Origin of the sequence: Desulfobotulus mexicanus (genome assembly GCF_006175995.1) — a bacterium.
Classification (GTDB): Bacteria; Desulfobacterota; Desulfobacteria; order Desulfobacterales; family ASO4-4; genus Desulfobotulus; species Desulfobotulus mexicanus.
Window position 1 is genome coordinate 115,343 of sequence record NZ_VDMB01000004.1, and the last position, 107,598, is coordinate 222,940.

92 protein-coding genes and 1 pseudogene (1 of these 93 running past the window's edge) are annotated in these 107,598 nt (G+C 48.8%); 50 read left to right on the plus strand and 43 right to left on the minus strand.

Annotation, left to right across the window (positions count from 1 at the left end; translation table 11 throughout):
- The 6 genes in view from rsmB to mqnB are tightly spaced (at most 8 nt apart) and all read left to right on the plus strand, a layout consistent with a single transcriptional unit that may run on beyond the window.
- On the plus strand, window positions 1-1,238 hold the 3' portion of the coding sequence (rsmB, locus tag FIM25_RS04900; RefSeq protein WP_139446901.1) for a 16S rRNA (cytosine(967)-C(5))-methyltransferase RsmB. Its footprint begins 145 nt before the window's first position; only the last 1,238 of its 1,383 coding nucleotides appear in the window; the start codon falls outside the window, past its left edge; the stop codon is at window positions 1,236-1,238.
- Window positions 1,239-1,246: 8 nt separating this feature from the next.
- Complete coding sequence (locus FIM25_RS04905) at window positions 1,247-2,353, plus strand: PASTA domain-containing protein (RefSeq protein ID WP_139446903.1); 1,107 nt, start codon at window positions 1,247-1,249, stop codon at window positions 2,351-2,353.
- Window positions 2,350-3,027, plus strand: coding sequence for a ribulose-phosphate 3-epimerase (rpe, locus tag FIM25_RS04910; RefSeq protein WP_139446906.1), 678 nt, complete (start codon window positions 2,350-2,352; stop codon window positions 3,025-3,027). The genes FIM25_RS04905 and rpe overlap by 4 nt, the downstream gene beginning before the upstream one ends.
- Window positions 3,027-3,482, plus strand: coding sequence for a type II 3-dehydroquinate dehydratase (gene aroQ, locus FIM25_RS04915; RefSeq protein ID WP_139446908.1), 456 nt, complete (start codon window positions 3,027-3,029; stop codon window positions 3,480-3,482). The genes rpe and aroQ overlap by 1 nt, the downstream gene beginning before the upstream one ends.
- The gene (locus FIM25_RS04920; protein ID WP_139446910.1) at window positions 3,479-4,114 is read left to right on the plus strand and encodes a TetR/AcrR family transcriptional regulator; all 636 of its coding nucleotides are present in this window, start codon (window positions 3,479-3,481) and stop codon (window positions 4,112-4,114) included. The genes aroQ and FIM25_RS04920 overlap by 4 nt, the downstream gene beginning before the upstream one ends.
- On the plus strand, window positions 4,111-4,857 hold the full coding sequence (mqnB, locus tag FIM25_RS04925) for a futalosine hydrolase (RefSeq protein ID WP_139446912.1): 747 nt from the start codon (window positions 4,111-4,113) through the stop codon (window positions 4,855-4,857). The genes FIM25_RS04920 and mqnB overlap by 4 nt, the downstream gene beginning before the upstream one ends.
- Here the strand turns inward: mqnB and FIM25_RS04930 are convergent.
- The 3 genes from FIM25_RS04930 to FIM25_RS04940 form a co-directional block, all read right to left on the minus strand.
- A complete protein-coding gene (locus FIM25_RS04930) occupies window positions 4,778-6,367 on the minus strand; it encodes an NAD(P)/FAD-dependent oxidoreductase (protein WP_139446914.1) in 1,590 nt (529 codons plus the stop codon). The two genes, mqnB and FIM25_RS04930, sit on opposite strands and share 80 nt — an antisense overlap.
- Window positions 6,261-7,241: a protein phosphatase 2C domain-containing protein gene (locus FIM25_RS04935; RefSeq protein ID WP_218961269.1), complete on the minus strand. Its 981-nt coding sequence runs from the start codon at window positions 7,239-7,241 to the stop codon at window positions 6,261-6,263. The genes FIM25_RS04930 and FIM25_RS04935 overlap by 107 nt, the downstream gene beginning before the upstream one ends.
- Window positions 7,242-7,430: 189 nt before the next feature.
- Window positions 7,431-7,823, minus strand: coding sequence for a DUF2914 domain-containing protein (locus FIM25_RS04940; RefSeq protein ID WP_139446916.1), 393 nt, complete (start codon window positions 7,821-7,823; stop codon window positions 7,431-7,433).
- A 527-nt stretch (window positions 7,824-8,350) separates the two neighbouring features.
- Between FIM25_RS04940 and FIM25_RS04945 the strand changes: the two genes are divergently transcribed.
- From FIM25_RS04945 to FIM25_RS04965, 5 genes are all read left to right on the plus strand, one after another.
- Entirely contained in the window at window positions 8,351-8,926 is a 576-nt protein-coding gene (locus FIM25_RS04945; RefSeq protein WP_179953168.1) for a porin family protein, read from the plus strand.
- A 218-nt stretch (window positions 8,927-9,144) separates the two neighbouring features.
- Entirely contained in the window at window positions 9,145-9,570 is a 426-nt protein-coding gene (locus tag FIM25_RS04950; protein WP_139446920.1) for a MarR family winged helix-turn-helix transcriptional regulator, read from the plus strand.
- 101 nt (window positions 9,571-9,671) lie between these two features.
- Entirely contained in the window at window positions 9,672-10,325 is a 654-nt protein-coding gene (locus tag FIM25_RS04955; protein ID WP_139446922.1) for a YkgJ family cysteine cluster protein, read from the plus strand.
- Window positions 10,325-12,097 (plus strand): single-stranded-DNA-specific exonuclease RecJ, encoded by a 1,773-nt coding sequence (recJ, locus tag FIM25_RS04960; protein ID WP_139446924.1) that lies wholly within the window; start codon window positions 10,325-10,327, stop codon window positions 12,095-12,097. Before FIM25_RS04955 ends, recJ begins: the two co-directional genes overlap by 1 nt.
- A gap of 129 nt (window positions 12,098-12,226) precedes the next feature.
- Window positions 12,227-12,658, plus strand: coding sequence for a hypothetical protein (locus tag FIM25_RS04965; protein WP_139446926.1), 432 nt, complete (start codon window positions 12,227-12,229; stop codon window positions 12,656-12,658).
- Between the two features lie 87 nt (window positions 12,659-12,745).
- Here FIM25_RS04965 and FIM25_RS04970 read toward each other — a convergent pair whose 3' ends face one another.
- Window positions 12,746-14,104 carry a KamA family radical SAM protein gene (locus tag FIM25_RS04970; protein WP_139446928.1) on the minus strand — a complete coding sequence of 453 codons (1,359 nt, stop codon included), beginning with the start codon at window positions 14,102-14,104 and terminating at the stop codon, window positions 12,746-12,748.
- 501 nt (window positions 14,105-14,605) lie between these two features.
- On the opposite strand from FIM25_RS04970, the gene FIM25_RS04975 reads away from it, so the two are divergent.
- The 4 genes from FIM25_RS04975 (at window position 14,606) to FIM25_RS04990 (ending at window position 20,292) form a co-directional block, all read left to right on the plus strand.
- Window positions 14,606-16,732, plus strand: coding sequence for a Tex family protein (locus FIM25_RS04975; protein ID WP_139446930.1), 2,127 nt, complete (start codon window positions 14,606-14,608; stop codon window positions 16,730-16,732).
- 86 nt (window positions 16,733-16,818) lie between these two features.
- Window positions 16,819-18,144, plus strand: a complete 1,326-nt coding sequence (locus FIM25_RS04980; RefSeq protein WP_139446932.1) for an FAD-dependent oxidoreductase — start codon at window positions 16,819-16,821, stop codon at window positions 18,142-18,144.
- A 288-nt stretch (window positions 18,145-18,432) separates the two neighbouring features.
- Window positions 18,433-18,819, plus strand: a complete 387-nt coding sequence (locus tag FIM25_RS04985; RefSeq protein WP_139446934.1) for a hypothetical protein — start codon at window positions 18,433-18,435, stop codon at window positions 18,817-18,819.
- 579 nt (window positions 18,820-19,398) lie between these two features.
- A complete protein-coding gene (locus FIM25_RS04990) occupies window positions 19,399-20,292 on the plus strand; it encodes a sulfite exporter TauE/SafE family protein (RefSeq protein ID WP_281279302.1) in 894 nt (297 codons plus the stop codon).
- Here the strand turns inward: FIM25_RS04990 and FIM25_RS04995 are convergent.
- Window positions 20,280-21,689 (minus strand): GTPase/DUF3482 domain-containing protein, encoded by a 1,410-nt coding sequence (locus FIM25_RS04995; protein ID WP_139446936.1) that lies wholly within the window; start codon window positions 21,687-21,689, stop codon window positions 20,280-20,282. The genes FIM25_RS04990 and FIM25_RS04995 overlap by 13 nt on opposite strands.
- Complete coding sequence (locus FIM25_RS05000; RefSeq protein ID WP_139446939.1) at window positions 21,679-23,181, minus strand: DUF2868 domain-containing protein; 1,503 nt, start codon at window positions 23,179-23,181, stop codon at window positions 21,679-21,681. Before FIM25_RS05000 ends, FIM25_RS04995 begins: the two co-directional genes overlap by 11 nt.
- A 162-nt stretch (window positions 23,182-23,343) precedes the next feature.
- Between FIM25_RS05000 and FIM25_RS17015 the strand changes: the two genes are divergently transcribed.
- From FIM25_RS17015 to cysK, 4 genes are all read left to right on the plus strand, one after another.
- Window positions 23,344-24,207: an HD domain-containing protein gene (locus FIM25_RS17015; RefSeq protein ID WP_179953169.1), complete on the plus strand. Its 864-nt coding sequence runs from the start codon at window positions 23,344-23,346 to the stop codon at window positions 24,205-24,207.
- Window positions 24,208-24,227: 20 nt separating this feature from the next.
- Window positions 24,228-25,415: an RtcB family protein gene (locus FIM25_RS05010; RefSeq protein ID WP_139446941.1), complete on the plus strand. Its 1,188-nt coding sequence runs from the start codon at window positions 24,228-24,230 to the stop codon at window positions 25,413-25,415.
- A 102-nt stretch (window positions 25,416-25,517) separates the two neighbouring features.
- The gene (locus tag FIM25_RS05015) at window positions 25,518-26,420 is read left to right on the plus strand and encodes a TIGR01777 family oxidoreductase (RefSeq protein WP_139446943.1); all 903 of its coding nucleotides are present in this window, start codon (window positions 25,518-25,520) and stop codon (window positions 26,418-26,420) included.
- Between the two features lie 13 nt (window positions 26,421-26,433).
- Window positions 26,434-27,366, plus strand: a complete 933-nt coding sequence (cysK, locus tag FIM25_RS05020) for a cysteine synthase A (protein ID WP_139446945.1) — start codon at window positions 26,434-26,436, stop codon at window positions 27,364-27,366.
- Window positions 27,367-27,386: 20 nt separating this feature from the next.
- Here the strand turns inward: cysK and FIM25_RS05025 are convergent, their stop codons facing one another.
- Together FIM25_RS05025 and FIM25_RS05030 are read right to left on the minus strand one after the other, a co-directional pair.
- Window positions 27,387-29,453: a 6-phosphofructokinase gene (locus FIM25_RS05025; RefSeq protein ID WP_139447076.1), complete on the minus strand. Its 2,067-nt coding sequence runs from the start codon at window positions 29,451-29,453 to the stop codon at window positions 27,387-27,389.
- 56 nt (window positions 29,454-29,509) lie between these two features.
- Window positions 29,510-31,105 (minus strand): GGDEF domain-containing protein, encoded by a 1,596-nt coding sequence (locus tag FIM25_RS05030; RefSeq protein ID WP_139446947.1) that lies wholly within the window; start codon window positions 31,103-31,105, stop codon window positions 29,510-29,512.
- Window positions 31,106-31,338: 233 nt separating this feature from the next.
- Here FIM25_RS05030 and FIM25_RS05035 point away from each other — a divergent pair, with 233 nt between their 5' ends.
- From FIM25_RS05035 to FIM25_RS05085, 11 genes are all read left to right on the plus strand, one after another.
- On the plus strand, window positions 31,339-32,070 hold the full coding sequence (locus FIM25_RS05035; protein ID WP_139446949.1) for an amino acid ABC transporter ATP-binding protein: 732 nt from the start codon (window positions 31,339-31,341) through the stop codon (window positions 32,068-32,070).
- Window positions 32,071-32,085: 15 nt separating this feature from the next.
- Window positions 32,086-33,210, plus strand: coding sequence for a signal recognition particle-docking protein FtsY (ftsY, locus tag FIM25_RS05040; RefSeq protein WP_139446951.1), 1,125 nt, complete (start codon window positions 32,086-32,088; stop codon window positions 33,208-33,210).
- Between the two features lie 427 nt (window positions 33,211-33,637).
- On the plus strand, window positions 33,638-34,801 hold the full coding sequence (locus tag FIM25_RS05045; RefSeq protein WP_139446953.1) for a PP2C family protein-serine/threonine phosphatase: 1,164 nt from the start codon (window positions 33,638-33,640) through the stop codon (window positions 34,799-34,801).
- A 331-nt stretch (window positions 34,802-35,132) separates the two neighbouring features.
- The gene (locus FIM25_RS05050; RefSeq protein ID WP_139446955.1) at window positions 35,133-35,894 is read left to right on the plus strand and encodes an ATP-binding protein; all 762 of its coding nucleotides are present in this window, start codon (window positions 35,133-35,135) and stop codon (window positions 35,892-35,894) included.
- Complete coding sequence (locus FIM25_RS05055; RefSeq protein WP_139446957.1) at window positions 35,888-38,920, plus strand: hybrid sensor histidine kinase/response regulator; 3,033 nt, start codon at window positions 35,888-35,890, stop codon at window positions 38,918-38,920. Before FIM25_RS05050 ends, FIM25_RS05055 begins: the two co-directional genes overlap by 7 nt.
- Window positions 38,917-39,420 (plus strand): chemotaxis protein CheW, encoded by a 504-nt coding sequence (locus tag FIM25_RS05060; RefSeq protein ID WP_139446958.1) that lies wholly within the window; start codon window positions 38,917-38,919, stop codon window positions 39,418-39,420. Before FIM25_RS05055 ends, FIM25_RS05060 begins: the two co-directional genes overlap by 4 nt.
- 59 nt (window positions 39,421-39,479) lie before the next feature.
- Window positions 39,480-41,945, plus strand: a complete 2,466-nt coding sequence (locus tag FIM25_RS05065) for a methyl-accepting chemotaxis protein (RefSeq protein ID WP_139446960.1) — start codon at window positions 39,480-39,482, stop codon at window positions 41,943-41,945.
- A gap of 566 nt (window positions 41,946-42,511) precedes the next feature.
- Entirely contained in the window at window positions 42,512-43,573 is a 1,062-nt protein-coding gene (gene cheB / locus FIM25_RS05070) for a chemotaxis-specific protein-glutamate methyltransferase CheB (RefSeq protein WP_139446962.1), read from the plus strand.
- A gap of 7 nt (window positions 43,574-43,580) precedes the next feature.
- Window positions 43,581-44,480 (plus strand): CheR family methyltransferase, encoded by a 900-nt coding sequence (locus FIM25_RS05075; protein ID WP_179953170.1) that lies wholly within the window; start codon window positions 43,581-43,583, stop codon window positions 44,478-44,480.
- Between the two features lie 35 nt (window positions 44,481-44,515).
- Window positions 44,516-46,174, plus strand: a complete 1,659-nt coding sequence (locus tag FIM25_RS05080; RefSeq protein WP_139446966.1) for a hybrid sensor histidine kinase/response regulator — start codon at window positions 44,516-44,518, stop codon at window positions 46,172-46,174.
- Complete coding sequence (locus FIM25_RS05085) at window positions 46,171-47,577, plus strand: sigma-54-dependent transcriptional regulator (protein WP_139446968.1); 1,407 nt, start codon at window positions 46,171-46,173, stop codon at window positions 47,575-47,577. The genes FIM25_RS05080 and FIM25_RS05085 overlap by 4 nt, the downstream gene beginning before the upstream one ends.
- A 66-nt stretch (window positions 47,578-47,643) precedes the next feature.
- Here the strand turns inward: FIM25_RS05085 and FIM25_RS17280 are convergent, their stop codons facing one another.
- From FIM25_RS17280 to FIM25_RS05100, 4 genes are all read right to left on the minus strand, one after another.
- Window positions 47,644-47,949 carry a PD-(D/E)XK nuclease domain-containing protein gene (locus tag FIM25_RS17280; RefSeq protein WP_218961270.1) on the minus strand — a complete coding sequence of 102 codons (306 nt, stop codon included), beginning with the start codon at window positions 47,947-47,949 and terminating at the stop codon, window positions 47,644-47,646.
- Window positions 47,918-49,198, minus strand: coding sequence for an ATP-binding protein (locus FIM25_RS05090; protein ID WP_218961272.1), 1,281 nt, complete (start codon window positions 49,196-49,198; stop codon window positions 47,918-47,920). The genes FIM25_RS17280 and FIM25_RS05090 overlap by 32 nt, the downstream gene beginning before the upstream one ends.
- A gap of 65 nt (window positions 49,199-49,263) precedes the next feature.
- Complete coding sequence (locus tag FIM25_RS05095; RefSeq protein ID WP_139446970.1) at window positions 49,264-50,652, minus strand: Fic family protein; 1,389 nt, start codon at window positions 50,650-50,652, stop codon at window positions 49,264-49,266.
- Window positions 50,652-50,903, minus strand: a complete 252-nt coding sequence (locus FIM25_RS05100; RefSeq protein ID WP_139446971.1) for a hypothetical protein — start codon at window positions 50,901-50,903, stop codon at window positions 50,652-50,654. The genes FIM25_RS05095 and FIM25_RS05100 overlap by 1 nt, the downstream gene beginning before the upstream one ends.
- 153 nt (window positions 50,904-51,056) lie before the next feature.
- Here FIM25_RS05100 and FIM25_RS05105 point away from each other — a divergent pair, with 153 nt between their 5' ends.
- Window positions 51,057-53,018 (plus strand): adenylate/guanylate cyclase domain-containing protein, encoded by a 1,962-nt coding sequence (locus tag FIM25_RS05105; RefSeq protein WP_139446973.1) that lies wholly within the window; start codon window positions 51,057-51,059, stop codon window positions 53,016-53,018.
- Between the two features lie 72 nt (window positions 53,019-53,090).
- On the opposite strand, the gene FIM25_RS05110 is transcribed toward FIM25_RS05105, so the two are convergent.
- The 3 genes from FIM25_RS05110 to FIM25_RS05120 form a co-directional block, all read right to left on the minus strand.
- The gene (locus FIM25_RS05110) at window positions 53,091-53,600 is read right to left on the minus strand and encodes a bifunctional nuclease family protein (RefSeq protein WP_179953171.1); all 510 of its coding nucleotides are present in this window, start codon (window positions 53,598-53,600) and stop codon (window positions 53,091-53,093) included.
- A gap of 29 nt (window positions 53,601-53,629) precedes the next feature.
- A complete protein-coding gene (miaB, locus tag FIM25_RS05115) occupies window positions 53,630-54,979 on the minus strand; it encodes a tRNA (N6-isopentenyl adenosine(37)-C2)-methylthiotransferase MiaB (RefSeq protein WP_139446977.1) in 1,350 nt (449 codons plus the stop codon).
- A 66-nt stretch (window positions 54,980-55,045) separates the two neighbouring features.
- A complete protein-coding gene (locus tag FIM25_RS05120; RefSeq protein WP_179953172.1) occupies window positions 55,046-55,306 on the minus strand; it encodes a DUF4911 domain-containing protein in 261 nt (86 codons plus the stop codon).
- A gap of 401 nt (window positions 55,307-55,707) precedes the next feature.
- Between FIM25_RS05120 and FIM25_RS05125 the strand changes: the two genes are divergently transcribed.
- From FIM25_RS05125 to trpA, 11 genes are all read left to right on the plus strand, one after another.
- Window positions 55,708-56,121, plus strand: a complete 414-nt coding sequence (locus FIM25_RS05125) for a bacteriohemerythrin (protein ID WP_179953173.1) — start codon at window positions 55,708-55,710, stop codon at window positions 56,119-56,121.
- A gap of 92 nt (window positions 56,122-56,213) precedes the next feature.
- Window positions 56,214-56,873, plus strand: coding sequence for a PspA/IM30 family protein (locus FIM25_RS05130; protein ID WP_139446983.1), 660 nt, complete (start codon window positions 56,214-56,216; stop codon window positions 56,871-56,873).
- Complete coding sequence (locus tag FIM25_RS05135) at window positions 56,873-57,526, plus strand: YqiJ family protein (protein WP_139446985.1); 654 nt, start codon at window positions 56,873-56,875, stop codon at window positions 57,524-57,526. Before FIM25_RS05130 ends, FIM25_RS05135 begins: the two co-directional genes overlap by 1 nt.
- 58 nt (window positions 57,527-57,584) lie before the next feature.
- Window positions 57,585-59,306, plus strand: coding sequence for a flotillin family protein (locus FIM25_RS05140; protein ID WP_139446987.1), 1,722 nt, complete (start codon window positions 57,585-57,587; stop codon window positions 59,304-59,306).
- A gap of 702 nt (window positions 59,307-60,008) precedes the next feature.
- Entirely contained in the window at window positions 60,009-61,496 is a 1,488-nt protein-coding gene (locus FIM25_RS05145) for an anthranilate synthase component I family protein (RefSeq protein ID WP_139446989.1), read from the plus strand.
- 11 nt (window positions 61,497-61,507) lie between these two features.
- The gene (locus FIM25_RS05150; RefSeq protein ID WP_139446991.1) at window positions 61,508-62,116 is read left to right on the plus strand and encodes an anthranilate synthase component II; all 609 of its coding nucleotides are present in this window, start codon (window positions 61,508-61,510) and stop codon (window positions 62,114-62,116) included.
- 3 nt (window positions 62,117-62,119) lie between these two features.
- Window positions 62,120-63,148 (plus strand): anthranilate phosphoribosyltransferase, encoded by a 1,029-nt coding sequence (trpD, locus tag FIM25_RS05155; RefSeq protein WP_179953174.1) that lies wholly within the window; start codon window positions 62,120-62,122, stop codon window positions 63,146-63,148.
- On the plus strand, window positions 63,138-63,950 hold the full coding sequence (trpC, locus tag FIM25_RS05160) for an indole-3-glycerol phosphate synthase TrpC (protein ID WP_139446993.1): 813 nt from the start codon (window positions 63,138-63,140) through the stop codon (window positions 63,948-63,950). Before trpD ends, trpC begins: the two co-directional genes overlap by 11 nt.
- Window positions 63,947-64,570: a phosphoribosylanthranilate isomerase gene (locus FIM25_RS05165; RefSeq protein ID WP_139446995.1), complete on the plus strand. Its 624-nt coding sequence runs from the start codon at window positions 63,947-63,949 to the stop codon at window positions 64,568-64,570. The genes trpC and FIM25_RS05165 overlap by 4 nt, the downstream gene beginning before the upstream one ends.
- A 10-nt stretch (window positions 64,571-64,580) precedes the next feature.
- The gene (gene trpB, locus FIM25_RS05170; RefSeq protein ID WP_139446997.1) at window positions 64,581-65,813 is read left to right on the plus strand and encodes a tryptophan synthase subunit beta; all 1,233 of its coding nucleotides are present in this window, start codon (window positions 64,581-64,583) and stop codon (window positions 65,811-65,813) included.
- 11 nt (window positions 65,814-65,824) lie between these two features.
- The gene (gene trpA / locus FIM25_RS05175; RefSeq protein WP_139446999.1) at window positions 65,825-66,628 is read left to right on the plus strand and encodes a tryptophan synthase subunit alpha; all 804 of its coding nucleotides are present in this window, start codon (window positions 65,825-65,827) and stop codon (window positions 66,626-66,628) included.
- A gap of 59 nt (window positions 66,629-66,687) precedes the next feature.
- Here the strand turns inward: trpA and rsgA are convergent, their stop codons facing one another.
- From rsgA to dctP, 3 genes are all read right to left on the minus strand, one after another.
- Window positions 66,688-67,767 carry a ribosome small subunit-dependent GTPase A gene (gene rsgA, locus FIM25_RS05180; protein ID WP_218961273.1) on the minus strand — a complete coding sequence of 360 codons (1,080 nt, stop codon included), beginning with the start codon at window positions 67,765-67,767 and terminating at the stop codon, window positions 66,688-66,690.
- A gap of 74 nt (window positions 67,768-67,841) precedes the next feature.
- On the minus strand, window positions 67,842-70,541 hold the full coding sequence (locus tag FIM25_RS05185) for an ATP-binding protein (RefSeq protein ID WP_179953175.1): 2,700 nt from the start codon (window positions 70,539-70,541) through the stop codon (window positions 67,842-67,844).
- A 174-nt stretch (window positions 70,542-70,715) separates the two neighbouring features.
- Window positions 70,716-71,765, minus strand: coding sequence for a TRAP transporter substrate-binding protein DctP (gene dctP, locus FIM25_RS05190; protein WP_179953176.1), 1,050 nt, complete (start codon window positions 71,763-71,765; stop codon window positions 70,716-70,718).
- 164 nt (window positions 71,766-71,929) lie between these two features.
- Here dctP and FIM25_RS05195 point away from each other — a divergent pair, with 164 nt between their 5' ends.
- Genes FIM25_RS05195 through FIM25_RS05215 form a run of 5 tightly spaced genes read left to right on the plus strand, consistent with a single transcriptional unit; the run spans window position 71,930 to window position 77,622 of the window.
- Entirely contained in the window at window positions 71,930-72,841 is a 912-nt protein-coding gene (locus FIM25_RS05195) for an AAA family ATPase (RefSeq protein WP_139447007.1), read from the plus strand.
- Window positions 72,842-72,852: 11 nt separating this feature from the next.
- Entirely contained in the window at window positions 72,853-73,815 is a 963-nt protein-coding gene (locus FIM25_RS05200) for a DUF58 domain-containing protein (RefSeq protein WP_139447009.1), read from the plus strand.
- Complete coding sequence (locus tag FIM25_RS05205; protein ID WP_139447011.1) at window positions 73,793-75,772, plus strand: transglutaminase TgpA family protein; 1,980 nt, start codon at window positions 73,793-73,795, stop codon at window positions 75,770-75,772. The genes FIM25_RS05200 and FIM25_RS05205 overlap by 23 nt, the downstream gene beginning before the upstream one ends.
- Window positions 75,773-75,820: 48 nt before the next feature.
- Window positions 75,821-76,570 carry a histone deacetylase family protein gene (locus tag FIM25_RS05210; protein ID WP_139447013.1) on the plus strand — a complete coding sequence of 250 codons (750 nt, stop codon included), beginning with the start codon at window positions 75,821-75,823 and terminating at the stop codon, window positions 76,568-76,570.
- On the plus strand, window positions 76,567-77,622 hold the full coding sequence (locus tag FIM25_RS05215) for a radical SAM/SPASM domain-containing protein (RefSeq protein WP_139447015.1): 1,056 nt from the start codon (window positions 76,567-76,569) through the stop codon (window positions 77,620-77,622). Before FIM25_RS05210 ends, FIM25_RS05215 begins: the two co-directional genes overlap by 4 nt.
- Window positions 77,623-77,769: 147 nt before the next feature.
- Here the strand turns inward: FIM25_RS05215 and FIM25_RS05220 are convergent, their stop codons facing one another.
- Together FIM25_RS05220 and FIM25_RS05225 are read right to left on the minus strand one after the other, a co-directional pair.
- Entirely contained in the window at window positions 77,770-79,137 is a 1,368-nt protein-coding gene (locus FIM25_RS05220) for an ATP-binding protein (protein WP_139447017.1), read from the minus strand.
- Between the two features lie 48 nt (window positions 79,138-79,185).
- The gene (locus FIM25_RS05225; RefSeq protein WP_139447019.1) at window positions 79,186-79,734 is read right to left on the minus strand and encodes a hypothetical protein; all 549 of its coding nucleotides are present in this window, start codon (window positions 79,732-79,734) and stop codon (window positions 79,186-79,188) included.
- 350 nt (window positions 79,735-80,084) lie between these two features.
- Here FIM25_RS05225 and FIM25_RS05230 point away from each other — a divergent pair, with 350 nt between their 5' ends.
- Complete coding sequence (locus tag FIM25_RS05230; RefSeq protein WP_139447021.1) at window positions 80,085-80,900, plus strand: DUF169 domain-containing protein; 816 nt, start codon at window positions 80,085-80,087, stop codon at window positions 80,898-80,900.
- A 136-nt stretch (window positions 80,901-81,036) separates the two neighbouring features.
- Here FIM25_RS05230 and FIM25_RS05235 read toward each other — a convergent pair whose 3' ends face one another.
- The 3 genes from FIM25_RS05235 to FIM25_RS05245 all read right to left on the minus strand — a co-directional run bounded on the left by FIM25_RS05235 (window position 81,037) and on the right by FIM25_RS05245 (window position 84,705).
- The gene (locus FIM25_RS05235; protein WP_139447023.1) at window positions 81,037-82,164 is read right to left on the minus strand and encodes an SLC13 family permease; all 1,128 of its coding nucleotides are present in this window, start codon (window positions 82,162-82,164) and stop codon (window positions 81,037-81,039) included.
- 51 nt (window positions 82,165-82,215) lie between these two features.
- A complete protein-coding gene (locus FIM25_RS05240) occupies window positions 82,216-83,967 on the minus strand; it encodes a uracil-xanthine permease family protein (RefSeq protein WP_139447025.1) in 1,752 nt (583 codons plus the stop codon).
- A 102-nt stretch (window positions 83,968-84,069) separates the two neighbouring features.
- On the minus strand, window positions 84,070-84,705 hold the full coding sequence (locus tag FIM25_RS05245; protein WP_179953177.1) for a CatA-like O-acetyltransferase: 636 nt from the start codon (window positions 84,703-84,705) through the stop codon (window positions 84,070-84,072).
- Window positions 84,706-85,140: 435 nt separating this feature from the next.
- Between FIM25_RS05245 and FIM25_RS05250 the strand changes: the two genes are divergently transcribed.
- Window positions 85,141-85,812, plus strand: a complete 672-nt coding sequence (locus tag FIM25_RS05250) for a methyltransferase (RefSeq protein WP_139447029.1) — start codon at window positions 85,141-85,143, stop codon at window positions 85,810-85,812.
- On the opposite strand, the gene FIM25_RS17020 is transcribed toward FIM25_RS05250, so the two are convergent.
- From FIM25_RS17020 to FIM25_RS05335, 20 genes are all read right to left on the minus strand, one after another.
- The gene (locus FIM25_RS17020; protein WP_179953178.1) at window positions 85,798-85,947 is read right to left on the minus strand and encodes a hypothetical protein; all 150 of its coding nucleotides are present in this window, start codon (window positions 85,945-85,947) and stop codon (window positions 85,798-85,800) included. The genes FIM25_RS05250 and FIM25_RS17020 overlap by 15 nt on opposite strands.
- Before the next feature lie 2 nt (window positions 85,948-85,949).
- A complete protein-coding gene (locus FIM25_RS05255) occupies window positions 85,950-86,693 on the minus strand; it encodes a restriction endonuclease (RefSeq protein ID WP_218961275.1) in 744 nt (247 codons plus the stop codon).
- Window positions 86,693-86,848 (minus strand): hypothetical protein, encoded by a 156-nt coding sequence (locus FIM25_RS17285; RefSeq protein ID WP_218961276.1) that lies wholly within the window; start codon window positions 86,846-86,848, stop codon window positions 86,693-86,695. Before FIM25_RS17285 ends, FIM25_RS05255 begins: the two co-directional genes overlap by 1 nt.
- Window positions 86,849-87,022: 174 nt before the next feature.
- The gene (locus FIM25_RS05260; protein WP_139447031.1) at window positions 87,023-87,478 is read right to left on the minus strand and encodes an Lcl C-terminal domain-containing protein; all 456 of its coding nucleotides are present in this window, start codon (window positions 87,476-87,478) and stop codon (window positions 87,023-87,025) included.
- 60 nt (window positions 87,479-87,538) lie between these two features.
- Window positions 87,539-87,970, minus strand: a complete 432-nt coding sequence (locus FIM25_RS05265; RefSeq protein ID WP_139447033.1) for a hypothetical protein — start codon at window positions 87,968-87,970, stop codon at window positions 87,539-87,541.
- Window positions 87,971-88,049: 79 nt separating this feature from the next.
- Entirely contained in the window at window positions 88,050-88,421 is a 372-nt protein-coding gene (locus FIM25_RS05270) for a hypothetical protein (protein WP_139447035.1), read from the minus strand.
- A 223-nt stretch (window positions 88,422-88,644) separates the two neighbouring features.
- Window positions 88,645-89,160, minus strand: a complete 516-nt coding sequence (locus FIM25_RS05275; protein WP_139447037.1) for a lipocalin family protein — start codon at window positions 89,158-89,160, stop codon at window positions 88,645-88,647.
- The gene (locus FIM25_RS05280; RefSeq protein ID WP_139447039.1) at window positions 89,157-90,590 is read right to left on the minus strand and encodes an RNA-binding domain-containing protein; all 1,434 of its coding nucleotides are present in this window, start codon (window positions 90,588-90,590) and stop codon (window positions 89,157-89,159) included. Before FIM25_RS05280 ends, FIM25_RS05275 begins: the two co-directional genes overlap by 4 nt.
- A gap of 33 nt (window positions 90,591-90,623) precedes the next feature.
- A complete protein-coding gene (locus tag FIM25_RS05285) occupies window positions 90,624-90,968 on the minus strand; it encodes a nucleotidyltransferase family protein (RefSeq protein WP_139447080.1) in 345 nt (114 codons plus the stop codon).
- Window positions 90,955-91,383, minus strand: coding sequence for a nucleotidyltransferase substrate binding protein (locus FIM25_RS05290; protein WP_139447041.1), 429 nt, complete (start codon window positions 91,381-91,383; stop codon window positions 90,955-90,957). The genes FIM25_RS05285 and FIM25_RS05290 overlap by 14 nt, the downstream gene beginning before the upstream one ends.
- 12 nt (window positions 91,384-91,395) lie before the next feature.
- On the minus strand, window positions 91,396-92,880 hold the full coding sequence (locus FIM25_RS05295; protein WP_179953179.1) for a translation initiation factor IF-2 N-terminal domain-containing protein: 1,485 nt from the start codon (window positions 92,878-92,880) through the stop codon (window positions 91,396-91,398).
- An 89-nt stretch (window positions 92,881-92,969) separates the two neighbouring features.
- Window positions 92,970-94,334: a restriction endonuclease subunit S gene (locus tag FIM25_RS05300; RefSeq protein WP_139447045.1), complete on the minus strand. Its 1,365-nt coding sequence runs from the start codon at window positions 94,332-94,334 to the stop codon at window positions 92,970-92,972.
- Complete coding sequence (locus FIM25_RS05305) at window positions 94,335-95,912, minus strand: class I SAM-dependent DNA methyltransferase (RefSeq protein WP_139447047.1); 1,578 nt, start codon at window positions 95,910-95,912, stop codon at window positions 94,335-94,337.
- Between the two features lie 165 nt (window positions 95,913-96,077).
- Entirely contained in the window at window positions 96,078-97,898 is a 1,821-nt protein-coding gene (locus FIM25_RS05310; protein ID WP_139447049.1) for an AAA family ATPase, read from the minus strand.
- Window positions 97,873-98,040 carry a hypothetical protein gene (locus FIM25_RS17025; protein WP_179953180.1) on the minus strand — a complete coding sequence of 56 codons (168 nt, stop codon included), beginning with the start codon at window positions 98,038-98,040 and terminating at the stop codon, window positions 97,873-97,875. The genes FIM25_RS05310 and FIM25_RS17025 overlap by 26 nt, the downstream gene beginning before the upstream one ends.
- Window positions 98,041-98,045: 5 nt before the next feature.
- Window positions 98,046-99,590, minus strand: coding sequence for an ATP-binding protein (locus tag FIM25_RS05315; protein ID WP_139447051.1), 1,545 nt, complete (start codon window positions 99,588-99,590; stop codon window positions 98,046-98,048).
- 56 nt (window positions 99,591-99,646) lie between these two features.
- Window positions 99,647-103,153, minus strand: a complete 3,507-nt coding sequence (gene hsdR, locus FIM25_RS05320; protein WP_139447053.1) for a type I restriction-modification system endonuclease — start codon at window positions 103,151-103,153, stop codon at window positions 99,647-99,649.
- Window positions 103,154-103,611: 458 nt separating this feature from the next.
- Window positions 103,612-104,412, minus strand: a complete 801-nt coding sequence (locus FIM25_RS05325; RefSeq protein WP_179953181.1) for a substrate-binding periplasmic protein — start codon at window positions 104,410-104,412, stop codon at window positions 103,612-103,614.
- Window positions 104,413-104,518: 106 nt separating this feature from the next.
- A complete protein-coding gene (locus FIM25_RS05330) occupies window positions 104,519-105,091 on the minus strand; it encodes a GNAT family N-acetyltransferase (RefSeq protein WP_179953182.1) in 573 nt (190 codons plus the stop codon).
- 126 nt (window positions 105,092-105,217) lie between these two features.
- A complete protein-coding gene (locus tag FIM25_RS05335; RefSeq protein ID WP_139447059.1) occupies window positions 105,218-107,110 on the minus strand; it encodes a peptidase U32 family protein in 1,893 nt (630 codons plus the stop codon).
- Between the two features lie 236 nt (window positions 107,111-107,346).
- Here FIM25_RS05335 and FIM25_RS17030 point away from each other — a divergent pair.
- Window positions 107,347-107,598 (plus strand): annotated as a pseudogene (locus tag FIM25_RS17030) (IS701 family transposase); the annotation flags it as partial.

A 107,598-nucleotide genomic window follows, 5' to 3' on the forward strand; every position in this document is an offset into this window, starting at 1 on the left:
TGTATGGCGTTCTGCGCTGGCGCAGCCGTCTGGACCGTGTGATTGCAGAAAGTTCCAGAACACCGCTTCATAAAATTGAGCCCAGAATCAGGGATATTCTGCGTATTGCCATTTTTCAGATTATTTATCTGGACAGGGTGCCTGAATCCGCCGCTATCCATACGGCCGTTGAACTGACCAAATTTATCAGCAGCACCCGCGGGGCACCGGGTTTTGTCAACGGTGTTCTTCGGAATGTTCAAAAAGTATGGACAAAGATCTACGATCCTCCTTCAGAAACTCCCTTCATCCAGCGCATGGCCTGGAAACATGCCATTCCTGAATGGATGCTTGAAAGATGGACTGCGCGTTTCGGAGAAGACCGGACAGAGATTCTGGCCCAGTCTGTTAACCGGATACCCTCCATCACCCTGAGGGTGAACCGGATGCGTACGGATATGGAAAACCTGCAAGGACTTATGGATGAAAAGGTACGTGAGGTTTCCCCTAACCCCTGGATCAATGATGCCCTGGATTTTTCCCATCCCGAAGGTGCCATCGACCGGCTTCCTGGCTTCCGGGACGGCTTCTTCCAGATTCAGGATGCATCGGCCCAGCTTGCAGGCCTGATGCTGGCTCCCCGCAGTGGTGAACGTATTCTGGATGCCTGCGCAGGTTATGGTGGCAAAACCGGACATCTTGCCCTGCTTATGCAGAATAAGGGTGAAATTACAGCCGTGGATCTGAACGGCTCCAAGCTCATGCGTCTGACCCATGAAATGCAGCGTTTAGGTGTGAATATCGTCAAAACCCAGACCCAGGATCTGACAAACAGCAAAGCAGCCATGAATCTTGGTCGCTTTGACCGGATTTTTCTGGACGCACCCTGCTCGGGCATGGGTGTTATCCGCAGAAATCCTGACATAAAATGGAACAGAGATGAAGAAGGCCTGAAGAATTTTGCCCTTCGCCAGTCAAAACTCCTGGAAACCATGGCAGCCCTGCTCAAGCCCGGCGGACTCATGGTGTATGCCGTATGTTCCACGGAACCCGAAGAAACCACAGAGGTCATAGACCATTTCCTTGCCCACCATCCGGAAATGCACAGGGAAGCCCCCGGTGCCAGATTCCCGGATCAGGCAAGGACCCTTCTGACGGAAAAAAATGATTTTATGCCCTGGCAGGAAACCTTTGAGCTGGACGGATTTTTTGCCACGGCCCTGCGTAAGACCGGACGCCGCAAGGTCGTCGCATCCTGAAGATATCCATGATGAAAAAAGCAGCAAACATAAAAAAAATAGCTGCAGGAATCCTGGGGCTGACATTTTTCTGCAGCCTTATGGTTCTGGGCGCCTATTTCAGCCTTTCTCTGCTTTTCGACAGAACGCCGGAAATAATTGTTCCGGATCTTATGGGAAAAGATATAGTTGATGTGCTGGAACGTATGGAAGCAGACCGTCTAGGGCTGCGTGTTGCGGGTTTTGAATTCTCCCCTGCCATTGCCCACAATCATGTGATCCGTCAGGAACCTCTGCCGGGCCATGCCTTAAAAGCCGGGCGGGAAGTCCGGGTTTTCCTTTCAAGGGGTCTGCAGAAATTTGAAATTCCAGATGCCCGTGGACTTCGGCGGGAAGAAGTTATACGCCTGCTTGAAAACAGAAATTTTCAGGCAGGGTATCTGTCCTTTATTTACCATGAAAGTATCCCGGCAGGCCATGTAGTTGCATCGGACCCGAAGGCAGGCTTTCCTGCAAAAACAGGGACAGCGGTGCATCTGCTTCTCAGTTCTGGCAAACGTCCTGTACTTATACGCATGCCGGATCTTGGAGGTATGAATGCAGACGAAATGCTGGATATACTCAAAAAACGCCAGCTCCATGTAAAAAGAATCAAAGGTGTGCATCTGCCTGATATGCCTTTAAACCGTGTCATGGATCAGAATCCTGTCCCCGGCAGCCTGCTTAGGGCCCATGAAGGTGTCAGCGTATTTATGAACCGAAAACCGGAACAGGGCAGAGAAGCTGAAGGCATAGTTTCCGGCATGCGTCTTGTGCGCTACCGACTCCCCCATACCCTGATCCGCTCCCATATCCGGGGCAGCATGACGGCCTGGGGGATGACCTTTGATTTTGTGGATGATGTCTTTGAAGGTAACAGCGAAGTCAGGCTGCTTATCCCCGGTACTTCGGAAGCCCATGTCCGTATAGAAGAAAACGGCTTTCCCGTTTACGAAGCCACCCTTGACCCCTTCCGGTTCAGGGCAGATGTCCTCTATGAAGGCGGGCGCTATGGCTTGCCACTGCTGCCTGCTCCTTTTTTGTATCCGTACACTGACCATGCAACCCCAAGCCCCGATGAAAGTTCAATGCCATGAAACACCTCATAGCTCCATCCATTCTCTCCGCGGACTTTACCCGGCTGGGTGAGGAAATCCGTACTGTGGAATCTGCTGGTGCAGACTGGATTCATATCGATGTCATGGACGGCCGTTTTGTGCCCAATATCAGCTATGGCCCCATTATTGTGGAAGCCGCAAGAAAATGTACGAGCCTTCCCCTGGACGTGCATCTCATGATTGTTGAGCCAGATGCCATCATCCCCTCCTTTGTAAAGGCAGGGGCAGATCTTGTTTCCGTACATGCGGAAACCTGTCCTCACCTGCACCGCAGTATTCAGCTCATCCGCAGCCTCGGAGCAAAACCAGGTGTGGCCCTGAATCCGGGAACCCCGCCGGAAATGCTGGATTATGTTATGGACGATATAGACTTTATTCTGGTCATGACCGTGAATCCGGGATTCGGGGGGCAAAAATTCATCCCCCAATGCCTTGATAAAATTGCCCGTATCCGGGAACGCATTGTCCGCAGTGGGCGGCCCATACATCTGCAGGTGGATGGAGGAATCAATCCGGAAACCCTGAAACAGGTTGCCATGGCAGGGGCCGATGTAATGGTGGCAGGTTCTGCTATTTTTCAAACAGATGATTACGGAAAAACCATCAAAGAATTTCACCGTATCCTCCAGCGGGACCCGGACAGGGGGCTGTGATGCCAAAGCACATCCTTGTACTCCATGGTCCCAACCTCAATATGCTGGGGAAAAGGGAACCTCAGATCTATGGAAAACTGAGCCTCAGGGACATTAATACAGCTCTGGAAAAAAAAGCATGCGCAGCCGGTTTCTCTCTCTCAACCTTTCAGTCCAACCATGAAGGCGCCCTTGTGGACCGCGTTCAGGAGGCCTTGGGTCAGATCCATGGCATCATCATCAACCCTGCGGCCTTTACCCATACCAGCGTGGCGATCCGTGATGCCCTGCTTCTGCATGATCTCCCCCTGATTGAGGTGCATATTTCCAACATTCACAAAAGAGAGGCTTTCCGCAGCCAATCCTATATCTCGGATATAGCCACAGGACAGATTGTGGGACTGGGAATAAGGGGATATCTTCTGGCACTGGATGCCATGATGGCAATACTAACGGACAAAGAAGACCTGATGTGATAGCAAAAACTACCTTTAACCGCCTTCCAGAAGAAAAAAAAGAGAGAATCATGCAGGCTGCCCTCATGGAGTTTGCGGAAAAAGGCTATCGTGCTGCCAGCATCAACTGTATGGTGGAAAAGGCAGGAATTGCCAAGGGATCTGTATTTCAGTACTTTGGTGATAAGGAAGGCCTTTTTGCTGCGGTTTTTGCCCACAGCCTTGAAAAGGTCAAGGAAGAACTCCGGAAGGTGAGGGACAATCCGGCGAGAACGGATATTTTCACACGACTTGCACAGATTATGCATACAGGTCTTGCGTTTACCCGAACCTACCCCCTGATTTACAGGCTCTACACCCAACTTCTAAGTACACCTGATATACCCTGCAGGGATTTTCTTTTAACCCGTATCCGGGATGAAGGGAAAGTTTTTTTGAAAGAACTTCTGGAAAAAGCCGCAGCCAGAGGCGAAATCCGGGACAGTCTTCCCATACAGGAAGCCCTCTTTCTCCTGGAAGCATTGTTGGATCGTTTTCTTCTGGCCTCCGTACTGCCCTATCTTGGTAACGGTTTTTTTGATGGACAGAATCTGGAAAGCAGTATTCCTCATTTCATCGACATTCTTGAAAAAGGAATGGGAAGCAGCAGGTGAAACCACTTCTTGTACTTACAGCCGTGGACAGGGAAGCAGCCCCTGTAATAGCCGGACTGAATCAGACCGAGGACATCCTTTTGTCCGGTATTCCCCTTATCCGGGGACTAGCAGGGGAAAAAAAGGTGTATGTTCTTGTTTCCGGTCCGGGTGTTTTCAATACGGCGGCAAAGCTTGGGATAATACTGGCTGCCTTAAAACCGGAATGGATTCTTCAGACAGGTTGCGGCGGCATGTACCCTGAAAGTTGTCTTTCCATGGGGGATATTGTCATTGCAGCTTCTGAAAGGGATCTGCACACAGGCCTTGAGTCAAAATCTTTGATCCCTTCTCCCCTGCCCTTTCCCCTCATGGAAAACAGCCCTCATATACCGGGTTTTTATAATACGGATACATCCCTTCTCCATGCGGCTCTGGATATTATCGAAAAAAAAGAAGGTCGCATCCCCCCATATGGTCCCTTTATAACGGTGAGTACGGTAACGACAAGCGAAAAAACAGCCAATTCCATAGCCAGAAGCACCGGCGGCCTTGTGGAAAACATGGAAGGTGCAGCAGCCTTTCATACAGCAGCCATCTACGGCATTCCCATACTTGAGATCAGGGGCATCAGTAATCCCGTGGGTTCCAGAAAAAGCGAAGACTGGGACCTTGAAACAGCCTTTATCCGCGCCGGGGAAGCTGCCCTTTATCTGCTGCATAGGCTTCCACAGCATGTATGGCATCCGCAGCAGAACTTGTAATACCGCCCGTATGACCTGAACCCTCACCAATGGGAAAAAGTCCACAGACATTAATGGATTCAAAATTTTCTTTGCGCAAAACCCGTACAGGCGAAGAGGTCCGTGTCTCCGCAGCCATCAGTATGGCCTCTTCCGAGACAAAAAGGGGCTGCTCTTTCTTCCATTGTTCAAAGGCTGCATGGAGCTGGTCAAGGATAAAAGATGGAAAGATATCATGCATATCCCCTGCCTGAACACCCATCTTAAATGAATTTTCAGGCAGATTTCCCCCCGTTTTTTTCTCTGAAAAATCCTTCAGAGTCTGTGCTGCTGCCTTCCAGTCCGATCCGCCAGCCCGGAAAGCTTTTTCTTCTATCTCCCTTTGAAGAGTAAGGCCAGCCAGTGGCCCTTTCCCCGGGTAATCACTTAGATGGCAGGAGACCACAAGGGCAGCATTGGAAAAAGGAGAAGAGCGTGCAGCATAGCTCATGCCATTGAGTACAAGCCCTCCTTCTTCGGACGAAGCATTCACCACCTCACCACCGGGACACATACAGAAGGTATAGACCCCTCTCTTAATGGCCCTATCCGTATAATTAAGTGAATAGGTGGCGGCTCCCAGACCTTTATAATCCTTATACTTTCTCCCATAGCGCATAAGATTGATGGTTTCTGCACTATGCTCGATTCTCACACCCATGGTTATGGAACGGGGCTCCATGGCAACACCCCTCTCGCACAGGATCTCAAAAGTATCCCGTGAAGAGTGGCCCATGGCAAGAAAGAGCGTATCTGAGAAATACTCCTTGTTTCCATTGATCCGGATACCCGATATTTTGCCTTCTGAAAACAGTATATCCGTCATTTTTGAGGAAAAATGGATTTCACCGCCCATTTCCAGAATATACTTTCTGATATTGGCCACAATCCGGCAAAGAACATCTGTTCCAAGATGGGGCTTGTCCATATAGGCAATTTCAGGGGGGGCACCGAAGCGAATGAAAGTATCCAGCACCCGGCTCACATATCCTGTGTTACGGTTGCGCCGGGAAAAGAGCTTGCCATCGGAATATGATCCTGCACCGCCTTCCCCGAACTGAATATTGGATTCCGGATTCAGTCTGCGTTCTTCAATAAAACGCCGGACATCCAGAGACCGCTCCTCTATTCTTTTTCCACGTTCAAAAATAATAGGTTTAATTCCATGATCAAGAAGTTCCAGTGCCGCAAACATACCTGCCGGACCCAATCCCACCACAAGGGGATTCTGGCTGATTTTAATCTTTTTTTTAAAGGGAGAATTGGCTTCTGTATAAACTGGAAATTTTTCAGGATTGCTGAAATTATCGGGGACTTCAAGCGCAAAGATCATTTTGCAGTAAAACTGTTCCGGATCCGAAATATCCAGAGTTCTGCTAAGAACTTTAAGAATATGGACATCGTCCAGAGTAAGTTTCTGCCGTAGAGCATTCAGAATCTCTTCCGGAGAATTTTCTTCGATGGGAATTTTCAGACCGGTTACAAGCTGCAAAAAACAGACCTTTTTTCCTTTCAACGTCAGAATGCGACAGGCATGGGATCTTTTCAGACTCATCATTCCCAATGTTCAAAGCAAGGGCTGCAATGTCATCATGGGTTTTAAATCTGGGATACCTTCTGCACTCAGGGTCGCTCTCTTCAAGTGTTCTCACATATTTCCTCACGGCAGACAGTCCGCCCTCCTGATAAAGCCTTACCATGGTATCAAAACGATTTTCAAAAGGGTTTTCCGAAGGAATGAAAAGACCGTCGGTGAATAAAAGCACATGGTCTATGTCCTTTAAATCCTCAACGCCGCATCTGAGAAAGGATGCATAGCTCTTTTCACCATTAAAAACACCGTAAGAAACATTCATCCGGCTGCGGACCCTGCGAATCTGATGGCCCAGTGCATCCATGATGGACTCAGGGCTTGTATCCGATATTTTTTTCCACATGGCAAGGGTTTCTGTATCATGGTCAAAGTCTGTGACGGGGATACTGAAGGAACCATCTTTGTGGATGAGCAGAATCAGGCTGTCACCGATCTGAACCCAGTGGAGCTTTCTGCCATGAATCCTGACCACCGCAGCTGCAGTACTCCACAGGGCTGATTTATCCGATGTATCCACTTCATGTTCCAGCATTTTTCTGTAAATTGCCCTGTTGGCCTGCTCCGCAAGCAGGATCAGACAATCCCTGCTGTTTGAAAAGACGTCCTTTGCCGTATGAGCTGCTAGAAATCCACCTGTCAGTCCCCTGTCACAGGTATTTTGAATCAGGCTGGTGGCACCGTCAAAAACACCAAAGGATGAACCATTAAAAAAAATCGCATCCTCATTCAGAGTACCCGTCCCCTTTTCAAACAGATAAGACATTTTTATCATGAATATCAGACCCTTTCTAATAGAACAGACTTTAAGACTGTAAAATTAGTATAGAAAAGGTCTTTGTTCAAATCGCTAATATCAATGAAAAAGAATATTGTTATGGAAAAAATCTATACAAGCCAGACAGATGCACAGACACCCAGGCTATTTGCCCTGATATTAATGAAATCCTCTGAATCATTCCAATCATTCTACCATGAATGAGGTCACGCCGATAAGATTTCCCGATTCATCACGGATGCCCACAGTCCAGTAGCCCTGAAGACCATGGACCGCTTTCTCTGCCCAAGTCCGCCAGCGCGGTCCTGCCGAAAGAGCAAGTTCTGTTATATGCATTTCTACACCACCATAAATCCATATGACCGTTACCGTTGTATCTTCGGGAATATCCCTTGCTTCAAGAAAGCAGAAAACCCTGGATGTACCTGTAGGAACCAATGATGTGTTGCCTACAGGTTCCCTGTTTTCAATGCCCTCAGTAATAATCAGACGTGCAATACTGAACCCATCAGCAGATACTGCTGATGGAAAAAACATGACAAGGGTGATAAAAACCCATATCAGAAAACACTTTTTCATGAAAAATCCCCTCCGGTAATTTTTTAAAGTTCAATGCTTTAAAAAAGCTGCCCCACAGACTGACACCTGTTCCCATGAAACCTTGCACTGGACAACAGGCCTAAATCCAATGCTTCATAATTTATGCATTAAAACAAGGATTTCATCTATAGCACTTTGTATATTTTGAAATAAAGAAAAAACGGCTGCATTCATGTACAAAACCAGAAAGTGATAATAAAGCTGACACCATGTTTTAAATAAATGCAGCATTACGGACAGAATACACACCTGTCTTTCATCATATAATTGTTAAAGATTGCACAATTCATTTTTTTTTAAGTTCAAGACAGAAAAAAACAATATAAAATCAGAATCTTGAAACTTTTAAAACCGATTCATCATAATAAAAAATGGATTTGCATTCGAAATGTGATTATATATTCACATGGTATCAAGCTTGCAGAAACACTCAGCATGAACCAATTCGCCCCGAACGCTCAAAAAGGGGCATATCTTTTTCACTCTCTTTCCTGAGGAGGTACTCTATGCGCAACCGGATTCTAAGTTTCACCTTTACTGTCATTTGCAGCCTCGCACTGGTTTTTTCCGCATCGGCTGCTTCCGTGGAAAAACCCTTTACTATTGGTGCTGCCATTGGTTATGCCGTGGAAAACTTTAACATAGATCCAGATCAGGACAATTCATTTGCAGCCCATGTAAACATAGGGTACCGCTGGATGGATGCCCTGGCAACGGAATTTCAGTTTGACCACATGCGTAAATTTGATGTGGACAATCCCTTTTCCAGAGACAGTCTGGATGTAAACACTTACATCCTCATGTTCAAATACTATCCCCCCTTTGGCGAAGTCACCCGTGCCTATCTGGGGCTGGGTGTGGGCCTCATGGATGTAACAGTGAATTATAAAGGTGGCGAAGAAAAGCTGCCCGGCTATGTAAGCAACCGCACCCGGGCCTGTGGCAAACTGGGCATGGGCCTTGAGCGCAGCATCAGTGAACACTGGATCCTTGAAGGAGCAGCAGGCTATGTGGGCGGCCACGACGGGCTGGATGAAATTGACTATTTCACCTGGCATTTAGGGCTTAAATACAGATTTTAATTTTATTGGCCTGTCCGTGGCCGGAGTACAAAAATCCAGTACTGCGGGCAGGTCATCAAAATAATCCCAGCTTCAATGAAAATGAAGGAAAAACAATCTCCGGCTTGACATACGGTGCTGTTCTTCCTAAAAGTCTGCTCAGTAAAAAAGGAACTCTGCCATCCCCTTCTCCACCACCCTTATCAGCCGGATATCCGGCGGAACCGCCGGGAAATAATATGCCAAGCTATCAAAATTTCATTGTCTTTCTTCTGGCTAAAGCCAACCAGAAGGCACAGGGCGTTCTTAAACGCTATCTTAAACCCTATGGACTCACCCCTGTTCAGGGACTGGTCCTTGAGGCCCTTTACAATGAATCAACCCTGACCGCAGGAGAAATCGGCAAACGTCTTCTTCTGGATAATGCAACAGTTTCAGGCGTGCTGGAACGACTTTCCGAGGCTGGCTGGATTCATAAAACCGGTGACACGGAAGACCGCCGTGTCATACGCGTATCCCTTAGTCAAATGGCCATGGATCATCAGAAAATGCTCCATACGGACAGAGAAAAGGTATCCCAGGAAATTCTGGCTCCCTTTTCCCATGAGGAGCGCATCATCCTCAAGCGCCTTCTGAGGGATCTTTATCTGGAAAACGACCGCTGATTCCTTTCACCAGCCCCCGATTATCACATGATACACCGGCCATGGAAAGTAGCCGTGAGATCCTGCTTTCCCGTCCGGACATCTTATCTTAAGGATCTTCCATGGCAAAAAAAAATATCTCCCTGCCCCTTGCCCATCACATTAAGCGTCTTTCTTTTCCTGAATCAGAAAATAAACACACCTGGCTACCCATGCTTCTGGATGCCTATCATATTGCAGATCAGGGCGTTAATGCGGCCATTCGAAGGGAAGAAAAAAAAGGAAGAAAACTTGCCTGTGCCAAGGGATGTGCAGCCTGCTGTATAACCCACAGATCCATTCCCGTATATCCCATTGAACTGGTGGGAATAACCTGGTATGTAACTGAAAAACTTGAAGAACCCATGCGAAGCGATCTTGCCGCATGCCTTGAGAAGCACACCCCGGGTGACCCTTGTGTTTTTCTTGTGAAAGGTATCTGTGCCATTCATCCCATGCGGCCCCTTGCATGTCGGCATTTCAATGTTTTTACAACTCCCTGTGCCGAAGGAGAGGATGCCTTTTTTACAAGAAAAAAAGACGTTCTTATCCCCATCCGGGAATATATGGATGAGGCCTTTTTCCATATGCTGCCTTTTTATGGTGTCACCAAGGCCGGAGACCGGAGAAAAATACTGAAAAAAGGTCTCCAGCATGATGCAGCCAAAGAGCTTCAGGGGCTGAGATGGGCAGAGCTTGCACGTAAAGTGGCTTCCTACGACAGATCAAAAGTCTGATGATGCAAAATATTCCCCCATATCCACAAAAAAACAGAACCGACAGCCGCCCCCCCCTGCTCTGGCACCTCAGACAGGCTCCGGAAGAAGCCTGTAATCGTATTGTCCATGCCACAGGCTGCCTGCCTGCGACAGCAGCAGTAATGGCGGCAAGAGGCCTTACCCGCATCACGGCCTTAAGGAATTTTCTCCACCCTTCCGTAAAAAACCTGCCCCATCCTGATACCATTACCGACCTTACCAAAGCTTCAGCAAGGATAGTCCTGGCCATTTTGAACCGGGAACCCATCATGATTTTCGGAGATTACGATGCCGATGGTGTCACATCCACAGCGCTGGTCTATGGATTTCTTCTGAGGGCCACACCCGAAGTACGGTTTCATCTGCCCCACAGGGAAAAGGAAGGCTACGGCCTGAAAAGCTCCCATATTCCGGATTTTGCCCGCTCAGGCATCCGCCTGATCATTACAGTGGACTGCGGCATATCCAGCCATGATGCAGTCCTTGAGGCTGGAAAAAACGGAATGGATGTGATCATTACGGATCATCACAGACCAGGGGATAATCTGCCTTCTGCCTCTGCCGTTGTAAACCCCCAGCGCCTTGACTGCAAATCCGGCCTCAGGGAGCTGGCCGGTGTGGGGGTGGCCTTTTACCTTGTTATGGCCATCCGGAAAAAACTGAGGGAAGCCGGTTTCTGGAAAGAAGACTTTCCTGAACCTCCCCTGCTTCAGGAAACGGATCTGGTGGCCATCGGAACTGTTGCGGATCTTGTCCCGCTATCGGGCATCAACCGCATTCTGGTTCATGCAGGAATAAATGCCATACGTAAAAATCCAAGGCCCGGTATTCAGGCCCTGTGCCGGGTTGCAGGTATCTCTTGTGAGAATCTGGACAGCGAGGCCATTGCCTTCCGTCTGGCTCCAAGAATCAATGCCGCAGGCCGCATGGCCCATCCGGAAATTGCCGCCCACCTGCTCTGTGCTGGCTCTGTGGAAGAAGCCATGCCACTGGCCATGGAACTGGACAGGCTCAACGGAACCCGTCAGGATGAAGAAAACCGTATTCTTCTGCCCATAGAAAACAGCCTTAAAGAAAATAACGCTCTTTCCCAACAGCCGGCCCTGATTCTCCATAGTGAGGACTGGTCTCCCGGAGTCATCGGTATTGTGGCCTCAAGGCTTGTTCGGCGTCACCACAGACCCGCTATACTCATCGCTACCCGTGGGGAAAGTGGTCAGGCTTCCGGCCGCAGCATTCCTGGCATTGATCTTTATAAAAGCTTAAGCCATTGCCGTTCTCTGCTGGAACAGTTCGGAGGACACACCATGGCAGCGGGGTTCAGGATTCAGGCAAAAAATATCCTCCCGTTTCAGAAAGAATTCTGGTCTCTGATGACCAGCCACAGGGATATTATCGGTCAGCCCCCAGCCTTCATTGCCGATGCCCTGATCACCCTGGATGATCTTTCTCATGAACTGCTGGAAGAAATACAGGCCTTAGGTCCCTTTGGCATGGAAAATCCGGCTCCACTCTTTGTGGCCCGCCATCTGGAAGTCATGGGAAGCACAATCATGGGAAGCGATGGAAAGCACCGTCGGCTTCTTCTCCGGCAGGCCACATGTATAAAAGTCCGCAGGGTTACTGCGGTGGTCTTTGGTGCAGGCAAAGAAGCCTTTTTCCCCCATCATCTGGACACCATCCTTTTCCGTATCCGAAAAGGCTGGGGAAAAAATGAAGCCGTCCAGATACAAATTGAGGCCTGGTGCTGAAAAAAACAAAGGTTTTTCTTGCTTCGGAACAAGGCTTTCCCTATGATACAGAATTACTGACGCAGGGCGTGTTCAGGATAATTCAGGTGCCCTGTTTACATTGACACCATAAGCCGCAGAGGTCATTCAATGGCAAAGGTTTTCCGCCCGAGTAACCGTGAATCAAAAATCCTCTCCAGGATAGAATCCTCCAAAGAACGGGAGCGGGGGCAGGCCTTGCATATGGTTCGCAACCATGCCGATATGCTGAGCAATACCGTTTCCATGAAACTTGTGGAAAATGAGATCATTGAAACCACGAATAAAAACGGACTCCAGGCTCATATTGCCAAGGGGCTCGAAAAGCTGGGCAAGATGGAAGACTTTGATCTGGATTTTAAAGTTGCTCCCTATCGTCAGGTCGTTGCCAACCCCAATGTGGTCTCCCTTTATCTCACGGCCTTTGTCATAGAGGATCTGATCAAAAACAAAGATGTTGTCGATGTATACGGATCAGATGAAGATATTTACCACTGTATTCATCCCCAGGTGGAACGTTTTATGGCACTGGAAAAGGCCTGAAACAAAAATCGTTTTTCATGTATTTAAAAGCCCCCTTTACTCTATGGTAAAGGGGGCTTTCGGGTTGCTTATATTGCAAAACTGAACTCAGGCAGCAGCAAAACCTTCCCGCCTTCGTCTGATTTCCTCCTGTATCCGGATATATTCTGCCTCATAGAAAAACTGCTGTTTTCCAAAGGCCGGTTTCAGATCATCTATCCAGTGGGCCTTGGGATCATGGGCGGCAAAGAAAATCCTATTCACCCAGTCCGGATTACGGGCCTGTATGAATTTTAAAATCATTACCTGCTCTCCGCCCACTTCAGCCACTCCATCCATCAGAATTTTCCCCGGGCCCGCCGACATGGAAGGTCCCCGGACCGTGCGGCAGAGACCCGACACATTCCGGTAAGCTTCCGTGAAAATCCTGTGGGCTTCCACAAGGGGCACATTGAAGTATCCCCTCGGCCCGGTATCCCGCTCCATAAACATATAATAGGGCACAGCCCCCAGAGCCACCTGACGCTTCCACATGGCAGACCATACACCGGGATCATCGTTGACATGCCTGATCAGGGGAGCCTGACACCGAATCTGGGCGCCGGTGGAACGGATTCTGGCCATGGCCCTTTCCACAGCAGGTGTGGAAAGCTCCCTGTCATGACTAAAGTGGGCCATGACGGAAAGATGATATCCAGCCTCAATGATTTCTTCAAAAAGACGTATAATATCATCTGCATCCTTATCTTCGGTGAAACGGTAAGGCCAGTAAGCAAGGCTTTTAGTGCCAAAGCGTATGCTGTTCAGATTCCCCGGTTTTTTCTCCAGAAGCGGCGACAGATATTTTCTCAAAAGCTTTGCATGCATGACCAAGGGGTCCCCCCCGGTAAACAGCACATCCGTTACTTCAGGGTGTTCAGCGATATACCGGGGAAGAAGGGTTTCATCGCTGCAGGCAAAACGAAAAGCCGTGTCCAGCCCCACAAACTGGGGCCAACGGAAGCAATAGGTACAGTAACTGTGGCAGGTCTGTCCCTGGGTTGGAAAAAACAGAACAGTTTCACCATATTTATGCTGCATTCCCGTCAACACTTCATTCCCCATAAGTGGCACATTCAGATCCATCTGACCGGCGGGGTGGGGATTCATATCCCGATGAATCCTGCGGACAATATCCGAGGCTGCGGATTCATTACCTGAACGGACAAAACTTCGCAGACGGCAAAAATCCAGACGGGGAATCATTTCAGGCTGGGGAAAAGTCAGCTGAAAAACAGGATCTTCCGGAATACGATCCCAGTCAATGAGCTCTTCAACCACATAATTGCTCACCCTAAAGGGCAGAGCCCGGAAGGTAAGCTTCATATCTTCAATACGTTTCGGGGAAATTTTATCGAGCTGGGGAAGGGTGTGAAAATTGTCCGGTGTATATGGACGATAGCGGGGTCTGGTGCTGGATGTTTTCATAGACCATCCTCCTTTCCGATTCTTGAAACCAGGGACGAGCCGCCTCCCCCTGTTTTCCCGAAAGAACCGGAAAATATGAAATTGCAGCTCGCCACCTCAAAGATACAGACCAAAAAAAAGGACCTGCTTCAGACATCATAATATTACGCACCGATTTATGGTTCATGTTAGCAGTCAAACCTTTGAACCCATCCTTTTTTTCGACCCTGTTCATATATTCAACTTAAAATTTTAAGCTTTAATTGAACATATGTCAAGCCAGTCTTGCTAAAAGCCACAAAAAGGTCATTAAAATAATTTTTTCTCTAATTTGCTCAATTTATCTCTGATTTTCACTAAAAATTGCTTCTTAAAAAAATCATTCTTTCCATCGGACACACTTTATATCCCACCGGAAACGCATCATCCAGACCATAGCAGTGAAGCTTGCAATCCCAATGGGTATAGCGTAAATTCCCGCCAAACATGGAAAGCCATGCGGACCTCTTTTTCGGGGAAAAAATGAAAATCATTCAAAAAAGCATTGCAGAAATCATCGGCATCCGAATAAATCAGGTTTTTGTCATAGAAGAACTGCTTGCCGAAGGGGCAACGATTCCCTTTATGGCACGCTACAGAAAAGAAAAAACCGGGGGGCTGGACGAAGTACAGATCAGCCATATCTGTGAAGCTCTGGAAACCCATAAAAAACTTGAAACCCGCAAGGAAAGTATTCTTAATTCCCTTAAGGAACAGAATATTGAAGATAAAAAACTCATCAATGCCATACAGCAGGCAGAAACCATGGCAGGCCTTGAGGATCTTTATCTTCCCTTCCGTCCCAAACGCCGGACCCGCGCATCCATGGCAAAGGAAAAAGGGCTGGAACCACTGGCACTTAGCATCTGGTCTCAGCCGGAGGGACTGAACCCTATGGAAGAAGCTGCCCGATATATTAGCAAAGATGTTGCGGACGCTGAAACTGCCCTTTCAGGAGCAAGGGATATTATTGCTGAAATTATCAATGAAGATGCTGCCATCCGTGCAAAGCTGAGGGTGCTTTTCTCTAAAAAAGCCATAATCAGAAGTACGGTGATCAAAGGAAAGGAAAAGGAAGGCACTACCTTCAGGGATTATTTTGACCATGAAGAAGTGGCAGCACGGGCCGGAGGCCACCGGATTCTTGCCATGTTCCGGGGTGAACGGGAAGGATTTCTCCGCCTCACCCTCAGGCCCGATGGTGATGAAGCCATAACCCTGATACTTCCTGAAGTCATCCGCAAAAACAATAAGGCCTCAGGTGAAGTGAGAAAGGCCGCCGAAGATGCCTGGAAACGTCTCCTCTGTCCCAGCCTTGAAACTGAATTGCGGCAAAACCTCAAGGAAAAGTCCGATACTGAAGCCATAGATGTTTTTGCCACCAATCTGGAAGCCCTGCTCATGGCCCCTCCCTTAGGCGCCAGACCCGTTTTGGCAGTAGATCCAGGATTCCGGACCGGCTGCAAAGTAACTGTGCTGGATGCCAGCGGAAACCTTGTAAAAGATACCCTCATCCACCCCCATGACAGGGAAGACGAAGCCGGAAATATCATTAAAGGATTGCTGGCTGCCTTCCCGGTTTCCGCCATTGCCATTGGAAACGGCACAGCTGGCCGTGAGACGGAAAAATTCTTCCGGGATCTTAAGCTTGCCATTCCCGTCATCATGGTTAACGAAGCAGGGGCTTCCATTTATTCGGCTTCGGAAATTGCAAGGGAAGAGTTCCCGGATAAGGATCTTACGGTCAGGGGAAGCGTATCCATAGGCCGCAGGCTCATGGATCCCCTTTCCGAACTTGTAAAAATTGATGCCAAAGCCATTGGTGTGGGCCAGTACCAGCATGATGTAGATCAGAATCTTCTGCGCCAGCGCCTCGACGCCGTGGTATCTTCCTGCGTGAACCGTGTGGGCGTAAGCCTTAATACTGCCAGTGCCCCACTGCTTTCCTATGTGGCAGGCCTCGGCCCGAAGCTGGCAAAGGCCGTGGTGCAGTACAGGGCGGAAAACGGACCCTTTGCGGACAGAAAATCCCTTTTAAAAGTTCCGCGCTTGGGCCTAAAAACCTTTGAGCAGGCTGCGGGTTTTCTGCGGGTTCCCGAGAGCAGCAATCCTCTGGATGCCAGTGCTGTGCATCCGGAACGCTACGGCCTTGTTATGCGGATGGCAAAAGATCTCGGGTCGGGTATCGGTGATCTTATGCGCTCTGGAGACCTGCGTTCAAAAATCCATCTGGAAAACTATATTTCTGAGGATGTGGGACTTTTCACCCTTCAGGATATTCTTAACGAACTGGAAAAACCGGGCCGGGATCCAAGACAGGGTTTTTCTGTTTTCTCCTTTGGGGATGTCCACTCCATGGAGGATCTGCAAAAAGACATGAAGCTTCCGGGAATTGTTACCAATGTCACCAATTTCGGATGTTTTGTAGATCTAGGAGTGCATCAGGACGGTCTTGTACACATAAGCCAGATGGCAGATCGCTTCGTCAAAGATCCCCACGAAGTTATGAAGGTCGGTCAGAAGGTGTCGGTGAGGGTTATGGATGTGGATATCCTTAGAAAAAGAATTTCACTTTCCATGAAGACTGAATCCAGCAGTCAGGACAGGTGAAAAAATATAACAGTTCATCATAATTAATCAGGTACATAGACAATCTCAGTGGCATTTATGGGAACAACAGACAAAAGGAAAAAAACATGACAACAGGATTATATGATGTTCTGATCATCGGAGGAGGCATATCCGGAAGCTCTCTGCTCTATGAGCTGGCAAGGTATACGGATCTGAAAAATATTGCCCTGGTTGAAAAATACAGTGACCTTTCCCAGGTCAACTCCGCAGCAAGCAACAACTCCCAGACACTGCACTGCGGAGACATAGAGACCAACTATTCCCTGGAAAAGGCCATCAAGGTCAACAAAGCGGCCCACATGCTGATCCATTATGCCAAGGCCCAGAAAAACATTAATAGTCTGATGGCAAAATATCCGAAAATGGTTCTGGGCGTTGGGCCTGATGAATGCGCCCTGCTCAGAAAAAGATTTGAAATTTTCAGCCCACACTTTCCGGACATGCGTCTTTGGGAAGCCGATGACATTGCCCGCATTGAACCAGCCCTTGTAAAGGACAGAAAAGAAGAAATTGTTGCCATTGGCGTTGAAAATCAGTACACGGCTGTGGATTACTATACCATGGCCCACTCTTTTGTGGACAATGCTAAAAAAGAGGCAGGGAAAAATGTGGAGGTACGCCTAAGTGAAGAGGTCCTCTCCATTCAGAAAAAAGACAATATTTTCAAGGTTAAAACCAGCCGTGGTATTCTGGAGGCAAAATTTATAGTGGTTTCTGCGGGCGGCCACTCCCTTCTTTTTGCCCAGAACATGGGATATGGGCACGAATTCAGCTGCCTGCCCGTGGGAGGCTCCTACTACTTCATTCCTGAATATCTTAACGGAAAAGTCTATACGGTTCAAAATGACAAACTTCCCTTTGCCGCCATCCACGGTGATCCTGATTTCACAGCAAAGGGCATGACCCGCATCGGGCCCACGGCTTTGCTTCTTCCCATGCTGGAGCGCTACAACCCCAAAACAATCTTTGATTTTTTTAAAGTTTTGCGCCTTGACATTGCCGTTATCAAAGTCATGCTGAGCCTTTACAGTGTCAAAGATATTCGTAACTACATCCTTAAAAACTTTTTGTTTGAAATCCCCTATATCAACAGGCGGCTTTTTCTAAAAGACGTGAAAAAAATCATCCCGTCGGTAAGACTTGAAGATCTTACCTTTGCAAAGGGATTCGGAGGTCTCAGGCCCCAGCTCATTGACAAAAAAAACAAGGAACTGCTGCTGGGTGAAGCAAAAATTGATACGGGCGAAGGTATCACCTTCAACATGACACCTTCTCCAGGAGGGACGGTCTGCCTTGATAATGCCCACAAGGATTTGAAAATTATAGTGAATTATCTGGGGTGTTCCTTTGATGAAAAACGATTCAATCAGGAACTTCTGAATCAGGACTGATATTTTAAAAAAAGGACAAAACACACAGGCTGCACCCTGGGGATGGGATGCAGCCTGTGTATTGGGAGGAAGTTGGGAGTAGGATGGTGGTGTATAAAAGATAAAAGCAAAGAGTACAAAAGATACCCAAATAAACACCGTTCATCTTGAGTTTGATTATTTCACAGCCGAACGCCAGTGTCAAGCACAAATCAATTTTCAGACTGAATTGGATGATTTTTTTTGAATGTTATCACAGATTAGATTTTTTAATGATCAGAAACGATAGATATATTTAAGGAAAAAGATATGGCAAAAATTAAGGTCTCCCGATACAGAGGCAGCAATGATGAAGCCGTAGCCAAGGCTCTCACAGAAATGGCAGGTCCCATGCTTGCTCTGTGCAGCAGAGATAATGATCTGACAGCCCCCCTTGCAGAACTCATGGTGTTTGGATGGAACCTTTCCATGGAATCCCTTGAAGATGAAGCCTGCACAGAACGTATCCGAAAAGCACTTCCCGCAATTCTGCCACCTTCCCAGCAGAATGCCCTCACATCCTTTGTCCTGAACCTGATCCACCAGCGCCGGAAAGACTATCCGGATATCCTGCGGGGAATTACCCACCATGAGATAAGTATGGAACCTCAGCCTGTTTTCATGGTCAAAACCCTGCCCGTCAATCCCTTAAAATAAGACAAAGCCTTCCTGATACTGACAAAGGTGACAGGAATGGTGCAAGGCGGACGTACACCTTGAAAAAACATATGACACCTGCCCTGTGCAGGGAGTTTTACAGAGCGAGAGAAAATAAAAGTGTTCAGCACAATTTTCCAAGTTCCATACCTGCCAGATAATAGATGCACAGGCACCCAAGCGATTTGCCCGTGACGCAATCTTATTCGTAGAGCTTCTTGGCCTGTGCGGAAGCGGCAAAAACTCCCCGCCACAGGCAGGATGAGCTTTTTTATTACCATAGCAGGCTTGAACACGCTGCCTTTGTGGCGGCTCAGACAGTTTGCCGCTTCTTTCGCACAGGCCTGCAAAGCTCTGATCCGAAACGATTGCAACGTCACTTGCAAATAGCCAGGGTGCCTTGCAATCGTACGAAGCTACTACAATTACAGCGTTGAAATTTCGGAATAAATTGTGCTGAACAATTACATATTTTTTAAAATTTACAGATCTTTAAATTCAGGCATTGTTTTTGCTAATAATTGTTTCTGATATCATATAAGAAACCTCTCACCCCTGAATCAGGAAAGGTATAAAAAAATGGAAATCTTTTTTCCCGTATCAGAACTCAGCCTCAATCCCTTCTTTCCCATAGTAATCGGCTTCGTGCTGGCTTTTTTCTGCTCCATGGGTGGCATATCCGGAGCTTTTCTGCTTCTCCCCGTTCAGATGAGTTTTTTAGGCTTTACCAGCCCTTCCGTAAGTGCCACCAATCAGCTCTATAACATTGTGGCCATCCCCAGCGGTGTATGGCGGTTCTATAAAGAAGGCCGCCTGATTCCGCCCCTGGTCAAAGCTGTCGTCATCGGCACCCTGCCCGGTGTGTTCATAGGTGCCATCATCCGGGTTTATTACATGCCGGATCCTGATCTCTTCAAACTTTTTGTCGGCTGTGTCCTTCTCTATATAGGCATACGGATGCTCCGGGACCTTCTTGCTAAAAAACAGGCCTCAACGGGTGGTGGCGCACAGGGCAGCGGACGAGTGGAAGTGCTGCCCTCCGGTTTTTTTGAGGTCCGCTTCATATTCCGGGAAAAGGAATACCATGTGGGTGCTGCAGGCATAATGGCCTTAAGCGGTATTGTAGGAATCATAGGCGGAATTTACGGCATCGGCGGCGGGGCCATCATTGCACCCTTCTTTGTTTCTGTTTTTGGACTGCCCGTATATACGGTGGCAGGGGCAGCCCTCATGGGTACTTTCATAACCAGTGTTGCCGGTGTTATCTTTTACCAGATCCTTGCCCTGATGAACCCTGAACAGGCCATATCTCCGGACTGGCTTCTCGGTATTCTCTTTGGCATAGGCGGCTTCATCGGCATGTACCTTGGAGCCAGAACCCAGAAATTTGTTCCCGAGCGCTGGATCAAATGGGGGCTTTGCCTTGTTATAGCATGGACAGCAGGGAATTATATTCTGGGCTATTTCTTCTGATCAGGTCCCGAAGACAAACGGGTCAGCAGGGAAGCAAGGCTTTCATCCATTTCCCTGCGCTGTTCTTCCTTAACTTTATTTTTCCCGGCATCCTGAAAAAAGGCAGCCAGTTTTTTTCTTTCCTCACTGCTAAGAATCTGCAAAAGGCTCCTTTCCACCGGTCTTTTTTCCTCATCCCGGGTGGCATGGGGCCTCGTTACAAGGGTATGGAAAAGAAGAAGGCAGCGATCCAGAACCATCCATGGAATCCTTGCATCCCGCACAGGACCTATGCAGACTTCAAAGCCGCTGACCCGTATACCCGCAATGCGGCGGGCATCACCGCTGCGGGTACCAAGGTAACTCCAGGTGGCACCGGCCAGCCCTCCTGCGGCTGTCACCAGCCCCAGGGCAGCACCGCCCAGGGCAAGATCCACACCTGCCGCCACGGCGGCTCCGGCACCACCGCTTAGGGCCGCAAGCTGCACCCTGGAAAGCCCGAACATATGGAAGGCCTCCTTAGAAAGGAGATCCGTTTCCACCAGAGCCAGAATATCCGGAGACGGGGCAAAAAAACGGTGGCGGAAGGTATCCCTCAGGCTGTCCCAGCATATCTCTTCCTGTCTGCGAATGGACTCCTGCCACTGAAGAACCAGCCTGCGGGAAAGGTCTTCCACCTTCCCTGCATCCGCAGCCTCCTCCTTAAGGGAAAAAGATGATACGGAATAAAGGAGATCCGAAATCTGGCAGGCGGACCGGCCAATCCTGTTTTCCCAGTCCTGCTCCAGCTCACGGATCACAGGTTGCAGTACCGGCTCCACATCCGGGTCCATGGAACGCAGGGCGGAAAGCAGCCGCATTCGTTCCTTGAATCCGGCGGTCAGGGCATTGAATACATGGACGGCATTAAAGGTTTTACGCAGGGCTGTCTTCCAGTCTTCCAGAGCCTCGGCAGTTCCCTTGGGATTGATAATGGCCATGCGGGCAAGCCCCACAAGCCGCAGGATCTCCATTTCCGCAAGATCGCTTTTACGCACTGGCCGGGCGGCATCCACCACATAGAGAATGCCGGCACCCCTGGAAAGGGCTGAAAAAATCTGACATTCATCCTCAAAATCAGGATCATTACCATGCATGGTAAGAAAGGCTTGGGCCAGTTCCTTTCCCGTATGTTGTTTTTCATGCTCCTGAATCCAGAGAAGGGTTCGCTTAGGCGACTGAAAACCCGGAGTATCCGTAAACAGAAGCCGGACCGTATCTCCGGAACGCACAGGGTAGGCGCGGCTTTCACGGGTTTCCCCCGGCCATGGACTGATGCGTATGGTGTCATCTTCCACAAGGGTGGCCACAACCGATGACTTTCCTTCGTTGGGATGGCCCACCACGGCAAATTCCAGCTGCAGGGAATCAGGCTTCATTATTCACCCCCTTATGCATCAAAGGGCGGGGCTCTGAGAGAGCTTTCAACCTCAAATCCCATATACGAATATCATCAGGGCTTGCCTCTCCACCGTTTCTGTCAGGCCTGCCCACGGGCCAGATCCATAAGGGGCTTGTGTTTTTTTCTGCCATGCTTTTTAAAAGCTGCAAATCTTCCTTTACGGGCGGCATAAAAACCTCCAGAGCCAGTACACGGCTGCAGGATGCTTCCGCATTTTCCGGAAGATTTTCCGTATCCATACAAAGAATGCTTCTGGGAGGCGAACCCATAACAGCGCCTGTGTTTTCAAGGATTGTTCCATGCAGGCTTTCAGGAATCTCATCATTGATCCATAAATCCCACAGCATCCGGGGAAATCTTTCTTTTTCCTCCTGAACTGCCGGTGCTGAAGACATTTTTTCATCAAAAATCAGAGGCTCTTTTTTAATTTTATTCTGCCCCGGTGAAGCAATGGATTGCCTGAGAAAAAAACAGAGCTCATGTATACGGGAATCTTTTATTTCCGTTTCCATGACTGTCCTATGGAAGCGCCACCTTGCAAAAACAAGAAAAAAAAGCCTCGGTAAAAAACCGTAAACCAGAAGTGCCATGGACAAAAAAGACCACCATGAGCTCAGATGGCGTGCTTCCAAATGGGCGATGCCTTCCTTTAAAATCAGGCGGGAACCTTCAATATACGAGGTATCCGGAACGGCCTGTGGAAAAAACCAGCTCCAGGGCATGGCCAGCAGGGTCATCAGTCCATGAATGACTTCCGCCCCCGGATTAAGGGTGCTCTGCCAGGCAAAGGCAAGATCACTGGCTGCAACCTTGAGAAGGAAACCGGACAGAAGACCCAGTACAAGAAAAAAACCCGAAACCTGAAAAACAAAAAAAACAAAGGAGAAAATCAGTAGCCGGTATCGACCTGAAAAAGTATCCAGATTCTTTGCCCTGGCCTGAAGAAGAATTCTTATTTCAGAAGACATTCTGTTTTCAGCACCTTTTTGCATACGCAAAAAAAAACTGCGGAAACAAGACAGAAAAAGCCTGTAAGCCAGAGGCATTTTACGATTACGGAACAAGAGTACCAGAAGGGTAAGGACAAGACTGATGAGGGGCAGTCCCACCAGCACGAAAAGTGCGTGGAAAAGATTTACAGGAGTAAGACCATCATAGCGTAAAACGCCTGCTGCTACTGAAAAACCAGCGAGAAAACCCAGCAGGCCCAGCAGGACAATGCCTGTCTTCATGAGAGAAACCACACGATCTCCAGGCAGAATACGGCCTGAGTCCCTTCCAGCCTGCTTCCGGCGTTCGTTCAGCCAGAAATGAAGACTGGCAGCATCCACATTTTCCGGCGGTATTAAAGCTGCAATGCGCTTATTGCGTATCCGGGCCCCTTCAGTGTCTCCGGCATCCTGGGCAAGAAACCACTCCGTATCCGCAAGATCACTAATTTTTCCATAGGGTTTATACCTTGCTGTCATTAGTTTTCACTTATCTCCGTTTTCGGTATGTCAGAATTTGCTTGTCCGGAAAATATGCTCAGGCTAGCCTGTATCAAGGGAAAGACTGTCGTATCCCTGATTCAGGCCCTGTACTTTAATGTTGAAATGTTCTTTCTTCAAGAACTCTTCGGGGGTAATGGAATGAATGAAGAAAAAACCGTTGCAAAAATCCTGAGACAATATCGGCTCAACCCCTTTGGGACCCATGGTCTTTCCCACTGGGCAAGGGTCATGGAAAATGGCTTGAAACTGGCTTCATACAATGGTGCCGATGAAAATGTTGTACGTTATTTTGCCCTCTTTCATGACGCAAAGCGCAGAAACGAAGGGCTTGACTTCAACCACGGCCTAAGGGGTGCCAATCTGGCTAAGCGTCTTCGCTCTGAACTCATTGATCTGCACGATGAACAGTTTGAACTCCTTATATTGGCTTGCAGAGACCATACCAAAGGAAAAACGGAAGGCAACATCACCGTCCAGACCTGCTGGGATTCGGACCGGCTGGACCTTGCAAGGGTGGGAAAAATCCCTGACCCAAAACGCCTCTGCACCGATGCGGCAAAACAGCCTGAAATCATAGCATGGGCAACGGAAAGAGCCTCCCGTCGCATGGTCCCGGAACGCATCTGGAACATATGGGGGCTTAAATCCCTGCGCTTCAATGACCGCGGCCTGCCCTGGCTGGACAGGGAAATGGTGAATCGCATCCTCTCCCGGGTAACCTGTGGTTTCATGCCCCAGGACAGTACCACACCCTGCACGGATAAGCAGATAAGGGATTTTCTCCAGACCCTGACCACCATGCAGCATTACAATTACAGATACAGGTCCGAAGCCATCATGGAAATGAAAGATACCATACTCCCCCTGATACCTGAAACTGCCAATACGGATGTAATAAGAATGTGGCTGGCACTGGCACTGGCCCTCAAGGATCTTTACCATATGCGCAGGGCAAAACTTGCGGAAATACTTGCCAAGGATATTCACACTGCAAGAAAGTAAAATCATAAAGGAGACTGGCCATGCCAAAAAAACAATCCGGAATTCCTCTGCGTTCCTGGTGTCAGGATCCAGAAGAACTGGCCATGGAACAGGCAGAAAATCTCTGCCGCCATCCCAGGGCATTCCATCACATTGCACTGATGCCAGACTGTCACCCCGGATACGGCATGCCCATCGGAGGGGTTGCAGCCTTTAGAAATGCTATCATCCCCAATGCAGTAGGTGTGGATATCGGCTGCGGAATGGGCGCTGTCATGTCTGATTTCACGGGAAAGCCCGAAAGAAAAACCCTGCATAAAATCACAGAAGCCATTGCCCGCTACATTCCCACCGGCTTCAGCCGCCACAAACAGGATCAGATCTGGGAAGGTTTTGACAACTTCCTTCAGAACCTGAGCGGAAAACCCGGCTGGATGGGAAAGGATACCCTGAATATTGCACGAATGAGCCTCGGCACCCTTGGTGGAGGCAACCACTTCATTGAAATTCAAAAGGACAGTGAAAACAGAATCTGGGCCATGCTGCATTCGGGTTCCCGCAATCTCGGAAAGACCATAGCAGAGTACCATCACAGGAAAGCCCTTGCGGAAAACCGGAAAGACGGCATTGATCTGCCATCGGAAGACCTGGCTTTTTTCGATACAGATAGTGCAAGGGGAATGGCCTATATAAGGGATATGCACTTTGCCCTTAACTTTGCAAAGGAAAACCGCAGACGCATGATGGATATTGTCAAAAATATTCTTGCGGATATCCTTGGCTGTAATTTTCATCAGGAAATCAATATCCACCACAATTATGCCGCAGAAGAAAACCATTTTGGTTGCAGGGTCTGGGTACACCGCAAAGGTGCAACTTCTGCACAGAAGGGAGAAAAGGGCATCATCCCCGGTTCCATGGGCAGCCCCTCCTATATTGTGGAAGGACTTGGCAACCCGGAATCCTTTTGTTCATGCGCCCATGGAGCAGGCAGAATCATGGGAAGAAACGAGGCTTGCAGAAAGCTGGATGCCGCTGCTGTGGCAGCCTCCATGAAAGATGTTGTTCATGCAGATTTTCCCACCATCAAAAAAGGAAATCTCCGGGGAAAACAGGACTTCGGTGAAGCTCCCGGTGCCTACAAGGATATAGATACGGTCATGGAAGCACAGGCAGATCTTGTGAAGATCCTCGTAAAACTTCAGCCCCTGGCCGTTGTCAAAGGATAAAAAGTCCAGCCCTGAAAATTCCGTTGCATGATCCACTGCTGCATGACAGTATAATTATGAATCGTCCATTTTTCAAAAAAAACCCATTTAACGGAGAAGCCCATGCATGCTTTCATCACAGGCGGTGCAGGATTTGTTGGCACCCGTATCCTTTCCTCCCTGCTTGAAAAAGGATTTAATGTTTCAGCAGTAGACCTTGCCCCCGCACACCCTTACCTTAACCATGAAAAACTCACTTATTTTCAGGCTGACACCACCCTTCCCGGCCCATGGCAGGAAACAGCAGCAAATGCGGATCTTGTCATCAATCTTGCCGGTCGCAGTATCTTCCACTACTGGACTAAGGCTTCCATGGAAACCATGCGTAATTCACGCATCCTGACCACAGAAAACCTTGTCTCCTCTCTGTCCGGTAAAAAAGATCAGACCCTGATTTCCACATCCGCCATAGGATACTATGGTTCCTGCGGAGATGAAATACTCCGTGAAGACCATGAATCAGGCGAAGATTTTCTGGCAAGACTCTGTGTGGAATGGGAAAGTGCAGCTCTGGCTGCAGAAAAAAAAGGAATCCGTACAGTATGCATGCGACTGGGAATTGTACTGGGTGACAGAGGCGGAGCACTTGCCAAAATGATACCTGCCTACCGAATGGCCCTTGGCGGCCCTCTGGGTTCAGGAAAACAATGGATGCCGTGGATTCATGTGGATGATATTCTTGCTGCCGTGGACTTTTTTGTCAGCCATCCCGAAACCTCTGGGGTTTACAATCTTGTTGGTCCTGAATCTGTCACCAATGCTGACTTTTCCCGCACCCTGGCAAAACTCTTGCGCAGACCGGATTTTTTCCGGGTTCCGGCCTTTGTCCTGCGTCTTTTTCTTGGAGATTTCGGAGAAATCCTTCTGGCAAGCCAGCGAGGAGTACCTGAAAAGCTTGAAAAAGAAGGATTCCAGTTCAGCTTTTCCACCCTGGAATCAGCCATCAAAAATGCCATTGAAAGCTGAAAAGGAGTCTTTGATGAGTATTTTACCGGATATTCCAGCCACCATAGGCAAAACTCCAATGGTGGATATAACACCGGATTCCATGAAAAAAAAGAATACAAGAATACTTGCCAAGCTGGAATTTTTCAATCCTCTGGGCAGTGTCAAGGATCGCATAGCAGAATCCATGATAAGCGCTGCCGAAAAAGAAGGTAAAATCGGCCCCGGTTCTGCCATCCTTGAACCCACCAGCGGGAATACGGGCATTGCCCTTGCGGCCATCTGTGCAGCAAGGGGATATCGCCTCACCCTAACCATGCCCGAAAGTATGAGTCTTGAGCGTAAAAAACTGCTCCGTTATCTCGGTGCAGAACTTATCCTGACCCCGGCGGCGGCAGGCATGGCCGGTGCAATTGAAAAAGCCCATGATGTTCTTTCAAAAGACCGGAATATTTTTATGCCTGATCAGTTTTCCAATCCGGCAAATCCTGCCATCCATGAAAGAACAACGGCCCCGGAGATGGATAAGGCGTCAGGAGGCCATATCCATGCCCTTGTGGCCGGAGTGGGAACCGGGGGAACCCTGACCGGAATCGGCCGATATTTTAAAAAAACCAATCCGGATTTCAAGGTGATAGCAGTGGAACCGGCATCTTCCCCCGTTCTTTCAGGAGGTTCTGCCGGTGCCCATAAAATCCAGGGAATTGGTGCAGGTTTTGTACCCGCAATTCTTGATACAGGCCTTATGGACGAAGTAATTCAGGTTACAGACAATCAAGCCATGGATATGGCAAGAATGCTGGCCCGTACACGGGGGATTCTCTGCGGTATTTCATCGGGTGCGGCTGTTTCTGCAGCCATGACTCTTGGTGAAAGACCTGAATTTCATGGAAAAACCCTGGTAACCATTCTGCCCAGCACAGGCGAGCGTTACCTCAGCACGGCCCTTTTTGACAATGAAGCGTAATTTAAATATATGACATACCTTTAGATATGATTGATCATGAGGGTGAGGGGTTTATCCTTTTCTCCAGCCAACCACACGGGATCGGGCCTGCGACAGGGGTCTTCTCCGGGACCTGCGGCAAGCCAGGCTTCTCCCATGGCCTTGAATGCCCTGAAGGCCTTGCTTTCCACATCCACCAGTTTTTTCTCCATCACCAGCATCATTTTTCCCTTGCGTTCTTCCAGATGCATCAGTGCGGCAAGGGGAATTCCCATGGGCTCCCACTGGGAAACATCCTTTTCAAGGTTGCGGATAACGGCCATCTGGCCAGTGGCTCCCCCGGATATCAGGGCAAAAACCGTACGCCCTAAATTATAGGTATAGTCGCAGTCAAAGGGGGTTGGATCACTTCCCCTGCCATCGTAACCGTAGAAATGGGGCTGCATGCGGAAATCAGGCTCAGACTTACGGAAAACTTTTAAAATAGCAGGCGGTACGCTTCCATCCTGAAGGAGACCTGCTTTTTCCAAAGCAAGGGTCAGGGTCTTCACGGAAATGATATGCTCTTTAAAAAGGAGAGGGGCCTCTTTTATATCCCCATTACGGAACAATACAGATTTGAAGGTTTCCGGTTGCAGTCCTTCCCTGAGAAGGGTATTTTCATACCAGCTTCGGTCAATACCCACCTTGTAAATTCCCTTTTCCTTGAGAATTTTCAGGTAATCCTTCACAAGACCCACAATAATTTTATCCGTTTCCACTTGTGAAAACTGAAAATTACCGTGGCTATCCCGCTCCGTAAGCAGCCCTTCCTTGAAAAAATCCGGAATATCACTGAAAAAGTCATGATCCCTCTGATTCCATACTGAGATACATGCTTTTTCCTCTGCTTCACGGGCCAAACGCCTCAGAAAATTCATTTTTTTATCAAGGTCAGGAAGATCAGAATGGAAATCCGTATCATGGGTACGGTTATACTCTGCGATCAATGTGGAGAGCTTAATAATCAGAGCCTGAATTTCATTAATGAACTCCAGAAGACCTTCAGGGATCACAAGTACTCCGTAATTTTTTCCTGCCGCAGCCCTCTGCACAATGGCATTGCATACAATACGGGAAAGATGCCGCAGGGTCATACCATAGGCCGTATAATCCCTTTCTCCTTTTTTTTCCGCCGCAGCCAGACGCTCTTCATCCAGATACTCAGCCAGCTCTTCGCCGATAAGGGTAAGGGTGGGATGGGTCTGTAAAGCGACTTCTAAGGCAAGGTGACTGGCAACCCGGCCCATAACCTTGCAGATGTGCCAGTATTTAACATCACTGGCCGCATCGGTGCAGAGGTTGGCAATGTCTCTGGAAAAAGCAAGGGCCGCAGTATGGAAACCAAAACTCACACCACAAAGGGTCTGACCTGAGGCATCGGCAACCTGAATATCACCGTCTATGGTTTTAGGAACGCCGATCACCTGCACACCGTCCTCCAGAAAATTTTCCGCAAGAAAGGCTGCATTGGTGTTGGAATCATCCCCCCCTACAATCACAAGGGCATCAATTCCCAGCTCTTTGCAGGTTTTTCTGGAAAGGATGATTTTTTCTCTGGTATCAACCTTGGTTCTTCCTGTCCGGATCATGGAAAAACCGCCGAGATTACGATAACTGTCCACCTGATCCCGGCTCAGGGGCTGATACATGCCTTCTATGATGCCTTCCGGCCCCATGAGAAAACCCAGAATTTCACTTTCAGGATTAGCCTCCTTTGCCGCATCAAAAAGTCCTGCAATGACATTATGCCCTCCGGGTGCCGGACCTCCTGAAAAAACAATGGCAATTCTTCTTTTTTTTCTGCCCTTATCTTCTGCCTCTATGACCTTGACTGGCAGAATACGCTGTACAGGATTTTCTGCGATACCCGGAAGCTGAAGCAGGGCCTCCCTGTGAAGATCAAAGGTAACGGTATCGTCTCTTTCAAGGCGGGTATAAGCCCCTTGCAGTGCAGGACAGACAGAAGGAGAATAGGCCAGACGGGCCTGAAGCTCACGGCTTTTATTGTTCATCATCTCTTCAGCATCCGCCAGAAAACCGTTTTCAGACCATTTTTCCAGTGCCATACTTCCCACACAACCTCCCATTACCTGTCAAATTAAGCACATTTACTGTTAATAAATCAAACTTCCGCCTGAACCACCCGGTTGCGACCGCTGTTTTTTGCCTCATAAAGGGCCTTATCCACTCTGGAAAAAAAGACATCATAGCTGCCATCTTCTTCCCTGACAGTACCGGCTCCCACGCTGACGGTAATCTGTACCTTATCCTCTTTATGATAAAATGCGATGGTTTCCACGGCCATGCGGATTTTTTCCCCGGCTTCCCTTGCCCCCTCAGGGCCGGTCTCCGGCAGAAGAACGATAAACTCCTCTCCCCCGAAACGAGCCAGAAAATCACTGCCCCTTAAAACCGGTTTCACCTTTTCTATGATGGCCTTAAGACACTTATCCCCCACGGAATGCCCATAAATATCATTGACGTTTTTAAAACGGTCCACATCAAATATCAAAAGGGAAAACAGGCTGCCATAACGTCTGAAGCGGTCCATTTCCTCGGCCACATGCCTGTCGTAGGCCCTTCTGTTGTAGGCTCCGGTAAGGGGATCTCTAAGCAGTTCCTCTTCAAGGATTTTAGATTTTTCATTCACACGGATCATTTCATCCCGCATTTTGAAAAGGCCCTGCTGCATGGTTCTGTAACGGTTATCCGCCTCTTCCTTACGTTTTTCATCCTCGGACTGCTTTCGGGTCAGCACCTGCTGAATAACATTGAGGCGAGATACCACGGCATCTTTAAGTTCCTCAAGGGTTTTTGAGAAACTGGCTTTCTGATCAAGGACTTCAAGCTGTCCTGCAAGGGTGGCGGAAAACTCCCTGTTGGATGTTACGTCCGCTGTCATCTGTTCCATGAATGCGGAAAGCACAAGTTTTTCCATCTGTTCAAGCCGACCCGCAATTTCCCGGATGACAGCAGCAGCGGCCTCCCTTTCATCGTGCATGGCAGCCACATAGTCGGCCACAATATCGATGATATCCCTTCTGATCAAAAGAAAGTCATCGAGACTTCCGGCATCCTTGAGATCTTCATTAATCTTTCGGATACGTTCTACAGAACCCGTATCCAGATTCAGGCGAAGATTATTTGTTATTTCCTGAAAGGATTCCCTTAAGGTTTCAAAAAGAAGATTGGTATCTTTGCCACTGTCTTTGAAAAAACGGCCAAAAATTCCTTTTTTCGATTTGCCTTCATCTTCACAGCTTCCTGCGGCCCGGAACGCCGTATCTTTAAGTTCCGCAAAGGACTTTTCAAGAATGCTGATTCCTGCATTTTCACGAACAAGCTTACGGAAACGATCACTGGCAGTATTTAAGTCGGAAGAACAGACATTCTTCTGCATTTCTGCAAAAAGCAGGAGGGTTCTGCGATAAAAACGATCAGCTGCCTGTGTTTTTTCTTCCAATGCACCGTAGTCCTTCAGCAGGGTATCCTTTTGCTGACGAAGACGGTCATAGCGGGCCTGCAGTTCTTCAAGGCTTTCCTTTTCAGAAGCTACAATTTTTAAAAAAGATTCCGAGGCCAGCAGATTCTGACTGAGCAGCATATCCCTTAAACCATCGGAGCTTAAGGATATTTTCTTTTCTGCCATTTCCCTGAGGGAAGATATGCAGGCCTTTGAAATCAGTTCTAATAGAGCCTTATATTCTCTGTTTTCCATAGGATCTTCTTCTGTTTTTGGGATTCAATCAGGCCAGTGATTTTCCAGTTCAATATTATTATCCGAGTTTATAAAAAAATGCCATGAAAAATGGCCGCACTTACGGCACCATTCCAACGGTGAAAAGTTTCTTCTACTTCCGGCAGAGATCTGCTAATCTCACTGGCTGTTTATATTTGTCTGAAAAAACGACAATCTCTTAACCATATACTTTAAGGAAAAACGGACACCCTATGATTTCCGTAAAAAATATTTTCAAAACCTTCCATGTACCCCATAAGGTTTATGCCCTGAAAGATGTCTCCTGTGAAATTACCGAAGGTGAAGTTTTGGTGGTTATCGGACCTTCAGGCTCCGGGAAAAGTACCTTTCTGCGCTGTTTGAATCAGTTGGAAAAGGCGGATTCAGGACATATCATGATTGACGGCGTCGATATTCTTGATCCTGCCACCAATATAAACAAAGTCCGGGAAGAAGTGGGCATGGTTTTCCAGAGCTTCAACCTCTTTCCCCATAAAACCGTCATGGAAAATATCTGTCTGGCCCAGGAAACGGTACGGAAACGCCCAAAGGAGGAAGCCCTTGAGAGGGCCTATAAGCTCCTGGACAAGGTGGGTATCCGGGACAAGGCAAATGTTTATCCTGAACAGCTTTCCGGCGGACAGCAGCAGCGTGTTGCCATTGCAAGGGCACTGGCCATGGATCCCAAAGTCATGCTCTTTGATGAACCCACATCAGCTCTGGACCCTGAAATGGTGGGCGAAGTGCTGGATGTAATGAAAACCCTTGCCAGAGAGGGTATGACCATGGTGGTTGTCACCCATGAAATGGGTTTTGCAAGGGAGGTTGCGGATCGTGTCATTTTCATGGATCTGGGCGAAATCCTTGAAGTGGGAACCCCGGAACACTTTTTCAAAAGCACACAGAATGAGAGAGCACGCCTTTTCTTAAGTCAGATTCTTTAATAAGGACAGATGAAGATGAGTTTTTCCCTTTTTGGCAAGAAAAAATCCAAAATAACCAAGAATTCTGAAACCCATATTCCCTCCAAGGAAATGCCGGATTCCATGGAGCAGGAAACACCTGAATCTGAAGCAGGTGAACCTGAAGTGGAAATCCGGTCTGATAAAGTAGCTTCTACAGAAGAAAATCCAGAAACCTCTTCCAAAAAGCAGGAAACGGGCGAACAGGATCAGGGCAGTTTTTTCAAAAGCCTCAAAAAAGGTCTTTCCAAAACCAGAGCCCTTTTAACAACGGATGTGGATGATCTGCTTCTGGGCCGCAAGATTGATGAAAGCCTGCTGGAAGAACTGGAAGAAAAGCTCATAACTGCGGATCTCGGCGTGGAAACATCCATGTCCATTGTGGCACGTATCCGGGAAGTCCGGGGCCGCATTCAATCCGGAGAAGACCTGAAAGCCCTTATACGTGAAGAAATTTTAAGGGAGATGGACGAAGAAAATCAGGGTCAGACACAGGAAAGCTTCATGGGCTTTTCTCCGAAGGTGATTCTGGTAACAGGAGTAAATGGTGTGGGTAAAACCACCACCATAGGCAAGATGGCGGCCCTGTATACCCGTCAGGGGAAAAAGGTCATCCTTGCAGCTGGCGATACCTTCCGGGCCGCCGCATGTGAACAGCTGGGAATGTGGGCCGAACGCAGCGGTGCCACCCTGATCCGGCATAAAGAAAATTCCGATCCGGCATCTGTAGCCTTTGATGCCCTGGATGCAGCCATTGCCAGAAAAGCAGACATTGTGCTTGTGGATACGGCAGGCCGTCTGCATAACAAGGTCAATCTCATGGAGGAGCTGAAAAAAATCCGTCGTACTCTGGATAAACGCATGCCCGGAGCCCCCCATGAAACCCTTTTGGTGCTGGATGCCACCACAGGACAGAATGCCCTCAGACAGGCTGAAATTTTCCATGAAGCCGTAGGACTAACCGGCCTTGTGCTGACCAAGCTGGATGGCACTGCCAGAGGTGGTATTGTGGTCTCCATTCAAAAACAGATGGGTCTTCCCATACGTTATATAGGTGTGGGTGAATCCATGGAAGATCTGCAACCCTTTGATGCAAAAGCTTTTCTGGAGGCCATGTTTTAGGCTCTTTTAACAAACTGCCTTTTTAAGAAATCAATAATGATAAAGCAAGCAGGCCTTTTGTGGGTGACATTGCAATAGTTTCGGAGTAACTGTTCAGTACAATTTTCCTTTGATAAATCGAAGACCTTTAATCAGGTGTATAGACAACCGGACCATTTGTTCGTGACGCAATCTTTCAGGATAAAATGTGCTGAATAATTACGTTTCGGATTGTTTCATGAACAAAAGGCCTTTGTGCTTTCAGATCAAGAGAATCCGGCCCAACTGTAACATCCTGGTACTTTTGTCTCAAAAAGTTACAGCCAGCCCCTGATAATCGTAACTTTTTGAGACAAGTCCTGCCCTGCCCTGTTTCCCCTCTCCCATTGTACGGCCCTTTCAAATCTGGCACACAAGTTGCTAACTGTCTCTGCCGAAGGAGACGGATATGGCTGCACACATTCTCATTGCAGAAGACGAAAATCATACAAGACTGGGACTTTCTCTGATTCTGCGTAAGGCAGGATACAGGGTTTCCCTTGCGGAAGACGGCCTTACAGCCCTGAATTTTCTGCGAAAGGCCGCAGATGAAGGCCCTGTTGTGGACCTTTTTCTCACGGACGTGCAGATGCCCGGCCTTACGGGGCTGGAGCTGCTGGATGCCATGAAAAGGGAAGGACTTCTTACACCCACCGTTGCCATAACCGGATACGGCGATAAGGAAATGGTGGTAAGTCTCATGCGGCGGGGATGTCAGGATTATCTGGATAAACCCTTTACTCCCGAAGAAGTGCACAGCTGCATTGAAGGCATCCTTGCAAAGCAGGAGGAAAACAGAGATACCCTGCAAAACCGGGACATGGAACGCTTGCGTCTGGATCTTGAATCAAGGCAGCGGGAAATGTCATCGGCAAGACAGGCCCATGCCGCCCTTACCCGGCCACCAAGACCTGTTAAGAGCCTGAAAATCTGCTTTCTTCAGCATGCCTATGCGGAAATGGGGGGGGATTTTCTGGATTTCCGGGAAACGGGCACACAATGTGACATCCTCCTTGCGGATGTTGCCGGCCATGACATGGGCGCTTCCTACCACACCGTTATGCTGAAAGCCTTTTTTGAGGATCATCCCTTAAGAAATGGTGAAAGTCTTTTCAAGGCCCTCAATACCCATCTGGCCTCTTCCGGCAATGACCGCATGATTACAGCCCTTTTTCTTCGGGTAAACCTCGATGAAAAGCGTATGTCAATCTGCAACGCAGCCCACCCTTCCCCGATTCTTCTGGACTTGAAAACCGGTACCTCCAGCACCCTGAAGGCCACGGGAGACAGCATCGGACTCTGGCCGGATGCGGAATTTCCGGAAACAAGCCATGCCCTTATCCCGGGAAGCCGGATTCTAATGTTCACAGACGGAGTTTCCCAGACAAAACGCATTGACGGGCCTACGGGCAGACGGGAAAGCCTTGGAGAAAAAAGGATAATGGATCTTGCGGTAAAACACCGGGAAAAGGGGCTTGAAGATTTCCTTTCTGCCATATGGAAGGAGATCATGGATTTCTGCCGCAGCAAACCTTCCGATGACATGCTTATGGTGGCCCTTGAAATTCCGTAAGGCCTGTAGGAGCTATTGTTTTTTTATAATCAGAGAAATTACGTGGCCAAAGATTGCGCTGGCCAGCGGGCACCCGTAAAGGGTGCCCCTACAAAACAGGGGCTGCACAATCCATTCGCAGGTGCAGATCCTATGCCTGCCCTACCTGCTCCGGCTGGTCGTGGGTATTGTCCTTAAGGACTTTAAAGTCATTAAAGTCATTAAGGTCATTAAGGAAGGTAAGGGAAAAAGAGCATATTCATTACCTTGCCTCAAAAAGTACCGTGTATAAAGCGTTTATTTTATAAAAATTTCTCAGCAGATTATCTAACCACTTCAGAAAGGATCTGCCATGTTTGCCATCCAGGAAAACGGCAGCGAACTTAATTTTTCCATAGCTTCGGACATGGCCCTTGTGGACCGTTTTGTGGCCCTTGCCAAGGAGTTCATGGAAAGACAGGGAACCACCCGTTTTTCGGAAATAATCATTGTACTCCGTGAACTGCTCATCAATGCCGTGGAACACGGGAATGCCAAAGACCGGTCCCTCACCGTGGAAGGCACCCTTGAAGCACTGGGCCAGGACCGCTTTTGTATCCGGGTGCAGGATGAGGGAAAGGGCGTGGATGCCTCCACCCTTTCCTTTACCATGCCCGAAGACCCTTCCCAGGACCGCAGCCGGGGCTTTGCCCTGATCCATGCCTTTTCCGATGAAATCCGCTTTTCCCAGAACCCCTCCTGTATACGCGCCTGGGTGTCCGTACCAACATACAGTCTCTGCACCCACAGGATGGAAGGAGAATGCGCAGTAATTTTACCCGGCGGAGACATTACCGCAGCTTCCGCAGAAACCTTAAGACGCCTGCTCCTTAAAGTACTGGATCAGGGAGTTTCCCATTTCTGCATTGATCTTTCAGACACCTCGGACATTGATTCCATCGGGCTGAGCCTGCTGATAGCTTTTGCCCGCATTCTAAAGGAAAACAGCGATAAGGGTATCCTTGAAATACAGAATGCGGCAGACAGCCTTGAGACCCTTTTCCGCATGACCCGACTGGACCGGATGTACACCATTGTCCGGAATCAGGAAGATAAGGATGATTCCCCATGCTGAACGACAAAGCGATTCTCGATGAATTTGTTCTGGAAGCCCGGGAGCACCTTGCAAAGGTGGAAGAAGATATTCTGGGCATGGAAGGCGGAGATATTGAAAATACTGCTGAGCTTGTCAACGGGCTTTTCAGAGCCGTGCATTCCATTAAAGGGAGTGCCGGATTTCTGGGCCTCAGTGCCATAGGTTCCCTGACCCATGCCATGGAAGCCCTGCTCTCCATGGTGCGTTCCGGAGAGATTTCTGTGGACAGCATTCTGGCCGATGCCCTGCTTGCGGGCGTTGATCATGTACAGACCCTGCTCGATGACGTGGATAACAGCAATGAGGTAGACATTTCCGCCATACAGAAAAGGCTGGACAGCCTCCTTGAAGACTGTCTTCCGGATCAGGCGAAAAAGGACAGAAAAACCGAGGCCATGCTGCATACGGGAGAAAATCTTCTTCCCTTTCCCGTTTCCGCCTATACCCTGAACCGCATAGATAAAGCCCAGCACCTCTACCTGCTGCGCTATGACCTTGCGGCCATGGAAAAGGACGGAAAACGGCCCATGGAAATCATAGCCGGTCTTCTTTCCGCAGGTGAAATTGTGGAAGCGGAGCTTTCCCTCGATGCCTTTGACCTGCGCCAGTCCCTTCCCAAAGGCCCCTTAAGCTATCAGGTTCTCTATGCCACCATCCTTGAAGAAGATCTGGTTCCCATGATCAGCGGGCTTGCCGATGATGCAATTCAGCCCGTATCCCGAGAGCAGGCCTGTTCCCTATGCCCAGAAGAAAGACAGACAGAACAGGCTGAACGGGAAGAGCAGACGGATTCCATAGCTGAACCGAAAATATTCTTTAGCCCACCCCTTCCCGAACCCGCTGCTGAATCTGAAAAAACGAAGGAAAGGCCGCAGAAAAATCTTCAGAAGGATGAAACCGGAACCCGCAGATCTGCAGGAGATAAAAGTTCCGACAAAGGAGGCAGCATCCGCATACGTCTGGATATTCTGGACGAACTGATGACCCTTGCAGGGGAACTGGTACTGGTCCGCAATCAGCATCTTCTGGCAGCGGATCATACAGGAAATCTTGCCCAGAGACTGGATGGAGTAACCACGGAGCTGCAGCAGACCATCATGCGCACCCGCATGCAGCCCATAGGCAATGTTTTTGCAAAACTGCCCCGCATGGTAAGGGACCTTTCCCAGAAGCTTGAAAAAAACATAGAGCTTGAAATGGAAGGGCAGGATGTGGAGCTGGATAAAACCATACTTGAAGCCCTTGCCGATCCCCTGACCCATCTCATCCGCAATGCCTGCGACCATGGCATTGAATCTCCGGCAGACCGTATGGCTGCAGGAAAACCCGAAACCGGGCATATCCGTGTGACGGCCCGCCATGAAGCCGGACAGATTGTCCTTGTACTCAGCGATGACGGCAAGGGCATGGATACGGAAAGAATCCGTAAAAAAGCCCTGGATCTGGGCCTGAAAAAAGAATCGGAACTTTCCCTGATGACTGACAATGAAATCTGTCAGCTTACCATGCTTTCTGGTTTTTCCACCGCAGACAGGGTTTCAGAGGTTTCAGGCCGGGGCGTTGGCATGGATGTGGTAAAAACATCCATTGAAACTCTGGGCGGTTCTCTGCAGCTTTCTTCGGTGCAGGGTCAGGGATCAAAATTCCGCATCGCCCTGCCCCTGACACTTGCCATAATTCCCTGCCTCACGGTACGGGTCAATGGGGAGCGCTTTGCCATTCCGCAGGTAAATCTGGATGAACTGGTCTGCCTCTATGATGAAGATATAAAACAACGGATTTCCTGTGTTGGTTCCCATGAGGTATGCCGCCTGAGGGAAACCCTTCTGCCCATGGTGCGTATGGCAGAGGTATTGAAAAGACCGGAACCCTTTACGGAAAAAATACAGGCTGACATTGCCAGATCACCCAGAAAACCTGAAAAAAACAGCCTTACCTTTGCCGTGGTCAAGGTGGGCAGCCACCGTTTCGGCCTTGAAGTAGACGAGGTCATAGGTACGGAAGAAATTGTTGTCAAACCCATGCATCCGGCCCTGAAATCCATCCCCATCTATTCCGGTGCCACCATCATGGGAGACGGGGATGTGGCCCTGATTCTCGACATAGACGGCATTGCCCGGCATACGGGAGTGCCTCTGGCGGCAGGCAGCGAAGATGGGCCTGAGAAAAGTATCAGTACCCAGCCTGTCCTTCTCACCGCATCCGGCCCCCACGAGCAGTTTGCCATGGCCCTGCAACTGGTAAGGCGGGTGGAAAAAATAGCGGCAAAGGACATTGAACGCATGGGCCAGAGGGAATTCATCACCCTTGATGAAACCCCCACCCGGATTATCAGGCTTGATAATCTTCTGCCCGTATCTGCCTGTCCCGAAAGTGAAACCTATCATCTGCTCTTACCCAAATTTTCTGAAAAACCCTTTGGCATTCTTTTCTCGGAAATAAGGGACATCGTAGATATCCCCCTGGATCTGGCCACCAAAAGCGTTCCGGGTAAAGGCATACTGGGAGCCGCCGTAATCCGGGAGAGGCTTTCCCTCTTTCTTGACCCCTTCCAGCTCATTGAAACGGCGGAGCCGGAATGGTTCGGCGACAGAATCAGGGCGCAGGAAAAAAAGCAGCAGCGAATTCTCATGGCCGAAGACACGGTCTTTTTTACCCAGCTTGTGCGTAATTACCTGACCTCGGATGGCTACCATGTTCAGACTGCAGCCAATGGGAAGGAAGCCCTGAAAAAGCTTAAGGAAGAAAGTTTTGATCTTCTGGTCAGTGACCTTGAAATGCCGGAAATGGACGGGTGGGAACTGATACGGCAGGTACGAAAAGACCCGGATATAAGGGGAATGAAGGCCATTGCCCTCACGGCCCTTGCCACGGAAGCGGACCGCACCCGTACCCTGAATGCCGGGTTTGATGCCTTTGAAGTGAAAATTGACAGGGAAACCCTGCGCAGGCGTATCCGCAGCATGCTTGGGCATGATTCTTCTTTGCAAAGGAAAAGCGCATGAACCTTAACACAGGAAATCACCGTCAGATCTGCACCTTTATCATTGAAGGAGAACACTACGGGCTGGATATTCTCGATGTCAAGGAAGTCCATGCCGGAAACCGTTTTACCCCCATCCACCATGCACCGGAAACTGTGCGGGGATATGTGAATATCCGGGGCCAGATTCATCTGATCGTGGACCTGAAGGTGCTGCTTGGGCATTCCCCCACTCCGGAGAAGGAAAATACCCGTATTCTGCTCTTCAAACCCGGAGCTGGAGAGGCCTTTGGCGTTATGGTGGATGCCATAGGAGATGTCTGTCCGGCTCCGGACAGCCTGATTGCGCCCATGGACAGTCAGGCAGGTTCCTCCGCCACCGGCGTTCTGCGTCAGCTGGCCACTGGAATTCTTAAAAACAGCAAGCAACTGGTGACCCTGCTTTCTGCGCAAAGCATCCTGCAGCATCTGTCACCATTATCTTCAGATAAAATATCCGGCAGCACCGGAAAATCTAAATAATCCCCCACGGTCCTTAAAACCGTATGACAAAACAGTAAAGCAGCCCTAAGGAGCACAGCGTGAAACTCAAAGATCTTGGAATTGCAAAAAAACTGGGAATAGGTTTTGGCATTGTCTGTCTGGCCCTTCTGCTTCTCGGAGGTGCCAGCATACGGGGCATGGTCAACATCGGCAGTGACATGACACGCCTTGGCAGCTACACCCTGCCCGTGGCCAATGAAATCGCAGATCTTGAAAACTCCACTCTGGCCGCCATTGTGGCCATGCAGAACTTTATCATGAACGGCAATGCTGATTACCTTAGCGAAGGCCGCAGGCAGATTGCCCTGTCCCATACCCATCTGGACAGGCTGGCGGAACTCCACAGGCAATATACGCAAGCCAACAGTCAGGCCAATGAAAAGGGCAGGGCTGCCATCCACAGCTTTTCCGAAAGCATCGACTTAAGTGAAAGGCAGATTCAGGACAATCTGCGTAATGAAGCGGTTTTTGACCAGTCCGGCCAAAACACCCTTGAGACCTTTGTCAATCTCCTTCATCGCTATGAAGCACTTCAGACTGAAGCCATGGAAGCCATGGCCCTTGGCAATGAAATGAAATACCTCATGGCCATGATGCGCCTTTCCCTCACGGCCAGCGCCCTCTTTGACAGTGAAGACAGCTTTAAGGAAATGGACCGCCATAACAGCCGCATGGCAGATATTGCAAAAAATCTGGCGGAAAAGGAATCAAATCCTGCGCTTAAAAAGGAACTGGAAGGTCTTATTCAGATCTCTGCCCGGTACAGGGAAACGGCAGATGCATGGTTGTCAGCTTTCCGTAAGAATCCTGCGCAGGCCAGAAGCGGCGATCTGGCAAGGCTTCTGCGGGATCAGGGGAATATCATTACAAACCATGTGGAAACCTTCCTTTTACACAAAACCAGCGACGTGGAGAGGATCCTCAGAAATAATGATTTCATAGAAAGTCTCACCCGTCAGGTGGCCCATATGCGCATTCTGGAAAAAACCTATATTCTGGACCGCAATGAAACCAACCGGGACCGCTGGCTGGCCCACTATGCAGACATCAGCAAAAAACTGGAGCAGGCAGCAGAAAGTGCCACAGATGAAGAAAGCAGAGAAATTCTGGCCCAAATCCGGACGAATCTGCAACTGTATCGCCAGAATGCTTCCATCTGGGTCAACAACCGCCTTGTCCTTGAAAACGAAACCCTGCCCGAGCTCCAGAGGCGCGGTCATGTTCTTGCTCAGCTCTGCAATCAGGCTTCGGAAAATGCATGGCAGCAGTTCCACATTGCGTCGGAGAACACCCTGAGTATCGTAAAAAGAGCCACATGGGGACTTTCCATCGTGACCCTCCTTGGCCTTGCCTTTGCCATTGCCGCAGGCTTTACCATATCAAAAAGCATCAGCAGACCGGTACAGCGCCTTGTAAAAACCGCTGAAGCCCTTGCAAGGGGCGATATGACATCCAAAAGCCGCATCAGCCAGAAGGATGAAATCGGTCAGCTGGCCCATGCCGTTGACACTTCCATGGAGCAACTGGCCACGGTGGTACGGGATGTGAAAGGCAACGCCGATACCCTTGCAGGTGCGTCCGAAGAGCTTTCCACTGTTTCCCATCAGCTGGCGTCTGGCTCCGAAGAGGTCACCACCCAGGCCACCAACGTGGCAGGAGCCACTGAACAGATGAGTACCAACATCAGCACCATGGCTTCCGCCACCGAGGAAATGAGTGTCAATATTCAGGGTATTTCCAGCACCGCAGAACAGATGAGCACCAACATGAAGGCTGTAACCCTTTCCATGGAAGAATCCAGTGCTGGGATTTATAAAATAGCCGAAAATGCTGAAACCAACACGGCCATAGCAGAAAAAGCCATGGATCTTGCGGGTTCTGCCACGGAAACCATGAATCTTTTAGGTAATGCAGCCAAAGAAATCGGAGATGTCACGGAAGTCATCAAGCGCATTGCGGAGCAGACCAACCTCCTGGCCCTTAACGCCACCATTGAGGCAGCCAGTGCAGGAGATGCGGGACGGGGCTTTGCCGTTGTTGCCAGTGAAATCAAGGCCCTTGCCAGCCAGAGCGCCCATGCGGCGGAAAACATAGCCGCCAGAATCCGGGGCGTTCAGGACACCACGGGAGAAGCCGTCAGGGGCATTGCCGATGTTTCTGGTATCATTGCCGATATTACAAAACGTACCAATGACACCACGGAAGCGGTAAAGAATCAGACCCGCATTGCAGAAACCATTGCCAGCAACATCGCCGAAGCCACGGCAGGCATCCAGCACATTGCAACGGGTATTGCCGAGGTGGCTCAGGGTGCCAATGACATGAGCCGCAATGCCGGTGAGGCAGCCCAGGCAGCCCGAGACATCGCCGCCAACATTCAGGGCGTGAGTGCCGCAGCCCAGCAGTCCAGTGCAGCGGCCAGTCAGGTGAATGCCTCCGCTGTGGATCTCAGCAAACTTGCAGGAGAACTGCGGCGGCATATGGAAGGCTTTAAAACAGATTGATTTATTTTTTTATAATTGTTCAGCACATTTTATTCAGAAATATCAAAGCTGTAATTTCAGCAACTTAGTACTATTGCAAGGCACCCTGGCTATTTGCAAGTGACGTTGCAATCGTTTCGGATCAGAGCTTTGAAGGCCTGTGCGAAAGAAGCGGCAAACTGTCTGAGCCGCCACAAAGGCAGCGTGCTCAAGCCTCCCATGGTAATAAAATAGTTCATCCTGCCTGTGGCGGGGAGTTTTTGCCGCTTCAGCACAGGGCAAGAAGCTCCCGAATAAGATTGCGTCACGGGCAAATAGCTTGGGTGTCTGTGCATCTGTCTCACAGGTATTGTCCTTGGAAAATTGTGCTGAACGATTACATTTTTTTATCAAGAATAGTATCAAAAAGGTAGACAGGGGCAGGCCTTGAGCCTGCCCCATGGCCTTCGCCCTAAGATACAAGACCGTGACTCAAAGAAAATGCTACTGAACAAAACCCGGCTTTTTTTGTTTACCCTGAAAGCTTCCCCGCTTATACTCTTCAAAAGGATACTTCATTTCTTCCCTGACTCCCATGGAGCCTGTACATGTCTTCTCCCATAACCGTTCTTATTGTGGATGACTCTCGCATTTTCCGGAATGCTCTGGCCTTAAGCCTTTCCGAAGAAAAGGACATCAAGGTTCTGGGCTCCGTGAGAAACGGCAGAAAAGCCCTTGAGTTTCTGGAAAAGAACCCCGTTGATATCATCACTCTGGATCTGGACATGCCGGAAATGGATGGTCTTTCAACCCTGAAAGCCATCCGCAGCCTTAAAGCCCCTGCACCTGGTGTTCTTGTCATCAGCGGACACGCGGGCAGTGCGGAGGATCTCAGGAGAGAAAGCCTTGCTGCAGGAGCCTTTGCCTATATCCCCAAACCCGTGGCTGTGGCAGGTGAACTTCCACTGGAACGGCTTAAAAATGCCGTTGCTCCCAGAATCCGGTCCTATATAAAGCGGGGCATCCCCTCTCCCCTTCCCCCTGAATGCCTGCCCTGTCCGGATTCATCCAGAAACAAAAAAAACCAGACAGAAGTTATCCTCATCGGTGTTTCCACAGGTGGCCCAAAAGCCCTGCATGCCCTGCTGCCCAAACTCTGTAGGGATACTTCCCTGCCAATTCTGGTGGTGCAGCACATGCCCCCTGATTTCACGCTCTCCCTTGCAGAAAGCCTCAATGCCCAGTGCAGCCACAGCGTTGTGGAAGCAGAAGACGGGATGGAGGTTCTGCCTGAAAAGGTGTACATCGCCCCCGGCGGGCGGCATATGCTGGTGAGAAAATCCGGAACAAAAATTAAAATTGTGCTGAATGACGGACCAGCGGAAAAGGGCTGCCGGCCTTCGGCGGACATTCTGTTCCGTTCTGCTGCCGCAGTCTGGGAACACAGGACTCTGGCTCTGGTTCTTACGGGTATGGGCCGGGACGGAACCCAGGGCGCTGCAAGCCTGAAACGTGCGGGAGCCACAATTTTTGTTCAAGATGAAAAAAGCAGTGTGGTCTGGGGGATGCCGGGCAGTGTCGTGGCAGCGGGTCTTTCCGATGCCATTTTCCCCATTGAAACCATGGCCCGTGCCGTTCATCAATATCTTACATCCTGCTCCGGAGTCTAAAAAAAACATGGAACTGTCCCAGAACGCCTTTGACCAGCTTCGTACATGGATACATGAAGCCTGTGGCATTTATCTGCATACTGGCAAGGAATATCTTGTACAGCAGCGCCTTAGCGCTATGGTTAAGGAAGAAGGTTGCAGGGATTTTCCTTCCTTTTTCCAGAAACTCAGAAACAGCAGAGACCCTTTATTAAAAAACCGCGTCATCGATGCCATGACCACCAATGAAACCTATTTTTTCAGGGATCAGCATCCCTTTGATACTTTTTTCAACTCCCTTCTGCCTGCAATGGCCCTTAAAAAAAAAGCCGGTGTCAAATCAAAGTTTCGTATCTGGAGTGCGGGATCTTCCACAGGCCAGGAAGCCTACAGCCTTGCCATGCTCATCCATGAATTCTGTTCCTCTGCAACTCAGCCCCTTTCTTCCCATTCTTTTGAAATCATTGGCACAGATATCTCGGCACCGGTTCTGGATAAAGCCCGTGCAGGCATCTATTCAGACCTTGAAATAAGCCGGGGACTTTCTCCTGAACGCAGAAATAAATATTTTTCAAAAATCAGTGAAAACAAATGGCAGCTCAGCGACTCCATCCGCAACCTTGTCCGTTTCCAGACCCTCAATTTTATAGACAGTTTCCCAAATATGGGTCTCTTTGATCTGATTTTATGCCGCAATGTACTGATTTATTTTGATGAAGCCACCAAACGGCGTATTTTTAATCACTTTGCCAGCATACTGGACTCCGATGGACATCTCATCCTTGGAGGCAGCGAAAATATTTATGGAATAAGCACGGCTTTCAAAAGCAAAAAAGAAGGGATGACCCTTATCTATGAAAAAATAAATGGAAGGGAACCCATTGCCGTTCAATCATCCGCCGTGGCCAGATCTTTCTTTTCTACCTGAAACAAAATAGCTTCTGATAAAAATCGGATAAAACTATGAACCCCAACACACCTTCGGATGCAGATGTTATAAAGCTGCGGGAAGAGCTTGCCCTAACAAAAAAAAAGCTTGAAGAAGAACGCATTAGGCGAAAGCGGCTGAAAGCAGGACTGCACTTCACGGACCTTGTAAGCACAGCACTTCTGGATACCATCAGCGATGCCCTGATGCTGATCCGGCCCGATGCCCGCATCCTGCGCATCAATCAGGCCATGCGCAGATGGTATAATATCCCCGAAGACAGAGAAGCCGAAGGACAGAACCTCTGGGATCTTCTCTCTGAAACACAGCGTATTCAGAGGCAAAAACATCTGGCTTCGGTGCTGGCCACAGGAAAACCCCTGCACTATGAAGCCCAGAACGGCTCCATGCACATGGCCCTTTCCATATGGCCGGTTTTTGATGCAAAAATGCAGATCACTGCACTTTTTGTGCTGGGAAGGGACATCTCCAGCCAAAAAGAAGCCGAAACCAGAGCCAAAAACCAGCAGGAACAACTGATTCAGGCGGCTAAAATGGTGGCTCTGGGTACTCTGGTATCTGGCGTAGCCCACGAAATCAACAATCCCACCAACTTTATCATGCTCAACCTGCCCCTGATCGAAGATTCATGGGAGTCCGCCCGCCCCATTCTTCAGGCATATTATGAAAGCAGAGGGGAATTTGATCTGGGGGGGCTTCCCTATTCGGAAATGAAGGATTATCTGCCGGAGCTTTTTGAAGGTATCCGTGACGGCGGCCGCCGCATCCGCAATATCGTGGAAGATCTGAAAAACTTTGCCCGTCAGGACAGCCCTGATCTTTCCCGCAAAGTAGATATAAACGAGGTTGTACGCACGGGCATCAGCCTTCTGGGTACCCTGATCCGTAAAAATGCCCCCCGTTTCCGGGTACGCTACGGAGAAAACATTCCATCCATCCGGGGCAATCCCCAGAAACTGGAACAGGTCATCATCAACCTTATCCAGAATGCCTGTCAGGCTCTGACGGACAGGGATCAGGCCATCCGGGTCCATACCCTCTATGATTCTGCTGCAAGGGAAATCCGTGTGGCAATTAAAGATGAAGGCAGGGGTATACCGGAGCATATTCTCCCCCACGTTCAGGACCCCTTTTACACCACCCGCAGGGATCAGGGCGGTACAGGCCTCGGACTTTCCATTTCAGCAAGCATCATCCGTGAACACGGCGGGCGTTTGGAAATCAGCAGCGAAGAAGGAAAAGGCTCGGTTTTCACCCTCTGCCTTCCCCTCCAGCCACCGGCCATGCGGAAAAAAATCCTTGTGGTGGATGATGAAAAGGGTATCCGCACCCTGCTTGCGGACATGCTCAGGGAAAATGCCCTCTTTGATGTGCATGAGGCGGACTCGGGCATGGCCGCCTGCCTGAAGCTGGGTTCCCTGAAGCCGGATCTTCTGGTTCTGGATCTGAACATGCCGGACATGAATGGCGTTGAAGTCTGTGAATGGGTTAGGACTGAACCAGACCTTAAAGATCTTAAAATCATTATTGTTACAGGCTACGGAGCTGCTTCCGCCATTGCTGAACTTGAAAAACTGGATGTCCCCGATGTGCTGGCCAAACCCGTATCCATGAAGGATCTTGAACAGTCTGCCATCAGACTCCTCGGGCTTTCCGACGGGGAACAGTCATGAGCATGGAGAAAATCCATATCCTTGTGGTGGAAGATGAAGCCCACAGCCGCAACACCTACCGCATTCTTCTCCGGCAGGCTGGTTTTGAAAATATCCATCTGCTGGACAGGGGCGACGCTGTCCTTCCCTTCCTTGAAAAAAACAGCGTCGCCTGTATTCTTCTGGATCTGAACCTTCCGGGAACCAATGGCGAGACCCTTCTACCCCGTATTCATGAAGAGTATCCCCACATTCCTGTCCTTATTCTGACGGGAGTCCATTTTGTGGAAACCGCCGTCCGGTGTATGCAAAAGGGTGCCTTTGATTTCATGACCAAGCCTGTTGAAAGGGAGAGGCTTTTGGTGGGGGTCAGAAAAGCCCTTGAAGTCCGGGATCTGGCGGATACGACACGCCGTTTTCAGGGTGGAAGAAGCGAAAAACTAAAATATCCTGAACTCTTTGCACCCATCATCACCCGCAGTTCTGCCATGGAAAATCTCTTTCATTATATGGAAGCCGTAGCACCTTCTTCCCTGCCTGTACTCATCACAGGAGAAACAGGAACGGGAAAAGAATTGATCGCACAGGTTTTGCACAGGCTTTCCGGGCGAACAGGTGAGTTTGTGGGCTGCAATATTGCAGGACTGGATGAGGCACTGATTTCAGACACCCTTTTTGGCCATGAACGGGGAGCTTTCACCCATGCGGAAAAAAAACGCGAGGGACTTGTGGCTCGGGCGAAAAACGGCACCCTCTTTCTGGATGAAATCGGAGAAATGCCTTCACAGACTCAGGTGAAACTTCTGCGCTTTCTTCAGGAAGGCGATTATCTTCCCGTTGGTGCTGATAAACCAAGGCGCTCTTCCGCCCGTATCCTTGCCGCCACCAACCGGCATCCTGAAACCATGAAAGAGGGAAAGGGCTTTCGTAAAGATCTCTTTTACCGCCTTGCTCCCCACAGTATTCATCTGCCCCCTCTAAGGGAAAGGCCGGAAGACATCCCGCTGCTGCTGGAGCATTTTTCCAGACAGGCAGCCATGGATATGAATCTGCCTTTTCCAAAAATTGAAAAAAATCTTGTTCAGGTACTGCAAAAGCATGATTTTCCCGGGAACATAAGGGAATTTCAGGGGCTGGTTCACGATGCCGTGGGCAAAAGCCGGGGCAGGCCCCTTTGTCCTGATCACTTTAATCTTCCGGAAACCCTGACAGTAAAATCAAAAAAAGACGATGATTTCAACCATGACCATGCCTTTCTTCCCCTAGACCCCTTCCCTACTCTGGCAGATGCAGAAGCGTCCCTTATCCTTGAAGCCCTCCACAGGGAAAAGGGCAATCAGACCCGTGCGGCGGAGCTGCTGGGCATTTCAAGGCAGACTTTAAACAGAAAACTGCGGCAGGATAAAAAATCTCCCCATGGATAAAGGGAATTGCCACGGAATACATCAGGGGGGAAAAAATGCGGGCAAGGGGCTTTTAAGGTCGCCTGCTCATGGAAGAAGTTCCCATGAAAAATTTGTAATATTTCGTTCTTCTGCGGAAAAGACCATACCCACCAGATAGATTTTTTTTCCATCGGCCCTGTATTTTTCGTGATACCCCTTGTCCTTGATCTGCTGCAGAGCGGCGGCGGCACTTTTTTCCTGTGAAGCCATTTTAAACTCAATAATATACACCTTATCATCGGTACGCAGACTTAAGTCCATGCTGCCCCTGTTTGTTCTGTCTTCTGGCGTGACATCAATTCCCATGGATGCAAAATAGCTATAAAAAAACAGAGGCATAATGGCCTTCACAGGCCTCCATGGTATTTTTTCTGTACCAGTCATGGGGAATGGCGGCTAAAAGGGCATGGAAATACCTGTGCAGAATATCCGGTTCCCCCTTAAGAATGCTTTCATACAAAGGCATTCTTGCGGATTCCCGCTGATGCAGGTCGTCAATGAAATAGGCAAGGAGAGAATCGTTCAGGGCGGATTTTACTTCCATGTTGGGATATCCAAGGGTGTACTGGGTCAGCGCACCGATCTGCCGCATTCCCCGAATGGTAAGGTAGCCCGTCTGAAAAAGCAGGGCTTCCGGGCTGATGCGCTCAATGTCAAAGCTGTCCAGAATGGTTCCTGTGGCCTGAACCTGCTCCATTTCAAAGGATCGGAAATTATTTTTTTTAAGTATCTGGATTAAAAATGTGGGAGTACCCGTCTCAAACCAGTAGTTGCGTATCTGGCGGCTCTGGAGGGCATTGAGGATGGCAAAGGGATTGTAAACCTTTTCTCCTAACCATGCATAGCCATTGTACCACTGCCGTATGAGATCCATGTCAAGGCCCTGAAGCCTGTCTTCAAAAACACTGTACAGCTCCCCTTCCGTATACCCGCAAAGGGTGGCGTAGGCTTCGTTCAGGGTAATGTCCTGCAGGTGATTAAGGCCGCTGAAATGGGAAACCTTGGAGAACTTGCTCACGCCCGCTATCAAAACAAACTCCAGGTGGGCATCCGCATCCTTGAGAACGGAATAGAAGTTTTTCAGTTCCTCCCGAATGCTGACGGCAAGTTCCGTATCATCAATGCGGTCCAGAATGGGCTTGTCGTACTCATCAATGAGTACCACCACCTTTTTACCGGTTTTCCGGGCAATTTTGACAATGGCTTCCATGAAACGACCATCCACGGACTTTTTTTCATAGTCAATCCCATGCTCATTGCGGATATCAAGGAGAAAGGATTCAATCTTGACCTGAAGCTCCCCAAGGCTGCGGATGACACCGGAACCAAAGCTGATATGGATAACGGGGCTGGCATTCTCCCAGTCCCAGTTATGCTCAAGGTAAAGGCCTTTGAAAAGGTCCTTTCTGCCAGCAAAGGCCTGATGCAGGGTATCCAGAAAGAGGCTTTTTCCAAATCTGCGGGGTCTTGAAAGAAAAAAAAAGCCGCCGCCTTCATTCAGCAGTTTTTCTACAAAGGGGGTTTTATCCACATAGTAGAATTCGTCCGGATTTTTTCTGATTTTTTCAAAGCTCTGGATACCTATGGGCAGTTTTTTCATCTTGATTTCCTTCAAAAAAACTATGTTTCTGTAGGTCTAAGTGTTTTAGCAAAAGCTCAAGCTGGTCAGGCATGGTCACCTCCCTTGCCCAGCAGGGCCTTGCCCTTTGCAGTGAGGCGGTATTTTTGAGTCGGGCTTTTGGGGGAAGAGGGCTGAGTCATTTCTATAAATCCGGCTTCAAGGGCAGGTTGTAAATAGTCGTATAGAAAAGTTGGTCGGTGAGCTAATTTTAAAACACTCATCAGTTCTTTAGTTCCTTTTATCTGCCACCCAATTGCTTCAAGCAGCCGTTTTACTTGTTCGGTTACTTGTTCGGTTACTTGTTCGGTTACTTGTTCCCCTGTTTGCCCGGCTATTTTTTGCAAATCATTTTCTTTTGGCAAGGGTTGAGCATAGGGAAAAACCACTCGCATGAAATTCCGGCTGATCTGAAAGCACTCACGACCATAGGCTTCTAAAATACGAGGAATTCCTGAGCCAAGATGTTCGACAATTTCAAGATCCCGGAATATCCGCATAATTTCCTTATTGCGGGGGGCTGTATGGCCTGCAAAGAAATCTTCCATTTCAAGACCATAGGGTAATCCTCCGGCAGAGGTGATTTCCAGCCTGTCAGAAAAAAATTCAAATTTGGGGATACTGCCATTGGAGTAATCATTATGAACAATGGCATTGACCACTGCTTCCCGCAGGGCAATGGGGTTGATCATCGGGCGCTCTTCCCGCAAAGGAACACCAATTCTGGTATAAATGGTATTTTCGACATTCATTCTGTCCATAACATTTTTATAGGCTTTAATCAGAGAACAGCGGCCAAAATCAATATTTTCTACAAGATCAACCCGTGTAGTGTCCGCATATTTTGCAACCTGAACAGAAACCCCGTTTTCATCTGCTAAAAGATAAGCGGCATAATTGGGCTTTCCTTCGGGAGTCAGCAGTTCCAGATTTTTCATGAAGGAGGTATTCAGGTGCAAGCCCCTTGTTTCATAATAGATTTTAAGCTGTTCAAAGGTAAGATTGTGGCGGGTTGATTCCATTTTTCCAATGGTATTGCGGATTCTTCTGCTGTAGAGAGAATCTATCATCTCTTGGGACATGGGTTCGCTTGAACTGCCTATCCGTATAAAACAGCCTTTTTCTGTCATACCATATTTGCGTAAATAATAGGGCTTTTCCATACCTCCGGCAACGATGATCCGGATAAGCTTTTTGTCTTCTTTTACTTCCAGAATCACATCAAAAAGCCCCATGGCGGAAGGCTGGATATTGTTTTTGATTCTGTCTTTGATAATCAGCTGAAGCTGATCACTTTTATCTACGCCAACAGCAGTGCCCTTATCATCTATGCCGATAAAAATTACACCACCGTCACGATAATTCAGAAAGGCGACAACTTCTTTTTCCAATGAATCAGTCAGCTCTTTTTTGTATTCAATGCGATTTGATTCCACTAAGAGCCTCCCAAAGCCTGCATCAGCTCAGTTTTCAAGGCATCACGGGTGGCATTCATCAGTCTACCCCTCTTCCCTCGTTTTTTACTTTCCGGGAGAAAGAACCTACACAAAAAATTTATCTCCATCATAATCCGGAAAAGTATCCCGTTTTCATAGGATAGCCCGACCATTATTACAAGTTCTTTTGCAGTCTCTGCTCTGCTCTTCTTCTGAAAACGCCTCAAAAGTTCCAGCACCTGAAACGGCAAGGAACAATCCAGCCATGAGGCAGGTTCTCCAGCATAAAGGAGATAGAGATTGGGGATCAGTGCCCTTGCTATGGCAATGCGCTTGTCATGGGGTCAGATTCTGGAGTATAGAGATTTGTATAATCCTTTGATAATAAAAAAGTGGGGATAACGATGCAGAAAAAAACAGCCCTGATACGACAGATAAAAAGTCTTGCGGGAAAAAAAAGCCTTTCCCATCCAATTTTAATAATGTTTTTAGCTGCTTTATGCATATGGGCCATTTCCCTGCGCCCCCCTACCCTCATTTCAGCCATGGCATCGGCCCTGAGCGATACCTATTATACCTTCAATACAAAAACGCCCTCTTCCTCCCTTGTTTTCATTGATATTGACCACGAAAGCGTTAAGGAATTTGGCAGGTGGCCATGGTCAAGGGATATTCTTGCAAAGGGTTTTTCCTCACTATCCAAGGCAAAGGTCATCGGGCTGGATATTATCTTTGCTGAACCCACTGAAGCAAAAAAAGATGCGGCACTGGCCGAAGCCCTCTCAGGGCTGCCCGTCATAGGCGGTATCTTTTTAAATGGTCCTAGACTCTCTTCTCTGGGCGAGGATGTATATTATCATCTGCTGGACTCTTCCCTTATGCAGGCTGGAAAGGCCAGCCTTCTGGAGAGTGACAGGCTGGAAGCCCCCGTCTCACCCATACGTGAATCCATTCCCCTGCTGGCCGCCCTCAACACCCTGCCCGATGCGGATCAGCGTTTCCGTCATTATCCTCTGGCCTTCTGGGTAGGAGATCTTGCCATTCCCAACCTTGGTGTACAGATGGCCCGCATGGCTCTGCATGAAGATCTTGTATTCACAGACAATGGCATTTTCATGGGAGACAGAAAGATTCCTGCGGATGCAAGGGGTTCCATACGCTTAAATTTCTACAGACATGATTCCTATGCATCCATGGGTTTTACCCGCCTCATGGAAGATGATTTTGACCCGGATACCCTGAAGGATAAAATTGTCATTGTGGGTGTCAGCGAAGCCGGAGTCAGCGATCTGAGGGCCACACCCGTAGGACAGTTTCCCGGCCCCCTCATGCATCTCACCTTTGTGGCCAATCTTGAGGATGGCTCCATACCCGCAGAAATTTACGGATGGAAAATGGCAGGAGTTCTTTTTCTCTTCTGCCTTCTCTGGTGGCCATCCCTGCGCATGCAGATACCATGGCAGAGAATGTCCCTTTATACTTTGCTGTTTAGCGGTCTTTACGGAGCAGGTCTGGGGGGATACCTTTACGGAGGAGTCTGGCTGGAAATTTTTTATCCGGGACTCTGGCTTATGCTGGCCATTCTTACAGGGGAAGTGCATCTTTTCATGGAAAGCCGTGCCGGAAGCGAGGCCCTTCGTTCCGCTTTTTCCAGTTATCTGGCTCCTGAGGTAGTGGAAAGCCTGATCCGTAATCCGGAAAAACTCCGCCTTGGCGGAGAAGCCAGAGAACTTACCCTTCTCTTCACTGATCTCAGGGGCTTTACAGCCCGCTCAGAAACCATGGATGCCGAATCCATGGTTAAACTGCTCAATGCCTATTTTGAACCCATGACCCATGCTGTTTTCACCTACAGAGGCACTCTGGATAAATATATAGGGGATGCCATCATGGCCATTTACAATGCGCCCATGGAAGATGATGATCACGCCTTCCATGCCTGTCTTTCGGCCATATGCATGCTAAGGGAGCTTGAAAAATTCAATGCCGAACACCCGGAGCATGAGCCGCTTCAAATGGGGATAGGTATCAATACCGGACCTGCGGTGGTGGGAAATCTTGGGTCTTCCTTCCGGTTCAGCTACACGGCCATCGGTGATGCGGTGAATGTGGCTGCAAGGCTTGAAAGTGCCACCAAGGAAGTCAATCAGGAGCTTGTGGCAGAAAAAAATACAGGAAAAGATATTCCAGTGGACTATGCGGATATTCTTCTGGGGGAGAGCACCTATCAGGCGGTCAAAGACCGTCTGCCCTGCACGCCTTTGCCTCCAAGGCCCCTTAAAGGTAAAAGCGGTTTCCTTGCCATCTACTCTTTAAGGTGGCGCGAAATAAAGGAGGCCCTGCTGGAAAAGCACAGGGCCAGATAAATTAATTTCCCAAGAAACCTGTTTATGAGGCAGGTGCCTTACACTGCTACGAAATAACTGAAAGTACGTCGTTCAGGCATGGCCGAAATGCTCAGGGTCCATTTTTTCAAGAATCTTTAACCATCTTCTGCCCTCTTCAGAGGTATCGGCAGCCTCGCTAATGATCTCAGCCTTTCCTGTTGTTTCCCCGACCAGTTCCTGACCAAAGAGCCGGGCTGCCATGAATATCGGCGCTTCAAAACGCAGGGCCAAAGAAATGGCATCACTGGGCCTTGAATCCATGGAAAAGGCATCGCTTTCATCGGAACCAAGAAAAATTTTTGCAGAAAAACGACCTTCTTTCAGGCTTGTTACCTCTGCCCGGATCATCCTGTAACCTGTTTCACGAATAAAGGATGCAAAAAGATCATGGGTCATGGGGCTTTCAAGGTTTTCCTTGCGGATGGCTGCGGCAATGCCTGCGGCTTCCAGATGACCTATCACAAGGGGCACCGCCTGATCACTGTCGTATTTTTTCAGAATCAGCACAGGCTGACGAATTGACGGATCCAGAGACAGACTGACTATTTCAACACGAAACACCGTGGTCCTCCTTGGGTATAAAAATACTGCTATATCTGACTGCCCCAGAGGGAATGCCCCAGGGCACGGTCTATACGTACAGGGATACAACGGCCCACAGGATTTTCATCACCTTCGGCCAGTACGGCATGAACAACGCGGTTACCCTCGGTTCTTCCAGCCACCCGTTCCCCTGCCGCAGGGTCAGTGATGGCAGAAGGGTCTACCTTTCTAGGGCTTTTCCCCTCCACAAGGATTTCTTCCATCCTTCCCACACAGGCTTCATTTTTTTCACGGGTAATGCCATCCTGAAGGGTCAGCAGGGCAGACAGACGGCTCTTTTTTTCTTTTTCAGGAATCTTGTCTGAGAAATCAGCAGCCTTTGCATTGGGCCTGTCTGAATAAGCAAAGGCAAAGACGCTATCATAACGGATGCTTTCCACAAGGGAAAGGGTCTCGTTAAAATCCTCTCTGCTTTCTCCTGGGAAGCCCACAATGATATCCGTGCCAAGGGCAATATCCGGACAGACATCCCGCAGACGGGCTATACGCTCCAGATAATGTTCCCTTGTATATTTTCTGTTCATACGGGAAAGAACGGCTGTAGAGCCGGACTGCACGGGCAGATGCAGATGGGAGCATAGTTTGGGGATCTGTGCAAAGGCATCGATCAGCTCATCGGAAAGATCTTTGGGATGGGAGGTGGCAAAACGAAGGCGCTGAAGCCCGTCAATATCTGCCACCATGCGTAAAAGCTCCGGAAAATCCGGCAGGCCTTCTTTTTTTCCGTAGCTGTTCACGTTCTGACCTAAAAGGGTTATTTCTCTGGCCCCGGCAGCTACTTTTTTTATTACTTCGTCCACAATGGCTTCAGGCCTGCGGCTCATTTCCCGGCCCCGCACATAGGGAACAACGCAATAGGTACAAAAGTTGTCGCATCCCCTCATAATGGTTACAAAATCAGAAATCCCGCCCCGCATTTCCCCGGAATCCGGTCTTTCAGGAAGCTCTTCGGCCATATCAACATCCACAATTCTGCCGGAACCGGCCAGAACGGAAGCTACAATTTCCGGAAGACGCCATATGGCATGGGTGCCAAAAACGAAATCCACATAGGGCACACGGCTGAGGATACCTGCTCCTTCCTGCTGGGCCACACAGCCAGCCACACCGATGCGGAATCCGGGTTTTGAAGCTTTAATGGCCTGAAGCCGGCCAATGAAACTAAAAGCCTTGTCTTCGGCCTTGGCCCGGATGGAACAGGTATTTACAATTACAAGGTCTGCACTTTCCGGATTGTCTGTGGGCAGATACCCCATGGGAGACAACAGGCGGTAAAAAAGATCGGCATCAGAGGAATTCATCTGGCAGCCGATGGTAAACACATAAAGAAGCTTCATTCTTTTCCCCGATATTCTCGCTTAATACATGTATATCAGTCATAAAAACAAGTTTTGGCTATATAATCAACCAAGGCAGAGTTGTGTTGAAAAACCCATTTTTTCCACTTCTGCCCTGCTGAGGGGAACAAGGGAGGCTCCGTCCCCAAGGGCTGCAGCAACTTCTTCCACCAGAGCAAGACAGCCCGGTGCCACACGGACCATGACCAGCCCCCGTTCCCTGTCAAGGGTGGTAACGGCTCCCATACCTTCATAGGCTTCCAGAAGAAAACGGAAAAAGCCGATTTCACTGCGATTCATCCAGAAAAATAAAGCTTCCGTCTCCAATACTTCCCCCTGTATAAACACCTTAAAAAATCTATGCTTTGACCCCGTTCCATATATCTGCCAGAAGGACATTGAATCAAAGCCGCCTTCCGGACAGGAAGGCTATCATAACGGTCTGAAAAACCTTTGCAATATTTTTTTAGTAAAAAAGCATCGGTACAGCATAAAAATATGATTTATTTTAAAGTTCAGATTGCTTCCCATACCATGAGTCTGGTATATTTTTCCGATAGTTTTTCCGCCCATCGGCAATACGATTCGTACCCAGGACTTTAAAAGTAAGTTACCGACGCATAAGTCCTCTGTTCACAGCCTTTAGTAACAGACCAATCTGTTTTATTGAAAATCTCACATCAGACTCAGACTTAATTAAAGTATCCTGCCCAATAAGGAGGTTTTCTGTGCCCGAACAGTTTCAGTGGCAAGCAGACTATACCATCGGAGATCCGGAAATTGATGCCCAGCACCGCATGCTTTTTGAGCTGGCCAACAAACTTTTTAACATCATGAATCCAAAACAGAATTTTGCAGAACTCAAAGCAACACTGCACTCTCTATTTGACTATATCGAAGTTCATTTTGCTGCAGAAGAACAGATGATGGAAGAATGGAATTATCCTGAGCTTACCAACCATAAAGCCATGCATGAAGGCATCAGAAAAGATATGACCCGACTTCTTAAGGAAGCAAAGGATCTTGATAAACTTAAAAAAGATCTGGATTTTCTCATGACCCACTGGGTTGTGGTACATATACGGGATGAAGATGCTAAAATCGGTTTGTTCCGCAGTGGACAGAAAGTTCAAAAAACTTAAAAAACAGTCCTTTTCCAAATCCGTCTGACTGGTATTTTTTACCAGCCTGCCATGCCCTTCCCCAACATATTATATGAAAACAGGAGGAAAAAATGCGTGAAAGTATAGGTCGCAGGGTGGCACGCCTGCTCAGTGCCAGCATGAACAGTCTTGTCACATCCTTTGAAAACAGTGCTCCGGAAAGCCTGATGGCCGAAGCCGTAAGGGAAATGGATGCCGTAATTGAAGAGGCCAGATCCGAACTGGGCAGATTACTGGTCCAAAAGCACATGGCCGAAAAAAGACTGGGAGAAGAAAAAAAACGCTACGACGGGCTTTCGGAACAGATCCGGGTTGCCGTTTCCCTGAGCCGGGATGATCTTGCGGAAACGGGTATTGCCGAGCAGATGGATATTGAAACGATTATTCCCGTCCTTACCGCTTCCATAAATGAATGCCTTGAAAAGGAAAAGGAACTGGAAGGTTTTATTCAGGCCCTGCAGTCCAAAAAGCGTGAAATGCGCGCAGAAATGACAGCCTTTAAAAAAAGCCAGGAAAAAGAAGGCTTTTCGGAAGCTCCTGCAAAGGCATCCCTGGATACCAAGGCTGAAAAGGCTGGCTCCCTTTTTGACCGCATCCTTGAAAATGCCTCCGGACTTCCCGGACGGGGCATGCAGACGGCTTCTGCGGCTAAACTGGCGGAGCTGGAGGAACTGTCCCGGAAAAACGCCATTTCCGAAAGACTGGCCGCCCTGAAAACGGATAAGACCTGATGTGGGAACTTCTGACAGTCGGTGAAAACCTGATTTTTACCACAGCCCTTGGCATCATGCTTCTCATCGGGCTTCTGGAAGTACTGGGCATGCTTTCCGGCATGGGGGGATCTTCTGTCATAGACGGCTTGCTTCCGGAAATTGATGCGGATGCGGGCGGCTTTGACGGCAGCCTCGGCAAATTCATGGGCTGGCTTCGCATAGGCAAGGTGCCTGTACTGATGCTGATGGTTATTTTTCTGGCCAGCTTCGGCAGCACAGGTTTAATGTTTCAGACAGGCTTCCATTCCATTTCAGGTCATTATCTTCCGGGATGGATTCCGGGAATTTTTGTTTTTTTCATCAGTATCTGGTTAACCCGTTTATTTGGCGGTTTTCTGCACCGTATTCTCCCTAAAGATGAAAGCCTTGCCGTTGCCCGCACAAGCCTCATAGGGCAGGTGGCCGTTATTACTCTGGGTACGGCTGGTAAAGGAAGCCCTGCAGAAGCCAAAACAAAGGATGCCCACGGAAAGACCCACTATTTTCTTGTGGAGCCGGATCAGGATGATGAAATTTTCAAAACAGGAGATGCGGTTCTTCTGGTTTCCATGGAAAACCATATTTATAAAGCCATCAGCAGTCCCAGCCCCTTTCTTTCTGATTCTCCCTGATTTTTAATTTTATTGTCAGCTGCATCTGATTTTCCAGCCATATGAAAGGAGTGCGTCCATGAATGAACTGTTTTTCTTCGCCGGTGTTCTTGTCACCGTCTTTTTTATTCTTCTTATTATCCTTGCCCGTCTCTACAAGAGGGCCACAAAGGAAGTCTCCTTTGTACGAACAGGTTTTGGCGGAGAAAAGGTCATCATGGATGGCGGTGCCATGGTGCTGCCAGTACTCCATGAAATTATTCCCGTAAACATGAACACCCTGCGCCTTGAAGTCCGCCGGACCGGAGAGCAGGCCCTGATAACAAGGGACAGGATGCGGGTTGACGTGGCTGCGGAATTTTATGTGCGCGTCAAACCCATTGCAGACTCCATTGCCAATGCCGCCCAGACCCTTGGTCTTAAAACCATGAACCCTTCGGAACTTAAAGAACTTGTGGAAGGCAAGTTTGTGGATGCCTTGAGGGCCGTTGCCGCAGAAATGGCCATGGAAGAGCTGCACGAAAAAAGGGTGGATTTTGTTCAGAAGGTGCAGCAGGTTGTATCCGAAGATCTTTTAAAAAACGGCCTTGAACTGGAATCCGTATCCCTTACGGGGCTGGATCAGACCGCATTTGAACATTTTAATGCCCAGAATGCCTTTGATGCCGAAGGTCTCACCAAGCTGACCGAAGCCATAGAATCCCGCCGTAAAAAACGCAATGACATTGAACAGGAAACGGACCTTGCCATAAGGCATAAAAACCTTGAGGCAGAACGGGCCAGATTCGAAATTTCAAGGGAAGAAGAATATGCAAGACTGGAGCAGGAAAGGGAAGTCTCCATCCGTCGTGCTTCCCAGGCATCTGAAATAGCAAGGGAGCAGGCTGAAAAAGAGAGGGAAGCCCAGGAAGTACGCATTTCCTCCCAGCGTGAAATTGATCTGAAACAGATTGCTTCGGAGCGGGATACGGAGAATGAAAAAATTCAAAAAGAAAGATCCATCAAGGAGATGGAGATAGCCAAGTCCCGTGCTCTGGAACAGGCTGAGATAGAAAGACGCAAAGCCATTGAGCTGGCAGAGCAGGAAAAAGCCATTGCCGTGGCAGAAAAATCCAGAGAAGAATCCGAAGCCAGAGCCGAAGCAGACCGTGCCAGAGCCAAGGCCGTGAAGGAAGAAGAAAACGTCATCACAGTCCGGGATACGGAAAGGGCGGAAAGGGAAAAACAGGTTGAGCTGGTTCTGGCAAGACAGAAAGCTGAAAAGGATGCCATTCAGCTGACCGTTGCCGCAGAAGCCGAGAAAAAAGCAGCTACTGATCAGGCCGATGCCCTTCGCCTTGCAGCCCAGGGTAATGCGGACAAAGAACGTCTGGAAGCCAAGGGTAAAGCCGATGCGGAAATGCTTCTGGCCGATGCCGCAGAGAGAAGGTATGCGGTGGAAGCCGAAGGTAAAAAAGCCCTTAACACGGCTGCCAATCTTCTTTCTCCGGAACAGGTGGCCATGGAAATACGCCTTGCACTCATTAACAGCCTTCCGGAAATCATTGCCCAGAGTGTCAAACCCATGGAGCAGATCAGTGATATCCGCATTCTTCAGGTAAATGGCCTTGGCGGCAGCGGTAAGGGAGGAGACTGTGCGGAAACAGGCAGTGCCTGCCTCTCGGATCAGGTGGTAAACAGCGCCCTGCGTTACCGTGCCCAGGCACCTATTCTGGATTCCTTACTTTCAGAAATTGGTATCAAGCCCGGTGATATAAATGGACTTACGGAAGCCTTGAAAAAACCAGATTCTGAAGTATAAAGAAATTTCTGATTCAGCATTATTCTTAAATTAAAGGGGCAGGCCCTGTGCCTGCCTTTTTTAAAGACAGCAAAGGCCGGACATAATAATTGTCCGGCCTTTACTGTTGTGAGCGGTCAAGGAGTCTTTTTTTTCAGGAACGCATGCATTCAGGTTGGATCGCAATAACCTGTTTAAAACCCCCCGATGGTTTTAACAGGGCCAAGCCGTTATGCAACTTCATAATAAGCCGACAACAACAATAATTCAAGTTAATAATTCTTCTTGATTTAACAATCTGTATTAATCAATAATAAAAAAACCACGCCAGAACCTCTCACATCCATCAAAAAAAGATTGACACGGATACGAGTCTGTGTTTTTCTATTTTTGTTTCTATAAACAGAAACACCGTGACCAAAGTTTAATGTTTTATAAGGGGAAAGAAATGAAAAGCCTTTGCACAGAAAAAAATATATCCATTCTCTGGTGGTGGCCCGCATCTTCCGGGCACCACGGCACAGGCTTATAAAAAGCCAGATGGCCAGCAGGTGTCCCATGACACCGCAGGCCATGACAGGTTTTACATCAAAGATATCAGGGGCTGCGGATCTACCGTGGCCCCTTTTTTCGTTTAAAGGCATGGGTATGGAGTTTAAAAAATTAGTCCAGCCCCTATGCAAAAGCCTTAAATTTCAAACATTATAAAGGATAGAATACGCCATGCTCCTTGAACGCTTTCCGGAAAAAATCTTTTTCAATGAAAAAGTCAGGGCTGGATGCAATGTCGTGCCTTTATGCGCCCGCATCCTTGCGGACAGTGAAACGCCCGTCTCCATGCTGCGCCGCTTTCACAATTCCCAGGATCCTATCTTCCTGTTTGAGTCCGTGGAGGGGGGGGAGCGCTGGGCAAGGTACAGCTTCCTTGGCACAAGTTTTAGGTCTGAAATCAGAATTTATCAGGACCGCATAGAAAAACACGGCCCCGGTCCAACAGAAACCCTTCCCCACAAGGGTGATTTCACCCCTGCCCTGAGGCAGATTCTCCAACGCTACAAACTGGCTGAACTGGAAGACCTGCCCCCCTTCCCCGGCGGTCTTGTGGGATATCTCAGCTATGAGGCGGTAAGCAGTTTTGAAAAAATTCCCCACAGCCTTCCCCCATCAAGGCCGCTGGGAGTATTTCTCATTCCCGATACCCTTATGGTCTTTGACAACCACCGCCACACCCTGACCTGCATCTGCCTTGCCTTTTTAGAAGACGGAGCCAGTGCGGACAGCGCCTATACCACGGCGGAAGCAAGACTGGAAACCCTGCTTGAAACCGTCAGAAAGCCTGCCCCTGAAGAAATAGTCTTGCAGGGACCTGCTACGGTTCTCCAGCCCATGACACCGCCAGATATCTTCCGGGAGCGGGTGGAAAGGGTGAAAAATCATATCATGGAAGGCGATATCATTCAGGCCGTAATCTCCCAGTCTTTTGAAGGTCCGGCTCCGGATGATCCCGTAGCCCTGTACAGAGCTGTGCGCTACACCAATCCATCACCCTATCTTTTCTTTCTCAGGGCCGGAGGCCAGACCCTTGTGGGTTCTTCCCCGGAAACCATGGTACGCCTTGAAGAAGGCCTTGCCACACTGAGGCCCATCGCAGGCACCCGGCCAAGGGGCCTCAATCCTTCGGAAGACCGCCGCCTTGCAGATGATCTTTTAAAGGATGAAAAGGAAAAAGCGGAACACCTCATGCTGGTGGATCTTGGCCGCAACGATCTTGGCCGGATCGCTCGAACGGGCTCGGTTCAGGTAACAGATCTTATGATGGTGGAGCGCTACTCCCATGTCATGCATCTGGTTTCCAACATTACAGCCCAGCTGAAGCCGGAACTGGATGCCCTGGATCTTGTGGCAGCCACCTTCCCCGCCGGTACCCTTTCCGGAGCACCCAAAATCCGGGCCATGGAAATAATAGCGGAAAACGAGGACCAGCCCAGAGACGCCTATGGCGGCGCTGTGGGATATTTCAGTTTCAACGGCAACATGGATATGGCCATAGTCATCCGCACTGCCATCATCCGTGGTGAAACCCTCACCGTACGCTCAGGTGCAGGAATTGTGGCGGACTCGGACCCTGAAACCGAAAGACAGGAAACCCTGAACAAAGCAAGAGCCCTCCAGACGGCCCTTGCCATGCTTACAGGCCCCAAGCCCCTATAAGGAGAAGAATCATGGAAAAAACCCGGATTCTCATGGTGGATAATTTTGATTCCTTCACCTTCAATCTGGTGCAGTATTTTGAAGAGCTTGGTGCTGAGGTTGTCACCTTCAGAAACAACAATATTACAGCCGAAGAGATTGAAAATATGGATATTGACGGCCTTGTCATTTCTCCAGGACCGGGAAGGCCTGAAAATGCAGGTGTTTCCATGGATTTTATCCGGCGTTTTTCCGGCAAAAAACCCATACTCGGCGTATGTCTGGGACATCAGAGCATTGCAAGGGTATTTGATGCGGAAGTGGTCCATGCAAAGCGGCTCATGCATGGCAAGGTTTCTGAAATCACAGCCGACGGAAAGGGTGTTTTTGCAGGTGTCACCCGGCCCTTCAAGGCCATGCGTTACCATTCATTAGCCGTCAGGGAAGAAAGTCTTCCCTTTTGCCTTGAAATCACAGCCCGCTCAGAAGACGGGGAAATCATGGGGCTGCGTCATCGGGAACACCCCACCGAAGGAATACAGTTCCATCCCGAATCCATCATGACCCCCATGGGCAAACGCTTTCTTCGTAATTTTCTGGATCAGGCCGCAGGTCATATATCAGGCCATACAAAGGAGTGAATCATGCTGTTCAGAAAGCTTATGGAAAAAATCATCCGCCATGAAGATCTCACGGAACAGGAATGTGGTGAGGCCCTGGAGGCCATATTCACCGGTGAAACCGATCCTGCCACAGTGGCAGGTTTTCTTGCAGCCCTTGCGGTAAAGGGAGAAAGCGCCAGCGAACTGACCGGTGCGGCCCGTGTTCTGAGGCGTAACATGCAGCGCATCCAGACACCGGCCAGCCTTACGGTGGACACCTGCGGTACGGGCGGAGACGGGGCAGATACCTTCAATATTTCCACCACAGCGGCCTTTGTGGTGGCAGGCTGCGGGGCGGTGGTGGCAAAACACGGCAACCGTTCCGTTTCCAGCAAATGCGGCAGTGCCGATGTACTGGAAACACTCGGTGTTCGGCTCGACATCCCTGCGGAAGCCGTGGAGGAAGCCCTCTTTGAAATCAATATAGGGTTTCTCTTTGCCCCAAACTTCCATGCCGCTGTCCGCCATGCAGGTCCTGCCAGAAAAGCCCTTGGCATCCGTACCCTCTTCAATGCCATCGGTCCCATGGCCAACCCTGCGGCGGCATCCTGTCAGGTGATAGGTGTGTTCAAGCCGGAGCTTACGGAAAGCATGGGACAGGCCCTGCTGGATCTTGGAACCCGCAAAGCCTTTGTTGTACACGGCCATGACGGGCTGGATGAAATTTCCGTATGCGCTCCCACAAGGGTGACTGAGGCAGCAGATGGCAGGCTGAAAACCTATGACCTTTATCCTGAGATATATTTTGGCGAACCCGCAGATCCTGAAGACCTGAAAGGTGGGGATGCTACAGAAAATGCTGCCATTACCCGGGCTGTTCTCTCCGGTGAAAAGGGAGCAAAGCGCAACATTGTTCTCATCAACAGTGCGGCCGCCCTTGTGGCCTGTGACAAGGCAAAGGACATTAAAGATGGCATCAAACTTGCCGGGGAAGCCATTGATTCCGGCGCTGCCATGGCAAAACTGGAGGCCCTGATCCAATTTACTCAGGAGGCCTCAGGTGGTAGATAAAATGACTTCCATTTTGAAAAAAATCCTTGAAAAACGAAAATTCAGGATTGAACAGGCCCAAAGGGAGCGGCCTGAAAGCCTTTTATCTGACATGCTTTCCCAAAGACCCAATATCCGGGATTTTGGGGCCGGTCTGCACCAAAGCCCCCAAAAACCCGCAGCCATTATTGCAGAAATTAAACGCAGATCCCCTTCCAAGGGGGATCTTAATCCAGACCTTGATGCAGCATCCCTTGCAAAGGCCTATGAAAATGGCGGAGCTGTAGCCCTTTCCGTTCTAACGGAACCTGATTTTTTCGGTGGCAGCATTGAGGATATGAAGGAGGCACGAACAGCAACCCGTCTTCCCGTACTGCGCAAGGATTTTATCTTTCACCCCTATCAGGTGCTGGAATCGGCTGTTCTGGGGGCAGATGCCATTCTCCTGATCGCCCGTATTCTTGAGCCAAAGCTCCACAAGGAACTGGCGGCTCTGGCTTCTGAGCTGGGTCTCGCTGTGCTGCACGAAATCCATGGAGAAGAAGAAATTCCCCAGACACTGGATGCAGGGGCCAGATTTATTGGCATCAACAACAGGGATCTTGCCACCTTTGAAACGGACATCCGCATTGCCCCCAGCATGGCGGCCCTCCTGCCCAAGGGAGTTATTCCCGTGGCCCTTTCCGGCATCCGGGGACCTGAGGACATAGCCGTCTCCAGACACCTTGGTGTGCACAGCTTTCTTGTGGGCGAAAGCCTTGTGCTCAGCCATGATCCGGAAAAAGACCTGAAGGCCATGGTGGAAAGCGGGGTTCTCCCATGACCTTCATCAAGATCTGCGGCATCACCAGCCCGGATACGGCCCGTTTCTGTGCAGACCTTAAGGTGGATGCCATAGGATGCGTCTTTTTTCCAAAAAGCCCGAGACACCTTGATGTAAAAATGGCAAAAACCATCACCGATGCCGTACCAAAAACCATGCTGAAGGTGGCTGTCATGGTCGATCCCGATTTCAAGATATCTGTGGATACGGCAACAAAGGCAGGCTGCAATGCCATACAGCTCCATGGAAAAGAAAATCCTTTTCTGGTGGAATCCCTGCGACAGGAGGGTTTTTACGTCATTAAGGGACTTTATCTCTTTCAGGAACCTACGGTGGCTGAGGCTTCAGCTTATCCGGCAGACCGCTTTCTTGTGGAAGCTGCCGCAGGAACCATGCCCGGCGGCAACGCCAAAAGCTGGGACTGGGCAGCGGCCAAGGATTTCTGCCAGCGTTATCCTGCCCTGCTTGCCGGTGGCCTCAATCCTGATAATGTAAAAGATGCCCTCATCGAAGCAAAGCCCTTTGGCGTGGATGTAAGCTCCGGCGTTGAATCTTCGCCCGGTATCAAGGATCATGAAAAAATAAAGGCCTTTGTGGAGGCCGTTCGTAATTATATATGAAAGGAAAACCATGACTGCTTACCCGGATTTCTCTGCCCTGCCCGATGCAAAGGGCCATTTTGGAATTTTCGGCGGCCGCTATGTGGGAGAAACCCTCATGCCCGCCCTTCTGGAGCTGGAAAAAAGCTTTGAGTCCATCCGGAAGGACAAGGACTTTCAAAGGGAGCTTCTGATTCTTCTTCAGGATTATGCAGGACGGCCAACGGCCCTCTATGCCGCAGACCGGCTTTCGGACATGGCCGGAGGAGCAAGAATTTTTCTCAAACGGGAAGATCTGACCCACACCGGTGCCCATAAAATCAATAATACCCTTGGGCAGGTGCTGCTGGCCCATCGCATGGGAAAACGCCGGGTCATTGCCGAGACCGGAGCAGGTCAGCACGGTGTGGCCACGGCCACGGCCGCAGCCCGTTTTGGCATGTCGTGTACGGTTTTCATGGGGAAAGAAGATATCCGGCGACAGGCCCCCAATGTGGCACGTATGAAACTTCTCGGCGCAGAAGTTATTTCCGTAGAAGAAGGAACCGCTACCCTGAAGGATGCCATGAACGCAGCACTCCGTCACTGGACAGCCTGTGTGGAAGACACCTTTTATGTGATCGGTTCCGTGGCAGGCCCCCATCCCTATCCCCTGATGGTGCGGGAATTTCAAAAAGTGATTGGTGAAGAAGCAAAGGAGCAGTTTTTGACCAGAACCGGCGGTATGCCAGACCTTCTGGTAGCAGCCGTAGGCGGCGGCTCCAACGCCATGGGGCTTTTCTTTCCCTTTCTGGACACAAAGGTTGAAATGCTGGGAGTGGAAGCCGCAGGCGAAGGCCTTGAAGGCCGTCATGCGGCCACCCTTCTCAAGGGGAGCGTAGGCGTTCTCCATGGCTCCAAGTCCTATGTGCTGCAAAGCGAAGACGGCCAGATTCTGGAAGCCCACAGTGTGTCCGCAGGGCTGGATTATCCCGGTGTGGGGCCGGAGCATTCCCTCTTCAAGGACTGCGGACGGGTACGATACACTGCCATTACGGACATACAGGCCCTTTCCGCCTTCAAGCTTCTGACCCTGAGCGAAGGCATTCTTCCGGCACTGGAATCCAGCCATGCCCTGGCCGCTGCAATTCTTGAGGCAAAAAAAAGGCCGAAAACCCAGAGCATTCTTGTGAATCTTTCCGGCAGAGGCGACAAGGACATGGCCAATGCCACGAATCATCCGGAGTTTGACACCATCAACGCAGAACTTCTTCTGAATTCATAAGGAATTTGACCATGAACCGCATCAGCAGGATGTTTAATCAGTGCGAAAAGCACAAAGAAGCTGCCCTCATCGGCTTTGTAACCGCAGGTGATCCGGACATGGAAACCAGCAGAAAAATTATTTTTTCCATGCTGGACAATGGTATGGATCTCCTTGAAATCGGTATTCCCTTTTCCGATCCCACGGCAGACGGCCCTGCCATTCAACTGGCTTCCCAGAGGGCACTTAAGGCGGGAATGAGCCTTGGCCCTGCTCTGAAAATGGTCAAGGAAATCCGGGAAAAGTACCCAACCCCCATTGTACTCTTTTCCTACTTAAACCCCATCCTTGCCCATGGCCCGGAAAAATTCTGCAAAGATGCCGCAGCTGCTGGAGCAGATGGTGTGCTGGTGGTGGATATGCCCCTTGAGGAATCAAACGAGCTTCTTCCTTTTCTGAAGGTCTCAGGCCTTGTTTCCATCCCCCTTGTGGCTCCCACCACACCGGAAGACAGAATGAAGGAGATCTGCAAAAATGCTGAAGGATTTCTGTATCTTGTTTCAATGACCGGAGTAACCGGCTCCGGTGGCCTTGATCCGGAAAAAGCAGGAGCCATGGCCCGGAAGGTCCGGAGCTTAAGCCCCGTTCCCGTGGCTTTGGGTTTTGGCATCAGCGAAGCTTCTCAGGTTGCGGCCCTGGCACCGCATACAGACGGTATTGTTATTGGCTCGGCCTTTGTCAGGACCATAGGAGAGACAAAGGATAAAGAAAAGATCCCGGAGATTCTGGGAAGGATGACAAGGGAATTCAAGCAGGCCTGCAAATATTCAGGCTGAAGGAGAGATATCCGGAGAAAGGCTTTCCTGTCTGTTCTCCGGATTCACAGCAGAATCTACTACCTCTCTCTCTTACTGCCACGCCGCTTCATGCTTTTACCGGCTTTTTTTATAAAAGATCCGAACAACTTATCTTTATTGCGTTTATCCAGATAAGACATTTCATGGAACTCCGACTCTTTTCTGAGTTTGACATAGGAATGAAAACGCTCCTCGCTGAGATCACCTCCTGCCATGGCCGCAATAACAGCACAGCCGGACTCCTGGGTGTGACTACAGTCACTGAAACGGCAGGTTCTGGAAAGTTCAAGGATATCATCAAACTCCCTTCTGATTCCCTCGCCCCTGTCCATCATGCCCAGTTCCCTCATGCCCGGTGTATCAATAAAGAGGATCCCGGTATCCAGCACAATCAGTTGCCGCCGTGTTGTGGTGTGGGTGCCCTCTCCCGTGGCACTGACGGCACGGGTCGCATAGGCGTCACGGCCCGCCAGGCCATTAATCAGCGTGGTTTTACCCACACCGGATGATCCCAGCAGACAATAGGTCCGACCCGGCAGCAGGACTTCGTGAAAGGCATCCAGTCCCATACCCGTCTCATTGCTAAGGGGAATTATTCTGACTGTGATACCGGCCTGTTTCACAGCAGCAATCTTTTCCTGGAGTTCTTCATGGGAGATCAGATCCGTTTTAGCAAGAATAACAATGGGCTCCACATTTCCGTCAGCGGCCATGACCATATAGCGGTTCAACCGGGCCGGATTAAAATCAAAATGACAGGACTGCACAATGAAAGCCACATCCACATTGGCCGCAATCATCTGATAGTCCACTTCGGATCCGGCCCGCTTTCGCCGTAAAAAACTCTTTCTGGGAAACACGCCGTGAATAATGGCATATGTATCATCACTATGATATTGCACACTGACCCAGTCGCCCACACATGGCAGTTCGCTCGGCGAACCAGCCTGAAAATACATTCTTCCTGCCAGCTCCGCGGGAATCTCACCCTGCTCATTCCTGATGGTAAAATAATGACGATCAACGGCTGCCACTCTGGCAACGCTGTAATCCGCACCGCAAATATCACCGGATTTTTCTTTAAACCAGCAATCAAATCCCAAATTTTCAATCTTCACAATAAGTTCCCATCAATACATTGCATGGTTTAAACTACTATCCTGCTTTCTCCTAATGGACAGCATGGAAAGCGTCAAGTCCGGATTTCCTGCAAAGGAAGCCAGGCAGCAAGGGTTTCCGCCAGATCATAACCGGAAATGGGTTTTGAAAGAAAAGCGTTCATACCGGACTGAAAGCATTTTTCCTTATCCCTCCTGGTGGCATTGGCTGTCATGGCTATTATCAGAATATCCGGAGAAAGCCCCCTCACCTCACCGCTTCTGATTCTGCGGGTGACTTCAGTACCGTCCATATCCGGCATCTGAACATCCATAAGAATCAGATCATAGGGAGACTGCCCAAGCATTTCCAGTGCTTCTGCTCCGCTCTGGGCGATATCCGCAGCCAGCCCAAGTTTTTTAAGAAAACCCCGAGCTACCTGCTGATTGGTGAGATCATCTTCAACCACAAGAATACGGGCTTTTTTCTGCTCTGAACTCAGAAGGGATTCAGGAGAACGAACCTTTGGAACAGAAGCCTTCTTTTCTTCTTCATCGCTTAGAATATCAACCTTTTTAAAGGATACGGTAAACCAGAAACAGGAACCATTATTTTCTGAGCTCTCCAGTCCCATCTGGCCACCCATTTTTTCTGCAAGCTGTCGGGAAATTAAAAGTCCAAGCCCAGTTCCACCGTATCTGCGGGAAATGGAGCTGTCCGCCTGGGAAAAGGGCTGGAAAAGGGAAGGGATTTTTTCTTTTGAAATACCTATCCCCGTATCCTGAATCCGGAAACAAAGATAAACTCCTGGTCCATGGCTTGCTGTTTCACTTACGGCAATGGAGATACCTCCATCATGGGTAAATTTCAGGGCATTTCCCACAAGATTGGTAAGAATACGGCGCAGCTTGTCCGTATCTCCCATGAGTCTGTCCGTTACATCGTCGGCGATGTCACAGGTAAAATCCAGCCCCTTTTCCCGGGCCAGAAGGATCATGGGCGCACAGAAGACTTCCATAAAATGACGGAGGCCAAAGGAAATAAATTCGAGACTGAATTTATCGGATTCAATTTTAGCCAAATCAAGAAGCCCGTTAATCATGCCAAGTACTGAACCGCAACTGTCCTGCATAATGCGAAGATAACTATGCTGTTCTTCATCCAGACGGGTCTGAAACAGAAGCTCGGCCATGCCCTGTATGCCATTCATGGGAGTTCGAAGTTCATGGCTCATATGGGTTAAAAAAGCACTCTTGGCATCGTTATCGGCTTCGGCCTTTTCCTTGGCACGGGCCAGTTCCTGCTGGCTTTTCTTATACATTGCAAGGGAATCTTCCAGTCTTTTTTCCGAAACCATACGTTCAATCAAATGACCTGCAAAGGCTGCGGCCTGAGTCATGATATCCAGCAGGGCCTCATCTTTTTCTTCAAGCGAAGAGGAAAGGAAAAGGGCTTCGGCCTTAAGATGGTAGCTGTCGCAAACGGGCAGCACACAAACGTTTTTTGATAATAAGGCAGACTCTTCTGAAAAAAGTACCGGCTTTTCAAGGGAAAAATATTTCTCAACCCCATCCTGCAGGCTTTCCAGCAGCTGTGCCCGGCATTCACTCTGCCCTGCACAACTGCACCCCGTTATAAGAGCCTCTTTTTCTTCACTCAGCTTCATCCGGAAAAAACCTGCCTCCCAGACACCGTATTCACAGATATGTTCAAGGAAAATTCTGGCCGCATCTTCAAGACCATCTGCCTGCTGAACAGCAAAGGCAAGATCCCGCATAAGACCTGTCAACTCGGCCTTTGCCTGAAGTTCAATATTTTTTTTATCAGCTTTTTTCTGCCGGGCCACCTGCTTATGAAGAATCCATGCCATGGACCCCAGCCCCATGAAAACCAGCATAAAAATCAAAACAAGATGACGGACCTCCCTTTCCCATACTTTGAGAATATGATTTCTGTTCAGAACCGTACCCATGTGGAAGGGAAAATCCGGCAGCTGACATGTGGCAACAATATATTCTTTATCTGTAAAGGAACGCATACCCCCTGCGGTAAGATCATCCAAAGAAAAAGAACCGAAATAAGGCAGCTCCAAAAGCCTTGCTCCAGGCCCCTTTTGACTGCTGCTCTCCGCCGGAAACCATCCCGACAGTACACGCCCATCCGTGTTATATAAAACAATGGCATCAACGCCCGGAGCTTCATATTGCTGATACTGTTTTCTGAAATGGGCAAAATCCACAACCCCAACAACTACTCCTAGAAATCTGCCATCTCTGCTTTCCACCCTGCGGCTGAACCGGATATCAAAACCGCCCTTTTCATTTTCTGGCGCAGTACTGATGTCAAAATCCATCAGGGCATCTTTATGCATATCCAGAAAATAATCCTTATCCGTCTGGGTAATGTCCAGTACCTCTCCCCTTGGATGTACGTATACAAGCTGTGCTTTTTCATCCAGAATATAAATATTTTTAAGCTGATGCAGAAAAAGAATACGACGGCGGATGACATCTTCAACAGCAGCATTGCCCAGAACATCGCCTTCTTCCAGAAAAGGTATAAGGGACAAAAGGGTGATATCAATGGCACGGAACAGGCCTGATGCATGTTCTGCAAAAATCTGTGTCTCAATACGGGAACGCAGCTCTGCCGTTTCAAGAAGATTCTGGCGGGATTCCATCTTGGTAAAAACCACAAAAATCAGAAAGCAGAGAGTCAGCCCAGCCAGTATAAGACCAGTAAGAAAGAAAGGCTTAAAAATAAGGGAATAATGGAACTTTTTAAAACTTTTCATGGGATTCCTTTCCATATGTAAAGGAAACGGTAGGACAGGCAAGCTGCTGAAGCATCCTTCTTCACGGAGTAATCGCATGTAAATTTTTAGTAACTTCTGGGTAAATTGCAGTTACTCAGAAGCAGGTCGTCTTCGGCATTTTGTCATAAGGTAACTTTTGAAGTTACTCATAATTTACTCTTTTAAAAATGTCATGGTGTCAGCATAAAGTTCAGGATTCACCCCAAGGGCTGTGGCAATTTCATCCTGATGTGCTGCAAGAAAGCTTCTGTACTCCGATAGCATTTTTTCCGTAGGAGTAAATATTTTCATTCCATGCTGTAAAAGAAGCTTTCTGGCATTCTTTTGGGCTTCAGCGGCTTCTTTGCGGGCCTCATCCACATGCTCCTCCCAGGTTTCCATGATGATCTTCTGCAGATCCTCGGGCAGTCTTCTCCAGAAATTCTGCCGGATAACGGGTATATACTGGGGGAAATACTGCCTGTCCTCAAACACATAGGAAAGACCTGAGTTCCACAGTTTTGCACTGCGAAAGGTTTCATGGGTGGTCAGAACACCGTCTATATTTCCCTGCTTAAGTCTTGCGGGCAGATCCGGCCATGGAATCATCACGGCTTTTGCACCTAAGGCTTCCACACGCATGGCATTGGCAAGACCGCCAGCAACACGTATATTCAGATTTTTCAAATCACCCTTTGAAGTTACAGGCTGGTTTGTATAAAGGTGGGCATGGCCAAGGTCCAGCCAGCGGCCGGGAACAAAAACCCTGAGACCCTTTTCAATCTTTTCTTCAACCCTTCGGCCAATTTCTCCGTCCACAACCCTGTGCATGTCTTCGGCACTGCGACCATAAAAAGCAGGCAAAAGGAAAATCCCCACATCGGGTTCATATCTGTCAAAGTGCCAGGTTCCGGGTACGGCCATTTCCAGACGATCCGAGGCAAGGGCACTGAGAACCTGAGCATCCCTGTAAAGCCTTGCACTGTCATAGAATTTCACATGGAGGCGTCCCTGAACTTTGTGGCTGAGGTCTTCTGCAAAACGTCTGACAGCCTTTGTCTGTACATGGCTGGGGGAATTTTCAACGGATATGCGCATCAGAGGCAAAGACCTCTCCCCCGATGCAGGCAAAGTCAAAAGAATAAAACCAAAAGCCACAAGCACCATCAGGGAAAGGATCTTTTTAAAAAGAGAAAGTAAAAACTGAACATTGTTTTTTTGCATGGGCCTCTCCTTTTGACAATCCGTCCTGTTAAGCATACCATGAACATGCAGGAAACAGTCTGATACAGGCTGCTTTCTTTAAAAATGACCATAACTGAACACATACCCGGATAATCATAAACACAAACAATATGTTTGCTGAAAGAACCAGAGGAAGCTATCCTATGCATTCTGAGATTATGCCTGCTTTTCAACAGATCCGCAATGCTGTTTTAGGAAAAGACGAGGCCATTAAACGCTGCCTTACCTGTCTTTTAGCAGGGGGGCATCTTCTGATTGAAGATCTTCCCGGTATAGGAAAAACCACCCTGGCGAAGGCTACGGCCAGAAGTCTGGGGCTGACATTCCGGAGAATCCAGTGTACCAGCGATATGCTGCCCGGTGATATTCTTGGTGTTTCCATATTTGAAAGCAAGGAAAGGGTATTCAGATTCCATCCCGGTCCTGTTTTTACCCAGATTCTTCTTGCCGATGAAATCAACCGGGCCGGACCTAAAACCCAGAGTGCTCTTCTGGAAGCCATGGAAGAAAATCAGGTTAGCGTTGAAGGACAGACCCATCCCCTGCCCCATCCTTTTTTTGTCATGGCTACCCAGAATCCCAGTGAACAGGCAGGAGCCTATCCACTGCCTGAATCCCAGCTGGACCGCTTTCTCATGCGTATTTCCATGGGATATCCGGACAGAGACGCAGAAAAGCGTATCCTTGCGGGTGAAGTAAAAAATACATTTTTAAATATAAGCCCCCTGCTCTCTGCCCCAAAAATAATATCCTTCAGACAAGAAGTGCAGCAGGTGGGCTTTTCCCATGCCCTCATGGATTATGTTCAGGATATTCTGGAATATACCCGCAGAGAAAGCATTTTCCATACAGGTCTTTCTCCCAGGGCTGGCATGGCCATTGTGCAGGCTTCCAGAGCCTGGGCCTTTCTCCATGAAAGGGATTTTTGCCTTCCCGAAGATGTGCAGGCTGTTTTTCCCTGGGTTTCCAGCCACAGACTCCAGAAATCAAAGGATCTGACGGGTTTCAGCCCTGAAGAAATGCAGGATCTGCTTAAAAAAATTCCTCTGCCGTGAAAAGTGATTTCATGAGAGCTGAAAAAAGAAAAATTTACATTCTGCCCACCCCTGCCGGTCTTTTCATGGGCGTTATTTTGCTTGTCACCCTTGTGGCATCCCTTAATGAAAACAACAACCTGGGCCTTCTTCTCACTTTTTTCCTCTTCTCCATGGCCCTGTGTTCCACCTTTTCAACCCACAGAAATCTTAAGGGCATCATTATTGAAAGCATGGAATGCCCAGCTGTTTTTGCAGAAGACCCCATATGTATTCATCTCCAGCTTTTCAGTGGAAATCATCGGCGTACCGGCCTTGAACTCTGTAGCCGAAAAAAAACATCAGCTATGGTCAGCATGAATAAAAACAGCAGTGGCGTTCTGGAACTCCACCTGCCAGCCATGACCAGAGGAATTTATCAGCTCCCGGCCCTTTCCCTGCAGTGCAGGGCACCTCTGGGACTTTTTTATGCATGGATACGTCTGCCCCATGAACTGAAAGCCATGGTATACCCAAAACCCCTTCCCGGCCCCATGCCGGAACCAGAAGGCAAAGGTAGTGGAAAAGAATCTTCGGGCAGAGAAACCCAGACCATGGGTAATGAGGATTTTGAAGGGCACAGAAGCTATGTTCCGGGAGATCCCATTTCCCGCATTGACTGGAAAATTTTTTCCAGAAACAGGGGCATGCACATCAAAAATTTCGGAGGCCCCGCACAAAGCCTTGTTCTGGATTACAATGACTTTAAAAATATGGATACGGAAGAGCGACTTTCCCGGCTATGCCACGGCATTCTTCAGGCCTCATCAAGGGGTCTGGCCTTTGGCCTGCGTCTTCCAGGCAAGGAAATAAAACCTGCTTCTTCCAGACAGCACCGGGAACAATGCCTTTATCTTCTGGCCTCCTTTCAGGGAGAAGACCCCGTAGAGGATTTATTTTCCATGATGCTTAATGCCATAGGTGAAGAAAAAAATGCCTTTATCATTAAACGATAAAAAAAGACTGCTGCTGCCCCTGATCTTCATACTGGCATTATCCGCAGGGCCTCAGTTTCTGCATCAGCCCCTCTGGCTGACCGCTGTAGTCTGCCTTGCATGGCTTATGCGCCTTGCCATGGCCGAGGGTTTTCTTCCCCTGCCCGGAAAGAAAACCCTTGTTACTTTCACATGGATTTTTTTTATTATCATCATTGTGCAGAGTGCAGGCACCTTTGCACAGGATGCAGGCTCCCGCCTTCTTCTCATCATGGCAGCATTGAAAACCTTTGAGCTGCACCAGAGAAGGGATGCCATTGCTCTTGTTTTTATTGCCCATCTGCTGGTACTTTCCAGCCTGTTTTTTTCAGAATCCCTTGCCATGGCCCTTTATATGGCCCTTGCCCTCATATGCAACCACGCTGTCCTTGCCCTGATTCACCACGGGAAAGAGCCCATAAAAAAAATGCTTTTGCAGGCAGCCACCCTTTTTTTACTGGCAGCGCCCCTTGCCATCATCCTCTTTGTTTCCTTTCCAAGGCTTTCAAGTCCCCTATGGGGCATCCGTACCCCCTCTCCTTCCGGCATAACGGGTTTTTCGGATAAGCTGCAACCGGGCAGTGTGGCAGATCTTGCCAAAAGCAATGAACCTGCTTTCCGTGTACAGTTTGAAGGCCCCATTCCATCTTCAGAAAACCGTTATTTCAGAGGCATTGTTTTTCGTAATGCCCGCTCCGGCTCATGGCTTCCGGACAGGGAAGTTTCTCCCCTGCCCACTTTAGAAGAAATGCCAAAAACATGGATGCGCTACAGCATAATCCTGGAACCCCATCAGCATAAATGGCTCTTTGCACTGGACTGGCCTGTAACCCATGAAACAGGTTCCATGTCCCTTGTGCAGGGAGGACTTATACGCAGCAAAGACAAGGTTCAGCGCCGCATGGGTTACACCCTTGAATCTTCAAAGGAGAATTTTCATCTGGACACACCGGATGCTGATGATCTTTATCTGCCTTTCGACGAAAACCCAAAGGCTCAGGCCCTTGGCCGGAAAATATACGAAGAAAACCCGGAAGAAGGCAAAAGACTTGAAGCCCTTATTGCATGGATTCAGAACCAGCCCTTCCGCTACACCCTGAATCCCGGTCTGCTTCCTTCAAAAAACAGCATGGATGCCTTTCTTTTTGAAACACAGCAGGGCTATTGTGAACACTTTGCCATGGGTTTTGCCATCCTTGCCAGGGCAGCGGGGCTTCCCGGACGTATCATAGGCGGATATCAGGGTGGAGAAATAAACCCCATCGGCCCATACCTCATGGTCAAACAGTCCGACGCCCACGCATGGACGGAAATCTATCTTGAAAATCATGGCTGGCAGCGTATTGATCCCACGGCCCTGATTGCCCCCGTCCGTCTGGATGAAGGTGGCATGGCCGCATCCCTTTCCGAAGAAGACCGCATGAGCATTGGCAGAAGCTCTGATTCTACATGGTTTGAAAGAAGAATAAGGCCTCTGGGCCTCTTCTGGGACAGTGCCACCCACCTCTGGCACAGACAGGTGCTGGCCTATACCCATACCCGTCAGCAGGAATTCTTTTCCAGTCTCTGGAGCCGGATACAGAGTGCAGGGGCATTTTATATTCTGGGCATGGCCCTTGCTTCAGGATTATTAATGTTCTGGCTGACAAAATATGGGATGATCTGGCTAAAAAAAAGAACAAAGAAGGATAAAGTGTTGCTGGCCTGGGATATATTATGCAAAAAAATGGAAAAAGCTGGTATTCCCAGAGCTGCCTACGAAGGTCCCATGGATTATGCAAAAAGAATCAAAGAAATAAGGCCTGACCTTGCCAGTGCTGTTCAGCCCCATATAAAAAACTATGTCCGGCTGCGTTATGGAAGCAAAGACCCTGATCCGGAAATCATTCAGAGCTTTTTAAAGGAAGTCAGGCGGTTTAGGGTTTCTTCAATGCAATAAGACTGAGCTGCCACATAAGCTTATGACTTAAGCTAAGGAGGAGGTATTATGAAGGTTGTTTTTGATCCGGCATTTCACGAAGTCTATTCCCATGACCCGGCTTCCGAACCAGGTCGCATACAGGCCATTGTTCAGGAAATTGAAGATATGGCTGTTTTTATTGCTCCGGAACCCGCCACAAAAGAAGAACTGCTCCGGGCACACAGCGAAGATCTTCTGGATGAGGTAAGAAGAGAAGGCGTTTTTGATATCGCAGCCCTTGCCGCAGGTGCTGCTATTCTCTCTGCACGCATGAGCTTTAAAGAACCGGTTTTCGGACTGATCCGGCCACCGGGTCACCATGCCTCCAGAGACAGCTGCTGGGGATTCTGCTACTTCTCCAACATAGCTGTGGCGCTTCTGGCCATGAAGGCCGAAGGCCTGATTCAAACAGCCCATGTGCTGGACTTTGACCTGCACTTTGGCGATGGCACAACCAATATTCTCGGCCCCCTGCCCTGGGTTACCCTGCACAACCCCATGTCCCGCAACCGCAAAGATTATTTAGAAGATGTTGAATCCAGACTTGAAAGCCTTGAAACGGATATTATCGCTATCTCTGCAGGGTTCGATCACCACAAAGATGACTGGGGAGGACTCCTTGCCACCGAAGATTATTTTAACATGGGAAGGTGGGCAAAAAAAGCATCCAGACGTTGCAAGGCAGGCCTTTTTGCCCTGCTGGAAGGTGGATACAACCATAAAGTTCTGGGAATAAATGCCAGAGCCCTGATGGAAGGTATGGCTTCAGAACCATGAAAAAGATTCTGGCTCTTCAGATCGAACCCAGTACCGCCTGCACCCTGAAGTGTCCGACCTGCCCGCGCACGACATTTGCCGGCAACTGGAAAAATATCAATTTTCCTCTGGAAAAACTGAAGCATATTCTACCTCTGGCCATTCGGGCAGAAATCGTTCAGCTTCAGGGCTGGGGAGAACCCCTCTGCCATCCGGAACTTGAGGGTATGATCCATGAACTGACAAAGGCCGGTGCCACCTGCGCCGTGACAAGCAATGGCTGTCTTCTGGATGAAAAGCGGTCTGAGTCTCTTCTAAAGGCCGGGCTTGAACACCTGACTGTTTCCATCAGCGGAGCAAGTCCTGAAACCCATGCTGCCCTCAGGCCCCATTCAGACCTCCATGCCCTAATGGAAAAGATCCGCCATTTCCGCCTTACGGCAGACAAATTGGGAAAAAAACCAAAAGTCAGTCTCAGCTTTCTCCAGCAGGACAGCAATATCCATGAACTGCCCATGGCAGTGGAGTTGGCCAGCCGATATGGTCTGGATGACTGCCTTGCCATCAATGCCAGCTATCTGCCGACTCCGGCTCACAAAAAGCAGCATGTGGTTTCAGGGCTTAGGTCCAGATGGGCGGCCATGCGTGCCCTCTGGGTTTCCATAAGAAAAGGTCAACCTTACATTCCTGCCCGAATAAGGCCCGAAGAACAGGCCGTCTGCGCCAACAATCCTTTAGAATGCCTGATGATAGGTGCGGACGGTTCTGTCAGCCCCTGTATCTTCCTTTACCTGCCCCTCAGAACCCATGGTAACATTAATCCTCCCACGGCAGTCATGGGCAATATCTTTGAAGATGATTTTGAAAACATATGGAAGAGTGAAAAATACCGGGATTTTTGCAGGGCTTTTGGGAGCAGAAAAGAATTTTATGAAGAACTCTATGCAGGTATAGGCAATTGCAGTGAGGGAAGGCGAAGACTCATGGAGGCACCGGAAATAGAACGCATTTTTTATGCGAATCACCCTGCCCCATCACCATGCCAAGGATGTGATAAAATTAACGGCTTATGAGTATCCTGAAATCCTGCTGTTTTTTATACCTTCACAGATCTTTAAAATCCAAAGGCTCCACTTCACATTTCTGAATAAAGATCTTCCAAAGCCCTGCTGGCGATCACAAAGGCATTTTCTCCCTGCGAAGCCTGACGTTCATTCCCGTCAAATGGCGGTACGGGCAAAATAAAGATGTACCTTGGTACCGCAACCTTCGCTTTCATAGATACAGGAAGCATCATGGAGGGGAAGAAAGGTCTTGAGGTTCCGAGTACCAAGTCCTCCCTGCTTTTTACCGGAAAGGGTATCACTGTACTTTGTTTTACCCGAAAGAAATCCGTTTATTCTGCCAATATGGCTCCGTGACATACCTTCACCATTGTCTTCAAAACACAGATAAAGAACAGGTGTCGGCCCATGGGGAAGAGAGTGAGAGATCAACATTCTTTCTTTCCCCGGATCAAGGCTTAAAATGTGAATCCTTGTAGCTCCTGCTTCCATGGCGTTGTAAAAAAGATCTCTGAGCATGAAAATAAAGGCATTTCTGCTTGTGTTGAAAAGCGGATCATGCTGAATATCTTCCTGTATGAAAACTTCCAGATCTTTTTCATGAACAGCCTGCTGAGCAGCAAGGCGCAGAGCTTCGGAGAGAAGGACGGGTTCCTGTATTTTGATATTATCCATGGCACTGAAACGTCGGTTCATTTCCCGTATCCATTTATGGATTTCAAGGACGGAAAAAAAAAGCCCGAAGATATCGGCCTTAAGCAAAAGATCCGGCAGGTTCCGACTCCGGAAACTCCCACGGACTTTTTCATATTCGTCATAAGCTCTGGAAAAACAGATTTCATCCGGAAACAGGGAAGCCAGAAAATCATCTCCCGGATTTAGCGGAAGCATCTCAGTTTTTTTTTCGTCATATCCCTCCGGTATATCCAGAACAAGCTCTAAAAGCTGTTCCCGGACAGCATCAGAATCCTTCAACATTATTTCAGAAATACCAAAGGGAGCACAAGATGCGATAAGATAATTCCTTGCCTCTTTATCTGAAAAATAAGCATTATGGAGAAGGGCCACCTGATTTGAGATAGCCTCAATGACCCTGAATCTTTCCCTTTCCATGCTAAGCTGGGCCATATTACGCAGGGCATGCCTGTCACCCGCAAGCTGCATCCTGGAAACTTCTCCAAGAAGACGAACAAGAAGTCTTTGCTTTTCACTGAGTTCCGCATTGGCGTCCATAAGCTTCAGATTAATTTTCTGAACTTTACTGGACTTGTCTTTAAGTACAGTGAAAAGCTCATCATAAGCCCGAAGCTTTTCCTCACTGACCCCTAGTTTTTCCTGTTGCCATGTACATATTCTGTGAAGCATCCTGTATTCTCTGACAAGGGCTTTGTGCTCCACCAACAGGGATGCGCTTCCCCCACGCAAGGCTTCCAGATCTGGATTCTGATCCTCCAGAAGCTTCTCAATAGTCTTGATGACATCGCTTTTTTCTTCGCTTCTGTTATACCTGTTATTCGCCCCCATCTTTCTCCTCTGATCTGAATTCAGGCTACTCCACCGGAAAACACCTTATCAGGTACGCATGCTCTCTTTCCGGGTTCGTATGGCATGCAGCATGGCCTCCAGATCATGCTGAAAGTGATTTGCCTGTCGGCGGATCTCAGGAAGTTTTTCAGGGACGGCGGCTTTTATGATCTTGAAGATATCTTCCATGGCAACCTTTGCCTTTTCTGCGGTAAAAAAGGCAATATCCGGATATCGGGAGGGAGTTGCAAGAATCTCATTGGATTGACGAAGCTGTTCAGGATAACCATTATAAATGATAATAATACCTCCGTTTTTCAGAAAATGCCGGAAGTGGGCATGATAAAAAAGTGCTTCAACGGGTTTTTGTTCTCCGGGAAGATTGATGCTGAGGTTATAATCCAGAACGGCATAAAGTTTAGCCTGCGGAATGCTTTCAACATAACCTGCCAGTAAATCAATGATCTGCTGGATGTTCTGTCCCACACATAGCTCCACATCCGTATCAGCTCCAAAATATCGAAGTGCTAAAAGTTCAAGTGATGCGTTGATTTCAGGGTCATCTTCAACCAGCATGAGCAGCTTATCTATGGTCATATGTTCTCCTCCCACGATTGGAAAAAAGAAGGCCCCTTTTTTCCAGATCTGTTGATAGGCGCAGGCAGGCCACAGGTTCGTGCTGCGCATCCCTCAACCCGAAATGCAGATATCCCTTTACTGTATTTCTATAAAATAAATATACTTGACTTCAGGCCTGAACCAAGGTGATAGATGTATTTTTAAAATTTCAAATATCATACAATATCAGCCAACCTGAATGCAAGACTGCAGATAGGTTTTTAATATATCTACCTTCTCTTCGAACAGGTCTTGTCCTGAAACAGATTTCGAGTTAGACTTCTTTTACCTGAAAAAATGAATCAACACATCCAAAGAAAGGACGGTTTATGGAATCCACAATCGCCCGTGCCATCCACCTGACATCCAGCCCAGTTGCCCTGCTTCTCTCCGATGAAAAACCGGAAAATGCCCTGCAGTTTAAAGAGGGAAAATGGGGCTGTGTTATGTTGATGTTTGCCAATGCGGTGAAAGGAAAAACAGCCGTTTTTACCCGTAGAACCTATGGCTGCTGGGGTGGTGGCGTGGGTCTTGGCTTTGGCAATGCTTACGAGGATTTTCCCGGAGGGCAGGACTGCTTCACCTACTTTCTTTCTTCGGGCAACAGCCAGTGGGACAAGGGAAAAGAAGTCGGTGCTTTTCTGGAAAGCGTTGCAGGAAAAGCATTTACGGAAGATTTTCTCAATGGAGAAGCCTACCGGGAAACTCCTGAACTTGTTAGAGACTTCATAGAGAATCTTCCCATCACTGATGTAGAAAAAGAATACGTAATTTTAAAACCCCTTTCCGAAGTAAATCCTGCCACAGAAACTCCTGAAACCATTATTTTTCCCGTTACTGCGGATCAGGTTTCCGCCCTTACCACCCTGGCCAATTATGCCAGACAGGGTATAGAAAACGTATTTGTTCCATGGGCTGCGGGATGCCAGACCATAGGTATTCTGCCACTTAAAGAAGGAAAATCCCATCAGCCGAGAGCAATTATTGGCCTGACAGATCTCTCCGCAAGAAAATTTGTCCGCACCCTTCTTGGTAAAGACATTCTCTCCTTTGCCCTTCCCTGGACCATGTTTCTTGAAATGGAAAAAAAAGTTCCCGGCAGTTTTCTTGAAAAACCCACATGGCAGTCGCTTCTGGAGTCCTGAAAAGAACTGGCCTTATCCCTCCAATGAATATCCCATATACCCATAAGCGGGTTTAAATGACAGCAGGAGGGGAAGACATACACCAGTAAAAAATATTTGTTGAAGGACGTTCAAGCCTATGCACCGGCATAAAAGCTTATAAAAAGTGAAGGGGCCATCTTAATAAAATCACGCCCGCAAGCCAGCCCATGATCAGAAGCGGAAGGGACCAGAAATGAAAGGCCCACCATAGCTTGTAGTTTCTGGCCAGCCGCAGGGCAATGAGGTTGGCCATGGACCCTATGGCCAGACCGAATCCTCCAACATTGGCTCCCCATGCAAGAAGCTGCCAGTCATGGGTAAAATGGTGGAGAAAAAGGGTCGCTGGCACATTGGAAATCCCCTGAGAAAGCAGCATGGCGGATGTGAAAATACCGCCCGGCAACATTGCCGCCAGCCCGGCAGCACCATGCATCCATGGCAAAGAGGCCAGAAGGCCAGTCACCATGAACATCAGCACAAATACCATCAGCAGCAGCCAGTCCACCCCCCGCAGCACACCGCGCCAGCAGACAAGATACACAAGAGTGATAAGCCCCAGAGCACTCAGTGCCCAGCCCTGCTCCAGCATGAAAAGAAAAACAGGATAAAATAAAAGGGAAACAACAGCCATGGGTAATTTAACGGGCCGGGAATCACCAAGGTCTGCGGACTCAATGGGCATTGCAGGAAAGGCAAAGGGAATCAGAATCAGAACCAGCAGCAGAAGCATGGCACTCAGGGGCATCATTGCAAAAAGAAATTCAATGAAACCAGCTTCCGAAGCCTGCCAAAGAAAAAGATTCTGGGGATTACCCACAGGACTGATGGCAGAACCCGCATTCACGGCAAAGGCTTCAAAGATAACCATGCGGCCAATGGGAAGCGGCGTTACGGTCCGCAGGGCCAGTGTAAGGGGAACCACAATGAAGAGCGCCACATCATTGGTGACAATGGCAGACAGCAGGGCAGAAAACAAAACCAGCACACAGGCCAGCCGCCGCTGACCGTAAACCCAGCGCAGAAGAAGATGGCCTGCTCTGGCCAGCATACCGCTGTCTTCCAGCCCCCGGCTGAGAATCATCAGGCCTGCAAGGGCCGCAATGGTTGGCCAGTGTACAAAGTTATCCAGCTCCAGCGCTTTTTCAGGACGCCCCCACATCAGCATAATAAGCACAGAAGTGAGCATAACCAGAAGCCAGTTATCCCTGATAATCCTCAAAAGAACATAAGGGCTCACTGCCATCCCATTTCCCCAAAATAAATGTTCAAGAATAAAAGGGGCCGCTCACTTCCCCTAATCAACAGCCAGATGATAAGAGATATAATTCACTCCACCGATACGCAGATGCCGCAAACCTGAGGCAAAACGATCAAGAATCCGAAGGCCCAGCAGATCGGGATCAAGGGAATGGACCCTTTCACCCGCCTCCTCCACCATAAAATCCAGATCCTTAAGATCCGAGACCTCCACAAACTCCACATGAATCCTGCCGTCTGAAAAATGCAGCAGCACCTGAAGCTCAGGGCCCTTGAAGGCTTGCGATCCGCACAGATGCATGAAAAGCTCCTCTGCGGTGAGGTGCAGACGCTGAAGAGCCTGCACGGGTATTCTCCGGACTGCGGCATATTCATTAATGAAATCCTGAAGATCTGTCATGGCTGCCGTCTGACGGGAAAACACACGCCGGGCCCTGCCCGCGGGCTTCATCTGAAAAAGAAGGCTCAGCACAATGGCAAAAAGGCCACCTGCGGCTATGCCGTTGTTGAGAAAAGGCTCCAGCCAGACGGGCATGAGATCCGCAAAAAAAAGTCTGTTCTGAAACACATAACCCATCCAGAAGGAAACGCCGATGATCACACCGCTTTCATAATTGAGACCTTCGGAGGCGGCAAGCTGAATGCCCGTGACAAAGAGCATGGCAAGGAGAATAAAGAGAAAGGCACCCACAACAGGGGAAGGAATGGCTGTAATGAGGGCAGAAATTTTCGGAGAAAAAGCAAGAAGTCCTAAGAAAATGGCCACATACAGCCCTACCCGCCGGGAGGCTACCCCCGTGAGCTGCACTGCGGCGATGGCATTGGAGTAGGTGGTATTGGGCAGGGTTCCCAGCGCACCCGCCACGGCATTGGCCACACCATCGGCGTACATGGCTCCCTGTACCCGCTCATAATCCACTTTACGAAAATTACGCTCGGAAATCCTTTGAATAGCCATGCCATCCCCGAGGGTTTCCACCGAACCCACAATGGTCACCATGACAAAAGCCAGATAAAGACCGATCCATTCAGGTCTAAAATCTAAGGCAAAACCCTGCCACTGGCCTTTGGGTAACCCCAGCCAGGGACTTTGTCCTACGGTTGAAAAATCCGTAAGCCCCAGACCCGCAGCCACAAGGGTTCCCACCAGCAGACCAATTACCAGACTCCAGAGCCGCAGATGCCTGTTACCGAACACGGCCAGTCCCATAATCACGGCAAGGGTGGCGGCGGATACCCAGAAACTGTACAGGGACGGGGCAGAAGAAGATGTATTAGCCATCATGTCCAGAGAGATACCCAGAACACTCACCACAATGAGCATGATAACCACCCCGCCCACCAGCGGGGTGATGATGCGGCGCATAGGCCCCAGAAACCATGCAAAAAAGAGCTGCAAAGGTGCACTCAGCACAGCCATAGTGGCCACAAGGGCCATACCGCCCATCTGGGCCGCAGCAAGTCCGCAGGCGATGAAAGAGCCTGAAGAACCGATCACCAGAAAATAGCCTGAACCCACAACCCCAAAACGCCGGACCTGTATCATGGTGCCGATGCCGCTGGCAAGAAGGGAGGCGAAAATAATCCAGCCGTATTCTCCGGGATCGATCCCAGCCATGCGGGCCACCACAATGGGCGTCACGGCAATGGGAGCAAGGACAAGCACCACCATCTGCACACCAAGAAACACACTCATCCACTCCGGCGGGGCTTCGTCTACGGCATAAAGCAGCGGAGACGTTGAAAGGGTGGCGTTTTTCACACCCTGAGGGGACAGACTGCCTGCCATTTTTCCTCCTGATCTTTAAAATATGTAAAAAACGAACAGGCACCGCAGCAAGGATACAGCTGCCATTCCTATCCGACCTGACACCCTCTGATCCCGCCCCCTTCATACGGACAGCCAAAGCTCCGAACACTCACACATATCCGACAGATGCTGATAGAATTTACCCACATGGATACCATCCACCAACGCATGATTGACCTGAATTCCGACGGGAAGCAGGAGCCTCTCGCCTTCTTGAAAATATTTTCCGATGCTCACCACAGGAATGTAACCATACAGCCTGTCATGGGGATGCACAATGGATGTAAAACTGAACCATGGCAGACTGGTGATGAAAAACATGTGGTGTTTTTCCCCGGTGCTCTGGTCGGGACATTCCTTCACCTCCTGAATTTTTATTTCCGAATATCTCCGGTACTCCTCAAAAGCCTCAAAATACCGGGAATCACAAAAGGAGAAGGTCTCATCTTCCAAAAGCACTGTAAAACCCGGATCAATCCTTTGGAATTCAAACAGCTCCCCATTAATGACCCGATGCCGCAGTTCCGGCACAAGATTGACGGCTTTTGTGATCAGAAAGCTGATGGACAGAAAAAAACCGCACCTTTGGTCATCAATAATTTTTTTCAGATTGCTTATGTCAATATGGCTTGAAGTTGAAAAAAATGGAATGTCCCGGTCCTTGAAGGCCGCAAACATTCCCCTTCGCTTATATGTGGCAAGGTCGATCTTTTTCATGGGCATATCCGGATGAAGAAAGAGTTGAAGGTGTGTGGAACACAAGGGCCGCAAGGGATAGGCCAGTGTACAAAGGTCTCCGGTACCGGAATCTTCTCACTCAATCTTCAAGTTTTTGAGAGAGAAGATGAGGTGTCAGCTGAGTCTGGCGATACATTCAGGATTCAGTCTCGGGCAAAGCCTTCATGGGAATATCAATGAACCAGATACCAGTTATTTCGTACAATCATATAGAATCTTTTACAATGCACTGCATAATATACTGAAATAAAGCTATATTTTTATGCCTTGCTGATATATACATACGCCCCTGCGGTTTTCCTCGTTGCCTTTGGTGGTAGTCAGGACAGACAGAACAAAAGTCAGGGGCATTTTATGAAGAAATCCTGCCTTCATTGTGGGCCGGATAAAAACCATGTCACCGGAAAATCTTACATGAAACTTTCCAGCAAAAACCGTCTCATGCCCATGCATCAGGATCTGTTCCCTGAAGACACCCTTTTTTGCCGCATTGCCCGGACCGTCTGCCGGGCTGGCGTCCTGCCCAGAAAAGAACTCTACGAGGCCTGGGAAATGGCCAGAAGGGTACGACGACGATTCCGGGGGGGAAGGGTGGTAGATCTGGCCTGCGGTCACGGCCTTCTGGCCCAGATCCTGCTGATTCTGGACCAGACATCCCCCTCAGGTCTGGCTGTGGATACCCGGATACCCAAAAGTGCCGAAGCGCTGTTTGCCGCCATGACCGAAACCTGGCCCTTTCTGAAGGACCGGATCGGCTTTGAAGCCCGTGACATGGGAGAAATTGAGCTTATACCTGAAGATCTTGTGGTCTCCGCCCATGCCTGCGGCTGCCTGACTGACATCATTCTGACGAGGGCTGTGGCTGCACGTACCAGAGTGGCCGTGCTGCCCTGCTGCCACGATCTTGAGACCTGTGACACGGGCGGCCTTACCCCATGGATGCCGCCGGATCTGGCCGTGGATGCGGTCAGGGCACTGAAACTCCGGGCGGCTGGATATGACATTTATACCGCTGCCATTCCATCGGCCATTACCCCCAAAAACCGGCTGCTCATGGGAGAACCGGGGGCCTCAGGCTGCCCTTAGTTCCGAGTCTCCCGTGCGCTGCCCAACAAAATCTGGCTTCCGATGACGCTGGCGTCTGGAGTCCCGGAACACTTGCTGAGCTCCCCATGCTATGGCATAGGCATCAGAACCAAAATCCATCTGAAAAAATTCCATTTTTATTCCATATACTTTTCAAAAAACGGATAATCCACATCATAAACCGTTCTGGGTTTTAAGCCAATTTCCTCTTTTTCCATCATTTCAATCAGGGTTTCAGCATCAATAAGCTCAATGGGTGGAGCACCTTCCCTGTCAGCTTCCCGCTTGGCATCCTCTGAGAAGTTGCCCGTTGTGATCATGATTCCCTTGTCAGCTCTTCCGAGCATGGCATTACGTAGATCCCCTATCTGGGCTCTGGATACGGTCCCCTGATATCTCTTGCACTGGAAAATAACCTTAAAGCTCACAAAGGGATTCAGCTTCAGCGTACCGTAACCATCAATGCCGCCATCTTTGCCTTTGGGTGTCACCTGAACATTCTCAAAGCCGTATAACCTGAGGATATACTTACACAGACGCTCAAAACCGTCCGGAGAAATCTTTCTGAGTACATTCAGAAGTTTTTCCCTGTGGGGATACTCATCTTCTGGCTCCTCAGTTTTTTCCCCGTTACTATCGTCCTGCTTTTCCTGTGCGTCCTCAGAAGAAACGGCATCCTGCTTTGCCTTGCGCTGTCTGGTATTGATCTCAACCCATTTTTTAAAAAGAATCCGGCCATCTTCCTCAGTGAGAAAGGCATCCCTTCCCTTTCCGGTCAACTGCCAGACGCCCCTTTTTTCCGCAGAAATAAAACCTTCCCACACAAGGTACTGCCTTGCCCAGCAGACCTGATTATGGAATCTGGGCGTGCCGCTTTCCATCAGCTCCTCTTTTTTTCATCGGGCAGACCAAGGTTCACAGCAATAAGATCCGACACCTCCCTTGGGGTTCCGGAATCACCAAGCTGACGCAGCGCATCCAGCAAAGGCCCCATCCATTTGACAAACTCTGCTTTTTTCTGCTTTTTTTTAGCCATTCACAGTTCCATTTAAAATGAATTTTCCTTTTTTCCAAATAAATACAAGCGTATTTTGCAGGCCTTATAATAAAATTTCCCAGAAACGGGGACTAAGTTCATTTATAAAGACTCCTTTGAGAAAAACGGGAACAGGTGCAGCATACTTCCTGAAGGTAACTGATCCTTCTCCCGTCACTGACTGGCTCGCACGGGCCAGACGCAATGTCTGGATGACCACATGCTGGCACTATAAACAGTACTGAATTTCATGTAGACGTAGAAGGCATTATCCTTTACTTCCGTATCCTGCGTACCGGACCAGCAGGTGGGCCAGGCTACGGAAGGGAAGGGCTCTTCCCGCAGGGCACGGGAAAAAATAACAAGCTCATCTTTTTCCGGCAGTCTCCAGCCGCCAATGCCTGAGATACTGAAAGACTGACTCGCCGAAACCGCCCTATTCCAGCCTACCTCACCAACTGGTATGGGCTGGCTGGTCCACATCATGTTGGTCTGCAAATCCGTCACAGTCCCATTTCCGTTGTCCAGAAATCGACTGGCATAAACATCTCCGGACATTATAAGCCAGGTCAGACAGAGCATGAATACAATGGCACCCGATTTCAATGGGCTTATCCACATTTTTCCCATGATACTCCTCCCCTACTATATAAGGATGAATACTAATTATCAGAAAAAGATGGTTGAACTTCACCGCGAGTGACAGGACTGACATTCACTGGATCTTATGGACATACCGGACTGGGGAGCGTTTCTCTTAAAAAAAATATCGGTGCCTGTTCCGCTGCCCAGACCGGATTTCGAGCTGTCTTCCACCCACTGCGGACAACTGAAATCCCGTATGTCCTTAATAAGGCAATTATTTCTGGCGTGCATACAGGAACCAAGGCAGTCCATATTTCCCGGAGGACAGAGGGCCTCACACTGATCACGGCTGGCATTGCATGTCGCCAGAATGGAGCTGAAAACCTGATTACAGCAACTGGTGCAGACAATCAGATCAGGACAGCCATGGATACAGTCAATGTAGGTGCCTGTTGCGCCATGGGAAGCAGGAGCGGCCATGAGGATCAGGACCGGAGCCAGAAGGAGATTAAGCAGCAGTACCTTCATTTTTTTCATAATCAGATCCCTTTATTAAAATGTCAGATAATATCCCGGTGTACCGAATACACTACAAAGCGGTGGAGATTTAAAAAGATTACTGCCACCCCAGAAGATCATTGCAGGAAGGATTGTTGCAGAGCAGACTGCAGAACCCCTGATGATCATCCATGGAAATGTCATAAGGAATCTCGGAATGTCCGTAATTATCACTGCATACCCCGCCCATGCAGGTGTAGGATTTAAACTGACACCCCACAAGATGGCCCTTTACGACCTGACCATCCACAACCCGGGTAACGGCGTAGGGGTGAAGGGTACAACGCTTACTGAAGTAGTCGGGGTTGTCTTTACAGATGAGGGTCCGGGCAAAAAGATGTCCTGCGGTCATAAGTGTCACCACAGCAATGAGGACAAGAACCCGGCCTGTACAAAAAAGCGTAAAACGGAGCGGAATAAGCGTATTCATGGACATACCTCCCTGATCTGTTGATCCCAAAAAACCATATCAATCCAGCACACTGCACAAGAGCACACTTCATGCCACACTATAAAGCGTTTTGATTTCAAGAATTTGCAAGAACAACAGAACAGACCAGATGCCTTCATTTGCGCCAACATCCCTGCCATTGCCAACCTTGTTGGCAGGCAAGCACGGTTCTGTACCGGGGAATGGTGAAGACTACTCACCATCAGTTATGATTCACAAAAATCAGTGCATCCGTGTCAAAACCGGCGGCTTTGGAAATTTCGATGAATTTTGCAAGAATTTCCGGTTCTACGGCAGGAGTCCGGGAGAGAAGCCAGAGATACTTTGTTTTTGGCCCGGAAACAAAGGCATACTGATAGTTTTCATGGTCCAGCCCGAAAATCACATAGGAGCCATAAAAGGGGCCAAAGAAGGAGACTTTCAGATATCCTTCCGAGGTGCTGCCCACAAAATAAGCCTTGCCCTCGGCCTCTTTCCAGCGGTTTTCCGATGCCAGAAAGCCCCGGTTCAAAACCCGGACACCCCCATCCTTTCTCAACTCATACTCCGCACTGACATGGCTCAGTCCCCTTTCAAAGGAATGATCCAGACGGGCAATCTCGTACCATTTTCCAAGGTAGCGGTTCAGCTCAAAATCCGAAACGGGCCGGACGGACTGGGGCATACCCAGACAACCGCTAAGTGTGAGGAAACCGATGAGCAGGAGCAGTTTTTTCATTGGGGCCTCCTGATATATGGGGATAAAAGAGGGAGTTGTGGGGAAAAGGCGCTTTCCTTCTGTGTTTTTCCTATTTCCCAATATCCGCCTTTGGCCGGGCCGATTCTCCTGAGAATCCCCCGTTTTTTAAACCGGGAAAGGATCTTTTCTACCCCTGAGGTGCTCAGACCTGTTTTATCTGATATGGCTGAAATACTGACCTTCCTGTCCTGCACCATGCATTCCATAACGGCCTTTTCATTTTCACCCCACTTTTCACCGTACTTTTCACCCCACTTTTGGGCTGCTGTCATTTTTTCCGATATTTCATCAGGAGTCCCTTTATTTGAAGATTCCAAAGTCCCTTCAATGGGAAAACAAACCTCCAGAAAATTGTCACTGATTTTGAAGACATCGGGAGAATAGGCCGACAAAATGCGGTTCATCCCCGAACCAAGCTGCTCCACCAGATCCAGATCCCGATAGATGCGCATGATTTCACGGTTACGGGGCATGGAGCGGCCAGCAAAAAACTCTTCCATGGAAAGCCCTTCCACCAGACCTCCATAGGAAGTGATGGAGAGCCTGTCAGAATAAAATTCAATAACAGGGGGAACCTCCCGTGTGAAATCATTGTGAACCACAGCGTTAATCAAGGCTTCGCGCAGAGCCCGTGCATCCACCATGCGTTTCTGAAAACGCTCTGCCCTTCCTGAAATTTTTGTGAAGGTCCGGTTTTCGATCTCAAGCTTGTCCAGAACCCGATGGGTTGCCTTGATAAGAGAGCAGTACCCGTACTCTTCATTCTCCATAAGCTCCACCTTGTCTGTACCTGCGTATTTTGCCACCTTGATTGACACACTGTTCTGGTCCGCCATCAGATAGGCCACATAGTTCAGCCTGCCATCGGGAGTGTAGAGGTCGAGATTCTCCAGAAAGGAGTCATTTACGGTAAACCCCTTTTCATCGTAGTAAATTTTAAGCTGGTTAAAACTTAAGTTCAGCCTTGGAGACGGAATATTTCTCAGGGAGTTACGGGTTCGCGAAGCATAAAGACGGTCAATCATTTCTGTGGTGAGCGGCTGGGCACCCGTCCCCACACGAATATATGCTCCAGCCGGAGACAGGCCATATTTTTTGATGTAGTAAGGTTTTTCCGTTCCCCGTGCCACAATAATACGGATAACAGGCAGTCCTTGAAGTTCTGTAGTAACAACATCGAAAAATCCAAGGGTTGTCGGCAGAATGTTGCTGCGTATCCGGTCAATGATGGCCAGCTGTAACTTATCGGGATTTTGAACTCCCACGATTGTTCCATCATCCTCAACGCCGATATAGATATCACCGCCCCTGCCTGAATTGAGAAAAGCGACGACTTCTTTTTCAAGGGAATCCGTTAGCTGACGCTTAAATTCCGTGGTCTCGTTTTCATAGGGCATAAAGGTAGTCATAGCTTCTCCTGCATTGTTGTCACAAACAGAATCTTACTGGCAAAAGGGAACCGCTTTTTTTTCATTCCGGGATGCCAGCACAATGCCTTTGCGGTCAATGTGCGCCTTTACCCGCAGATCCTGAATATTTCCATAGTCCACAAGGTCGATGGTGTAGGGAAGGCAGAGATCATCCAGCCGTACACGGATACGGTTCAGATCCTTCAGGGTCAGCCCCTCTCCCACAAGGGCAAGGTCAATATCTGATCCGGTTCGGAAATTGCCCTTTGCCCTTGAGCCAAAGAGAAGAAGCTCTCTCACACCCTCACATGCAAAAACCGCTTCAATGATTTTTGCAAGAACGCCGTCCGGCAGACCAAAGGCCCTATCCCCTTCCATCTTCTTCCCGCTCAATCTCTTCCATCCTGCGTTCAAATTCCCTGAAAAGGCCGCAGTAACTGCCGAGAACCGTTTCCACCACCGCCTCTGCCATGCGGCGATCATAGGTGTGTAAGGTCTGATTTCTTGTCTGAATGGTTTCCATCCAGCTTTCTCCGTCCTCAATCAGACCGTATTTGAAGGCTTCACGGATGGCATCCCGTGAACCCCGTATGGCACTGTTGCCCTGATAAAGAAAAAAATCCTTCATCACATTCCATGCCAGCTCGTGGGTATATTCAAAGGCCTGAATCAGCCCCTGTTTTTCCAGCATACTCAGCTCCCGCTGCTGAGACAGGTCGGCGGCATGGCGCAGCTCCGCAAAGGCATTTCTGAAATTGGCAAACCTTTGCTGCCAGCGGATGTCTTCGGGCATGGGTTTTCTCCATCAAGTAAGATTAGTCCGACTATTTTTTACATGATTGATTATATTTTCATACTCGTCTTTAGTTAACATAGACATATGAGATCTAACCTCTACTCCAATTCCACCTAACTTATCTAGCAATACTTTATTTGTCATATTTAACTCTTTCGCAAGTTCATACACTCGACAATGTGGAGAATGCTCATAAAGCTTATCTTCTTCACCTTGCTGTCTCTGCGTCTTTAAAAAGTCTATAGCAAAATTCCTAAACCCACTATTTGTTAGCCATTCATTGCCTTCTTTAGTAAATATAAAATCCTGCAAATCTTTATCTTTCGACAACTCAAAAATAATAACTGAAAAAGAATCATTTTTGCCCATATCTTCATCAGCCAAAGAGTGCCTTTCTATTTCAGCTATTTTTTGACAAAGATCTTCTGACGATATTAAAAGTTCATAAACATCTATCCATCTTTGTTGCAGTCCTCTAGTAACAGCAAAAAAACCTATTGGAATATTCTCTGAATCTGAAAAAAGAACATTGCTTATTGCACGATCAATCAATAAGTTATTTATAAAACGAACTATGCCCCTAGGATTATACGCACAAGCAGCTCCAACGATAGGAAGAATAGGGCTTAAAGCCTTAGAATCATTATCATTAAGCTGATTTGTCAAGACAGCCAAAAAATCTTTAGCTCGCTGGGTATGTGGTGGTATAGGAAAAGAAAGTTGAACTATTTTATCTAAATACTTTTGACCTTCGAACTGCTCAAGACCAAAATCATTTTTATACTTATGACTCAGATATCCTTCGATTACCTGGCGAGCAACTCCCAACACAAAAACAAATCCTTTCTGGAAGAGAACCAACTTAATACTTTCCAGTAATTTTATAGCTTTATCAGGAAAACATCTATCTAAATCATCAATAAAAATTACAATTCTTCTATTTTTTAAAAGATTAATTGAAGATAGCCTATCAAAAGAATTATAATATATTGATTTATCCAAAAGAGGATCAGAAGAGATAATTTGATTGCGCTCAATCATATCCTTTGCAACAAAACCTGCTTCAATTTCAGCAAAGCCAGGTACTTTTAATTTAGTACTTGCAGAAAAACCATAAGCAACTGACTTTAAAGCATTTAAAACACCATCTTTTCTTTCACCCATATCTCTCCAAAAATCATTACTTTTATGAATTTCTTTTACTATTGTTGCAATCAAAGGTAAAAGTGGATGCTCTTCCTTTTCATACATCCATGCGTTAAACCACACAGGAATAACATTATAATCTGAACTCAGCTTATCTTTGATAAGATTTAGCAAGCTTGTTTTTCCAGTACCCCATTCGCCAAAAATACCTATAGTGAACGGGCCGGGAGTGCCTTTAATTGTACTTGCAATAATATCAGAATACGTAGAAAATCCCAAACCATCTTCTCTGCTGCTTTCACTTCCATCTATAGGTTGATCATTTAATAAAATAATTTTATCTATCATCATTTTTTCCAATCACAATATAAAGAAATAAATATTATCATATCGAAAAGACCAACAAAAACTTGAACTCTCCAAGCAATAATAGACAATCAGTCCTTTTTCCTATCAGTAGAACGGGTACGGGTTTTTTTGGCGGGTTTGAGGCTTTCTTTCTGCGACCGGATTTTTTCCAGCAGGGCTTTGGCGGAGTTTTCGCCGGAGATGAGATGCGGATGCTGCTCCCGCCAGTCTGCGGTGAGTTCTCCACGGAAGGCTCTGGCAAGGACGGAAGGGGTCATGTGTTCTGCTTTGGCCCTTGCATCTTTGACCCGGTTTTCGATCTGATCTGCGAAGGCAAAGAGTTGTTCCACACGACGAACTATTTCGTCTTGTTCCTGTATTGGTGGAAAGTAAAAAATAAAGTTCCGTAAAGACTTCAAAGAGACTGTTTTCTGAGCTGTCCCGGTTGCAGATGTACTTGCTTGCTGAAAACCTTCCGGCGATGATAATAATATTTGCAAAAATTTATAATTTACCTTGTCATGTTTAGGTTTTAAAAGCGCAATATGTCTTTGAAAACAAAACTCCTTATCATCATTCACTACAACAGAAATACCAAATGAACCTGTTACAGTATAAAGAATATCATATTTTCTTGGCTTTCTTATCTCTTTAATACTCTCATAATATTCATTTGGTACCCAACGAGTTACATTTTCAAAATTCACAAAACCTTTGCTGAGATCAGAAATTACCAAAAAAGGAATGCCCTTTTCCGATCGCGGTGGGGCTTGGTGATCTCCATCTGATATACTTTCACAAAAACTACTTATCTTTTCAAATATCCATTTAGTTTTGTCCTTATTTTCCACCTCCGTCAGCCTGCCACTTACGGCGGCGGCAAGGACGGACTGACGGAAGCGTTTCAGAATCTGGGGGATGGCATCCAGCCGGGTTTTCAGGCGGTCGATGCGAGTCAGGAGGTCGTCCAGCCGGGAAGCAATTTCTTTCTGCTCAGACCATGAAGGCAATACAATATTTGTGTTTTCAAATTTTGACTTTGTTATATGTCTCAAACCAACACCGCCGTGAGCACTCAGAATTAGCTCATCAAGCTTTTGGTTGATTGCATAACAAAAAAAACTTTTATTAATGCTATTTTCATCAAATACAACTTTAAAAATATGCTGATTTAAAACAGAATTTTCTCTCTTCCAAATATGTGCACCAAAAGAAGTACCAGGAGTACCCGACCATGCAAAAAGTAAATCCCCATTATTTACCCTATGCTTATCATCAAAACTACCGTCAAAGTAATTGAATGATGCATTAGGGTTGTTTAAGTTTTGAATGCGTAATATTGGTAATCCTTTTTGTGACCATTCCGAGGGCTTAAAGGCTCTCCCATTTATCAAATCGCAAATTTCACCAATTTTTGCTACCGTCCAACAGTCTTGCAAATCCTCATCTTTCATTTATAGATCCCCCATCCCCAGCACCTCAGCCAGCAGTTTCTTCTGCACAGCAGCCTCATCGCCCTTGCCCAGAGCCTCCATGAGTCCGTCCAGCTCCCGCAGGGCCTCGGTCAGCTCGGCCATGGCTTCGGCAGCCAGCACATCGGGGTCGGGCAGGTTTTCCGCATCCACGCTGTCGCTGTCCTTGAGCCATGTAATGTCTAAGGAATCTCCCTTTTTCTCCCGTATCCATTCCCGGTCAAAGGAACGCCAGCGGCTGGTGCGCAGATCCTGATCCACGCCCTCATTGATGCAGTTTTCCGTGGCTTCGGCTTCTTCGGCACCAAAGGACCATTCCCCCTCCTTTCTGGGCTGCATGGCGTACACGCTTTCAAAGGGCGCAAGGTGGGTTTCACCAAAGGGCGTGCGCTTGCCAAAGGCAGGCATGTTGGTGCGCAGATCATAGACCCAGACCTTTTTTGTGCAGCCTTCCTCCTGACGGGGGTTTTCCACAGTTCCCCGTGTGAAAAAGAGCACATTGGTTTTCACGCCGTGGGCGTAGAAAATACCCGTGGGCAGACGGAGAAGGGTGTGCAGGGTACATTTTTCCATGAGATCCCGGCGGATGTCCGTTCCTGCTCCGGCCTCAAAAAGTACATTGTCCGGCAGCACCACGGCGGCCCGGCCTCCGGGTTTCAGACCCCGGTAGATGTGCTGAAGAAAGGCAAGCTGCTTGTTGCTGGTGCGGAAGGTGAGGTCATCCCTCGTGATGCTGGCCTCCCCTCCCTTGGATGTGCCAAAGGGCGGATTGGCAAGGATGAGGTCTGCATCGGGGAGGTTGCGTCCGGCCTGCCCCAGAGCGTTGCCCAGATGCACAACGCCTTCGGCATCGCCTTCCATATTGTGCAGAAGACAGTTCATCAGGGCCAGCCTCCGGGTGCCGGGAACCAGCTCAATGCCCGTGAAAGCCCGTCTGCGCTGAAATTCCTGCTGTGCCACGGGAAGGGCAAAAAGCTCGTCCGTGGCATCCTTGATGTGGCGGTCTGCGGCAATGAGAAAACCTGCGGTGCCTGCGGCGGGGTCCTGAATGATTTCTCCGGGTTTTGGGTCCATACAGCGAACCATGCAGTTGATGAGGGGCCGGGGCGTAAAATACTGGCCTGCGCCGGACTTGGTTTCGCTGGCATTTTTTTCAAGAAGGCCCTCGTAGAGGTCACCAAGGCCGTCTTCACGGGCGCTGAACCAGTCGATCTGATCCAGAGCACGGATGAGCTGTTCCAGATGGCGGGGTTCCCGCATCCGGGTCTGGGCATCGGCGTAGATGGCGGCAATGAGGGGATCATCGCTTTTTGAAAGATCCAGAAGGGTCTGTCGGTAGTGGATCATAAGGCTGATGCCGGATTTTGAGGAGATATCCGGCCAGCGGCAGCCTTCTGGAATGGCGTGGTGGTTCATCACGCCTGCGTCCCGGTTTTCGTGTTCCATTTTAAGGAAAAGAAGAAGAACCAGTTCTGTGACATAGTCGGAATAGTTGATGCCGTCGTCCCGGAGGACGTCGCAGAGGTTCCAGAGTTTCTGAACAATATCTGAGGCGGTCATGGAAAATCCTTTTGGCCCTCACCCTCCGGCACTCAGGCGGGAAAGGGCTTGTTGTTTTAAGTGATTGATTAACTACCTGTGTGCCGGACAGGCGACCCTCTCCCGGAGGGTGAGGGCGAGCATAAGGAATTAAAATCATTTTTAACAGACCCTCAAACCTCCCTTTTATTCCGGCAAAGGCGGGGCTTCTCCAATCTTTTCAAAACACACCCGATCAAACCCGAGGGCTGTCACCACAAACTTCTGGAGTCTCAGGGTTTTGTATTTTTCTTCAAGCCTTGCACCGTAATCTTCCACCTGTTCCCTTCCCTCCTTCATCTTTTCCCGGACGGGAGGAAGGGCTTTCAGATCATCCACGCTTAAAGCCAGCGCCTCTTTACCGGATAAACCCGCATCCTTCAGGCTGACAAACTTGAACTCAATCAAAACATCATACACCCTGCCATATCTCTTATCGGGCCGAATGATCATGGTGAGGTCGGAATATCTTCTGGAGATTTCCGTTTCAGAATCCATGAGAAAAATGATGTCATTGTAAAGAAGGGTAAGAAAAGCGGTTTTAAGGGTCAGCTCATTGGCAAGGATGTAATCCCGGTTGCTGAAAACCTTAAAATATTTTTTCTCCACAAAATCACAGAGGGGCTGCATGTCGCCCTTCTGAAACACCTTTTCTGCCGCAAGTCTGCCCGCATCCCTTTCCATGGGGTCGGGAAGCAGGGTGTGGCAGAGCTTGTCCGCATACAGGCCCTTGACCGCCATGTTGGGGATTTTCAGCCTTGTTTTCAGATCCGGTGTTTCTTCAGCTATGGTAAGGATTCCGAAATAATACAGGAAGGATGTGAGAAACTGCCTGTCCCGTGAGCTGTCCAAAAGGATATCCTCAATACCAAAGGACAGCGCCACACTTTCAATGACAGCGCTGTCTTCCTTTTCCATGAGATTCAAAAGCAGCTCCTGGCCCCCGTTGAGGCTGGCGATATAGCTGAGCTTGGCCTGATCCGTGGAAAGGTTGGAATCCAGCATCTGCTTTGGATATCTTCCCTTGCCTGCAAACTGCTTGAAAAAATAAAGGCACATGGTTGGATTATAAATAAATTCATGGGCATCTACGGAAAAAAGGTAGCCATTGTAAAAGCTTCTCATGGTATTAAGGGCATCTTCTGTTTTCGCTTCCCCCAATTCTCCACGTTCAGGATGGCTTCCCCCCACGATGTTTTCAATTTCGTCCCTTATCTCATCTTCCCTGAACCCGCAGAGATCATTGACAGCAGCTTCCGAATAAATACTTTCGGCAACATTGTAGCCGCTTGTGATGTCACTCAGAACAACTGGGGAAACTCCTGTGATGAAAACCCTGTCAATCTTTGTGCCCGAGGTCAGGGCCTTTACGGCCTTGAAAACCGTTCTTAAAATTCCCTCTTCCCTGACAAGCCTTTCATAATCCTCTTTTTTGCCCGAAGGAGACATGAGGAGGGTGTTGGCAAAGTTATCGTATTCGTCAATCAGAAGATAAACGGCATGACCATGGGCCTGCACGGAACCAAGGAGGGACTCCATGGAATAAAGGGCGTTTTCACTGCTGATGCGGACACCCTGAATCTCAAACCCATGCATTTGATAGTATTTTATAAAATTCTCAATCCTCACATTGATATGGTCAAATAATGACTGCCTTATATCATTGATGCCTCCCGTTGCATCTACACAGGAAAAATCCCACCTTAAAATGAAATAGGAATTTCTCAAGGGTGTCGGGTTTTGACCAATCTTTAAATTTCCGAATAATTTCTGGAAAGCATCTTTTTTGGCAAGATCATAATAATTTTCCAGCATGGAGAGAAGAAGGCTTTTACCAAAGCGCCTTGGCCTGATGAAAAGCTGGGATTTGGCCTTTTCAAGCTCAAGGATTTTATCCGTTCTATCACAGTAAAAATAATTATTGGATAAGACTTCTTCAAAATCAGAAATTCCATAGGGGTATTTCATTTTTTCCTCCGGGATGGTCTGCACCTGCAACTTCACCATAGGCTCCCCTGGCTTCGAGAACCTCAGCCAGCGGCTTTGGGGGCTTCTCCCGGTGGCTGAGGCTCTCGGAGCCACCGGTCAGAGTGCGTGGAAAAAACTTCATAATAATTACGAAACTTTTTCCACTTCAAAATTTTCAATATTTCTGTCTTTTTTAGAAAACTCAACGGCCACAAGATAAATTTCCCTGCCGGAACCCTGATATTTTTCATGGTATTTTCTGTCTTTAAGCTGGGCCATGGCACTGCCTTCTTTTGAATTTTCCAACACCTTAAATTCAAAAATGCAGCAGATAGCATCATAAAAGAGGCTTAAATCCATGCGACCATGGTTGGTTGCATCTTCGGTGCGGATCTCAAACCCGCAGGCGGCAAAGTAGCAGTAAAAAATACTGGCATAATAGCCCTCGTATCCCGAAAGCTCATTTTTTCTGTACCAGTCGTGGGGGATGGAAGCAAAAAACCGGTGGAAAATATCCCTTAAATCATTAAAGGATTTTGTCTGTATGGCCCGTATCAGGGAGGTCTCATTGGCACTTTTGGCCACCACATCCTCCACCAGCTCATTTAAGATCCAGCGATTAAGGCTGCTTTTTACCTCCATATTCGGGTAGGCAAGCTGGTAGGTTCTGCGGCCCACCATGTCTTCGTCCATCCGCTCTATGGTGAGATAACCCGCCTGAAACAGCAGGGTTTCCACACGGATGCGATCCACATCAAAACTGTCGATCAGCTCTTCGCCAAGGTAAAGCTGCTCAATGGAAGGAATGCTGTAATGCCTTTCCATGAGAAGGGTAATGAGAAAACGGGGTGTTCCCGTTTCAAACCAGAAGGATCGAAACTGTCTTTCACTGAAATAAAGAAGGATATCAAAGGGATTGTATACCCTTTCCCCAAGCCAGGCATAGCCGTTGTACCACTGGCGGATTCTGTCCTTATCAAGGCCTTCAAGCTGATCCGCAAAGACCATTTCAAGCTCCTTCTGGGTATAACCGCAGAGGGTGGCACAGGCCGGATTCATGGTCATATCCTGAAGGTTGTTGAGACCGCTAAAAAGGGAAACCTTGGAAAACTTGCTCACCCCCGTAATAAAAACAAATTTCAGGTGAACATCCGCGTCCTTTAAAACGGAATAGAGGTTTTTCAGCTTTTCTCTGATTTCTATGGCAAGGCTTTTATTGGCAATATTATCAAGGATAGGCTTGTCGTATTCATCGATGAGGACCACAACCTTCTGCCCATATTTTCTGGCAATTTTGACAATGGCTTCCATAAAACGATCATTAACAGACAGCTTTTCATAGTCAATGCCGTGCTCATTGCGGATATCCATGAGAATGGATTCCATTTTTACAGCAAGCTCTTCAAGGCTGTGGAGAACACCGCTGCCAAAGCTGATGTGAATGACAGGATAAGAGGTACTCCAGTCCCAGTTGTGCTCAAGGTAGAGGCCTTGGAAATACTCTTTTTTGGCTAAAAATGCCTGACGCAGAGTATCCACAAAAAGGCTTTTGCCAAAACGCCTTGGCCGTGAAAGAAAATAGTACTTCCCTGAATCCATGAGCGTTTTAACAAAGCGGGTCTTATCGACATAATAGTGGGGCTCCGAACGCATGGCCTCAAAACTCTGAATACCAACGGGTAATTTTTTCATGGGATTTTCCTCTGTTTCTGTTTTGATTTCTGCCACTGTTTACGGGCCTGATTGCTTCAGCCCGCCTGCCAGAGTTCTTCGCTGAAGGTTTCCAGCACGGCATCCAGTCTGTTGTCCAGCACCTTATCGAAGCGCTTCACGCCGCCGTGGGCAGCAAAGACCCGGTTGATGAACTCCGCATCCACCACCACCTCATGGGAGAGCTGGACGGCCAGCCGTTTCAACCACTGTTTCTGTACGCCTGACCATTCATGCATGGCGAGGATGCGCTGAAGGGCGTTATGCACACGGGTTTCAAAGGGCACAAGGGCTTCTCCAAGGGCGGCCTGACGGATAAAGCCAATAACGCTGGCGGCGATGTCCTCGTTGGTGCGGCTGGCCCAGGCCTTGCGCAGATGGGCTTCGGGAAAACCTGCTCCATCAAGGAAGAGCCGGATCTCCTTGAGGGAGGAGCGGGTCAGATCCTTTGGCCGATTAACAACGGCCATGAGGGCGGCATTGCGGTTCACCTCCTCCCGGATGAAGCGGGTGAAGGCATCGAGATAATCCTCCGGCCTGCCATGTTCTCCCCAGGTCTGGCTGCGCTCCAGAAGCTCGTCTGCCCCTTCATAGATAAGAGGCCTTACATAACTTCCCAAAATGGCCTGCACCTCTTCCACCTGCCTGAGAAAACCCGGCTGGCTGCGGATAAAATCCGAAGCCTTTTCCGGCCCCAGCTCCCTCAGAAAGCGGGGCATTTCCTCCGTGGCGCATCCCCAGCTTTTTTCCAGCTCCGCCAGTTTTTCCCGCATTTCAGGTCTGGTTTCGGCCTTTTTTTCCGCCTTTCGCATCACCCGCATGAGCTTCTGACTGAGCTGATCCAGCACATCATGGGCATGGGTGGCGGGGCTGCCCTTCCTTTCTCCGGGCTGCTCAAGGGCCTCCTTCAGACGGGGCGCATCACTGATTTCATCCAGAAGCTGGGCGATGGTGATGCCGGGATTTTTCACAAGAGGCTTCATGTCCGTGACCTTTTCCAGAGCCGCATAGATGCCCACGGGATCATAGACACGGAAAACCGTTTTACCGATGGCATCACAGCGACGGGTGGCCCGGCCCATCATCTGCTCAAAGAGAATACGGGAGCGCACCCTGCGGAGAAAAACCAGATGGCAGATGGGCGGCACATCAATGCCAGTAGTGAGAAGATCCACGGTAATGGCCACAACGGGGTAGCGTTCGTTTTTATAGAGGCGGATCACCTGATCCACCTTATCCGTCCGGCCCGTGATGATGCGGACGCTGGCCTCATTGTAATCGCCGTTGTACTTTTCAGAAAAAGCCTCATCCAGAAGTCGTTTTACCATTTCCGCATGGTTCTGGGTGGCGCAGAAGATCATGGTCTTTTCATCGCCGAAGGGGTCCAGCTCTTTGGCCAGTTCCCCGCAGATCACCCGGTTGAAGCCTTCGGTGATGACCCTGCGGTTGAAGGATTCCACATCAAAATCCAGCTCATCCTCCAGCTCCGCCAGCTCCACGGCCCCGGTTTTCATATTGATGGCCTGCACCTCGCCCTTTTCAAAATGGATGCCATGGCGGGTAAGTGCGGTTTCATAGCGAATGGGCGGCTCGTGATCAATGAGCCAGTCTTCGGCCACGGCTTCCCTGTAGGAATAGGTATAAACCGGCCTGCCGAAAATTTCTGTAGTATGCCGGGCCGGGGTGGCGGTAAGACCGATGCGAACGGCATCAAAATATTCCAGCACCCTGCGGTAGGCGGACTGGTACTGAAAAGCATCCCGGCAGAGTAGCTCCCCTTCGTCCATCTCCTGATCCAGAGTATAGCCCCTGTGGGCCTCATCCACGATGATGCAGTCAAAGGTGTCCACGGCAGGGGGAGTCTCCACCATGAAAATACGGCGCACCATGGCCTGCACCGTTGCCACCTGAATGCGGGTTTCCGCCTCTTCTGCCATGTCCCCCATTTCTGCAATGTTGTAAACCCGGGAAAGGGAAAGGTTCTGCTCCAGCGGGGCTTCCTTAAAGGCATCCATGGCCTGACCGCCAAGGGCCGTGCGATCCACGAGAAAGAGAATCCGGTGAAAACCCTCGGCCTTGAGAAGACGGTACATCAGCCCGATGATGGTGCGGGTCTTGCCCGTTCCCGTGGCCATGGCCACAAGGCAGCGCCGGTCTCCCCGGCCAAGGGCCTCTTCAACGGCGGTGATGGCCTGCTTCTGATACTCCCTCAGCCGGAGATAACCAAAGGGCTCCTTCTTTAAAAACTCCATGGACTCCCTGCGGCTTCGGGCCAGCATGTCCAGAAGCCCTGACGGGCTGTGGAAGTTTTCCAAAGCCCTGCGGATGGAAGAAGGGCTGCGAAGATCCCTGAACCATGTGCCGGACTGCTCCGCCATCTGGGGAAGAAAGGGCCTGCCGTTACAGGCATAGGCAAAGGGAATACCGAAAAAAGCCTGCTGACCGTCGGGCCAGGGGCCATTTTCCAAAGGGGGCTGCATGGATTTCGAAGGCCGGAAGGCTCTGGCATAGCGTTCTGCCTGAGGGATGGCTGCGGCCACATTGATGTTTTCCCGCTTGGCCTCCACCACGGCAAGGGGGATGAGGCCCGCAAAAAGGATATAATCCGCCCGCTGACCGCCGCTTAAGGGCCATTCCGCAATGGCAAGGTTTCTGCCCTTTTCAGGCCTTGCGCCAAGGGCATGGGTGAGGGACTGGGAATCCGCCTCCCATCCTGATTCCTTAAGTTTTGCATCAATGAGGATGCGGGTCAGCTCCTCGTTCAGGGAAAGATTTTTGGCCGCCTGCGCCGTGCGTTTGCGGATTTCCTTCAGACCGGGGGTGTCCGTTTTCTCATTTTTTTGTTTTTCAAGGGCTTCCTGAAGATTTTTGATGCGGCTTTCAAAGGCTTCCCTTTCCTTTTCAAGCCTTTGCTCCTGCACCTTCGCCCTTTCCTCAAAGCTTCTGGCTTCCGCATCCATCAGCTCCGCAAGGGCTTCATATTCTTCCTTCTCCCTTGCAATGAGTTCTGCAAGGGCTCGGCTTTCACCTTCCTTTTCAAAGGCATCCTTAAGGCTTGCCTTCAGCTGCTCCATTTCCTCCTGAAGCTCCCGCAAAGGCTGGCTGGGATCTTTGGGAGGAACAAAGGGGCCGGGCTTGAAATCCTTTGCGTTTTTAGCAAAGCTTCTGTGGAACCAGACCGCAAGGCTCCGGGCCAGTTTCAGGCCGTCCATGGCCTGTCTGTGGCAGGTGCGGAAGGCGTGGGTGGCCTTGTTGCCCTCGATACGAAGGGTATGGAAGATCTCCCGGATCTGCGGATCAAGGCCCATGTCCTGCTGGAGCCTGTAAAGAAGGGTAGCCTGAGTGGTCTGATTGTCAAAGGGGATGGCGCAGCGGGTGGCGATGTCCTGAGCAAAGGCTTCGCCCAGCTGACGAAGTTTAATGAGGGTGGTGTTGGGATCGCTGGCAAAGGCCTCTTCCGCACGCAGGGCCAGCTCAGAAAAAATGGGGTCATGGCTTTTCAAAAAATCAAAATTGCCCTTTGCTCCGGAATGATCTGTCGCCATGAACCCTCCTTTTATTAGTCGATAAAACCCATGAACCGTCTGCAAGAGTCCTTTCTATAGCACAGTCAGCGGCTCATATAGTGGGGCACCCCTCAATTTTTTGAAAAAACTTTCAAGGAATCAGCAGGAAAGGGAGGGCATATGCTAAAAAAGGGTGGTCATTAAATAAACTCGTAACTTCTGAGTAACTTAAATTTAGTTCTTTCAATTCAAATGCTTAAAAAATGACCAATTCTCTATCTGTGCTCAAGATGATTCTGAATATGACACAAGTTACTCTATGACAAGATGCCGTAGCAGGGCGTGAGCTGCTCTTCAGCACTACTTTTCAAGAACAATACTTGTCAGACAGATACACAGACACCCAGGCTATTTACAATAATACGAAGCTGCTGAAATTACAGCATTAGAATTTTTAAATAAAAATTACTGAACAATTACAAATACTTTTAAAAAAGCTATTCTTGTCCGCAAAACACCATCTCTCCCTCAGCGGTCCAGGCTTGGGCATCAAACCCCTGCATCTTCCATTTTTTATGAAGACCAGCAAGTTCACCGGAGGCAAGCATATCCGCTATCCTCTCATCAAAAATCTTCATGAGTTTTTCAGAAGAAGCCCTGTCGGAAAAACCCAGATAGGCTTTATGGCCCCAGAGAGGCTCTGTTCTAAAAATAACCGTATCCACCATATGGGTATTCATATAATGCTCCACATCCATACGGGCATCAATAATAACATCAACTCTGTCCGCAGCCAGCATACGCCACATAATTTCCGGATTTGAAACTTCAGCCCATTGTAAATTCAGCGATTCAAGCGGTGTGTCCTTATCGTAACTGTATCCCTTAATCCATACAGCACTCCTCCCCTTTAAAGAATCCGCTCCCTGCCAGTCAGGAAAACGCTCCTTTTTAAAAACGGCAGAGGTATATTCAATGTAAAGCGGCATCTGTGGCAGTCTCAGACCAGCTTCTTCCGCATCATCCCGCCAGACAGTGGGTATGGCATCGGCATGGCCTTCCGCCACAAGCTGTATGGAGCGCTTCCAGGATGCAATCTCCCAGGAAATCTCTATTCCATGGGGCTGATAGATTTTTCTCAGCATATCAAAGAATAAACCGCTGCCATCCTTTGTTGTCTGGCCTTCCCACTCCGGTGTGGCAATGTGAATGGTGGCAGAAAAAACATAAGATGACCTGAAAGGAAGCCAGAAAACGCTGAATATGAGTAAAACCCTGAAAAAAGAAATGCCAGCCATTTTCACCTCCATCGGAATGCCCATATATAAAGACTCTTTAATGCCTACAGCAATCAAAGAGAGTTATCAATCAATTACGCAACAGCGTGGTTCAGGATCAACACCTTTACTGCAAGTCTTTGCAGAAATATTTTACCATGAGACAGATATCAACGTCGCAGTTTTCAAAGGATGCTTCACCATTCAGAAGAAAATCCTTAACTGCTATTGTCTTGAGATGTTCAAAGCCACATTTCTCGTGCAGCTTTCGGGAACCAATGCCCGTACATTCCGAAAAGACATAGTGAAAGCCACCACTACAGGCAGCCGCAAGCGCAGTCTGCATAAGAAGCATCGCAATACCTCTGCCTTCATACTCCGGTACAACTCCAACCGCAGCAAGGTGCAGCCCCGCCCCTTTACCGGCTCCTGCCATCTGGTGCAGGGGATAGAGAAGCTCTTCATGCAGGGCAGAAACAGCCATAATCCTCTCGGTCTCGTACGCGGTAAGGTTTTCCGGCTTTTGCAGCAGGCCTGCTGCAACCGGATCTTCACAGAGAATAAAACCTGCAACCCTGCCCCCCTCTGCCGGAATCCTTGCAATCCAGCAGAACGCCTGAGAAAGGTAACTCTCACCACCATATACCGTCTTTGCTATTGAAAACAGACTATCCCTGCTGAAACCAATGCATTTTGTCAATGGTTCCCGGTTATAAAAAAGATCAAGGTAAACTTGCAGCAGCTCTTCTGTTTGCTCACAAGAAACCCTTTCTATCAAGAACCTGTCATTTTTATTTTTCATTTATTCTGCCCTCTCCGTTTCTAATTACTTCAAAGCCCCTTCTGAAACAATATGCATACAGCAGTCAGCACAGTCAAAATCAAGGGTAAAGGAAGCCCTGCTGCCCTTCAGATGCCAGTTGCCTCCTCCCTCTGCCCTGTGGTGACGGGGGCAGGCCCGAAAGGCATAGCGCAGGCAGTGGTGGCTGGTCATGACCCTTGTTCCGGGAGACATGCCTTCTTTTTCAAAGGCCATGGACTGAACAGGGCTGCCATGCTTTTCATAAAAGGCCTTTGCCATGGCATTGCTGACATTAAAGGATGCATCAAGGCAGTCTTCTGGATAGGGCTGTGTGTCAAAGCCTTGTACTGCCTGTTTCCTTCGGGGCCTTTCATATTTTTCAAGGCAAAGGAGCACAAGCTTTTCTGCCGCTTCCCGGCGCAGGGCATTGAGGGCCGAAGCCCTGAAAAACCAGGGGCCTGTCTCCACAAGAATTTCCTTTGCCTCAAAGGGCGTATCCCCCAGTTTTTCCAGCTGCCGTCTTACTGCTTCCTGAACTGTGGAGGGATTCTTTGCGGGTTCAAGGTCAAAGTCTGCACAAACCTCCACACTGAGTCCGGAGCTAAGGTCTTTCATTTCAAGGACAAAATCCTTTTCTCCTTCCCTGAAAACAAGGGAGACCGGCAGCTTTCTGGATGCACTTTTTTCGGATTCCAGCATGCGCCTGAAACGAATATCCGCATTTCTGTACAAAAAAGACCCGGCCACATCGGAAACCTTGAGACCCGTGAGGGAACCCGGAGCAGGCCAGACCTTTTTACCTTCCACTCGGTTCACATTAAGGCCCCGCATCAGGCCTGCGGCATCAAGAAAACAGAGTCCGTCTCCGGGTGCAAGATCCGCGGCCTCTTCCAGAAGAAGAATGCCGCCCTCAAGGCCCTGAATACGACAAAGCTTTTCACCCATGGCCTTTGGTGTATCCATCTGCCAGATTTTTTCCCGTCTTCCGTAAAGAAAATAATCCGTACCACCCCTGTGAAAGGTCTTTGCCGGATCCGGGGTAAAGGTGAAGGAAGAATTTCCATGGGAAGCCCTCTCTCCCCTGCCCCAGATTTCCATGGCTGCATCCAGCTTTTTTCTATAGAAGGCCGTCACATTTTTCACATAAGAGATATCCTTGAGGCGTCCTTCGATCTTAAATGAACTCACCCCTGCCTCCAGCATGGGCAAAAGACCTGCCGAACGATCCATATCCTTCAAAGAAAGCAGATGTTTTCCGCTGCTGATGCGCGTTCCCTTTTCATCGGTGAGATCCCAGGGCAGACGACAGGGCTGACCGCAGACACCCCGGTTGGCACTTCTCCCCCCCATGGCAAGGCTCATCCAGCAGCGACCGGAGTGACTGACGCACAAAGCACCATGCACAAAGGCCTCAAGGTCAAGATTCGTTTTTTTACGGATGCGGCCTATGGCTTCAAGATCCAGCTCCCTTGCCAGAACCACACGGGAAACTCCTGCTGCTTCCAGAAAAGCAATATGCTTCGGATTCATGTTATGCATCTGGGTACTGGCATGGAGGGCAATGGGAGGAAGATCCATCTCCAGAAGGGCCATATCCTGAAAAATAACAGCGTCCACACCAGCGTTCCAGGCTTCATGGATAAGGGTTTTTGCATTTTTAAGCTCATCGTCATACAAAAGCGTGTTCAGGGCCAGATAAATTTTTGCGTTAAAGCCATGGGCAAAACGACAGAGGCTTTCAATGTCTGCCATGGTATTTGATGCGGCGGCTCTGGCACTGAAGCGGTCCGCACCTATATATACGGCATCGGCACCATGGGTAATGGCTGCCCTGCCCCCTGCCAGATCCTTTGCCGGAGCCAGAAGTTCAATTGATATCTTCTTAAAAAAGGGAGCACCTTTTTTTTCTTTGGTCATGGGTATCCTCCATGGTTGTGGTTGCCCACCAGAGGCTGGCAAGAAGCCCGCCGTATTTAAAAAAAATTAAAATCTTTAAGGGCCCTAAAAACTTTAAAGATCTTAAAGACCCTAAGGACCTTAAAGACTTTAAAAACAGCCAGGAAGCCTGCTGGATTCAACAAGATTAAGCACCTTAAAGACCTAGGAGTTACGCAGTTGATGTTTTTACCGGTTCTATTTAAGGTTTAAAGATTATGAATCCACCAAAATTTTCTGAATATGATTACATGGCTTTTTTGACAGCAAGTCCCAAAATTTTTACCTGCACAGAGGTTGAGAGAGTTTTACAGGAGCAAAAAAATGCTCCTGCGCATGATTCCATCAATCGACTTCTTCACAGGCTTACGCCTTCAGCATCGGCTCTTCGTAATGAAGCAATTCAGCACGTTATTTTGAAAAAGGGTGTGCTGGTTCTTGACGACTCAACACTGGACAAACTGTACGCT

Excerpts from the sequence above, each read along its gene's own strand:
- FIM25_RS04905 (WP_139446903.1), top strand. The coding sequence starts at position 1,247 with ATGATGAAAAAAGCAGCAAACATAAAAAAAATAGCTGCAGGAATCCTG.
- rpe (WP_139446906.1), top strand. The coding sequence starts at position 2,350 with ATGAAACACCTCATAGCTCCATCCATTCTCTCCGCGGACTTTACCCGG.
- aroQ (WP_139446908.1), top strand. The coding sequence starts at position 3,027 with ATGCCAAAGCACATCCTTGTACTCCATGGTCCCAACCTCAATATGCTG.
- FIM25_RS04935 (WP_218961269.1), bottom strand. The coding sequence starts at position 7,241 with ATGATAAAAATGTCTTATCTGTTTGAAAAGGGGACGGGTACTCTGAAT.
- FIM25_RS04940 (WP_139446916.1), bottom strand. The coding sequence starts at position 7,823 with ATGAAAAAGTGTTTTCTGATATGGGTTTTTATCACCCTTGTCATGTTT.
- FIM25_RS04945 (WP_179953168.1), top strand. The coding sequence starts at position 8,351 with ATGCGCAACCGGATTCTAAGTTTCACCTTTACTGTCATTTGCAGCCTC.
- FIM25_RS04950 (WP_139446920.1), top strand. The coding sequence starts at position 9,145 with ATGCCAAGCTATCAAAATTTCATTGTCTTTCTTCTGGCTAAAGCCAAC.
- FIM25_RS04955 (WP_139446922.1), top strand. The coding sequence starts at position 9,672 with ATGGCAAAAAAAAATATCTCCCTGCCCCTTGCCCATCACATTAAGCGT.
- recJ (WP_139446924.1), top strand. The coding sequence starts at position 10,325 with ATGATGCAAAATATTCCCCCATATCCACAAAAAAACAGAACCGACAGC.
- FIM25_RS04965 (WP_139446926.1), top strand. The coding sequence starts at position 12,227 with ATGGCAAAGGTTTTCCGCCCGAGTAACCGTGAATCAAAAATCCTCTCC.
- FIM25_RS04970 (WP_139446928.1), bottom strand. The coding sequence starts at position 14,104 with ATGAAAACATCCAGCACCAGACCCCGCTATCGTCCATATACACCGGAC.
- FIM25_RS04975 (WP_139446930.1), top strand. The coding sequence starts at position 14,606 with ATGAAAATCATTCAAAAAAGCATTGCAGAAATCATCGGCATCCGAATA.
- FIM25_RS04980 (WP_139446932.1), top strand. The coding sequence starts at position 16,819 with ATGACAACAGGATTATATGATGTTCTGATCATCGGAGGAGGCATATCC.
- FIM25_RS04985 (WP_139446934.1), top strand. The coding sequence starts at position 18,433 with ATGGCAAAAATTAAGGTCTCCCGATACAGAGGCAGCAATGATGAAGCC.
- FIM25_RS04990 (WP_281279302.1), top strand. The coding sequence starts at position 19,399 with ATGGAAATCTTTTTTCCCGTATCAGAACTCAGCCTCAATCCCTTCTTT.
- FIM25_RS04995 (WP_139446936.1), bottom strand. The coding sequence starts at position 21,689 with ATGAAGCCTGATTCCCTGCAGCTGGAATTTGCCGTGGTGGGCCATCCC.
- FIM25_RS05000 (WP_139446939.1), bottom strand. The coding sequence starts at position 23,181 with ATGACAGCAAGGTATAAACCCTATGGAAAAATTAGTGATCTTGCGGAT.
- FIM25_RS17015 (WP_179953169.1), top strand. The coding sequence starts at position 23,344 with ATGAATGAAGAAAAAACCGTTGCAAAAATCCTGAGACAATATCGGCTC.
- FIM25_RS05010 (WP_139446941.1), top strand. The coding sequence starts at position 24,228 with ATGCCAAAAAAACAATCCGGAATTCCTCTGCGTTCCTGGTGTCAGGAT.
- FIM25_RS05015 (WP_139446943.1), top strand. The coding sequence starts at position 25,518 with ATGCATGCTTTCATCACAGGCGGTGCAGGATTTGTTGGCACCCGTATC.
- cysK (WP_139446945.1), top strand. The coding sequence starts at position 26,434 with ATGAGTATTTTACCGGATATTCCAGCCACCATAGGCAAAACTCCAATG.
- FIM25_RS05025 (WP_139447076.1), bottom strand. The coding sequence starts at position 29,453 with ATGGCACTGGAAAAATGGTCTGAAAACGGTTTTCTGGCGGATGCTGAA.
- FIM25_RS05030 (WP_139446947.1), bottom strand. The coding sequence starts at position 31,105 with ATGGAAAACAGAGAATATAAGGCTCTATTAGAACTGATTTCAAAGGCC.
- FIM25_RS05035 (WP_139446949.1), top strand. The coding sequence starts at position 31,339 with ATGATTTCCGTAAAAAATATTTTCAAAACCTTCCATGTACCCCATAAG.
- ftsY (WP_139446951.1), top strand. The coding sequence starts at position 32,086 with ATGAGTTTTTCCCTTTTTGGCAAGAAAAAATCCAAAATAACCAAGAAT.
- FIM25_RS05045 (WP_139446953.1), top strand. The coding sequence starts at position 33,638 with ATGGCTGCACACATTCTCATTGCAGAAGACGAAAATCATACAAGACTG.
- FIM25_RS05050 (WP_139446955.1), top strand. The coding sequence starts at position 35,133 with ATGTTTGCCATCCAGGAAAACGGCAGCGAACTTAATTTTTCCATAGCT.
- FIM25_RS05055 (WP_139446957.1), top strand. The coding sequence starts at position 35,888 with ATGCTGAACGACAAAGCGATTCTCGATGAATTTGTTCTGGAAGCCCGG.
- FIM25_RS05060 (WP_139446958.1), top strand. The coding sequence starts at position 38,917 with ATGAACCTTAACACAGGAAATCACCGTCAGATCTGCACCTTTATCATT.
- cheB (WP_139446962.1), top strand. The coding sequence starts at position 42,512 with ATGTCTTCTCCCATAACCGTTCTTATTGTGGATGACTCTCGCATTTTC.
- FIM25_RS05075 (WP_179953170.1), top strand. The coding sequence starts at position 43,581 with ATGGAACTGTCCCAGAACGCCTTTGACCAGCTTCGTACATGGATACAT.
- FIM25_RS05080 (WP_139446966.1), top strand. The coding sequence starts at position 44,516 with ATGAACCCCAACACACCTTCGGATGCAGATGTTATAAAGCTGCGGGAA.
- FIM25_RS05085 (WP_139446968.1), top strand. The coding sequence starts at position 46,171 with ATGAGCATGGAGAAAATCCATATCCTTGTGGTGGAAGATGAAGCCCAC.
- FIM25_RS05090 (WP_218961272.1), bottom strand. The coding sequence starts at position 49,198 with ATGAAAAAACTGCCCATAGGTATCCAGAGCTTTGAAAAAATCAGAAAA.
- FIM25_RS05105 (WP_139446973.1), top strand. The coding sequence starts at position 51,057 with ATGCAGAAAAAAACAGCCCTGATACGACAGATAAAAAGTCTTGCGGGA.
- miaB (WP_139446977.1), bottom strand. The coding sequence starts at position 54,979 with ATGAAGCTTCTTTATGTGTTTACCATCGGCTGCCAGATGAATTCCTCT.
- FIM25_RS05130 (WP_139446983.1), top strand. The coding sequence starts at position 56,214 with ATGCGTGAAAGTATAGGTCGCAGGGTGGCACGCCTGCTCAGTGCCAGC.
- FIM25_RS05135 (WP_139446985.1), top strand. The coding sequence starts at position 56,873 with ATGTGGGAACTTCTGACAGTCGGTGAAAACCTGATTTTTACCACAGCC.
- FIM25_RS05140 (WP_139446987.1), top strand. The coding sequence starts at position 57,585 with ATGAATGAACTGTTTTTCTTCGCCGGTGTTCTTGTCACCGTCTTTTTT.
- FIM25_RS05145 (WP_139446989.1), top strand. The coding sequence starts at position 60,009 with ATGCTCCTTGAACGCTTTCCGGAAAAAATCTTTTTCAATGAAAAAGTC.
- FIM25_RS05150 (WP_139446991.1), top strand. The coding sequence starts at position 61,508 with ATGGAAAAAACCCGGATTCTCATGGTGGATAATTTTGATTCCTTCACC.
- trpD (WP_179953174.1), top strand. The coding sequence starts at position 62,120 with ATGCTGTTCAGAAAGCTTATGGAAAAAATCATCCGCCATGAAGATCTC.
- FIM25_RS05165 (WP_139446995.1), top strand. The coding sequence starts at position 63,947 with ATGACCTTCATCAAGATCTGCGGCATCACCAGCCCGGATACGGCCCGT.
- trpB (WP_139446997.1), top strand. The coding sequence starts at position 64,581 with ATGACTGCTTACCCGGATTTCTCTGCCCTGCCCGATGCAAAGGGCCAT.
- trpA (WP_139446999.1), top strand. The coding sequence starts at position 65,825 with ATGAACCGCATCAGCAGGATGTTTAATCAGTGCGAAAAGCACAAAGAA.
- FIM25_RS05185 (WP_179953175.1), bottom strand. The coding sequence starts at position 70,541 with ATGAAAAGTTTTAAAAAGTTCCATTATTCCCTTATTTTTAAGCCTTTC.
- dctP (WP_179953176.1), bottom strand. The coding sequence starts at position 71,765 with ATGCAAAAAAACAATGTTCAGTTTTTACTTTCTCTTTTTAAAAAGATC.
- FIM25_RS05195 (WP_139447007.1), top strand. The coding sequence starts at position 71,930 with ATGCATTCTGAGATTATGCCTGCTTTTCAACAGATCCGCAATGCTGTT.
- FIM25_RS05200 (WP_139447009.1), top strand. The coding sequence starts at position 72,853 with ATGAGAGCTGAAAAAAGAAAAATTTACATTCTGCCCACCCCTGCCGGT.
- FIM25_RS05205 (WP_139447011.1), top strand. The coding sequence starts at position 73,793 with ATGCCTTTATCATTAAACGATAAAAAAAGACTGCTGCTGCCCCTGATC.
- FIM25_RS05210 (WP_139447013.1), top strand. The coding sequence starts at position 75,821 with ATGAAGGTTGTTTTTGATCCGGCATTTCACGAAGTCTATTCCCATGAC.
- FIM25_RS05215 (WP_139447015.1), top strand. The coding sequence starts at position 76,567 with ATGAAAAAGATTCTGGCTCTTCAGATCGAACCCAGTACCGCCTGCACC.
- FIM25_RS05220 (WP_139447017.1), bottom strand. The coding sequence starts at position 79,137 with ATGGGGGCGAATAACAGGTATAACAGAAGCGAAGAAAAAAGCGATGTC.
- FIM25_RS05225 (WP_139447019.1), bottom strand. The coding sequence starts at position 79,734 with ATGACCATAGATAAGCTGCTCATGCTGGTTGAAGATGACCCTGAAATC.
- FIM25_RS05230 (WP_139447021.1), top strand. The coding sequence starts at position 80,085 with ATGGAATCCACAATCGCCCGTGCCATCCACCTGACATCCAGCCCAGTT.
- FIM25_RS05235 (WP_139447023.1), bottom strand. The coding sequence starts at position 82,164 with ATGGCAGTGAGCCCTTATGTTCTTTTGAGGATTATCAGGGATAACTGG.
- FIM25_RS05240 (WP_139447025.1), bottom strand. The coding sequence starts at position 83,967 with ATGGCAGGCAGTCTGTCCCCTCAGGGTGTGAAAAACGCCACCCTTTCA.
- FIM25_RS05245 (WP_179953177.1), bottom strand. The coding sequence starts at position 84,705 with ATGAAAAAGATCGACCTTGCCACATATAAGCGAAGGGGAATGTTTGCG.
- FIM25_RS05250 (WP_139447029.1), top strand. The coding sequence starts at position 85,141 with ATGAAACTTTCCAGCAAAAACCGTCTCATGCCCATGCATCAGGATCTG.
- FIM25_RS17020 (WP_179953178.1), bottom strand. The coding sequence starts at position 85,947 with ATGGAATTTTTTCAGATGGATTTTGGTTCTGATGCCTATGCCATAGCA.
- FIM25_RS05255 (WP_218961275.1), bottom strand. The coding sequence starts at position 86,693 with ATGGAAAGCGGCACGCCCAGATTCCATAATCAGGTCTGCTGGGCAAGG.
- FIM25_RS17285 (WP_218961276.1), bottom strand. The coding sequence starts at position 86,848 with ATGGCTAAAAAAAAGCAGAAAAAAGCAGAGTTTGTCAAATGGATGGGG.
- FIM25_RS05260 (WP_139447031.1), bottom strand. The coding sequence starts at position 87,478 with ATGGGAAAAATGTGGATAAGCCCATTGAAATCGGGTGCCATTGTATTC.
- FIM25_RS05265 (WP_139447033.1), bottom strand. The coding sequence starts at position 87,970 with ATGAAAAAAATGAAGGTACTGCTGCTTAATCTCCTTCTGGCTCCGGTC.
- FIM25_RS05270 (WP_139447035.1), bottom strand. The coding sequence starts at position 88,421 with ATGAATACGCTTATTCCGCTCCGTTTTACGCTTTTTTGTACAGGCCGG.
- FIM25_RS05275 (WP_139447037.1), bottom strand. The coding sequence starts at position 89,160 with ATGAAAAAACTGCTCCTGCTCATCGGTTTCCTCACACTTAGCGGTTGT.
- FIM25_RS05280 (WP_139447039.1), bottom strand. The coding sequence starts at position 90,590 with ATGACTACCTTTATGCCCTATGAAAACGAGACCACGGAATTTAAGCGT.
- FIM25_RS05285 (WP_139447080.1), bottom strand. The coding sequence starts at position 90,968 with ATGGAAGGGGATAGGGCCTTTGGTCTGCCGGACGGCGTTCTTGCAAAA.
- FIM25_RS05290 (WP_139447041.1), bottom strand. The coding sequence starts at position 91,383 with ATGCCCGAAGACATCCGCTGGCAGCAAAGGTTTGCCAATTTCAGAAAT.
- FIM25_RS05295 (WP_179953179.1), bottom strand. The coding sequence starts at position 92,880 with ATGATAGATAAAATTATTTTATTAAATGATCAACCTATAGATGGAAGT.
- FIM25_RS05300 (WP_139447045.1), bottom strand. The coding sequence starts at position 94,334 with ATGAAAGATGAGGATTTGCAAGACTGTTGGACGGTAGCAAAAATTGGT.
- FIM25_RS05305 (WP_139447047.1), bottom strand. The coding sequence starts at position 95,912 with ATGACCGCCTCAGATATTGTTCAGAAACTCTGGAACCTCTGCGACGTC.
- FIM25_RS05310 (WP_139447049.1), bottom strand. The coding sequence starts at position 97,898 with ATGAAATACCCCTATGGAATTTCTGATTTTGAAGAAGTCTTATCCAAT.
- FIM25_RS17025 (WP_179953180.1), bottom strand. The coding sequence starts at position 98,040 with ATGAAGTTTTTTCCACGCACTCTGACCGGTGGCTCCGAGAGCCTCAGC.
- FIM25_RS05315 (WP_139447051.1), bottom strand. The coding sequence starts at position 99,590 with ATGAAAAAATTACCCGTTGGTATTCAGAGTTTTGAGGCCATGCGTTCG.
- hsdR (WP_139447053.1), bottom strand. The coding sequence starts at position 103,153 with ATGGCGACAGATCATTCCGGAGCAAAGGGCAATTTTGATTTTTTGAAA.
- FIM25_RS05325 (WP_179953181.1), bottom strand. The coding sequence starts at position 104,412 with ATGGCTGGCATTTCTTTTTTCAGGGTTTTACTCATATTCAGCGTTTTC.
- FIM25_RS05335 (WP_139447059.1), bottom strand. The coding sequence starts at position 107,110 with ATGACCAAAGAAAAAAAAGGTGCTCCCTTTTTTAAGAAGATATCAATT.